This is a genomic window from Aeromonas sp. (genome assembly GCF_050252055.1).
GTDB lineage: Bacteria > Pseudomonadota > Gammaproteobacteria > Enterobacterales > Aeromonadaceae > Aeromonas > Aeromonas caviae.
This window is the reverse complement of sequence record NZ_JBFWLQ010000004.1, coordinates 223937-337063: the sequence shown is the minus strand read 5'-3', so window position 1 is coordinate 337063 and position 113127 is coordinate 223937. Positions and strand designations below refer to the sequence as shown.

Annotated in this window: 107 protein-coding genes, 8 tRNA genes and 1 riboswitch (2 of these 116 only partly in view); of the genes, 73 read left to right on the top strand and 42 right to left on the bottom strand. The window is 61.8% G+C overall.

Going from position 1 to position 113127, the window contains the following annotated elements; all coding sequences use genetic code 11:
* The 6 genes in view from flgH to AB7E19_RS09705 are tightly spaced (at most 19 nt apart) and all read left to right on the top strand, a layout consistent with a single transcriptional unit that may run on beyond the window.
* Positions 1 to 436, top strand: the 3' portion of a protein-coding gene (flgH, locus tag AB7E19_RS09730) for a flagellar basal body L-ring protein FlgH (RefSeq protein WP_041211814.1). It extends 236 nt beyond the left edge of the window; the window shows 436 of its 672 coding nt (coding positions 237–672); the start codon falls outside the window, past its left edge; its stop codon occupies positions 434 to 436.
* 8 nt (positions 437 to 444) lie between these two features.
* Positions 445 to 1551, top strand: a complete 1107-nt coding sequence (gene fgIL / locus AB7E19_RS09725; protein ID WP_041214014.1) for a lateral flagellar basal body P-ring FlgIL — start codon at positions 445 to 447, stop codon at positions 1549 to 1551.
* Between the two features lie 8 nt (positions 1552 to 1559).
* On the top strand, positions 1560 to 1958 hold the full coding sequence (locus tag AB7E19_RS09720) for a rod-binding protein (protein ID WP_041211812.1): 399 nt from the start codon (positions 1560 to 1562) through the stop codon (positions 1956 to 1958).
* A complete protein-coding gene (lfgK, locus tag AB7E19_RS09715; protein WP_041211811.1) occupies positions 1958 to 3277 on the top strand; it encodes a lateral flagellar hook-associated protein LfgK in 1320 nt (439 codons plus the stop codon). The genes AB7E19_RS09720 and lfgK overlap by 1 nt, the downstream gene beginning before the upstream one ends.
* Positions 3278 to 3287: 10 nt before the next feature.
* On the top strand, positions 3288 to 4187 hold the full coding sequence (gene lfgL, locus AB7E19_RS09710; RefSeq protein ID WP_322131484.1) for a lateral flagellar hook-associated protein LfgL: 900 nt from the start codon (positions 3288 to 3290) through the stop codon (positions 4185 to 4187).
* A 19-nt stretch (positions 4188 to 4206) separates the two neighbouring features.
* Positions 4207 to 5208 carry a hypothetical protein gene (locus tag AB7E19_RS09705; protein WP_042015081.1) on the top strand — a complete coding sequence of 334 codons (1002 nt, stop codon included), beginning with the start codon at positions 4207 to 4209 and terminating at the stop codon, positions 5206 to 5208.
* A gap of 60 nt (positions 5209 to 5268) precedes the next feature.
* Here AB7E19_RS09705 and fliB read toward each other — a convergent pair whose 3' ends face one another.
* Positions 5269 to 6432 carry a flagellin lysine-N-methylase gene (fliB, locus tag AB7E19_RS09700; protein WP_427935094.1) on the bottom strand — a complete coding sequence of 388 codons (1164 nt, stop codon included), beginning with the start codon at positions 6430 to 6432 and terminating at the stop codon, positions 5269 to 5271.
* Between the two features lie 210 nt (positions 6433 to 6642).
* Here fliB and lafA (AB7E19_RS09695) point away from each other — a divergent pair, with 210 nt between their 5' ends.
* The 11 genes from lafA (AB7E19_RS09695) to AB7E19_RS09645 all read left to right on the top strand — a co-directional run bounded on the left by lafA (AB7E19_RS09695) (position 6643) and on the right by AB7E19_RS09645 (position 15397).
* The gene (lafA, locus tag AB7E19_RS09695; RefSeq protein ID WP_045522180.1) at positions 6643 to 7509 is read left to right on the top strand and encodes a lateral flagellin LafA; all 867 of its coding nucleotides are present in this window, start codon (positions 6643 to 6645) and stop codon (positions 7507 to 7509) included.
* Positions 7510 to 7688: 179 nt separating this feature from the next.
* The gene (gene lafA, locus AB7E19_RS09690; RefSeq protein ID WP_201969881.1) at positions 7689 to 8555 is read left to right on the top strand and encodes a lateral flagellin LafA; all 867 of its coding nucleotides are present in this window, start codon (positions 7689 to 7691) and stop codon (positions 8553 to 8555) included.
* Between the two features lie 113 nt (positions 8556 to 8668).
* Positions 8669 to 9952, top strand: coding sequence for a lateral flagellar capping protein LafB (lafB, locus tag AB7E19_RS09685; protein WP_041211805.1), 1284 nt, complete (start codon positions 8669 to 8671; stop codon positions 9950 to 9952).
* A gap of 39 nt (positions 9953 to 9991) precedes the next feature.
* Positions 9992 to 10384 carry a lateral flagellar export chaperone LafC gene (lafC, locus tag AB7E19_RS09680; RefSeq protein WP_041211804.1) on the top strand — a complete coding sequence of 131 codons (393 nt, stop codon included), beginning with the start codon at positions 9992 to 9994 and terminating at the stop codon, positions 10382 to 10384.
* A gap of 120 nt (positions 10385 to 10504) precedes the next feature.
* A complete protein-coding gene (locus AB7E19_RS09675) occupies positions 10505 to 10843 on the top strand; it encodes a hypothetical protein (RefSeq protein ID WP_041214009.1) in 339 nt (112 codons plus the stop codon).
* An 11-nt stretch (positions 10844 to 10854) separates the two neighbouring features.
* Positions 10855 to 11883 (top strand): flagellar hook-length control protein FliK, encoded by a 1029-nt coding sequence (locus tag AB7E19_RS09670; RefSeq protein WP_427935090.1) that lies wholly within the window; start codon positions 10855 to 10857, stop codon positions 11881 to 11883.
* Positions 11884 to 11922: 39 nt separating this feature from the next.
* The gene (gene lafF, locus AB7E19_RS09665; RefSeq protein ID WP_041211801.1) at positions 11923 to 12381 is read left to right on the top strand and encodes a lateral flagellar basal body-associated protein LafF; all 459 of its coding nucleotides are present in this window, start codon (positions 11923 to 11925) and stop codon (positions 12379 to 12381) included.
* Positions 12382 to 12386: 5 nt separating this feature from the next.
* Positions 12387 to 13097 carry a lateral flagellar system RNA polymerase sigma factor LafS gene (gene lafS / locus AB7E19_RS09660; protein WP_139737869.1) on the top strand — a complete coding sequence of 237 codons (711 nt, stop codon included), beginning with the start codon at positions 12387 to 12389 and terminating at the stop codon, positions 13095 to 13097.
* Between the two features lie 50 nt (positions 13098 to 13147).
* Positions 13148 to 14005 carry a lateral flagellar motor stator protein LafT gene (lafT, locus tag AB7E19_RS09655; protein WP_041211799.1) on the top strand — a complete coding sequence of 286 codons (858 nt, stop codon included), beginning with the start codon at positions 13148 to 13150 and terminating at the stop codon, positions 14003 to 14005.
* A complete protein-coding gene (gene lafU / locus AB7E19_RS09650; RefSeq protein WP_322131584.1) occupies positions 14005 to 14952 on the top strand; it encodes a lateral flagellar motor protein LafU in 948 nt (315 codons plus the stop codon). The genes lafT and lafU overlap by 1 nt, the downstream gene beginning before the upstream one ends.
* Positions 14939 to 15397 carry a PilZ domain-containing protein gene (locus AB7E19_RS09645; protein WP_042015087.1) on the top strand — a complete coding sequence of 153 codons (459 nt, stop codon included), beginning with the start codon at positions 14939 to 14941 and terminating at the stop codon, positions 15395 to 15397. Before lafU ends, AB7E19_RS09645 begins: the two co-directional genes overlap by 14 nt.
* Here AB7E19_RS09645 and AB7E19_RS09640 read toward each other — a convergent pair.
* Complete coding sequence (locus AB7E19_RS09640) at positions 15333 to 16190, bottom strand: lytic transglycosylase domain-containing protein (protein ID WP_045522257.1); 858 nt, start codon at positions 16188 to 16190, stop codon at positions 15333 to 15335. The two genes, AB7E19_RS09645 and AB7E19_RS09640, sit on opposite strands and share 65 nt — an antisense overlap.
* 255 nt (positions 16191 to 16445) lie before the next feature.
* Between AB7E19_RS09640 and AB7E19_RS09635 the strand changes: the two genes are divergently transcribed.
* From AB7E19_RS09635 to mutT, 20 genes are all read left to right on the top strand, one after another.
* Positions 16446 to 16742: a hypothetical protein gene (locus tag AB7E19_RS09635; protein ID WP_041211797.1), complete on the top strand. Its 297-nt coding sequence runs from the start codon at positions 16446 to 16448 to the stop codon at positions 16740 to 16742.
* A gap of 238 nt (positions 16743 to 16980) precedes the next feature.
* Positions 16981 to 17439: a division/cell wall cluster transcriptional repressor MraZ gene (gene mraZ / locus AB7E19_RS09630; RefSeq protein ID WP_039040489.1), complete on the top strand. Its 459-nt coding sequence runs from the start codon at positions 16981 to 16983 to the stop codon at positions 17437 to 17439.
* The gene (rsmH, locus tag AB7E19_RS09625; RefSeq protein WP_042015088.1) at positions 17440 to 18378 is read left to right on the top strand and encodes a 16S rRNA (cytosine(1402)-N(4))-methyltransferase RsmH; all 939 of its coding nucleotides are present in this window, start codon (positions 17440 to 17442) and stop codon (positions 18376 to 18378) included.
* Positions 18379 to 18381: 3 nt separating this feature from the next.
* Positions 18382 to 18696 (top strand): cell division protein FtsL, encoded by a 315-nt coding sequence (gene ftsL, locus AB7E19_RS09620; protein ID WP_010675842.1) that lies wholly within the window; start codon positions 18382 to 18384, stop codon positions 18694 to 18696.
* Positions 18693 to 20459 carry a peptidoglycan glycosyltransferase FtsI gene (locus AB7E19_RS09615; protein WP_010675841.1) on the top strand — a complete coding sequence of 589 codons (1767 nt, stop codon included), beginning with the start codon at positions 18693 to 18695 and terminating at the stop codon, positions 20457 to 20459. The genes ftsL and AB7E19_RS09615 overlap by 4 nt, the downstream gene beginning before the upstream one ends.
* A 95-nt stretch (positions 20460 to 20554) precedes the next feature.
* On the top strand, positions 20555 to 22039 hold the full coding sequence (gene murE / locus AB7E19_RS09610) for a UDP-N-acetylmuramoyl-L-alanyl-D-glutamate--2,6-diaminopimelate ligase (RefSeq protein ID WP_319882480.1): 1485 nt from the start codon (positions 20555 to 20557) through the stop codon (positions 22037 to 22039).
* Positions 22036 to 23391, top strand: a complete 1356-nt coding sequence (gene murF / locus AB7E19_RS09605; protein WP_427935084.1) for a UDP-N-acetylmuramoyl-tripeptide--D-alanyl-D-alanine ligase — start codon at positions 22036 to 22038, stop codon at positions 23389 to 23391. Before murE ends, murF begins: the two co-directional genes overlap by 4 nt.
* A complete protein-coding gene (gene mraY / locus AB7E19_RS09600; RefSeq protein ID WP_010675838.1) occupies positions 23385 to 24467 on the top strand; it encodes a phospho-N-acetylmuramoyl-pentapeptide-transferase in 1083 nt (360 codons plus the stop codon). Before murF ends, mraY begins: the two co-directional genes overlap by 7 nt.
* Before the next feature lie 3 nt (positions 24468 to 24470).
* Positions 24471 to 25754, top strand: coding sequence for a UDP-N-acetylmuramoyl-L-alanine--D-glutamate ligase (gene murD / locus AB7E19_RS09595; protein WP_043154094.1), 1284 nt, complete (start codon positions 24471 to 24473; stop codon positions 25752 to 25754).
* Entirely contained in the window at positions 25751 to 26935 is a 1185-nt protein-coding gene (gene ftsW, locus AB7E19_RS09590) for a cell division protein FtsW (protein WP_043154095.1), read from the top strand. Before murD ends, ftsW begins: the two co-directional genes overlap by 4 nt.
* Positions 26932 to 27999, top strand: coding sequence for an undecaprenyldiphospho-muramoylpentapeptide beta-N-acetylglucosaminyltransferase (gene murG, locus AB7E19_RS09585; protein WP_010675835.1), 1068 nt, complete (start codon positions 26932 to 26934; stop codon positions 27997 to 27999). The genes ftsW and murG overlap by 4 nt, the downstream gene beginning before the upstream one ends.
* 110 nt (positions 28000 to 28109) lie before the next feature.
* The gene (murC, locus tag AB7E19_RS09580) at positions 28110 to 29564 is read left to right on the top strand and encodes a UDP-N-acetylmuramate--L-alanine ligase (protein ID WP_161646694.1); all 1455 of its coding nucleotides are present in this window, start codon (positions 28110 to 28112) and stop codon (positions 29562 to 29564) included.
* A 97-nt stretch (positions 29565 to 29661) separates the two neighbouring features.
* Complete coding sequence (locus AB7E19_RS09575; RefSeq protein WP_029314839.1) at positions 29662 to 30414, top strand: cell division protein FtsQ/DivIB; 753 nt, start codon at positions 29662 to 29664, stop codon at positions 30412 to 30414.
* Positions 30395 to 31654: a cell division protein FtsA gene (gene ftsA / locus AB7E19_RS09570; protein ID WP_010675832.1), complete on the top strand. Its 1260-nt coding sequence runs from the start codon at positions 30395 to 30397 to the stop codon at positions 31652 to 31654. Before AB7E19_RS09575 ends, ftsA begins: the two co-directional genes overlap by 20 nt.
* A 39-nt stretch (positions 31655 to 31693) precedes the next feature.
* Positions 31694 to 32845 (top strand): cell division protein FtsZ, encoded by a 1152-nt coding sequence (gene ftsZ, locus AB7E19_RS09565; RefSeq protein ID WP_005305686.1) that lies wholly within the window; start codon positions 31694 to 31696, stop codon positions 32843 to 32845.
* A 102-nt stretch (positions 32846 to 32947) separates the two neighbouring features.
* A complete protein-coding gene (gene lpxC / locus AB7E19_RS09560; protein WP_010675831.1) occupies positions 32948 to 33871 on the top strand; it encodes a UDP-3-O-acyl-N-acetylglucosamine deacetylase in 924 nt (307 codons plus the stop codon).
* A 140-nt stretch (positions 33872 to 34011) separates the two neighbouring features.
* Complete coding sequence (locus AB7E19_RS09555) at positions 34012 to 34917, top strand: M23 family metallopeptidase (RefSeq protein ID WP_039040495.1); 906 nt, start codon at positions 34012 to 34014, stop codon at positions 34915 to 34917.
* A 57-nt stretch (positions 34918 to 34974) separates the two neighbouring features.
* Positions 34975 to 37695: a preprotein translocase subunit SecA gene (secA, locus tag AB7E19_RS09550; protein WP_039040496.1), complete on the top strand. Its 2721-nt coding sequence runs from the start codon at positions 34975 to 34977 to the stop codon at positions 37693 to 37695.
* Between the two features lie 65 nt (positions 37696 to 37760).
* Entirely contained in the window at positions 37761 to 38945 is a 1185-nt protein-coding gene (locus tag AB7E19_RS09545) for a tetratricopeptide repeat protein (RefSeq protein ID WP_427935078.1), read from the top strand.
* A gap of 8 nt (positions 38946 to 38953) precedes the next feature.
* On the top strand, positions 38954 to 39358 hold the full coding sequence (gene mutT, locus AB7E19_RS09540; RefSeq protein ID WP_171864957.1) for an 8-oxo-dGTP diphosphatase MutT: 405 nt from the start codon (positions 38954 to 38956) through the stop codon (positions 39356 to 39358).
* A 55-nt stretch (positions 39359 to 39413) separates the two neighbouring features.
* On the opposite strand, the gene yacG is transcribed toward mutT, so the two are convergent.
* The 9 genes from yacG to AB7E19_RS09495 form a co-directional block, all read right to left on the bottom strand.
* A complete protein-coding gene (gene yacG / locus AB7E19_RS09535; RefSeq protein ID WP_039040499.1) occupies positions 39414 to 39608 on the bottom strand; it encodes a DNA gyrase inhibitor YacG in 195 nt (64 codons plus the stop codon).
* A 10-nt stretch (positions 39609 to 39618) separates the two neighbouring features.
* Positions 39619 to 40341 carry a cell division protein ZapD gene (gene zapD, locus AB7E19_RS09530; RefSeq protein WP_010675825.1) on the bottom strand — a complete coding sequence of 241 codons (723 nt, stop codon included), beginning with the start codon at positions 40339 to 40341 and terminating at the stop codon, positions 39619 to 39621.
* A gap of 37 nt (positions 40342 to 40378) precedes the next feature.
* Positions 40379 to 40993: a dephospho-CoA kinase gene (coaE, locus tag AB7E19_RS09525; protein ID WP_322131589.1), complete on the bottom strand. Its 615-nt coding sequence runs from the start codon at positions 40991 to 40993 to the stop codon at positions 40379 to 40381.
* 18 nt (positions 40994 to 41011) lie between these two features.
* On the bottom strand, positions 41012 to 41887 hold the full coding sequence (locus tag AB7E19_RS09520) for a prepilin peptidase (RefSeq protein ID WP_427935074.1): 876 nt from the start codon (positions 41885 to 41887) through the stop codon (positions 41012 to 41014).
* 77 nt (positions 41888 to 41964) lie between these two features.
* Positions 41965 to 43206 (bottom strand): type II secretion system F family protein, encoded by a 1242-nt coding sequence (locus AB7E19_RS09515; RefSeq protein ID WP_139737861.1) that lies wholly within the window; start codon positions 43204 to 43206, stop codon positions 41965 to 41967.
* Between the two features lie 127 nt (positions 43207 to 43333).
* Positions 43334 to 45040, bottom strand: coding sequence for a PilB family type IVa pilus assembly ATPase TapB (tapB, locus tag AB7E19_RS09510; RefSeq protein ID WP_041213997.1), 1707 nt, complete (start codon positions 45038 to 45040; stop codon positions 43334 to 43336).
* Positions 45041 to 45043: 3 nt separating this feature from the next.
* Entirely contained in the window at positions 45044 to 45478 is a 435-nt protein-coding gene (locus tag AB7E19_RS09505; protein ID WP_427935071.1) for a pilin, read from the bottom strand.
* Between the two features lie 310 nt (positions 45479 to 45788).
* Positions 45789 to 46652, bottom strand: coding sequence for a carboxylating nicotinate-nucleotide diphosphorylase (gene nadC / locus AB7E19_RS09500; RefSeq protein ID WP_041211785.1), 864 nt, complete (start codon positions 46650 to 46652; stop codon positions 45789 to 45791).
* 3 nt (positions 46653 to 46655) lie between these two features.
* Entirely contained in the window at positions 46656 to 47126 is a 471-nt protein-coding gene (locus tag AB7E19_RS09495; RefSeq protein ID WP_279987289.1) for a retropepsin-like aspartic protease family protein, read from the bottom strand.
* Positions 47127 to 47255: 129 nt separating this feature from the next.
* Here AB7E19_RS09495 and ampD point away from each other — a divergent pair, with 129 nt between their 5' ends.
* The 5 genes from ampD (at position 47256) to lpdA (ending at position 55205) form a co-directional block, all read left to right on the top strand.
* On the top strand, positions 47256 to 47828 hold the full coding sequence (gene ampD, locus AB7E19_RS09490) for a 1,6-anhydro-N-acetylmuramyl-L-alanine amidase AmpD (protein ID WP_427935069.1): 573 nt from the start codon (positions 47256 to 47258) through the stop codon (positions 47826 to 47828).
* A 276-nt stretch (positions 47829 to 48104) separates the two neighbouring features.
* Complete coding sequence (gene pdhR / locus AB7E19_RS09485; protein ID WP_010675815.1) at positions 48105 to 48869, top strand: pyruvate dehydrogenase complex transcriptional repressor PdhR; 765 nt, start codon at positions 48105 to 48107, stop codon at positions 48867 to 48869.
* A gap of 83 nt (positions 48870 to 48952) precedes the next feature.
* Entirely contained in the window at positions 48953 to 51613 is a 2661-nt protein-coding gene (gene aceE, locus AB7E19_RS09480) for a pyruvate dehydrogenase (acetyl-transferring), homodimeric type (protein WP_039040509.1), read from the top strand.
* Between the two features lie 120 nt (positions 51614 to 51733).
* Positions 51734 to 53629, top strand: coding sequence for a pyruvate dehydrogenase complex dihydrolipoyllysine-residue acetyltransferase (gene aceF / locus AB7E19_RS09475; protein WP_408810027.1), 1896 nt, complete (start codon positions 51734 to 51736; stop codon positions 53627 to 53629).
* A gap of 148 nt (positions 53630 to 53777) precedes the next feature.
* Positions 53778 to 55205 (top strand): dihydrolipoyl dehydrogenase, encoded by a 1428-nt coding sequence (gene lpdA, locus AB7E19_RS09470; protein ID WP_010675812.1) that lies wholly within the window; start codon positions 53778 to 53780, stop codon positions 55203 to 55205.
* 73 nt (positions 55206 to 55278) lie between these two features.
* Here lpdA and AB7E19_RS09465 read toward each other — a convergent pair whose 3' ends face one another.
* The 3 genes from AB7E19_RS09465 to AB7E19_RS09455 all read right to left on the bottom strand — a co-directional run bounded on the left by AB7E19_RS09465 (position 55279) and on the right by AB7E19_RS09455 (position 59271).
* Positions 55279 to 55461 (bottom strand): hypothetical protein, encoded by a 183-nt coding sequence (locus AB7E19_RS09465; RefSeq protein WP_017779057.1) that lies wholly within the window; start codon positions 55459 to 55461, stop codon positions 55279 to 55281.
* A gap of 130 nt (positions 55462 to 55591) precedes the next feature.
* Positions 55592 to 57238 carry a methyl-accepting chemotaxis protein gene (locus AB7E19_RS09460; RefSeq protein WP_322131591.1) on the bottom strand — a complete coding sequence of 549 codons (1647 nt, stop codon included), beginning with the start codon at positions 57236 to 57238 and terminating at the stop codon, positions 55592 to 55594.
* A 122-nt stretch (positions 57239 to 57360) separates the two neighbouring features.
* Positions 57361 to 59271: a methyl-accepting chemotaxis protein gene (locus tag AB7E19_RS09455; RefSeq protein ID WP_323939862.1), complete on the bottom strand. Its 1911-nt coding sequence runs from the start codon at positions 59269 to 59271 to the stop codon at positions 57361 to 57363.
* A 273-nt stretch (positions 59272 to 59544) separates the two neighbouring features.
* Between AB7E19_RS09455 and AB7E19_RS09450 the strand changes: the two genes are divergently transcribed.
* The 3 genes from AB7E19_RS09450 to AB7E19_RS09440 all read left to right on the top strand — a co-directional run bounded on the left by AB7E19_RS09450 (position 59545) and on the right by AB7E19_RS09440 (position 66478).
* Complete coding sequence (locus tag AB7E19_RS09450; protein WP_045522144.1) at positions 59545 to 61848, top strand: patatin-like phospholipase family protein; 2304 nt, start codon at positions 59545 to 59547, stop codon at positions 61846 to 61848.
* A gap of 229 nt (positions 61849 to 62077) precedes the next feature.
* The gene (gene acnB / locus AB7E19_RS09445; protein ID WP_119197031.1) at positions 62078 to 64675 is read left to right on the top strand and encodes a bifunctional aconitate hydratase 2/2-methylisocitrate dehydratase; all 2598 of its coding nucleotides are present in this window, start codon (positions 62078 to 62080) and stop codon (positions 64673 to 64675) included.
* Between the two features lie 231 nt (positions 64676 to 64906).
* Positions 64907 to 66478 (top strand): EAL domain-containing protein, encoded by a 1572-nt coding sequence (locus AB7E19_RS09440; RefSeq protein ID WP_041213989.1) that lies wholly within the window; start codon positions 64907 to 64909, stop codon positions 66476 to 66478.
* Here AB7E19_RS09440 and AB7E19_RS09435 read toward each other — a convergent pair.
* The gene (locus AB7E19_RS09435; protein ID WP_124243692.1) at positions 66475 to 67392 is read right to left on the bottom strand and encodes a LysR family transcriptional regulator; all 918 of its coding nucleotides are present in this window, start codon (positions 67390 to 67392) and stop codon (positions 66475 to 66477) included. The two genes, AB7E19_RS09440 and AB7E19_RS09435, sit on opposite strands and share 4 nt — an antisense overlap.
* A 76-nt stretch (positions 67393 to 67468) precedes the next feature.
* Between AB7E19_RS09435 and AB7E19_RS09430 the strand changes: the two genes are divergently transcribed.
* From AB7E19_RS09430 to mdtD, 4 genes are all read left to right on the top strand, one after another.
* On the top strand, positions 67469 to 68086 hold the full coding sequence (locus AB7E19_RS09430) for a LysE family transporter (protein ID WP_010675804.1): 618 nt from the start codon (positions 67469 to 67471) through the stop codon (positions 68084 to 68086).
* Positions 68087 to 68201: 115 nt separating this feature from the next.
* Positions 68202 to 69608, top strand: coding sequence for a D-arabinono-1,4-lactone oxidase (locus AB7E19_RS09425; RefSeq protein ID WP_427935062.1), 1407 nt, complete (start codon positions 68202 to 68204; stop codon positions 69606 to 69608).
* A gap of 71 nt (positions 69609 to 69679) precedes the next feature.
* Positions 69680 to 70807 carry a CobW family GTP-binding protein gene (locus AB7E19_RS09420; protein WP_167826512.1) on the top strand — a complete coding sequence of 376 codons (1128 nt, stop codon included), beginning with the start codon at positions 69680 to 69682 and terminating at the stop codon, positions 70805 to 70807.
* A 61-nt stretch (positions 70808 to 70868) separates the two neighbouring features.
* A complete protein-coding gene (mdtD, locus tag AB7E19_RS09415) occupies positions 70869 to 72257 on the top strand; it encodes a multidrug transporter subunit MdtD (protein ID WP_010675801.1) in 1389 nt (462 codons plus the stop codon).
* 9 nt (positions 72258 to 72266) lie between these two features.
* On the opposite strand, the gene AB7E19_RS09410 is transcribed toward mdtD, so the two are convergent.
* The 3 genes from AB7E19_RS09410 to folB all read right to left on the bottom strand — a co-directional run bounded on the left by AB7E19_RS09410 (position 72267) and on the right by folB (position 73747).
* Positions 72267 to 72749 (bottom strand): YbaK/EbsC family protein, encoded by a 483-nt coding sequence (locus tag AB7E19_RS09410; RefSeq protein WP_042864868.1) that lies wholly within the window; start codon positions 72747 to 72749, stop codon positions 72267 to 72269.
* A 117-nt stretch (positions 72750 to 72866) separates the two neighbouring features.
* Positions 72867 to 73376, bottom strand: coding sequence for a 2-amino-4-hydroxy-6-hydroxymethyldihydropteridine diphosphokinase (folK, locus tag AB7E19_RS09405; protein WP_103858835.1), 510 nt, complete (start codon positions 73374 to 73376; stop codon positions 72867 to 72869).
* On the bottom strand, positions 73376 to 73747 hold the full coding sequence (gene folB / locus AB7E19_RS09400; protein ID WP_010675798.1) for a dihydroneopterin aldolase: 372 nt from the start codon (positions 73745 to 73747) through the stop codon (positions 73376 to 73378). The genes folK and folB overlap by 1 nt, the downstream gene beginning before the upstream one ends.
* 171 nt (positions 73748 to 73918) lie before the next feature.
* Here folB and plsY point away from each other — a divergent pair, with 171 nt between their 5' ends.
* From plsY to AB7E19_RS09365, 7 genes are all read left to right on the top strand, one after another.
* Positions 73919 to 74581 (top strand): glycerol-3-phosphate 1-O-acyltransferase PlsY, encoded by a 663-nt coding sequence (plsY, locus tag AB7E19_RS09395; protein ID WP_053288103.1) that lies wholly within the window; start codon positions 73919 to 73921, stop codon positions 74579 to 74581.
* Positions 74582 to 74628: 47 nt separating this feature from the next.
* A tRNA-Phe gene (locus AB7E19_RS09390) sits at positions 74629 to 74704 on the top strand.
* Between the two features lie 52 nt (positions 74705 to 74756).
* Positions 74757 to 74832, top strand: a tRNA-Thr gene (locus AB7E19_RS09385).
* Between the two features lie 3 nt (positions 74833 to 74835).
* Positions 74836 to 74911: transfer RNA gene (locus AB7E19_RS09380), tRNA-Phe, on the top strand.
* Between the two features lie 8 nt (positions 74912 to 74919).
* Positions 74920 to 74995: transfer RNA gene (locus AB7E19_RS09375), tRNA-Asn, on the top strand.
* Positions 74996 to 75261: 266 nt separating this feature from the next.
* Positions 75262 to 76605: a potassium channel family protein gene (locus AB7E19_RS09370; protein WP_043152903.1), complete on the top strand. Its 1344-nt coding sequence runs from the start codon at positions 75262 to 75264 to the stop codon at positions 76603 to 76605.
* Positions 76606 to 76842: 237 nt separating this feature from the next.
* Entirely contained in the window at positions 76843 to 77442 is a 600-nt protein-coding gene (locus AB7E19_RS09365) for a Yip1 family protein (protein ID WP_029314835.1), read from the top strand.
* A 109-nt stretch (positions 77443 to 77551) separates the two neighbouring features.
* Here the strand turns inward: AB7E19_RS09365 and AB7E19_RS09360 are convergent, their stop codons facing one another.
* Complete coding sequence (locus AB7E19_RS09360; RefSeq protein WP_039039727.1) at positions 77552 to 77884, bottom strand: hypothetical protein; 333 nt, start codon at positions 77882 to 77884, stop codon at positions 77552 to 77554.
* Between the two features lie 384 nt (positions 77885 to 78268).
* Between AB7E19_RS09360 and AB7E19_RS09355 the strand changes: the two genes are divergently transcribed.
* Positions 78269 to 79762, top strand: coding sequence for a histidine-type phosphatase (locus tag AB7E19_RS09355; protein ID WP_322131152.1), 1494 nt, complete (start codon positions 78269 to 78271; stop codon positions 79760 to 79762).
* Between the two features lie 53 nt (positions 79763 to 79815).
* On the opposite strand, the gene AB7E19_RS09350 is transcribed toward AB7E19_RS09355, so the two are convergent.
* Positions 79816 to 80691 carry an EamA family transporter gene (locus tag AB7E19_RS09350; RefSeq protein ID WP_322131151.1) on the bottom strand — a complete coding sequence of 292 codons (876 nt, stop codon included), beginning with the start codon at positions 80689 to 80691 and terminating at the stop codon, positions 79816 to 79818.
* A 96-nt stretch (positions 80692 to 80787) separates the two neighbouring features.
* On the opposite strand from AB7E19_RS09350, the gene AB7E19_RS09345 reads away from it, so the two are divergent.
* Complete coding sequence (locus AB7E19_RS09345) at positions 80788 to 81246, top strand: Lrp/AsnC family transcriptional regulator (RefSeq protein WP_322131150.1); 459 nt, start codon at positions 80788 to 80790, stop codon at positions 81244 to 81246.
* A gap of 87 nt (positions 81247 to 81333) precedes the next feature.
* Here AB7E19_RS09345 and AB7E19_RS09340 read toward each other — a convergent pair whose 3' ends face one another.
* The 4 genes from AB7E19_RS09340 to treR form a co-directional block, all read right to left on the bottom strand.
* Positions 81334 to 81954, bottom strand: a complete 621-nt coding sequence (locus AB7E19_RS09340; RefSeq protein WP_048208535.1) for a sugar O-acetyltransferase — start codon at positions 81952 to 81954, stop codon at positions 81334 to 81336.
* On the bottom strand, positions 81954 to 83618 hold the full coding sequence (treC, locus tag AB7E19_RS09335; protein WP_322131149.1) for an alpha,alpha-phosphotrehalase: 1665 nt from the start codon (positions 83616 to 83618) through the stop codon (positions 81954 to 81956). Before treC ends, AB7E19_RS09340 begins: the two co-directional genes overlap by 1 nt.
* Before the next feature lie 88 nt (positions 83619 to 83706).
* Positions 83707 to 85137, bottom strand: coding sequence for a PTS trehalose transporter subunit IIBC (treB, locus tag AB7E19_RS09330; RefSeq protein ID WP_010675786.1), 1431 nt, complete (start codon positions 85135 to 85137; stop codon positions 83707 to 83709).
* 186 nt (positions 85138 to 85323) lie between these two features.
* Positions 85324 to 86271 (bottom strand): trehalose operon repressor TreR, encoded by a 948-nt coding sequence (treR, locus tag AB7E19_RS09325; protein WP_322131148.1) that lies wholly within the window; start codon positions 86269 to 86271, stop codon positions 85324 to 85326.
* 134 nt (positions 86272 to 86405) lie between these two features.
* On the opposite strand from treR, the gene AB7E19_RS09320 reads away from it, so the two are divergent.
* The 3 genes from AB7E19_RS09320 to ansB all read left to right on the top strand — a co-directional run bounded on the left by AB7E19_RS09320 (position 86406) and on the right by ansB (position 88850).
* Positions 86406 to 87356: an AEC family transporter gene (locus tag AB7E19_RS09320; protein ID WP_069651962.1), complete on the top strand. Its 951-nt coding sequence runs from the start codon at positions 86406 to 86408 to the stop codon at positions 87354 to 87356.
* Between the two features lie 111 nt (positions 87357 to 87467).
* Entirely contained in the window at positions 87468 to 87662 is a 195-nt protein-coding gene (locus tag AB7E19_RS09315; RefSeq protein ID WP_042864882.1) for a heavy-metal-associated domain-containing protein, read from the top strand.
* 129 nt (positions 87663 to 87791) lie between these two features.
* The gene (ansB, locus tag AB7E19_RS09310) at positions 87792 to 88850 is read left to right on the top strand and encodes an L-asparaginase 2 (RefSeq protein ID WP_010675782.1); all 1059 of its coding nucleotides are present in this window, start codon (positions 87792 to 87794) and stop codon (positions 88848 to 88850) included.
* Positions 88851 to 88944: 94 nt separating this feature from the next.
* Here ansB and AB7E19_RS09305 read toward each other — a convergent pair whose 3' ends face one another.
* The gene (locus AB7E19_RS09305) at positions 88945 to 89931 is read right to left on the bottom strand and encodes a sodium:calcium antiporter (protein WP_427935053.1); all 987 of its coding nucleotides are present in this window, start codon (positions 89929 to 89931) and stop codon (positions 88945 to 88947) included.
* An 88-nt stretch (positions 89932 to 90019) separates the two neighbouring features.
* A riboswitch (yybP-ykoY riboswitch) is annotated at positions 90020 to 90127 on the bottom strand.
* Positions 90128 to 90317: 190 nt separating this feature from the next.
* On the opposite strand from AB7E19_RS09305, the gene AB7E19_RS09300 reads away from it, so the two are divergent.
* Positions 90318 to 90905, top strand: a complete 588-nt coding sequence (locus AB7E19_RS09300) for a superinfection exclusion B family protein (protein WP_041213974.1) — start codon at positions 90318 to 90320, stop codon at positions 90903 to 90905.
* Between the two features lie 64 nt (positions 90906 to 90969).
* On the opposite strand, the gene AB7E19_RS09295 is transcribed toward AB7E19_RS09300, so the two are convergent.
* The 3 genes from AB7E19_RS09295 to AB7E19_RS09285 form a co-directional block, all read right to left on the bottom strand.
* Complete coding sequence (locus tag AB7E19_RS09295) at positions 90970 to 91428, bottom strand: methylglyoxal synthase (RefSeq protein WP_041211864.1); 459 nt, start codon at positions 91426 to 91428, stop codon at positions 90970 to 90972.
* A gap of 250 nt (positions 91429 to 91678) precedes the next feature.
* Positions 91679 to 92158 carry a bacterioferritin gene (bfr, locus tag AB7E19_RS09290; protein WP_010675778.1) on the bottom strand — a complete coding sequence of 160 codons (480 nt, stop codon included), beginning with the start codon at positions 92156 to 92158 and terminating at the stop codon, positions 91679 to 91681.
* A 131-nt stretch (positions 92159 to 92289) separates the two neighbouring features.
* Complete coding sequence (locus AB7E19_RS09285) at positions 92290 to 92496, bottom strand: bacterioferritin-associated ferredoxin (protein ID WP_010675777.1); 207 nt, start codon at positions 92494 to 92496, stop codon at positions 92290 to 92292.
* Positions 92497 to 92634: 138 nt separating this feature from the next.
* Here AB7E19_RS09285 and AB7E19_RS09280 point away from each other — a divergent pair, with 138 nt between their 5' ends.
* The 6 genes from AB7E19_RS09280 (at position 92635) to AB7E19_RS09255 (ending at position 99570) form a co-directional block, all read left to right on the top strand.
* Positions 92635 to 92949 (top strand): HlyU family transcriptional regulator, encoded by a 315-nt coding sequence (locus AB7E19_RS09280; protein WP_041211748.1) that lies wholly within the window; start codon positions 92635 to 92637, stop codon positions 92947 to 92949.
* Complete coding sequence (locus AB7E19_RS09275; RefSeq protein WP_322131145.1) at positions 92946 to 95018, top strand: tRNA(Met) cytidine acetyltransferase TmcA; 2073 nt, start codon at positions 92946 to 92948, stop codon at positions 95016 to 95018. The genes AB7E19_RS09280 and AB7E19_RS09275 overlap by 4 nt, the downstream gene beginning before the upstream one ends.
* A gap of 365 nt (positions 95019 to 95383) precedes the next feature.
* Entirely contained in the window at positions 95384 to 96514 is a 1131-nt protein-coding gene (gene coxB, locus AB7E19_RS09270; protein WP_427935048.1) for a cytochrome c oxidase subunit II, read from the top strand.
* Positions 96515 to 96523: 9 nt separating this feature from the next.
* On the top strand, positions 96524 to 98122 hold the full coding sequence (ctaD, locus tag AB7E19_RS09265; protein WP_069784288.1) for a cytochrome c oxidase subunit I: 1599 nt from the start codon (positions 96524 to 96526) through the stop codon (positions 98120 to 98122).
* A 9-nt stretch (positions 98123 to 98131) separates the two neighbouring features.
* A complete protein-coding gene (locus tag AB7E19_RS09260; protein WP_010675772.1) occupies positions 98132 to 98686 on the top strand; it encodes a cytochrome c oxidase assembly protein in 555 nt (184 codons plus the stop codon).
* Between the two features lie 2 nt (positions 98687 to 98688).
* Positions 98689 to 99570, top strand: coding sequence for a cytochrome c oxidase subunit 3 (locus AB7E19_RS09255; protein ID WP_042864889.1), 882 nt, complete (start codon positions 98689 to 98691; stop codon positions 99568 to 99570).
* A gap of 8 nt (positions 99571 to 99578) precedes the next feature.
* Here the strand turns inward: AB7E19_RS09255 and AB7E19_RS09250 are convergent, their stop codons facing one another.
* Positions 99579 to 99785: a DUF2909 family protein gene (locus AB7E19_RS09250; protein WP_039039709.1), complete on the bottom strand. Its 207-nt coding sequence runs from the start codon at positions 99783 to 99785 to the stop codon at positions 99579 to 99581.
* Between the two features lie 78 nt (positions 99786 to 99863).
* On the opposite strand from AB7E19_RS09250, the gene AB7E19_RS09245 reads away from it, so the two are divergent.
* The 4 genes from AB7E19_RS09245 to cyoE are packed head-to-tail and all read left to right on the top strand — an operon-like array spanning position 99864 to position 102980.
* Positions 99864 to 100529, top strand: a complete 666-nt coding sequence (locus AB7E19_RS09245; RefSeq protein ID WP_427935045.1) for an SURF1 family protein — start codon at positions 99864 to 99866, stop codon at positions 100527 to 100529.
* Positions 100526 to 101008, top strand: coding sequence for a hypothetical protein (locus AB7E19_RS09240; protein WP_427935043.1), 483 nt, complete (start codon positions 100526 to 100528; stop codon positions 101006 to 101008). Before AB7E19_RS09245 ends, AB7E19_RS09240 begins: the two co-directional genes overlap by 4 nt.
* 59 nt (positions 101009 to 101067) lie before the next feature.
* Positions 101068 to 102078, top strand: a complete 1011-nt coding sequence (locus AB7E19_RS09235) for a COX15/CtaA family protein (protein ID WP_427935041.1) — start codon at positions 101068 to 101070, stop codon at positions 102076 to 102078.
* Complete coding sequence (gene cyoE / locus AB7E19_RS09230) at positions 102075 to 102980, top strand: heme o synthase (protein ID WP_427935039.1); 906 nt, start codon at positions 102075 to 102077, stop codon at positions 102978 to 102980. The genes AB7E19_RS09235 and cyoE overlap by 4 nt, the downstream gene beginning before the upstream one ends.
* A gap of 126 nt (positions 102981 to 103106) precedes the next feature.
* Here the strand turns inward: cyoE and AB7E19_RS09225 are convergent, their stop codons facing one another.
* The 7 genes from AB7E19_RS09225 to nhaC all read right to left on the bottom strand — a co-directional run bounded on the left by AB7E19_RS09225 (position 103107) and on the right by nhaC (position 111214).
* Positions 103107 to 104537: a gamma-aminobutyraldehyde dehydrogenase gene (locus AB7E19_RS09225; protein WP_319860118.1), complete on the bottom strand. Its 1431-nt coding sequence runs from the start codon at positions 104535 to 104537 to the stop codon at positions 103107 to 103109.
* A gap of 29 nt (positions 104538 to 104566) precedes the next feature.
* Positions 104567 to 105382, bottom strand: coding sequence for an ABC transporter permease (locus AB7E19_RS09220; protein ID WP_019840685.1), 816 nt, complete (start codon positions 105380 to 105382; stop codon positions 104567 to 104569).
* Positions 105383 to 105389: 7 nt separating this feature from the next.
* Positions 105390 to 106358, bottom strand: a complete 969-nt coding sequence (locus AB7E19_RS09215; protein ID WP_427935037.1) for an ABC transporter permease — start codon at positions 106356 to 106358, stop codon at positions 105390 to 105392.
* Entirely contained in the window at positions 106355 to 107368 is a 1014-nt protein-coding gene (locus AB7E19_RS09210; protein ID WP_151027274.1) for an ABC transporter ATP-binding protein, read from the bottom strand. Before AB7E19_RS09210 ends, AB7E19_RS09215 begins: the two co-directional genes overlap by 4 nt.
* A gap of 65 nt (positions 107369 to 107433) precedes the next feature.
* Complete coding sequence (locus AB7E19_RS09205; RefSeq protein WP_427935034.1) at positions 107434 to 108579, bottom strand: ABC transporter substrate-binding protein; 1146 nt, start codon at positions 108577 to 108579, stop codon at positions 107434 to 107436.
* Positions 108580 to 108775: 196 nt separating this feature from the next.
* Positions 108776 to 109699: a LysR family transcriptional regulator gene (locus AB7E19_RS09200; protein ID WP_069651945.1), complete on the bottom strand. Its 924-nt coding sequence runs from the start codon at positions 109697 to 109699 to the stop codon at positions 108776 to 108778.
* 105 nt (positions 109700 to 109804) lie between these two features.
* Positions 109805 to 111214, bottom strand: a complete 1410-nt coding sequence (gene nhaC, locus AB7E19_RS09195; RefSeq protein ID WP_103243757.1) for a Na+/H+ antiporter NhaC — start codon at positions 111212 to 111214, stop codon at positions 109805 to 109807.
* A gap of 299 nt (positions 111215 to 111513) precedes the next feature.
* Between nhaC and AB7E19_RS09190 the strand changes: the two genes are divergently transcribed.
* Positions 111514 to 111723 carry a hypothetical protein gene (locus AB7E19_RS09190; RefSeq protein ID WP_427935032.1) on the top strand — a complete coding sequence of 70 codons (210 nt, stop codon included), beginning with the start codon at positions 111514 to 111516 and terminating at the stop codon, positions 111721 to 111723.
* On the opposite strand, the gene AB7E19_RS09185 is transcribed toward AB7E19_RS09190, so the two are convergent.
* The 6 genes from AB7E19_RS09185 to glgA form a co-directional block, all read right to left on the bottom strand.
* On the bottom strand, positions 111720 to 111992 hold the full coding sequence (locus AB7E19_RS09185; protein ID WP_029314828.1) for a late competence development ComFB family protein: 273 nt from the start codon (positions 111990 to 111992) through the stop codon (positions 111720 to 111722). The genes AB7E19_RS09190 and AB7E19_RS09185 overlap by 4 nt on opposite strands.
* Positions 111993 to 112093: 101 nt before the next feature.
* Positions 112094 to 112179 (bottom strand) — tRNA-Leu (locus tag AB7E19_RS09180).
* A gap of 71 nt (positions 112180 to 112250) precedes the next feature.
* Positions 112251 to 112336 (bottom strand) — tRNA-Leu (locus AB7E19_RS09175).
* A gap of 45 nt (positions 112337 to 112381) precedes the next feature.
* Positions 112382 to 112467, bottom strand: a tRNA-Leu gene (locus AB7E19_RS09170).
* A 55-nt stretch (positions 112468 to 112522) separates the two neighbouring features.
* Positions 112523 to 112608, bottom strand: a tRNA-Leu gene (locus AB7E19_RS09165).
* 116 nt (positions 112609 to 112724) lie between these two features.
* Positions 112725 to 113127 carry the final stretch of a glycogen synthase GlgA gene (glgA, locus tag AB7E19_RS09160; RefSeq protein WP_427935030.1) on the bottom strand. Its footprint extends 1058 nt past the window's final position, so only the last 403 of its 1461 coding nucleotides appear in the window; its start codon lies beyond the right edge, outside the window; its stop codon occupies positions 112725 to 112727.

Here is a 113127-nt window from a genome sequence, read left to right as displayed (position 1 = left end):
GCGCACCCAGTCCAGCAAGAAGGCCAACACCAGCATGAACAAGAACAGCAATCTGAGCGTGCCTGTGCCTTCCATCGGCGGTGTTTCCCGACCGGACTGGAGCGCCTCTATCAAGGCGGATCGCGACTTCGACGGCGGGGCGACCTCCAGCCAGCAGAATACCCTGGCGGGGGCCATCACGGTCACCGTGGCCGAAGTGATGCCCAACGGGGTGCTGGGGATCCGGGGGGAGAAGTGGATCCGCCTCAACCAGGGGGATGAGTACATCCGTCTGGGGGGCATGGTGCGGGTCGAGGACATCGACCAGAGCAACCGCATCTCGTCCCAGCGCATCGCCGATGCCCGCATCACCTATGCCGGTCGTGGCGCCCTGGCCGACAGCAACCAGATGGGCTGGCTGTCGCGCTTCTTCAGTTCCGCCTTCTCCCCCTTGTGAGGATTTCGATGAACAGATGGTATATCGCCCTGCTCTGCCTGGCGCTGTCGGGCGTGGCCGGCGCCGCTGCCCCCGCCAAACGGGCCCTGCTGGACATTGCCGACGTGCAGGGGATGAGAGCCAACCAGCTGGTGGGCTATGGCCTGGTGGTCGGCCTCTCCGGCACCGGGGATCGCAGCCAGGTCAAATTCACCGGCCAGTCCATGACCAACATGCTCAAGCAGTTCGGGGTACAACTGCCTGATGACATCGATCCCAAGCTCAAGAACGTGGCAGCCGTCTCCGTGCAGGCGACGCTGCCCGCCCTCGCTGGCAAGGGTCAGCAGATGGACGTGACCGTGACCTCCATCGGCGATGCCAAGAGCCTGAGAGGCGGCTCGCTGCTGCTCACTCCCCTGCGCGGCATCGACGGTGAAGTCTATGCGGTCGCCCAGGGCAACCTGGTGGTGGCCGGTGTCAAGGCGGAGGGGCAATCCGGCTCCTCCGTGACCATCAACGTGCCGACGGCCGGCATCATCCCGAACGGTGCCATCATCGAGCGGGAGGTGGCCAGCAACTTCTCGGACAAGCCGGAAGTGACGCTCAACCTGCACCAGCCCAACTTCAAGACGGCCCGCAACGTGGAGCGGGAGATCAACCGCCAGCTCGGCCCCGTGGCCAAGGCGGTCAGCGCCGGTCGCATCCAGATTGCGGCCCCCCGCGATGAGAGCCAGCGCATCTCCTTCATGGCCCTGTTGCAGGACATCCAGGTGGACATGGGCAAGGAGCGGCCACGAGTCGTCTTCAACAGCCGTACCGGCACCGTGGTCATGGGGCAGGGGGTCAAGGTGCACAAGGCAGCGGTCAGCCATGGCAGCCTGACGGTCACCATAGGTGAGAGCCAGACGGTGAGCCAGCCCAACGCCTTCTCCAACGGGCGGACCACCACGACGCCCAACTCCCAGATCCAGGTTGACCGGGAGCGCAACAACATGTTTGTCTGGCCAGATGGCACCTCCCTGGAGGTGATCGTCAAGGCGGTGAATTCCCTGGGGGCGACCCCGGATGATGTCATGGCCATCCTGCAAGCCCTCGACGAGGCGGGAGCCCTCGAAGGCGAGCTGGTGGTCATCTAAGGATCTCTATGACCAGAATTACCTCGGAGCCTGGTTTCTATCAGGATCTCAATGAACTGCAGCAGATAAAGAGCAACCCGGATCAGCGCGCGGCCCTGGAGGCGGCGGCCGGCCAGTTCGAGGTGAGCTTCCTGCAGACGGTGCTCAAGCACATGCGTTCGGCGTCCGACGCCATGCAGGATGAAGAGGACAGGCTTATCAAGGGGGAGTCCCTCTACCGCGACATGTACGACAGCCAGCTCGCGATGAGCCTGGTCAAGCGCGGCGGCATGGGGCTCAAGGAGCAGATGGTCAATCAACTGGCCCCCACATTAAAGAATGCCGAGCCGGTGGTCGCTTCAGACTCCCAGACCCTGGCTGCCTTCAGTCAGCCTCTGAATTCGGCAAAAATGAGGAAAGTTGACTGATGTCGCTGCTCAGTATCGGTTTTAGCGGACTCAATGCATCGCAGATCGCATTGAACATCTCTGCCCAGAATATCGCCAACGTCAATACCATCGGGTACAGCCGCCAGGAGGCCATGATGGGCAGCCTGTCGGGCTTTGGCCGGATGGACAACGGCATGGGGGTCGAGGTGACCGGGGTTCGCAGGATCACCGATGACTATCTGGTCTCCCAGCACTGGCGCAGCCGCTCCGCGACCGGCTCCTCCTATGCTTTTCACCAGTACATCAATACGACAGAGCAGTTGCTCGGCAGCGAGTCGATGAACATCACCAAGGGGCTGGACAGTTTCTTTGCGTCCCTGAGCGCCGCCCTCGACAGCCCGGAAACACCGGCGCAGCGCAGCCAGATCGTCAGCTCGGCCGGTGCCCTGGCCAACCGCTTCGGCCAGTTGAACGAGAGCCTGCTGACCCAGGAGAAGCAGATCGACGATCAGCTGGGCAGCACCATTACCCAGGTGAACAGCTATCTCAAGCAGGTGGCGGAGCTCAACACCCAGATCGGCGAGCAGGCTTCCAAGGGGGTCAACACCTCGGCGCTGGAAGACAGCCGCGAGCAGATAGTGCGCGAGCTGTCGACCTTCATGGAGGTGCGGGTCAACCGTCAGAGCGACGGCTCCTTCTCCCTGAGCCTGCCCCAGGGCCAGCCCCTGGTGCTGGCCGGCAGCAGCAGCACCCTCTCTCTGGCCGGTGACACCCTGAGCCTGAGCTTCGGGCCGCAATCCTTCGAGGTCCCCAGGCTTCAGGGCGGCACCCTGGCGGGCGTGCTGGAATATCGCACCACAGTGCTGCGCCCCCTGCGCGACGAGCTGAACCAGATCGCGAAGAAGCTGGCGGATGACTTCAACGCCAAGCAGGCGGGTGGCGTCGATCTGAACGGCGATCCCGGCAAACCCCTGTTCAGCTACGACCCCCTCAATCCCTCCGGCACCCTCAAGGTGGCCGACGGCTTTACCGGGGATCACCTCGCCTTCGCCAAGGCGGGGGGCGGCAACGGCGACAACCGCAACCTGCAGGAGCTGCTGACCATCAAGGATGATCAGTACGATGCCTACAGCGCCCTGCTTGGCAAGATGGCGGTGCAGAGCGGTCAGGCCAAGGCGACCATGGAGGCCGATGCCAACATGGAGAAACAGCTCGCCACCAAGCTCAGCAGCGTGAGCGGCGTCAACCTGGATGAGGAAGGGGTCAAGGTGATGGCCTACACCAAGGCGTATCAGGCCAATGCCAAGGTGATCAGCACGTCGGATCAACTCTTCAATTCCATTCTCAACATGTTCTGACGGAGTCCGCATGCGCATCAGCACCAACCAGATCCAGCTCAGCATGCTCGACAACCTGCAGCGGGGCTTTGGCGACTACGCCCGGCTGGATCGCCAGATCTCCTCCAACAAGCGGATCCTGCAGCCTTCGGACGATCCCGTGGGCAGCGTGCAACTGCTTGGTCTGAAGAAAGAGCAGGTGGCCATGGCCCAGTACCAGAAGAACATCGCCAATGCCAAGAGCCAGCTATCCCAGGGGGAGCTGCAGTTCGAGACCATGACCAACATGCTGAGCCGGTTGCGGGAGCTGACCCAGACGGCAGCCAACGGTTCCCTCTCCGAGGACGATCGCCGGGCGGTGTCCAGCGAGGCGGCCATCATCAAGGAGGGACTGCTGGATCTCGTCAATGCCCGCAACGAGAACGGTTCAAGCCTGTTCAGCGGCAGCCAGGTGGACAAGACCCCCATCGTCCAGGGTCCGGGTGGCGGCTATCTCTATCAGGGGGATGCTCTGGTGCGGGAGGTGGAGATTGCCCGGGGGGTGACGGTGTCCCTCAACCAGACCGCAGACAGCCTGTTCATCCAGAACGGGGATTTCTTCAAGCAGCTGGACGACATGGTGGCGGCCTTCGATGCCGGCGCACCGGATGCGGCGGATCAGGCCAGAGCCATGCTGGATCGCAGCAAGACCCTGCAGGATGACATCAGCCAGATGGTGAGCACCATAGGGGCACGCATCAATCTGCTGGATCAGGTGGACGAGGGTCATGCCGAGAAGAGCACCTATAGCAAGGAAGTGAGCAATCAGATAGAGTCCCTCGACTACGCGGGGGCCGTGACCCAGCAGGCGCATGTGCTGATGGCTCTGCAGGTGCAACAGCAGGCCTTCGCCAAGGTGAATGGCCTGAGCCTGTTCAACTACATGCCCTAAATCTGTCTAAGGAGCCAGGATGCAGATTCAACAAACCCGTCCGGGGAGCGTGGCCGAAACGCCGGCCCAACCCAGGTTGCAAGGTCGTTCGACTGCCCAGGCTACTTCTCCCCAGACTCCTCGCAATGAACGCCAGCCCAATGTCATCCGGCTCGATCGCTGGGCCCTGATCGGCACGGCGCAGCAGCGCATCGCCCATGCCCAGGGGGGCGAACAGGCCCTGAGCCAGGTGTGGGGCGAGCTGAAGCGCCTGGAGCAGCAGCTCGGCCAGCAGAAGGCGGCGAGCGGGGATCTGGTCTCCCGTCTCAAGGTACTGGAAGAGAAGCTGACCCAGCCGCAGGCGCCACTGACGAGCGAGCTCAGGCCACGCTTGCTGGCGTCGGCCACGGACAGCAGGGTGCACTACAGCGCGGAGCGGCTCGATCTGCTGAGCCCAAGGGCGAGTGCCGAGCGTCTCGTCTTCTCCTTCCCTCAGACCAGCAGCGCCGTCGAGGTGCTGCTGCCCGCCGATGCCAGTGAAGCGGAGGCGGCCGCCCGTCTGGATCGCGCGCTGCGCAAGGAGCATATCCAGGCGCGCCTGAACGAGCTGGGCAAGCTGGAGCTGAGCGTACCGGATCAGCACAGGCGCAAGCTGGATGAACCCGTGCTGCTGAGCGGCGAGGGCATCCGCATTCCCGCCGGCAACCCGGTACCCGTGCAGTTCAAGCCAAAGGCGGGGCAGTTGACCCAGCTCGGCGAGGGGCTCGACAAGGGGGAGATCAAACAGGAGCAGCAACGGCTGAAGCGACTGCTCGGGGAGATAGAGCAGTCGGTGCGCGAGCTCAAGCAGTTTCGCCAGCGGATGGTGAAGCAGCTCGATCGGGTGAAGTCACGCAGCCAGAACCTGCAGCAGGAGGAGCTGGTCCAGTTGCAGGGCAAGCTCAGCCTCCAGCTCAAGGAAGGGGGCTTCATGGGGACCATGTCCGGCCTGCTTGCCCAGGCTAACGTCTCGCGCCAGAACGTGGTGGCGCTGCTCACCTAGGGGGCCAGGTCCCGTTCACGACAGAAAACCGCCATGCAGCTCGCTGGCGGTTTTCTGTTTTCAGGGCTTGAGCAGGGCGTACAGGGAGATGTCCGACGCGAAGCCGGAGTCGTTGAGCCCCTGTTCTATGGTCTTGATAAAGCTCGCATTGTGCTGGCGTATGGTGTGGTAGCTGTAGAAGAGGTTGACCACGTCCTGCTCGTCCAGCTCCTTGTCCATGGCCAGCAGGCAGAGGTAGTTGCGCAACAGGAAGTAGTCGACCACCAGCAGTTGATAGGCCTGGCACTTGTCGCCCTGCTGCAGCGGGAAGTTGTGGTGATAGACGTAGTAGAGCAGGTAGTTGTCCAGGATCTGGGGATGGCTGGCCAGGAAGGGGGCGACCCTGTCGTGCCAGACCTGCTGCAGGCGTGCAAGCTTGTCCTCGTCGTAGGTTCCCTCCAGTACCCCGTTGATCTTGTCGAGGCAGACCTGCATGGTCTGCCGCCCCCGTCTCCCCTGGGAATAGGCCAGCAACTGGTGGGTCATGGTTCTGAGGCCCCACCACTGCAGTCTGGGCAGGGCGGGCAACTGCTCGAACATGGTGTTGAGCTCCCCGCGTTCGGCCAGTACCGCCACCTGATCGAGGAAGGCCTCGTGGGAGAGTTGCGCAGGATCCCGATGGATCAGCATGCCGACCAGCCATAGCCGAATCGCCACGGGGATATCCGTGGCGGCCAGCACGTGAATGCTCAGGCTGTGCAACGTCGCCATGGCGTTGGAGGGGGGCGGAGCGAAGGGCAGGGGCTGGGTGAGCTCGGTGACCTCGGTCTGCATCGCCAGGGGGTCAAGCAACAACTGGCGGCACACCTGGGGGCAGGAGAGCATCAGGGACCTCTTGAGCTGGTTGCCGATGCGGGTCTGGGCTCTGGGGTAGGTCTTGCAGGTGTGACTCAGGGCATCCTGACCCGCCTTGCTGTGGATCTGGCACAGGCGGTTTTCATCGAGGAAGGGGCAGGCGCCCTGTTCGTCGAGCTTTATCTCCCCCCAGCGCTCGTTGCTCTGCTTCACCTTGATGATGTGCAGCTTGCTCAGGGACTTGACCGTGGGGTCGGGGTGGCGTTCATAGCTGCGGAAGGTCTGCTTGTCGATGCTGATGGTCCAGCTGTGGCAGCAGTTGTCCTCGCAGCGATCGCCGATGCACTGGAAATGTTGAACGAAATGCGGTGTGTAGAGCGAAGCAGCCATGTCGCCATCCGGTAGTGAGAGAGGACGTTTTAAAAGCAATAAGCATGCCGGATGGGGGAGGCGGCGAGCACCCGGGATACCGGAATGCCCGGGAGGGGGCCAGAAGAAAAATATGCGGAGGGAAGATTACATTTCTGCGCGAAAGGGGTCGTCTCTATCTGATGTCAACCTAACGGGCTGCTGTGCAGCGTTTAACTCGAGGAATACATCATGGGCTTGTCCATCCATACCAACTTCGCCTCCCTGACCACCCAGAACCAGCTGAACAACACCAACAAGATGCTGGGCACCGCCATGCAGCGCCTGGGTACCGGTCTTCGCATCAACTCCGCCGCCGACGACGCGGCCGGTCTGCAGATGGCTACCCGCCTGCAAGCCCAGTCCAACGGCCAGAAGGTCGGTATGCGCAACGCCCAGGATGCCATCTCCATGATGCAGACCGCCGAAGGCGCCCTGGACGAGATGACCAACATCGTTCAGCGCATGAAGGATCTGGCTACCCAGGGTGCCAACGGCACTACCAGCACCGAAGACTACACCGCCCTGAACGCCGAGTTCGGCGAGCTGTCGAAAGAGCTGGCCAACATCACCGACAACACCACCTTCGGTGGCCAGTCCCTGCTGAAGAAAGCCGCTGGCAACTTCGAGAAGGGTGCGGTCAAGTTCCAGATCGGTGGCTCCGCCGCCGAGACCCTGAGCGTGGACATCTCCACCGACCTGAAGAAAGTGACCGGTTCCACCGCTGGCTCCGGCCTGGATGGTACCGCAGTCAAGGGTGGCGGTATCGGTGATCAGACCAAAGCCAATGCCGCCATCACCGAGATGGAAACCTTCCTGAAAGACATTGGCAGCGCCCGTTCCTCCTTCGGTGCCAACATCAACCGTCTGGAGCACACCGTCAACAACCTCTCCAACATGAAAGAGAACACCGACATGGCGAACGGTCGCATCATGGATGCCGACTTCGCTCAAGAGAGCACCAACATGACCAAGAACCAGATGCTGATGCAGGCTGGCATGTCCGTGCTGTCCAACTCCAACCAGATGACCGGCATGGTGACCTCCCTGCTGCGTTGATGTTGGTGGCACCCATCCCCCTGGTGGGTGCCTTTTTTCCGTTTCCCCTCCCAGCTCCTCCTGCGCCCTCTTTTTTCATCATATTTTTCACCCGCAGCTCAAGTCTTGCCTCGCACCTGTCGCTTCTCTCCTTCGTACGGTTATCCGCTGCGGTAGCAGCCTTCTTCGAGGAATAGATCATGGGTTTGTCCATTCATACCAACTTCGCTTCTCTGACCACTCAGAACCAGCTGAACAACACCAACAAGATGCTGGGCACCGCCATGCAGCGCCTGGGTACCGGTCTTCGCATCAACTCCGCCGCCGATGACGCCGCCGGTCTGCAGATGGCCACCCGTCTGCAAGCCCAGTCCAACGGCCAGAAGGTCGGCATGCGCAACGCCCAGGACGCCGTCTCCATGATGCAGACCGCCGAAGGTGCCATGGACGAGATGACCAACATCGTTCAGCGCATGAAAGACCTGGCCACCCAGGGCGCCAACGGCACCGCGAGCGCGGAAGACCGTCTGGCCATGGGCACCGAAATGAAGGAGCTGTCTGCCGAGCTGAAGAACATCAGCGACAACACCAAGTTTGGTGGTCAGGCTCTGATCAGCGATGCGGGCAAGTTCGGCGCTGCAGCAGTGACCTTCCAGATCGGTGGTTCCGCCGCCGAGAAGCTGGATGTGGATGCCAGCGGCAATGTTCAGGCCGTCAACGCAGCCATTGATACCGCGCAAACCGATTTTGCCACCGCCGATGTGGCGGCCACCGCCCTGGCCTCCACTGCCTTCAACGCGCAGATCACCAAGATGGAAGACGCCCTGGATGCCATCGGTACCGCCCGTTCCCAGTTCGGTGCCAACATCAACCGTCTGGAGCACACCGTCAATAACCTCTCCAACATGAAAGAGAACACCGACATGGCGAACGGCCGCATCATGGATGCCGACTTCGCCCAGGAGAGCACCAACATGACCAAGAACCAGATGCTGATGCAGGCTGGCATGTCCGTGCTGTCCAACTCCAACCAGATGACCGGCATGGTGACTTCCCTGCTGCGTTGATGGTTTGCCGGGCCGCCCCGAGAGGGGCGGCTCTTGTTTGACAACCGCTTGCCGGTTGGAAAGGGCCGAGCCGGTCTTTTCCAACGGGCATGCCACCGAATAAGGGGATAAAGATGCAAATAGATCCGGCCAGCACGGCGATGCAACTGGTTGCCGTCGAGCGCCAGAACATGGACAAGCTGCTGAAGAAGCAGCTGGACAGCGTCAAGGCGCAGCAGAGCGCCATCAGCAGCCTCACCACCAAGCTGTCGAGTTTCCAGACCCTGCTCAAGGATCTGAACAAGGCGAGCAGCCTGCAGGCTCAGAAGGCCACCTTGTCCCAGGAAGGACTCATGACGGTGACGAGCAACGGCAAGGCCAGCTCGGGTCAGTACAGCTTCTTTGTGGAGCAGCTTGCCCAGTCCCATCAGGTCGGCTTGCAGCTTGACAGTGACACGGCACCGCTGCCGGCAGACGGCGTCTTCTCCCTGACCGTCAAGGGCAAGACCTTGGACATCGACCTGGCCTCTCTCCCGGCTGGCGCCACCGTCAAGGATCTGGTCTCCCAGATCAACAATGCCAAGGACAACCCGGGTGTGAAGGCGACCCTGGTACGTACCGACGGCAAGGTCAGCATGGTACTGACCAGCAAGGAGAGCGGCGTGGAGAACGCCATCACCCTGGGGTACAGCGGGGATGGCGCCAATGCCCTCGGGGTGGCGATGGCCGGCAAGACGGACATCACCCAGGCGCAGGACGCCAAGCTGCGCATGGGGGGGGACAACCCTCTCACCATCACCTCTGCCAGCAACAAGATAGAGAACGTGGTGGATGGCCTGACGTTCCAGCTGACCAAGGCGCAAAAGGCGGATGATGCTCCGCTGCTGGTCACGGTGGATCAGGACAAGGAGGCGGTTACCGGCTCCCTCAAGAAGTTTGTCGACAGTTACAACGAATTGGTGGATGAGCTGGCCAAGATGACCTCCAGCGATCCCAAGGCGCCGGGAGCCCTCTCCTCCGACAGCGGGGTACGCAGCCTCAAGAGCGTGATTGCCCGCAGCGTGCGGGAGCTGCCCGATGATCTGACTCTGGGGAGCCTGGGGATCAAGACCGACAAGGCGGGCAAGCTCTCCTTCAACGAGACCGACTTCAACAAGGCGCTGGAGAAGGATCCCGAGCTGCTCGGCAAGGCACTCATGGGCGACGATGGTCTGCTCAAGCGGATGAGCAATGCCCTGGACCCCTATACCAAGCGGGACGGTGCACTAAAGGGACGCAAGACAGGTCTTGAAGCGAACGAGAAGCGGGTGAACGAGCGGATGGAGGCGCTGGATCGGCGCATGGATTCCGCGTATAAGCGCTACCTCAATCAGTTCACCACCATGAACCAGATGTTGCAGACCATGGGCGCCCTGTGAGACGGCTAGCCCGTAACACTTTGAATAAGCGAGTTTTTCATGTTTGAACCCCAAGAAGGCTATGACGCCTACCAGTTCGCCGCCACCCAGGCCAAGGCAGCGAGCGCCGATCCGCACCAGCTGGTGCTGATGTTGATGGATGGCCTGCTCGACGAAATAGCCAGGGCCGAGGGCCACATTCTGGCCAGGCAGTACGAGCGCAAGGGGCAGTCCATCAACAAGTGTCTGCAGATCCTGGGAGGGCTCGACAGTGCCCTCGACATGGACAAGGGCGGCGAGCTGGCCAGCAACCTGCACCGTTTGTACGACTACTGCGGCCAGCGGCTGTTCGAGATCAGTGTGGCCAACGATGTCGCGGGCTTTGCAGAGGTGCGTCGCATCCTGCTGGAGCTGAAAGAGGGTTGGGAAGCGATGGCCCGCCATCCCCGTTGATGCGGAAATCCACCTTCCTCATGGGGCAAAGGTCGGAACTAACGTATTGAAATATAATGTTTATATATTTGGCCTGCTCCTTGCTTGCCCGCAAGGTCGTCCTATTTTGAGGCCATCATCATGTCCATGACAGGAGCCGTGCCCCCCGGTGCGGAACGCGAGACACGTCAGCGCCAGCTTCTGGGGCTCGGGCGTCTTATCTTGCAGCAGGCCCGCGCCGGACAGTGGGATGCGGTGCGGCTGGCGGATCAGCGTCTGGCCCAGCTGGTGGCGCATCTGAACAGCCAGCCTGCATTGTGGCAATCCCTGATGCCGGCCCGGGATCAGGTGCGCCACTGGCATCGGGAAGCCTTCGCGCTCTGTGAGCAGGAAACGGCGCTGCGCAAGCAGGAGTGGGACAGCCTCTCCCGCAAGCGGGAAGGATTGCAGGCCTACGACGAGGCGCAGACATGGGCATGATCCCTCTCCCCGTGGCAGAGACACTGCCCGCTTCCCCATCCGGTGGTTTTACCCGCCTCTCCCGCCAGCCTGACGGGCAGGGGGAAGAGTACCAGCCTCTGGATCTTCCGCAGGAGGCGATGCTTCCTCCGTCCACCGCCCCTTCCGCCCCCGTCGACGAGACGGAGCAGGAGGAAAGCGTCGAAGTGGCTGCGGATGTCGCCGAGCAACTCGCCGCCTTCAACCAGATGCCACCACCTTTTGTCCGACAGGAGGAGGGACGCCTTCCTCCTGTCCGTTTGTCATCGAGTGCCGGCCTTGCCCCCGTCGGTGAGATGCAACCCGCCTCCTCGCCTGTGCTGCGCGCCCTCAGCGGGTTCGAGCGAATGGAAGGGGAGCGGATGCCGGTGCCGCCGGTTTCCGTTGGCAAGGAGAGCCTCCCTCAACCTGCTGGGGAGCTGGCCATGCGAATGCTCCAGCCCACTGCCCAGGGCGAGCTGCCTGCGACCCGGAGTGCGGCAGTGGTGGTGCCTCTTCCCGGGGAGCCCGCCCCGGAGCGGGAGGCCAGCGTCACCGAATTCAAGGCAATGGCGGGGTTGTCGCCCACGCTCTCTGCCGCCAGGCCTGCGGAATACCAGTGGGCGCCGGCGCGTCTTGCCGCAAGCGAGGCCCAGTGGGGCCAGCAACTGGTCGATGTGCTCAAAGACAGGGTCGAGCTGCAGGTGAACCATAGCATCAAGCAGGCCCATATTCGCCTCGACCCCCCAGAGCTGGGTCGCCTCGAACTGACCGTGAGGATGGAAGGGGATCGGCTCAACGTGCAGCTCAACGTGACCAACCCGGCGGTGCGTGAAGCCCTGATCCAGTCGATGGAGCGGCTTCGCATGAGTTTGGCTCCCCATCATGCTGGTGGTGTCGAGGTGAACGTGGGCCAGGGGGGAGAGCAGGAGCGGGGGGATCGCTGGCAGCAGGAGAAGATCCTGGCAGGTCGACGACAGTGGCAGGAAGAACAGGACGCATCGGGCAGTGCTGGCCAGGATTGGCTCAACACCCTGGTGTGACATTTCAAGATCTGGCAATAGCGAGAGTGATTTCAAATTATGCGGCGTGTCATGAAGTGGTTGATGGTGATAATGATGGCGCTGTGCCTGCTGGCGGCGCTGGCCTATGGCGCTTATCTCAAGCGGGATACGGTTGCCGTCTGGCTGGGCCTGGCAGAAGCCAAGCCCGAGCTGAGCAAGACGCCGCTGTTCAAACCGATGGAGCGTTTCGTCATCAGCCTGGAGGGAGACAGAGAGCCCCACTATCTGGTGCTGGAGCTGGCGCTGGTCACCCACAATCCCCAGCAGCTGGAGACGCTCAACGAGCTGACCCCCCTGATCCGCAATGCCATGGTGCAATATTTCAGCCATCGCTCCCATGAGGCGGTGAAGCAGGAATTGCAGAACATCTCGGCCCTGCAGACCTCTCTGCTCGGCAAACTGGTGGGAACCCTGGAGGGGTATGGCTACAAGCCCTATCTGGATGAAGTGCTGGTTACCAAGGTCCTGGTGCAGTAGCGAACATGATGGACGCTGGTTGGGATACTCCCTGCGAACTGACCGCCTCCGCTCCCCGCACCGGTGAGCAGGCGATCCTGAGCCGTTATCTGCCTCTGGTGAAGCGGGCAGCCACTCACCTGCGCAGTCAGGTGAGCGCCAGCTTCGATCAGGAGGACATGGAGCAGGTCGGCATGATGGGGCTGCTGGAGGCCTGGCGTCGCTATGGGGGTGAACCGGATGCCCAGTTCGAGAGCTATGCCTTCAAGCGGGTGCGGGGAGCCATGCTGGATGAGCTGCGGCGCCTCGACTGGCGCCCCCGTCAGCTGCGCCAGCAGGTGCACGGTCACAACCAGGTACAGCGGGAGCTGTTCAACCGTCTAGGGCGCAACCCGACCGAGCAGGAGCTGGCACAGGCGCTTTCCTGCACCGTCGAGGAGGTGCGCCAGCTCGCCTATGCGAGCCAGGCCGAGGCGTTGCAGAGTCTGGAGGAGTGGCTGGAGAACGGGGGCAGGGCGCCCGCATCCGAGTCTGACGATCAGGATCTGGCCATGACCCTTGGCAAGGTGCTCGGCACCCTGGACAAGCGTGAACAGCTGCTGCTTTCCCTCTATTACCAGCAGGAATTGAACATGAAGGAGATTGCACTGGTGCTCGGGTTGACCGAGTCGCGGGTGTGCCAGCTCCACAAGCAGTGCGTCCTTCAGCTCAAGCAGCGATTGGTCGACTCCATATAGTTATGCCTCTCCCCGCGGGGGGAGTCTTGTTGATTTCTGCGGGAGCATCCATGCAAAAACAGATTGGTCTTGGTGTCATTTTCGTGTGTGTGATCGGCGGCTTCATGATGGCCGGGGGGCGCCCCATCGCCCTGTGGCAGCCTGCCGAACTCATCATCATCATAGGGGCGGCGGTCGGCTCCATGTTCCTTGGCAATTCCAAGGAGGTGATGCATGAAATGTGGCGCCAGATGAAGCTTTGCTTCAAGTCCAACAAGGACGAGAAGGAGATCTATCGCGAACTGCTGACCCTGATGCACCAACTGCTGGAAGAGACCCGCAACAAGGGGATGAAGGCGCTGGACGAGCACGTGGAGAATCCGCAGCAGAGTTCCGTCTTCCTCATGTATCCCCAGGTATCGGAAGATCCGCAACTGCTGGGCTTCATCATCGACAACCTGCGTCTGCTGGGCATGGGCAAGATCACGCCCCATGAGCTCGACACCATACTGGAGCAGGAGATCATGGCCATCGAGGAGGACATGCTCAAGCCCGCCCACGCGCTGCACAAGACAGGGGAGGCCTGCCCCGGCTTCGGGATCCTGGCGGCGGTGATGGGGATCATCATCACCATGCAGCAGCTCGACGGCCCCCTCAGCAACATAGGCGTGCACGTGGCGGCCGCCCTGGTGGGCACCTTCATCGGCATCTTCCTCTGTTATTGCCTGCTGGAGCCCATCAGCAATGCCATGGAGGAGATGGTCAAGCGCCGCATCGGCATGCTGATGTGCATCAAGTCGATCCTGATCGCCCAGCTGCGGGGCAAGACGCCGCTGCTCTCCGTCGATTCCGGCCGCAAGATGCTGGAGCCTGACGTGAAACCCAGCTTCCTCGAACTGGAAGACTGGGTGACCAACAGGGCCATGTGATGCGCAACCACGAGCAGATCGTCATCAAGCGCCAGCAGCGGCGCAGCAGCGCTCCCAAGGGGGGCGGTGCATGGAAGGTGGCCTTCGCCGACTTCACCCTGGCCATGATGGCCTTCTTCATGGTGCTCTGGATCCTGGCCGTCTCCAGCCAGGAGGAGCGTGATGTGGTGGCCAGCCGTCTACGCGACTACAGCATCATGGACAGCGAGGCCAATCCCTTCGATATCCGCAACAGCCCCTATCCGGTGGATCTTGGCGGCAACCCCTCGGTACTGGAGGAGTTGAGTCCCCAGTTCGTGGAGGAGGGGCAGCGCATGCCCAGACACATGGAGCGGGATCGCAGCATCTTTACCGATGGCGCCAAAGGAGGCTATGAGAGCCTGCTGGTGGGCAAGATTGAGGGAGAGAAGCAGATGGCGCAGTTGGCCGGTTTCATCGGGTCCATGGCGGATCAGATGCAGGCCAGAAACAACCTGGAGCTGCAACTGGTGCCCCAGGGTCTGCGGATCCTGATCCGCGACGATGACGAGCGCGAGATGTACAGCCGTGGCAGCGCCCGCATCAGCCCCTATTTCCGCCATCTGCTGATGGCACTGGCTCCTGTCTTTCAGCGAGTGGAGAACCGGGTCATGATCTCGGGCCACACCGACAGCACCCCCTTTGCCGGTGACAACTACAGCAACTGGGAGCTCTCCTCCGATCGCGCCATGATGGCGAGGCGTGTCCTGCTTGCTGGCGGCATGCCCCCCGAGCGGGTGGGTCAGGTGGTCGCCATGTCGGATACCATGCTGGACAACACCGCCGATCCCAAAGGCAGCCAGAACCGCCGCATCGAGTTGCTGGTGATGACGACCCAGGCGGAAAAGAGCCTGGAGCAGCTGTTCAGTGCCCAAACCCAAGCCGCCACCCGGACAGCCAAGGATGCCGTTGCCCATGGAAACCCCTGACGCCGATCTGCCCCCCGTGACACCGTTCAAGGATCCCAGGCGCAAACTGCCGCGCTGGTATCTCCATGACGGGACCACGCCCCTGGAATCCCAGAGTTGCGGCATCGCGGCCCGGCTCATGGTCTCCGGCCTGCTGTTCGACAAGCGCATCGGACGGGCGGTCATCAAGGATATCGGACCGGGTGGGGTCGGTTTCCTCGCCCCCGCCCGTTTTACCTTGCCCGATAACGTCAGCCTGTCGTTGTCACCGCGGATCGTGCTGGCGTGTCATATCACCCATCGCAGGGCCATAGGCCAGTACCTCAGCTTCTACGGCGCGCGATGGGTCGATCCTGACTCGGTGGATCTCGCGCCTGTTCTGAGCCACTGGCGCCACTGTTTCATGGCGCCAGCAGAGGGCGAGCCTGCTCCAATCCCAGTGGATCCGGCAACCGCTCAAGAGTGAGGCCTCCCCGCCCCATGTCCAGTCCCCGTGCAGGCAGCAACAGCAGGGGATCGTGCAGGCTTTCCAGGGACACGGCCCGCACCAGCTGTGGGCGTGTCTCTTGATGGCGCGGGGCAGGAGGGGCCTTGCCTCCGCCATAAACGATGGGGCAGTCACTCACCTCCCGGGGATCGGGCAATCGCCAGGCGGGATTCCACCGGCTTGCCTCGTTCATGGCAACCCCCCGTTCCATGGCCCACTCCAGCAATGAGCAGCCCCCCGGCTGCCGCCATACCCGGATATTTTCTCCCGCCTGCCAGGGCGGCAGGACAAACCCGTGCTGCGCCGCTCTGTCCAGCAATTGGGAGAGCGCGAGGAAGCGCGCCACATAGAGGCGAGTTTCGGTAGGCAATTGCAACTCCCACACATTGCGTGTCCCGCCGTTGAGCACCGCCTTCAGTACTCTTCCCTCTCCCGCGTTGTAGGCCGCCAGTGCCAGCAACCAGTCCTGCCCGAAGAATTGATGCAGCCACCCGAGGTAGGAGAGCGCCGCCTCCGTCGCCAATGGCAGGGAATAGCGGCCATCGAAGCCGTTCGTCATGGGGACGGAGAAGCGGGCTGCGGTATCCGGCATCAACTGCCAGGGCCCGGCGGCGCCCGCCGAGGAGATCACGTCAAGCCGGTAGCTGCTCTCGATCAGGGGCAGCAGTGCCAGCATGGGTGGGAGTTTTCGCGTCTGAACCTGCTCCGTGACCCAGCGGATCATGGGCTGGGACTCGGCGAGCCTCGTTTGCAGGTGGCTGCGCTGGCGCAGCAGAAAGCGGGTCTGCTCGTTGACCAGTTCGGCACCCGGGCCGACAACGGGGGTAGGAAAACCCGCCTGCCAGTGATAATGATCATAGGAGTAACAAACGGCACTGCTCAGTAGCGAGAGCCCGGGGAGAAGGCGCAGGGATATTTTGGCAACAGCGGACAGAGCCTGGCGGGAAAATGATAAAAACACGATGTATCTCAACAGTTTTTGACAATATCTGTCGACTGTTCATGTGGTATCCAGGACGTGATAAGCATGATAACACGAGTAAAAAAGACCCCAAAGGCGGGCAGGGCGATTCAGAAATTTCTGCTTTATCTGATCCTCGTTAATTTTGGTTTGATGTGGCTCTATATCATGTATGCCGACGAGCTGACATTGGGCGCCAATCTACTGCTGACTTTTCTTCTCATCGTCTATAACCTGCTGCTCTGCCAGCTGGTGGTGCTGCGAGCCCGTCGGGTAGGGGATGGCTATATCATCTATCCCGTGGTGGGCGTCAGCATTATCCTGTGCGCCGTCGTGCTGTTCCGTTTCATCATTTCCCCGTGAAATCGATTAATTACGAGGCACACTTCGCCGGTATGATTTAATTCTCCCATGAATAACTTGTGGAAAATCAATTCATTTAATCGGTAGTCCCATCACGCTGCGTCAATATGTTCCCCATGCCCGAGATCCTTGCTTGAAAAGCCCCCTGCTCGTCCTTAAACTTCATGGTGGAGAAAAGTGGATCAAAGTGGTTTTATTGGGCATCTAGCCCCCATAACTCACCTTCGGGGACTGCAATTTGTTGCGTGGCGCTCACGCCATCAGCCTGGACAGCAAGGGGCGGTTGGCGATTCCGACCAAATTTCGTGATTGGCTGCGCGACGAATGCGACGGCCAGCTGGTCTGCACCATCGACATCGCCCATCCCTGTCTGCTGCTTTATCCCCTGAATGAATGGGAAGAGGTGGAGCGCAAGCTGAAGACCCTTTCCAGCACCAACCCGGCGGAACGCCGCCTGCAGCGTCTGCTGCTCGGCCACGCGGCCGAATGCGAACTGGATGGCAATGGCCGTCTGCTGCTCAGCCAGCCGCTGCGCAGCCATGCCGGGCTGGACAAGAAAGTCATGCTGGTGGGCCAGCTCAACAAATTCGAGCTGTGGGATGAAGCCCGCTGGCAACAACAGATCAACGACGACATCCTGGGCCTGCCCGAGGACGACTGGGCAAGTTCACCACGACTACAGGATTTTTCTTTATAAATGACCCAAGCCGCTGAACACATCACAGTGCTGTTGCACGAAGCCGTCGAAGGGCTGGCCATCAAGCCGGACGGTATCTACGTCGACGGTACCTTTGGCCGGGGTGGTCACTCTCGTCTCATTCTCCAGCATCTGGGCCCGAACGGCCGTCTGATCGCCATCGACCGGGATCCCCAGGCCATTGCCGAGGCGGCCAAGATCCAGGATCCCCGTTTCGAGATCGTGCACGGTCCCTTCTCCGGCATCACCCGTTATCTGACCGAGCGCGGCCTGCTGGGCAAGGTCGATGGCTTCCTGCTGGATCTCGGTGTCTCCTCCCCCCAGCTTGACGATGCCGAACGTGGCTTCAGCTTCATGAAGGACGGCCCGCTCGACATGAGGATGGATCCCACCTCCGGTCAGAGCGCCGCCGAGTGGCTGGCCCGTGCCGATGTGGACGACATCGCCTGGGTGCTGAAAACCTTCGGTGAGGAGCGCTTCGCCAAGAAGATTGCTCGCGCCATCGTACACGATCGGGTGACCGAGCCCTATGTGCGCACCCGCCAACTGGCGGAGATGATTGCCCGGGTCAACCCGAGCAAGGAGAAGGGCAAGCACGCGGCGACCCGCAGCTTCCAGGCCATCCGCATCTATATCAACAGCGAGCTGGACGAGATCGAAACCGCCCTCAACGGCGCGCTGGACGTGCTGGCTCCTCACGGCCGTCTCTCCGTCATCAGCTTCCACTCTCTGGAAGATCGGCTGGTGAAACATTTCATTCGCAAGCACGAGAAAGGTCCTGAAGTACCCCACGGCATCCCCCTGACTGAAGCCCAGCTTGCCGGTGGTCGCAAGCTGAAGTCGATCGGCAAGGCGCTCAAGCCTTCCGACCACGAGGTCAATGAAAACACCCGGTCCCGCAGTTCGGTGCTGCGGGTCGCAGAGCGTCTTGCGGAGTAAACGATGAGCGACGTGCGCGTTCACCTCGCCAGGGAGATCGTTGCGGATCTCTGGCGCCACAAGTTGCAGGTCCTGTTGACCGTCGCCGTGCTGGTCACCGCCTTTGCGGTGATCCTGGTGACCAACATGACCCGGGGTCTGACGGCCAAGCAGAACGATCTGATGGCGGAGGAGGACAGGCTCAACATCGAGTGGCGCCACCTCTTGCTGGAACAGGGCACACTGGCTGAGCACTCCCGGGTGGCGAGTCTGGCCATGGACAAGTTGCAGATGGCTCGCCCCCTGGTGACCACTGAAAAGGTAATTACACAACCATGACACGCAAGGCCGCCACCAAGGCTCCGGCAAAGGACAAAGCCAAGGCGAAAGCACCCTCACTCTACCCGTGGCGCTTTCGTACCCTGGTTTTCTTCATCGGCATCGCGTTTGCGGGGCTGATCCTGCGGCTGGCCTGGATCCAGGTGATCGATCCGGACAGACTGCGCCAGGAGGGGGACATGCGCTCCCTGCGCACCACCTCCACCCAGGCGGTGCGCGGCATGATCACGGACCGCAATGGCGAGCAGCTGGCGGTATCCGTACCGGTCGAAGCGGTCTGGGCCGATCCCAAGACGGTGCACGAGTCCGGTGCCATCCACAACGAGCGTGCCTGGCTGGCACTCTCCGCCGTGCTCAAGCTCGACATCAACACCCTCAAGCATCGCATCGCCAACCCGAGCAAGCGCTTCGTCTATCTGCAGCGGCAGGTGACGCCTGCGGTGGCCGAGTACATCAAGGGGTTGAAGCTGGGGGGCATCTATCTGCGCCCCGAGGCGCGCCGTTTCTACCCGACCGGCGAGATAAGCTCCCACCTGGTGGGGGTGACCAACATTGATGGCAGCGGCATCGAGGGGATTGAGCGCAGCTACAACGAGTGGCTGACCGCAACCCCTGGCGAGATGCGAGTGCGCAAGGACAGGCAGGGCCGCGTCATCGAGCGCCTGGGCCTGGTGAAAGAAGGCAAGCACGCCAACGATCTGCAACTGAGCATCGATCAGCGGGTGCAGGCGCTGGCCTATCGCGCCCTCAAACGGGCTACCGACGAGAACAAGGCCACCTCCGGCTCCATGGTGATGCTGGATGTGAAGACCGGCGAGGTGCTCGCCATGGTCAACACCCCCTCCTACAACCCGAACAACCGCGGCCAGTACCAGAGTTTCCGGGTGCGAAACCGGGTGGTGACCGATACCTATGAGCCGGGTTCCACGGTCAAGCCATTGATTTTGCTTAGTGCCTTGCAAGCCGGTGTCACCAGCTGGAAGGACTTCATCCCGGGCGGCCCCCTCTTCATCGGGGCCAAGCAGATCCGTGACGTGAGTATCCACAAGGCGACCAACCTGTACGACATCCTGCGCTACTCCTCCAACATCGGCATGTCGCGCATCGCGCTGCGGATGCCGGCCCAGGAGATGATCAATACCCTGAGCATGGTGGGATTCGGCATGGACACCGGCAGCGGCCTGATGGGGGAGAGCAGCGGCATGCTGCCCCAGCGTCGCCGCTGGTCCGACATCGAGCGAGCTACCCTGTCGTTTGGTTATGGTCTGCGAGTGACCCCGCTGCAGCTGGCCTCCGCCTACGCCACCCTGGCCAACAAGGGCAAGCGGGTACCGCTCTCCATCATCAAGGTGACCAAGCCGCCCAAGGGTGAGCAGGTCATCGATCACAACAACGCCGCTGCCATGTTGCAGGCGCTGGAGTACGTGGTCAGCAATGCCATTCCCAAGGCCCAGATCCCCGGTTATCGGGTCGGTGGCAAGAGTGGTACCGCCAAGGTGGCCGTGGCTGGGGGCTATGGCAAGGACTACATGGCCTGGTTTGCCGGTTTCGCGCCGGCCAGCAATCCCCGTTTCGTCATGGTGGTGGTGATCAACGAACCCAAGGGGGATGCCTACTACGGCGGTGCCGTGGCGACCCCGCCCTTTGCGGAGGCCATGGGAGGCGTGTTGCAGCTCTTCAACATCCGTCCCGATGCGATCCCGCCCGAGGTACCCGCCAAGCTTGCCCGCACGGAGGCCAACAATGGCGCACCGCGTACTTGACGGGCATCCGGTTTTTTCCATCGGCCCCGCTGCTGTCGGGGCGTTTTCCATGGCGTGTACGAGCGCCCGCATTCCCGCATTTTCGGAGGCTTCCCATGCCGCCCCGCACACTTGATCAACTGATGAGCCGCTTCGGCATCGATGCACCGGCGCTTTCCCTCACCGATCTCCAGCTCGACAGCCGGCGGGTCGGTCCCGGCTCGCTCTTCGTGGCGATTCGTGGCCATCAGGTGGATGGCAGGCGCTTCATCGAACAGGCGGTGGCTCAGGGAGCGACCGCCGTGCTGTTTGAGGAGGACGGAGAATTCGTCCCTCCGGCGACCCAGATCCCCTGCATCGGCATGAGGGATCTTCCCGCTCGTCTCTCCGAGCTGGCCGGTCATTTCTACGGTCACCCTGCGCAAAAGCTGCAACTGGTGGGCATCACGGGCACCAACGGCAAGAGCACCACGGCCCTGCTGGTGGCCAACTGGCGCACCCTGCTGGGGGGCAAGGCCGGGGTCATGGGCACCATAGGCAACGGTCTGTTTGGCGAGCTCATCGAAGCAGAGAACACCACGGGCAGCGCGGTCCAGGTGCAGGCCAATCTGGCCGCCTTGCAGCAGCAGGGGGCCGATCTGGTGGCGATGGAGGTCTCCAGCCACGGTCTGGTGCAGCATCGCGTGGCGGCCCTGCCGTTTGCCGCGGCAGTCTTCACCAACCTGAGCCGGGATCATCTGGACTATCACGGCACCATGGAGGCCTATGCCGCCGCCAAGGAGGAGCTGCTGAAGCTGGTGGATGAGCCTTGCGCCGTCATCAACGCCGATGACCATCTGGGACGGCAATGGCTGGCGACCTATCCCGGTGCAGTGGCCTTCGGGGTTCATGGTCCGATTGAAAACCATGCCGGACGACAACTGACGGCGCAGGATCCCCATTTCCACCAACAAGGTTTTGATACGCGCATTAACTCCAGCTGGGGGAATGGTGTATTATCCGCCCCCTTGCTCGGCCGCTTCAACGTCAGCAACGTGCTGGGCGCCATGGGTGCCATGCTGGTGCTCGGCTACGACTTCGATGACCTGCTGGCGACGGCCCCCAGACTGCAACCGGTGACCGGTCGCATGGAGTGCTTCGGCGGTGGCAATGCGCCGCTCGCCGTGGTCGATTACGCCCACACCCCGGATGCGCTGGAGAAGGCCTTGCAGGCCCTGCGGGTGCACTGTGAAGGGCGGCTCTGGTGCTTGGTGGGTTGTGGTGGCGACAGGGATCGCGGCAAGCGTCCCATGATGGCTGCCATGGCGGAGCAGCATGCGGACTGCGTGATCCTGACCGACGACAATCCCCGTACCGAGGAGCCGGCCCGGATCATGGCCGACATGGTGGCGGGTCTTCGCGATCCCGGCGCCGTGCAGATTGAGCACGACAGGACCAAGGCAATCCAGCTGGCACTGAGCCAAGCGAGCAAAGAGGACATCATCCTGGTGGCCGGCAAAGGCCACGAGGATTATCAGATCATTGGAACCGACAAGCGGCACTACAGCGATCGGGAAACCGTCGCAGCCGCCTTGCACACATTAATGGAGTCATTCAAATGATGACCCTCAAGCTTGCCGACCTGGCGCAGGTGCTCGATGCCCGTCTGATCGGGGGCGACCATGAGATCACGGCGGTCAGCACCGACACCCGTACCCTGGGCGCGGGGGCGCTGTTCGTAGCCCTGCGCGGCGAGCGTTTCGACGCCCACGATTTCTGCGACCAGGCGGTTGCCGCCGGCGCCAGTGCCCTGCTGGTAGAGCGCGAATTGCCGCTGGCCATTCCACAACTGGTGGTGGCCGACACCCTCAAGGGGCTTGGGCGTCTGGGCAGGCTGGTGCGCGAGCGCATCAATCCGAAAGTGCTCGCCATCACAGGCAGCTGTGGCAAAACCACGGTGAAGGAGATGGCGACGGCCATCCTGCGCTGTGAAGGGGAGGTGCTGGCCACCGCCGGCAACTTCAACAACGAGGTGGGGGTGCCGCTGACCCTGCTGCGCCTCGAGCCGCAACACCAGTTCGCGGTGATGGAGCTGGGAGCCAACCACCCGGGCGAGATCGCCTGGACCACGTCGCTCGCCAGACCCGACGCCGCCATCATCAACAACGTCGCTGCCGCGCACCTGGAAGGCTTTGGCTCCCTGGAAGGGGTGTTCCATGCCAAGAGCGAAATCTTCGAAGGGTTAGGCGAGGGCGGCACTGCCATCGTCAATGCCGACAACGAGTTCTGGCCGAAGTGGCGTGAAAAGGGCATCCAGTGCGCCTTCTCCCTCCAGGATCAGCGTCAGCCGTTCCACGCCCGCGACATCGTGCTCAACGAGCAGGGTTGTGCCGGGTTCGTGATGGTGACGCCCCAGGGAGAGCTGACCCTGACCCTGGCCATTCCGGGTCGCCACAACGTGGCCAACGCCCTGGCTGCTGCCGCCGGTACCCTGGCCCTGGGCGCATCGCTTGCGTCCGTCAAGGCGGGACTGGAGCAGATGGCGCCGGTCAAGGGCCGTTTCTGCGTGCAACGCTGGGGTGGCCTCACTCTGGTGGATGACACCTATAACGCCAGCGTGGAGTCCGTGCTGGCGGGTATCGATGCCCTGACCGCCATGAACGGCTACAAGGTGCTGGTATTCGGTGACATGAAAGAGTTGGGTGAGGAGTCCGCCGCGCAGCATGCCCGGGTCGGATACCACGCCCGTGAGCAGGGCCTCGATGCCGTGCTGACCGTAGGGGAACAGAGTCGCCACACCGCAGATGCCGCGGCTGGCCGACATTTCGATAACAAGGCGTCGTTGTTTGAAGTGCTTGCGCAAATGATAAAGACACATCAGGAAATTTCGATTCTGGTCAAGGGCGCCCGTGGCTCCCGCATGGAAGATATCGTCGAGATGGTCAAGGGCCATCAGGAGTCAGCCACATGCTAGTCTGGCTGGCGGAACTGCTCACCCCGCACTTCACCTTCTTCAACGTCTTCTCCTACCTGACGTTTCGCGCCATCCTGTCGATCATCACCGGTCTGGTGGTGGCGCTCTGGATGGGGCCGCGCCTCATCCGTCGCCTGCAGATCATGAAGTTCGGCCAGGTGATCCGCAACGACGGTCCCGAATCCCACCTCAGCAAGAAGGGCACCCCGACCATGGGCGGCCTGATGATCATTGCCGCCATCTTCACTTCTGTGCTGCTCTGGTGCCGCCTCGACAACCCCTATGTCTGGCTGGTGCTGTTCGTGCTGGGGGCCTATGGCGCCATCGGTTTTGCCGATGACTATCTCAAGGTGGTGCGCAAGAACACCGACGGCCTCATCGCCCGCTGGAAGTACTTCTGGCAGTCCGCGGTCGCGCTGGGTGTGGCGGTGTTCCTCTACGCCACGGCCACCCACGATGGTCAGACCCAGCTGGTGGTCCCCTTCCTCAAGGATGTGATGCCCCAGCTCGGCCTGATGTTCATCCTGCTGACCTACTTCGTCATCGTCGGTACCTCCAACGCGGTCAACCTGACCGATGGCCTGGATGGCCTCGCCATCATGCCCACCGTGATGGTGGCGGGGGGCTTCGCCCTGATCGCCTGGGCGACCGGCAACGTCAACTTCGCGAACTACCTGCACATTCCCTACGTGCCCTACACCTCCGAGCTGGTGATCGTCTGTACCGCCATCGTGGGCGCGGGCCTGGGTTTCCTCTGGTTCAATACCTACCCGGCCCAGGTCTTCATGGGGGACGTGGGTTCCCTGGCCCTGGGCGGCGCGCTCGGTACCATCGCCGTGCTGGTGCGCCAGGAGTTCCTGCTGGTAATCATGGGGGGCGTCTTCGTGATGGAGACCGTCTCGGTGATCCTGCAGGTCGGATCCTACAAACTGCGCGGCGTGCGGATCTTCCGCATGGCCCCCATCCATCACCACTATGAGAAGAAGGGCTGGCCGGAGCCGCGCGTCATCGTGCGTTTCTGGATCATCACCCTCATGCTGGTGCTGCTTGGCCTCGCCACCCTGAAGGTGAGGTAAGCCATGGTCATCATCATCGGACTCGGCAAAACCGGACTCTCCTGCGTCGATTACTTCCTCGACCGCGGCGTCACGCCGCTGGTGATGGACACCCGTGCCAATCCGCCGGGCAAGGACGAGCTTCCCCCCGAGGTGGAGCTCATCCACGGGTTGGACGCGGAGCGGCTCAAGCAGGCGCACATGATAGTGGCGAGCCCGGGCATCGCCCTGGCGACTCCGGAGTTGAAGGCCGCCGCCGAGTTCGGGGTGCGCATCGTCGGTGACATCGAACTGTTCGTGCGTGAAACCCAGACGCCCGTCATCGCCATCACCGGCTCCAACGGCAAGAGCACGGTCACCACCCTGGTGGGTGAGATGATCGCCGAGGCGGGACTCAAGGTCGGTGTGGGGGGCAATATCGGCACCCCGGCGCTGTCGCTCCTCAAGCAGCCCATGGATCTCTGCGTGCTGGAGCTCTCCAGCTTCCAGCTGGAGACCACCTACAGCCTGCGGGCCGCCGCCTCCGTGGTCTTGAACCTCAGTGAAGATCATATGGATCGCTATGCCGGCATGGCGGATTACCGCGCCGCCAAGATGGAGATCCATCAGCACTCCCAGCACATCCTGATCAATCGCGACGATCCCCAGACCCTGCCCGATGTGGGTCAGGTGTGGCAGAGTTTCGGCCTCGACTGCAACGGCTACGGTCGCTGCGAGCTGGAGGGCCGTCACTGGCTGACTTTGCACGGCGAGCCGTTGCTGGCGGTGGACGAGATGAAGATAGTGGGTGCCCACAACCAGGCCAATGCCCTGGCAGCCATGGCCCTGTGCGATGCGGTGGGCATTCCCCGCGAGGCACAACTTGCCGTGCTGCGCCGCTTTGAAGGGCTGCCTCACCGTGCCCGCTTCGTGCGGGAGGTAAATGGGGTGCGCTGGATCAACGATTCCAAGGCCACCAACGTGGGGGCGACCCTGGCCGCCGTGGCCGGGGTGCGTGAAGCGGTCAAAGGCCGCCTGCTGCTGCTGGCCGGTGGCCAGGGCAAGGGGCAGGACTTCGGCCCGGTGCAGGCGCTGCTCGGCAGCCAGATCGATCACATGTACTGCTTTGGTCAGGATGCCGAGGTGCTGCTGGCCCTGGGCGAACAGACCGAGCGGGTTGCCGATCTTGACGCTGCTGTCGCCAAGGCGGCGACCGATGCCAGGCCCGGTGACTGGGTGCTGCTGGCACCGGCCTGCGCGAGCCTGGACCAGTTCAAATCCTTTGAAGCGCGCGGCGATCGCTTCACCGAACTGGTGCTGGCACTATGAACGCCCTTCGCGCCGTCGCAGGATTCTTGCAGCGCTGGTTGCTACCGGCGCGCCCAGCCGGTCTCTACGATCGGCAGCTGGTGGTGCTGGCCCTCGCACTGATGGGCGTCGGGCTGGTAATAGTGGCGTCCGCTTCCATTCCTGAGGGGATCGCCATCAACAACGATCCCTTCATGTTCGTGAAGCGTCACGGCATGTTCCTGGTGATGGCGCTGGGTATCTCCTGGTTCGTGTTGCAGGTGCCCATGGCACGCTGGCAGCACTACAACGGCCCCATGTTGTTGCTGGCCATCGTGCTGCTGGTGATGGTGTTGCTGGTGGGCCGCAGCGTCAACGGTTCGGTACGCTGGCTGCCGCTGGGCCCCTTCAACCTGCAGCCGGCCGAGTTCGGCAAGCTGGCGCTGTTCGTCTATCTGGCGGGTTATCTGGTGCGCCGTCAAAGCGAGGTGCGTGAACGCTTCATCGGCTTCATGAAACCCATGGCGGTGCTGTTCGTGGTGGCCATCCTGCTGCTGGCCCAGCCGGATCTCGGGTCAGTGGTGGTGATGTTCGTCACCTCCCTCGGCATGCTGTTCCTGGCCGGTGCCCGGCTGGTGCAGTTCATCGGTCTCATCCTGGTGGGGGTGAGCGCCGTGGTGACCCTGATCATCGCGGAGCCCTACCGGATGCGGCGGGTGACCTCCTTCCTCGACCCCTGGGCCGATCCCTTTGGCAGCGGCTATCAGCTGACCCAGTCCCTGATGGCCTTTGGTCGGGGGAGCTGGTTTGGCGAGGGGCTCGGCAACTCCATCCAGAAGATGGAGTACCTGCCGGAGGCCCACACCGACTTCGTGTTCGCCATTCTGGGCGAAGAGCTGGGCTACGTGGGGGTGCTTGGCGCACTCTTCCTGATTTTTGCGCTGGCGGTGAAGGCGCTCAAGCTGGGTCACCAGGCGCTGGTGGCCGAGCGGCTCTATGAAGGTTATCTGGCCATCGGCATCGGCATCTGGTTCAGCTTCCAGACTTTCGTCAACGTCGGTGCCGCCAGCGGCATGATGCCTACCAAGGGGCTGACCCTGCCGCTGGTCAGTTATGGCGGCTCCAGTCTCATCATCATGATGGTGGCGGTGAGCATGTTGATTCGTATCGATTTCGAGTTGCGCCAGGCAAGTGCCCAGGCGCGCGTGCGGGAGGTTGCGTGAGCAAGACGTTACTGGTGATGGCGGGTGGTACCGGGGGCCATGTGTTCCCCGGCCTGGCCGTCGCCGATCGCCTCAAGGCCCAGGGCTGGACCATCCACTGGCTCGGCACTGCCGACCGGATGGAGGCGGAGCTGGTGCCTGCCCATGGTTATCCCATCTCCTTCATTGACATCCAGGGGGTGCGTGGCAACGGCATCAAGCGTCTGCTCGCGGCGCCCTACCGTGTCATCAAATCCGTGCTGCAGGCCCGCCAGGTGCTCAAGACCATCCAGCCCGATGTGGTGCTGGGCATGGGGGGCTTTGCCTCCGGCCCGGGTGGCGTGGCCGCCTGGCTGTCCGGCATTCCGCTGCTGCTGCACGAGCAGAATGCCGCCGCCGGCCTGACCAACAAGCTGCTGGCCCGTATCGCCAGGCGGGTACTGATGGCCTTCCCGGGTGCCTTCGCCCCCAATGCCCGTACCGCCGTGGTGGGTAACCCGGTGCGCCCCGAGGTGGTGGCGCTGCCGGATCCCCAGCTGCGCAGCAGCAGCGATCCTCTGCGCCTGCTTGTGGTCGGTGGCAGCCTGGGGGCCCGGGTCCTCAACGAGCAGGTGCCTCCTGCGGTTGCAGCTGCCGGTGTGCCCATCGAGGTGCGTCACCAGTGCGGCAAGGGCAACGGGGAGGCTGTGGCTGCCTCCTATGCCGGGCTGGGGGTCGAGGCCGAGGTGAGTGAATTTATCAAGGACATGGCGGATGCCTATGCCTGGGCCGACCTGGTGGTGTGCCGCGCCGGCGCATTGACCGTCTCCGAAGTGGCCGCTGCCGGTGTGGCCGCCATCTTCGTACCCCTGCCCCATGCGGTGGACGATCACCAGACCCGCAACGCCTTGACCCTGGTCGACGGCGGTGCGGCCGAGTTCCTGCCCCAGTCCGAGCTGACGCCGGCGGCGCTGGCGTCGCGTCTATCCTGGCTCGCAGGGCGCAGGGAAACCCTGTTGAACATGGCCCAGGCCGCGCGCCGGGTCGCCATCATCGATGCTGCCGAACGGGTTGCCGATGAGTGCAAACGGCTCGCCACCGGCTGAGCCAAACGAGATGGAAGGCCCAGATGTGCCGCCAAGGCCCCGCTTCTGTCTTCGAACTGATGAATGTCGCCGAATGAAAATGGCCTGTGGCCGCGAATTGAGAAAGAACTATGACCAAGGTTGAACTGGCAAAACTGCGTACCGTTATCCCCGAAATGCGCCGCGTGCGTCGCATCCACTTCATCGGCATCGGTGGCGCCGGTATGGGCGGTATTGCGGAAGTGCTTGCCAATGAAGGGTATCAGGTGACCGGCTCGGATCTGGCCCGCAACGGGGTGACCGAACGCCTGGCCTCTTTGGGCGCACACATCTTTGTCGGTCACAATGCCGAGCATGTGGACGGTGCCAGCGTGGTGGTGGTTTCCACCGCCATCAAGCAGGACAACCCCGAGCTGCTGGCTGCCCGCGAGCTGCGTATTCCCGTGGTGCGCCGCGCCGAAATGCTGGCTGAGCTGATGCGCTTCCGTCACGGCATCGCCATTGCCGGGACCCACGGCAAGACCACCACCACCAGTCTGGTGGCGAGCATCTATGCCGAGGCGGATCGCGACCCCACCTTCGTCATCGGCGGTCTGCTCAACAGCGCCGGCACCAATGCCCGCCTGGGCAGCAGCCGTTATCTGATTGCCGAGGCGGACGAGAGCGACGCCTCCTTCCTGCATCTGCAACCCATGGTCTCCATCGTGACCAATATCGAAGCGGATCACATGGACACCTATGGTGGCGATTTCTCCAGGTTGAAGGCCACCTTCATCGATTTCCTGCACAATCTGCCGTTCTACGGCCTGGCCGTGGTGTGCGTGGATGACCCCGTGATCCGCGGCATGCTGCCGGAGATCGCCCGTCCTACCCTCACCTACGGTCTGAGCGATGATGCCGATGTGCAGGTGCTGGACTTCGTGCAGACCAGCAATCGCAGCCGCTTCCGGGTGCGCCGTGCAGGGGCGGGTGAGCTGGAGGTGACCCTGAATCTGCCGGGCATCCACAACGCCCTCAACGCCGCCGCCGCCATCGCGGTGGCAACCGAAGACGGCATCGGCGACGAGGCGATCATCCAGGCACTTTCCAAGTTTGAAGGGGTGGGGCGCCGCTTCCAGCAATATGGCGAGTTTGAAACCGGCCGTGGCAAGGCCATGCTGGTGGATGATTACGGTCATCACCCGAGCGAAGTGAAGGTGACCATCAACGCCGCTCGCGCCGGCTGGCCCGAGAAGCGGCTGGTGATGGTGTTCCAGCCGCACCGCTACAGTCGGACCCGGGATCTCTACGAAGATTTCGCAGACGTGCTTTCCAAGGTGGACGTGCTGGTGATGCTGGAGGTCTATGCCGCCGGTGAGGAGCCCATTCCCGGTGCCGATGGCCGTGCCCTGTGCCGTTCCATCCGCTCCCGCGGCACCCTGGAGCCCATCTTTGTCGCAACGCCGGACGATGTGCCCGCGGTGCTGGCCGACCTGATTGGCGAGGGGGATCTGGTATTGACCCAGGGGGCGGGTAACGTCGGTGCGCTGGCCCGTCGTCTCGGCGAGATGAAATTGAGCGTGGATAGCATGAAATCCGGTGCCTGAGGGCCCAATGAGTATTTTGACCGCCAAGCCGAGGCCTATATAATGGCGAACCGGTCTGCAAGTGGCCGGCATGGCGCGTTTTACGGGGATCGATCGGGTGGAGGCAAGGGCACAAGGGCGCACCAAGGGGGGCTTCATCGCCGGGGTGGCATTTTTCATCCTGGTCATGTGGGGGCTCTACCAGACTGCGCTGGATGTTAAAGACTGGCTGACGGATGCCAGTCGGTTGCCCATGAGCGAGCTGTTGCTGCAGGGGCAACACGAATATTTGAAGGCCGATGAGTTGCGTGCTGCCGTGCTGGATGGTGCCGAACTTCGCAACTTCTTCGAGCTGGATGTGAACGAATTGCAGGCGCGTCTGAACGCTCTGCCCTGGGTGGCCCAGGTCTCGGTACGAAAGAAGTGGCCGAACAAGATCAAGGTCTATCTCACGGAACAGGATGTGGCGGCTCGCTGGAACGGTAACCGCTTCGTCAACACCAAGGGTGAGGTATTCAGTGCCCCGGACAGGGTGAAGAAGCCCCTGATGCAGTTGTCCGGGCCCGATGATCAGGCCGCCAAGGTGCTGGAAGCCAGCCATCAGTACGAAACGCTGCTGGCGGCCAAGGGATACAAGTTGCTGGGGGTGAATCTGACCCCCCGCCATGCCTGGGAACTGACCCTGGATGGCAACATTCAGCTGTTTGTGGGGCGCTCGGATATCGCGCTTCGTCTGCAGCGGTTTATCGATGCCTTTCCGGTCATCGAGCCCCGTGAGCGGGTTGCTTACGTGGATCTTCGATACGACACCGGGATGGCAGTTGGCTGGAAGAAAAGCGAAGAGAAAGTGAATGACCAACACCGCAGATAGAAATTTGATTGTCGGACTGGATATCGGCACGACCAAGGTGGCGGTACTGGTTGGCGAAGTATTGCCCGATGGCGAACTCAATGTCATCGGCATGGGCAGCCACGCTTCTCGCGGGATGGAGAAGGGCGGGGTCAATGACCTCGACTCCGTGGTCAAGTCCCTGCGCCGCGCGGTGGAAGAGGCCGAGATGATGGCAGACTGCCAGATCAGTTCCGTCTATCTGGGGCTGTCCGGCAAGCACATCGATTGCCGCAACGAGACCGGCATGGTGCCCATCTCCGACGAAGAGGTGACCCAGGAGGATGTGGACAACGTCATCCACACCGCCAAGTCGGTGCGGTTGTCTGACGAGCTCCGGGTGCTGCACGTGCTGCCCCAGGAGTTCGCCATCGACTATCAGGAAGGGATCAAGAACCCGGTCGGCCTCTCCGGCGTGCGGATGGCGGCCAAGGTGCACCTGATCACCTGCCACAACGACATGGCGCGCAACATCGAGAAGTGTGTAGAGAAGGTGGGTCTGCGGGTGGATCAGCTGATCTTCTCCGCCCTGGCCTCCAGCTACGCCGTGCTGACCGAAGACGAGAAGGAGCTGGGTGTCTGCGTGGTGGACATCGGTGGCGGCACCATGGACATGTCGCTCTTTACCGGCGGCGCCCTGCGTCACACCAAGGTGATTCCCTATGCCGGCAGTACGGTGACCAGCGACATCGCCTATGCCTTCGGCACGCCGCCGCTGGATGCGGAGGCGATCAAGGTGCGCTATGGCTGCGCCCTCGGCCGCCTGGTCAGCAAGGAAGACAATATCGAAGTGCCCAGTGTCGGCGGTCGCCCGGCGCGCAGCCTGCAACGGCAGACACTGGCGGAAGTGATTGAACCCCGTTACACCGAGTTGCTCTCCATGGTGAATGACGAGCTGGTGCGGGTGCAGAGCGAATTGAAGGCACAGGGGGTCAAGCATCAGCTGGCCGCCGGTGTGGTCTTGACCGGTGGCGCGGCCCAGATCGAAGGCATTGTGGAGTGCGCAGAGCAGATCTTCCAGAGCCAGGTCCGGGTAGGCGAGCCCATGAATATCCGGGGATTGAGTGACTACGTACAGGCACCGGTGTACTCGACTGCGGTCGGGTTGTTGCAGTACGGCCGCACCAACCAATCCACCGGCAGTAACAAGGAATATGCCGCCAAGGCAAGCGTAGGTGGGCTGGTCAAACGGGTCAGCAACTGGTTGCGTGGCGAGTTCTAAAGATTTTGCTGAGTCAGGCAAATAAAGCGGAGAGACAACATGTTTGAATTTATGGATAGCCACACTGACGAAGCCGTCATCAAGGTGATAGGTGTGGGTGGCGGCGGCGGCAACGCAGTCGAGCACATGGTTCGTCAAAACATCGAAGGTGTCGAGTTCATCACCGTGAACACCGACGCCCAGGCACTGCGCAACTCCAGTGCCAATACCACCTTGCAGATCGGCGGTGGCATCACCAAGGGGCTGGGTGCCGGGGCCAACCCGGAAGTGGGTCGTGACGCCGCCATGGAAGACAGGGAAGCGCTGCGCGAGCTGCTGACCGGTTCCGACATGGTGTTCATCGCTGCCGGCATGGGTGGTGGTACTGGTACAGGTGCTGCACCGATCGTGGCCGAAGTGGCCCGCGAGATGGGTATCCTGACCGTTGCCGTCGTGACCAAGCCGTTCTCCTTCGAAGGGAAGAAGCGGATGGGCTTCGCCGCTCACGGCATCGAAGAGCTCTCCAAGAACGTCGACTCCCTGATCACCATCCCCAACGACAAGTTGCTGAAGGTGCTGGGTCGCGGCATCTCCCTGCTGGACGCCTTCAAGGCGGCCAACGACGTGCTGCTGGGGGCAGTACAGGGAATCGCCGAGCTGATCACCCGCCCGGGCCTCATCAACGTCGACTTCGCGGACGTGCGTACCGTGATGCGCGAGATGGGTACCGCCATGATGGGTACCGGCTCCGCCTCCGGTGACGACCGTGCCGAAGAAGCGGCCGAGAAGGCCATCTCCAGCCCGCTGCTGGAAGACGTGGATCTGGCCGGTGCCCGTGGCATCCTGGTCAACATCACGGCCGGCATGGACATGACCATCGAAGAGTTCGAGACCGTGGGTAACGCGGTCAAGGCCTTCGCGTCCGAGAACGCCACCGTGGTGGTGGGTACCGTAATCGATCCGGAAATGCACGACGAACTGCGTGTTACCGTAGTAGCGACCGGTATCGGTGCCGAGCGCAAGCCCGACATCACCCTGGTCAAGAACAACATGGTTCAAGAGCGTCCGGCCCGTCAGCCCCTGATCAGCGAAGCCCTGCAGTCTCGCGTGATGGAAGAGGCCCCGGCCAAGGTGGTGAACGCCGAGCCGCAAGCTCGTCGCGAACCGGATTATCTCGATATTCCTGCGTTCCTGCGCAAGCAGGCAGACTAAGCCTCTGATGGCTCTGGTTTGTTTGTTGCTTAAGGATTGTGCTAAGATGGCCCGGCAACGACCATCTGGTCAGGAATTTGAGCTGTTAAAGCGGATACGCCCATGATTAGACAAAGAACCTTGAAAACGAGTGTCCAGGCCACCGGTGTGGGCCTGCATTCGGGCCGGAAAGTCACTATGACGTTCCGTCCGGCGCCTGTTAACACAGGGATCGTTTACTTGCGTACCGATCTGAATCCTGTGGTCGCGCTGCCAGCCAACGCCGATCAGGTGCGTGATACCGTGCTTTGTACCGCTCTGGTGAACGAAGCCGGTGTTCGCGTGTCGACCATCGAACACCTGTCTGCCGCTCTGGCCGGGATGGGCATCGACAACCTCTATGTCGAGGTTGATGCCCCCGAGATCCCGGTAATGGACGGCAGTGCGCATCCGTTCATCTATCTGCTGCAGGAAGTGGGTATTCGTGAACAGAACGCACCCAAGCAGTTCGTGCGGATCAAGCAGAGCATCCGGGTTGAAGACGGCGACAAGTGGGCGGAATTCCACCCCTACCGCAACGGCTTCAAGATGGATCTCGAGATCGATTTCCAGCATCCGGTGTTTGAAGGCCGCAACCAGCGTTGCGTGCTGGACTTCTCCGGCAGCTCCTTCGTGAAAGAGATCAGCCGTGCCCGTACCTTCGGCTTCATGCGTGACATCGAGTACCTGCGTTCCCAGAACCTGGCACTGGGCGGCAGCCTGGAAAACGCCGTGGTGCTGGATGACTACCGGGTGCTGAACGAAGATGGTCTGCGCTACGAAGACGAGTTCGTGAAGCACAAGATGCTGGATGCCATCGGCGATCTGTACATGTGCAATCGCAGTATCATCGGTGAATTCCGTGCCTACAAGACGGGCCATGCCCTGAACAACAAGCTGCTGCGTGCCCTGCTGGCCCAGCAGGAGGCCTGGGAACTGGTGACCTTCGAGGGTGAGGGCGACAAAGCGCCTATCGCTTACTACGACAACGGTCTGGTTCTGGCCTGATAGCTGTGCAACAGGACGTCGGTCATCTCTCCGCACCGACGTCCTGTCATTTGTTTATTCCATCCTTTAATACCGATTATCTCCCGGTTTTATTGCCCGTGAAGGCCCTTGGCCTCACCTGACCGAGAAGACAGATTTCTATGAGCATTACCCTGATCCTCCACGGTAAGCAGCGCCGCAGGTTGCACTTACCCAAACAACGTCTGGCCTGGGTCGGCGGTATTCTCTTCACTGTATTGGCCTTGGGGGGCGGCTGGCTCTGGCAGAGCTGGCAGCAGAAAATGGAGGCGCTGGAAGTGGCGCTGACCCTGGCGCAGCAGCAAAAATCCACGCAAGGGGCCGATGAAGCCCGCGAACAGCTTGCCATGCTGGCCGCCCAGGTGGGCACCATGCAGGGACAACTTGGTCGCCTCAACGCCCTCGGCGAGCGCCTGACCGAGAAGGCGGACCTCGATCCCGAGGAGTTCAACTTCAAGGAGCTGCCCCCGATGGGCGGCCCTTCCTACGATGCAGACCTGGAAGTCAGCCTGGGTGAACTGCAAGATTCCATGGAACACCTCAGCCGCCAGCTCAGCAGCCGCGAAGAACAGCTGTCGGTACTTGAATCCTTCATCATGAACCACCATATCACCGATGCGGGTTTCATCCCCGGCTCACCGGTCAAGCAGGAGCGTGTCTGGATCTCCTCCGGTTTCGGTGGGCGGGTCGATCCGTTCAACGGTCGCGCCAAGATGCACAAAGGGGTGGATTTCCGCGGCAGGCCCGGCACCCCCATCCTGGCGACAGGCAAGGGGATTGTCAGCTGGGCGGGGCGCCATCCGGAGTTTGGCAACATGGTGGAGATTGACCATGGCAATGGCCTGGTCACCCGCTATGCCCACAATTCCAAGTTACTGGTGGATGTGGGCACCCTGGTCGATGAGGGCCAGAAGATTGCCCTGATGGGGCGAACCGGTCGTGCAACCGGAGTTCATTTGCATTACGAAGTGTTGAAAGATGGTCGTCAGGTCAACCCCGCGCGCTTTCTGAATGCCAGACGGGGTTAGGTTTTTTCTTCAGGTTCCAGTGACGGAACGCTTATATAACCAAAACAGTTGGTACCCATGATTAGCACACTGCTCACCAAGATTATCGGCAGCCGGAACGACAGAACGCTCAAGGCTTTGCGCAAAATTGTAAAACAAATCAATGCGATGGAACCTCAGTTCGAGGCACTGTCCGATCAGGAACTGCAGGCGAAGACCGCCGAGTACCGTCAGCGTCTGGAGCAGGGCGAAACACTGGAGCAGTTGCTGCCGGAAGCGTTCGCCACCGTCCGTGAAGCCTCCCGCCGTGTGTTCGGCATGCGTCACTTCGACGTCCAGCTGATCGGCGGCATGGTGCTGAACTCCAACCGCATCGCCGAAATGAAGACTGGTGAAGGTAAAACCCTGACGGCCACGCTGCCAGCTTACCTGAACGCTCTGACCGGCCGCGGTGTGCACGTCGTGACGGTGAACGACTATCTGGCCAAGCGTGATGCGGAAGCCAATCGCCCGCTGTTCGCCTTCCTTGGCATGACGGTGGACTGCAACGTGCCCGGCATGGATGCGTCCCAGAAGCGCGATGCCTACGCTGCCGACATTACCTACGGTACCAACAACGAATTCGGTTTCGACTACCTGCGCGACAACATGGCATTCTCGCCGGAGCAGCGCGTACAGCGTCCGCTCAACTACGCGCTGGTGGATGAGGTGGACTCGGTGCTCATCGATGAAGCCCGCACTCCGCTCATCATCTCCGGTCCGGCGGAAGACAGTTCAGCCATGTACACCCAGATCAACAAGTTGATCCCCCTGCTGGTCAAGCAGGACAAGGAAGACTCCGAGGAGTACACCGGCGACGGCCACTACACGGTGGACGAGAAGAACCGCCAGGCGCTGCTGACCGAAAACGGCCAGATCTTCGTGGAAGAGCTGCTCAAGAAAGAGGGACTGCTGGCCGAGGATGACTCCCTGTTCTCCGCCACCAATATCAGCCTGCTGCATCACGTCAATGCCGGCCTGCGCGCGCATACCCTGTTCGAGCGCAACGTCGACTACATCGTCCAGAAGGACGAGATCGTCATCGTCGACGAGCACACCGGCCGCACCATGCCGGGTCGTCGCTGGTCAGACGGTCTGCACCAGGCGGTCGAGGCGAAGGAAGGGGTCAAGATCCAGAACGAGAACCAGACCCTGGCCTCCATCACCTTCCAGAACTACTTCCGTCTGTACGACAAGCTGGCGGGCATGACCGGTACTGCGGATACCGAAGCCTTTGAATTCCAGCAGATCTATGGCCTGGATACCGTGGTCATCCCGACCAACAAGCCGATGGTGCGCAAGGATATGGGCGATCTCGTCTACCTGACCGCCCAGGAGAAATACGCGGCCATCGTGCAGGACATCCGCGAGTGCGTGAAACGCGGCCAGCCCGTGCTGGTCGGTACCGTCTCCATCGAGAACTCCGAGCTGCTCTCCGGCATCCTGACCAAGGAAAATATCCCGCACAAGGTACTGAACGCCAAGTTCCATGCCATGGAAGCTGAGATCGTCGCCCAGGCCGGCCAGACCGGCGCCGTCACCATCGCCACCAACATGGCCGGTCGTGGTACCGACATCGTGCTGGGCGGCAACTGGCAGGCGGAGATCGCCCAGCTGGAAAACCCGTCAAGCGAGCAGATTGCCGAGCTGAAAGCGGCCTGGCAGGTGCGTCATGACGAAGTACTGGCGGCCGGTGGCCTGCACATCATTGGTACCGAGCGTCACGAATCCCGCCGTATCGACAACCAGCTGCGCGGCCGTTCCGGTCGTCAGGGTGATCCGGGTTCCTCCCGCTTCTACCTTTCCATGGAAGATACCCTGATGCGGATCTTCGCCTCCGACCGCGTGACCGGCATGATGAAGAAGCTGGGCATGGAAGAGGGCGAGGCCATCGAGCATCCCTGGGTGACCAAGGCCATCGAGAATGCCCAGCGCAAGGTGGAAGGTCGCAACTTCGACATCCGTAAAAACCTGCTCGAGTTCGACGACGTGGCCAACGATCAGCGCAAGGTGGTCTACGAGCAGCGCAACGAACTGCTGGACACCAACGACATCTCCGAGACTATTCACGTCATCCGTGACGACGTCTACGGCGCCATCATCGACGAGTACATCCCGCCCCAGTCCCTGGAAGAGATGTGGGACGTGCCGGGTCTGGAAGCGCGTCTGAAGTCCGATTTCGCTCTGGATCTGCCGCTGCAGCAGTGGCTGGCGGAAGACGACAAGCTGTATGAAGAGAAGCTGCGCGAACGTATCCTGGATGAAGCCACCAAGCTCTATGCCCACAAGGAAGAGCTGGTCGGCAAGGAGGTGCTGCGCAACTTCGAGAAGGCGGTGATGCTGCAAACGCTGGATGGTCTGTGGAAGGAGCACCTGGCGGCCATGGATCACCTGCGCCAGGGCATCCATCTGCGCGGCTACGCCCAGAAGAACCCCAAGCAGGAGTACAAGCGCGAATCCTTCGATCTGTTCACCCAGATGCTGGAGACCCTCAAGCGCGACGTGGTCAGCATCCTGAGCCGGGTACAGGTGCAGGAGCGGGATGTGGAGGCGATGGAAGAGCAGCAGCGCCAGCAGGCCGAAGCAGCTCCCCGTACCTACACCCATGCCACGGCCGAAAACCAGCTGGCTGACGAGGAAACAGGTGGGGCCGAGGGCCATACCACCTTCGTGCGCGACGAGCAGAAGATCGGGCGCAATGATCCCTGCCCCTGTGGTTCGGGTAAAAAATACAAGCACTGTCACGGTCAGCTGACCTGACACCCTGCCATGATGAATACACCGCCTCCGGGCGGTGTATTCATTTTCGGACCAAGGAGGGGACGATGAGCAGATTGCCGGCGGGATGGGATGGGGAGGCACATGGGCACTGGCTGCAGGAGAGACGCCAGGAGGCGATCCGTTGTGTGCTGAGCAGGCTGAACGCAGAGACGAACAAATCTGTTCCCCTGCAACTGCAGTTTGCCTATTACCTCTTTTTGTCCGGCGATCCCGCCTCGGCGGCCCAGGTGCTGACGCTGGCGTACCGGTCCGCACCCGATAACACTGAGGTGCTGCGCAATCTCTGTGTCTGCCTCTCGCGCTCCGATCAGCATGAGCGGGCCGTGACGCACCTGGTCGAACTGGTGCGGCGCGAGCCGGGTGATTATCTGGTCCATGACGGGCTTTGCACTTCCCTTGCCAAGCTAGGACGCCATGAAGAAGCGGCGAAAGCGGGAACCCGTGCCCTGACTCTCAAGGATGAGGCCGTCTCGCAGCCTGTCGCGGGGTGGGTACTGCCGGCAGAGGGGCCGGATGACTGGCTCGCGGAGCAGGGGGAGAAGCAGGCAGTCATCGCCTTCTCCTTGTGGGGAGCACAGCCCCGCTATTTACGGGGAGCGCTCGACAATGTGCTGGCCGCAGCCTACCTCTATCCGGGCTGGCGGGTGCGCTTCTATGTGGATGGCAGTGTCCCCCAGGGGCTTCTGGCCTGCCTGCAGGAACATGGCGCCGAGATAAAGGTGCAGCCCGATAGTCAATCCCAGCGTCAGCGCCTCTGCTGGCGCTTCCAGGTCGCCAATGATCCCGGAGTGGGGCGCTTTCTTGTGCGCGATGCGGACTCCGTGCTGAATCTGCGGGAGCGGCTGGCGGTCGATGACTGGCTTGCATCGGGGCGCTGGTTCCATATCATGCGTGACTGGTGGAGCCACACCGATCTGGTGCTGGCCGGCATGTGGGGCGGTGTGGCCGGTGTGCTGCCTCCCCTTGCGCCGCTGATGGCGAGCTATCAGCCCAGTACCATGGAAACACCGAACATCGACCAGTGGTTCTTGCGAGACTGTTTATGGCGCTATCTGCGCCAGAGCGCGCGGGTACACGATCGTTGTTTCACTCCGCCCGGTGCTGTGCCCTGGCCGCAGGTTGCGCCGCCGGGCAATGAGCATGTCGGGCAGGATCTCTTCAGGGCCCGGGGGGATCAGCAGGCCATTCGGCTTGCCCCCTGGATCGCCCGTTTGCCGTGTTTATGCTGAGGACAATGATGGAACAGAAGAAACGGATCTGGGTGGCGGTGGGCGTCATCGAGAACGAACGGGGCGATATCTTCATCGCCAAACGCTCAGCCGATCGCCATCAGGGGGATCGCTGGGAGTTTCCCGGTGGCAAGGTGGAGTCGGGGGAGGATCTGCTCACCGCGCTGGACAGGGAATTGTGGGAAGAGATCGGGATCCGGGTGCAGGATTGTGCCCCCTTCATGGAGCTGCACCACGACTACCCCGACAAGCAGGTCTTGCTGGATATCTGGAAGGTGACCCGCTTCCACGGCGAGCCCTTTGGCAAGGAGGGGCAGGAGTGCCGCTGGGTGCCACTGGCCTCGCTGCACGAATACCGCTTCCCGGATGCCAACGGCCCCATCGTCGCGCGGTTGCAGGCCTCGCTTGCCTGAAAGGATCGATACCAACGAAAAAGGGCCTGAGGGCCCTTTTGTGATCGTGAAGTGTTCATTGCCAGGGATCGCCCTGTTCCGGGTCGGGCAGCAGATCCGGGTTGATCTCGCCCGGGATGCGCTTCTGTTCATCCGCCCACTCGCCGAGGTCGATCAGCTGGCAGCGCTTGCTGCAGAAGGGGCGAAACGGGCTCTGCGGACCCCATTCGATCTCGCTCTGACAGGTCGGACACTTTACCTTGGTCACCATGGGGCGCTCCTCAACAACAGGCGAGCTGGAAGGAGACGTCGCCTATCTGCTGCTCCGTCGTCGGCAGGAAGCGCAGGGCGAAGCGGTTCTTGTGGCCGCTCAGGGTCGGATAGCAGGGCTGGGTGCCCGCCAGACGGATGCGGATCAGTTCAGCCCCTTCGGCAGTATCCTGGAAGAAGCCGTTGGTGGCCACCTGGTCGCTGAAGTTGCCCGACTCGCGCCACAGGCGCAGCAACAGGGAGATGGCGTTCATCAGCAGGGTGATGTCACTCAGCCATTGCTGCATCTGCTGGTGGCGGGTGACGGCCGGGGTCGCCAGCCAGTGGTGCAGTTGCGGCACATCGAAGGCGCACAGACCACCCGGAATGGAGAAGCGCTGACGAATGGAGCCGAGCAGGCGATCCTCTTTCAGACGGGCGCCGGGGCGCGGGGAGTTCAGCAGGTTGCGGGAGAGCTGGGTACTCTCCTGCTGCATCCGCTGGATCTGCTCGAGATCGACGTCAGGCAGACTGGCCCAGTGGCTCAGGCGTTGGCCGAGGCGCTCCAGATCCTTGATGAGATCGGCACGCAGGTCACCACGCTCCAGCAACTCCTGCAAATCGAACAACCCCTTGAAGAAGGCGATATGTGCCCAGGACTGGTCACTCTCCAGATTGTCGCGGATCTGGGAAAACAGGGACTCCAGACGAAGATAGGTCCGGCTTTTTTCATTGAGGGGAAAATCGTAAATCATGCCTAATCCTGGCCAGCCATAAACCGGCCTAGTGTACTCACAGTTGGTGGGCTTGTTGAGAGGCAAATGCCAGATATGTCTGGTGCAGGGCGAAAATTCGCTGTCCGATGGTCTCACTCGTACCACTCTGGTTGTCCAGGACGTCGTCGGCCATCGCCAGGCGCTCGCTGCGGCTCGCCTGGGACGCCAGTATCGCCTGGGCCTGTTCCCGACTGACGCCATCGCGGTGGCAGGTACGCTCGATTTGCGTCGCTTCGTCCACATCGATCACCAGTACCCTATCGGCGAGGGAAGTGAGCCTGTTTTCCACCAGCAAGGGGACGACCAGCAGGCAGTAGGGGGAGCGGGTTGCCGCACACTGGCGCAGCATCTCGCTGCGGATGAGGGGATGGAGCAGGGCATTGAGCCACTCCTTGGCCTGCGAGTCGGTGAAGATCCGCTCTCGCAGCCGGCGGCGATCGAGCTGGCCATCGGGGGCAACGACATCCGGGCCAAAATGGGCGGAGATGGCAGCCAGAGCAGGGGTGCCGGGCTCCACCACCTCACGGGCGATGATGTCCGCATCCACCACCTCGATACCCAGCTCGGCAAAGCGGTTGGCAACCGTGGTCTTGCCGCTGCCGATTCCCCCAGTGATTGCGACTACATACATGGGTCAGAGATCCTTTTGCTAGAGCACGACATCAAGATACCAGCGGGTGATGCTATCGCCCCACAGCAGCGTTATCCAGCCCGCGATGGCGAGATAAGGGCCAAAGGGAATGGGTTTGCCCTGGTGGTGGTTGCGCAGCAGGATGAGACCGATGCCGATGATGGCGCCCGCCAGCGAGGAGAGCAGCAGCACGATGGGCAAGGCTTGCCAGCCGAGCCAGGCGCCCAGTGCCGCCAGCAGTTTGAAGTCGCCATAGCCCATCCCTTCCTTGCCGGTCAGCAGCTTGAAGGCCCAGTAGAGGCTCCAGAGCACCAGATAGCCCGCCATGGCGCCGACCACCCCATCGGCCAGGGGCACGAAACCGCCCGCCAGATTGAACAGCAGGCCACCCCAGAGCAGGGGCAGGGTGAGCTGATCCGGCAAGAGCATCTTGTCCAGGTCGATGAAGGTCAGTGCGACCAATGTCCAGGTGAGCAACAAAGCGGCAAGGGTGCCCCAGCCGGGGGCAAGCGCGGCTGCTACCGAGACCGACAGCAGGGCGGTGAGCAGCTCGACCAGGGGATAGCGAGCCGAAATGGGGGCGTGGCAGTTGCGGCAGCGCCCCCTGAGCCATAGCCAGCTCAGCAGGGGAATGTTCTCCAGCGCCCCTATGGGGTGGTCGCAGTGGGGGCAGCGGGAGCGAGGTACCATGAGGTTGTATCGTCCGGTTGCAGGAGGAGTCTCTTCACCGTCACCGAAATAGTCGCTGTATTCGGCATGCCAGGCCCGCTCCATCATGATGGGCAGGCGATGGATCACCACGTTCAGGAAGCTGCCCACTATCAGGGAGAAAAGGAAAATCAAGGAGAGATAGAGCCAGGGCAAGCCCTGGGCCAGTTCGATCAAAGGCACCATAGATCAATCGCTTGTGTCGGGAACGGGGATGACAGATGGCCGGGGGAAATGCACCGCCCGGCCCTCTGTCGAGGGGGTCAGTGTATCACAGAGCCCAGCTTGAAAATGGGGAGGTACATGGCTACTACCATGCCGCCGACCAGCACCCCGAGCACCACCATGATGATGGGTTCGAGCAGGCTGGTGAGGCCGTCGACCATGTCGTCCACCTCCTGTTCGAAAATGGCGGCGACCTTGGAGAGCATGTCGTCGATGGCGCCGGATTCCTCACCGATCATCACCATCTGGGTCACCATGTCGGGGAAAAGATCCACGGTGCGCATGGCGACGTTGATCTGCATGCCGGCCACCACCTCGTTGCGAATGGCCATGGTCGCAGTGCGATAGACATAGTTGCCCGATGCTCCGGCCGCCGAGACCAGGGCATCCACCAGTGGGATACCGGCGGAGAAGGTGGTGGAGAGGGTGCGTGCAAAACGGGCCATGGCCGCCTTGTGCAGTATGTTGCCCACCACGGGAATGGTGAGGATGAACTTGTCCGTGTTGTCCCTGACCTTCTGGGATTTTCGCCAGGCCCGCAAATAGAGGAAGACGGCGAGAGCAGCGCCGCCAAAGATGGCGTACCACCACTCCTGCATAAAGCGGGAGATGGTGATGACGAACCGGGTGAAGGCGGGCAGCTCGGCACCGAAGCTCTTGAAGATATCCTCGAACTGGGGAATGACGAAGAGCAGCAGGATGGAGGTGACGACGATGGCTACCAGAATGACCATGGACGGATAGAACATGGCCTTCTTGATCTTGGATTTGAGGGCTTCGTTCTTCTCGCGGTAGATGGCGATACGGTCGTAGATGGTCTCCAGTGCACCGGATTGCTCCCCGGCCTCGACCAGGTCGCAATAGAGGTCGTCGAAGTGGCGGGGATGGCGGCGCAACGCCTCCGAGAGCGGGGTGCCTGTTTCCACATCGGCGGCGATCTGGCCGATGAGCTCGCGCACAGCCGCTTTCTCGTGGCCACGAGCGATGATCTGAAGACTCTGCACCAGAGGCACGCCGGCGGAGAGCATGGTAGTGATCTGGCGGGAGATGACGGCGATGTCCATCGGCTTGATCTTGGCGCCGCCCTTGGAGAAGAGCCCCTGGCTCTGCTTGCTGACCCTGGTGACGTTGACGCCCTGCTTGCGCAGCTCGGCCTTGACGGTGGTGATGCTGTCGGCTTGCAGCTCGCCGGAGACCTTCTGTCCCTTGCGGTTGACGCCGTGCCAGCGGTAGGAGAAGACTTTTTTCGGTGCGTTGCGTTTTTGAGCTAATGTGGCCATCACTGCATCCTGCAATTGGGCGACGGTGGCCGGATGCTGCTGCCTGTCCGGCTCATCTTGGCTTGAAGAAGGTCATCGGGGTGATTACAGCGGCTTCACCCGGCGAGATGACTCGGGCACTGTGAACTCAGTTGGTGGTGATCCTGTTGATTTCGGCCAGGCTGGTGACGCCAAGACGCGCTTTCTCGAGGCCGGATGTACGCAGGGTGCGCATCCCTTCTTTTTGGGCTATCGCGGCAATCTGCAGCGAGTTGGCTCCCTGCATGATGAGTTTGGCGATGTTGTCGGACATCAGCATGATCTCATAGATGCCGACCCGGCCTCTGTAGCCTCCCGAGCACTCCTTGCATCCCACGGGCTTGAACAGCCGCAACCCGGCGGCCAGTTGCTGCTGGGTGAAGCCCAGCTCCAGCAACTCGGCTTCCGGCACCACTTCCGGCGCCTTGCAGTGATCGCAGAGTTTGCGGGCAAGGCGCTGGGCCATGATGAGGGTGACCGAAGAGGCGATGTTGAAGGCTGGCACCCCCATGTTCATCATCCGGGTGAGCGTTTCTGCCGCCGAGTTGGTGTGCAGGGTGGAGAGCACCAGGTGACCGGTCTGGGCGGCCTTGATAGCAATCTCGGCGGTTTCCAAATCCCGTATCTCCCCCACCATGACGATGTCGGGATCCTGGCGCAGGAAGGAGCGCAGGGCGCTGGCGAAGGTGAGCCCCGCCTTGGGATTGATCTGCACCTGGTTGACGCCGGGCAGGTTTATCTCGACCGGATCTTCGGCGGTGGAGATATTGACCTCGCTGGTGTTGAGGATGTTGAGGCCGGTATAGAGTGAGACCGTCTTGCCTGACCCCGTCGGGCCGGTCACCAGGATCATGCCCTGAGGTTTGGAGAGGGCGTGCAGGTATTGCGTCTTCTGCCGGTCGTCAAAGCCGAGTTGATCGATATTGAGCCGGGCGGCCGAGGAGTCCAGCAACCGGATCACGATCTTTTCGCCCCACATGGTGGGCAGGGTGTTGACCCGCATGTCCATGGATCTGTTGCGTGAGATCTTGAGCTTGATCCGGCCATCCTGGGGCAGGCGCCGTTCGGCAATGTCGAGCCGCGCCATCACCTTGAGGCGAGCCGCGAAGCGGTTGGCCAGGTTGACCGGCGGCGTGGCGACTTCGTGCAGTATGCCGTCTACCCGAAAGCGGATTCGGTACTTGGTCTCGTAGGGTTCGAAATGCAGGTCGGAGGCCCCGCGCTTGATGGCATCCATCATGATCTTGTGGATGTATTTGACGATGGGGGCGTCATCGTCCGCGGTGTTGACGCTCTCGTCGAGGCGGGAACTCTCGTCGGAGACCTCGAGTTCGGAGATCTCGGCCTCGTCGATATGATCCATGCCCAGGGTATCCTGCTCGCTCTCCATCAGCTTGCCGATGGCGGCGGTCAGCTTGCTCTCTTCGACCAGCAGGGCTTCCGTGTGCAGGCCGAAGCTGAAGCCAAAATCCTCCAGAGCCGACACATTGGTCGGATCGGACATGGCGATATAGAGAGTATGCCCCTGGGTGTAGATGGGCAGGACATGGTGCTTTTCAATCAGCTTTTGATTGAGGTATTTCTGCGGGATCTCGGCGAGATCAAAGGCCGCCAGATCCAGCAGAGGTACCCCATATTCCAGCTCGCAGAAATCGGCGAGGGCTTTGCTGTCGAGGATGTCGTTTTCAATCAGGAAGGTGACAAAGGGCTTGCGCTGCGCCTTGGCCTGGCTCAGATAGCGCTGTGAGTCCGGCTCACTGAGGAGGGAAGAAGCGGCCAGGCTGGTGGCCAGGCCGCTATTGAGGCTAGAGGTCATGCGTTAGCATTTGCCGTCGGTGACGCAAGAGCCAGAAATGGTCCACAAAACTTGCCGTCCGGCTTGGACTGCTCCAGAAGTGACAAGTTCATAAGTGGAGCCATCCAAGGCTGCGGCGGCAGTACCTGTAACAGTGATAACTCCGGCATCATTAGTCACTGCAGCGCTGGCAAAATTCTGTGTGACAGCACTAGCGCCCGAGAGGGCATTCTGACCTGCAGTTGCACAACTGTTACCGAGGGCAGCAGATGTGCCAGCCCACCCTTGAACGCAGACTTCTACGGCGGTTTTGGCCGGACCTACAGCGGCAATCACCTCAGAGAATTTGGCGCGTTTGGTATAACTCTGATACGCCGGCAAGGCGATGGCGGCGAGGATGGCGACGATCGCAACGACGATCATCAATTCGATTAGCGTAAACCCTGACTGTCTTTTCATGTGAAATATCCTTTTTTCCATGTTTCCTGATAAGCACCGGTGGAATGCTATCCACGCTGGTATCTTATCCGAGCGCTTCGGGTTGGCAACAGAGGCGGAGACCTTGTTAGCCACTTTTATGTCATTTAGTGAAATGTTTAGAAAAATCAATGATTAAATGGCTTCCATTGGCACTTATCATGAGGCGGGAGGGCCCATCTTCACACTCCTTATGTCGTGGGATCCTGCATAAAGAAAAGGCGCCGATGGCGCCTTTTGCAAGTTTCGAGCCCTGTAATATTTTTGGGCACGAGCAACGGATGGGGCTTGCTCAAGCCTCGACAAAGCGCATGGAGAGATCCAGTGCCCGCACATGCTTGGTCAGCGCTCCCACCGAGATGAAGTCGATCCCGGTCGCGGCGTATCCGGCAAGGGTATCGAGGGTGACGTTGCCGGAGACTTCCAGCTTGGCTCTGCCCTGATTGAGGCGAACAGCGTCCTGCATCATGGGGATGTCGAAGTTGTCCAGCATCACGATGTCGGCCCGTGCGGCCAGGGCCTGCTCCAGCTCGGCCAGGGATTCGACCTCGACTTCCACCGGTTTGTCCGGATTGAGACGGCGCGCTTCGCTGATTGCTTCCGCGATGCCACCGCAGGCGAGAATGTGGTTCTCCTTGATGAGGTAGGCATCAAACAGACCGATGCGGTGGTTTTTGCCGCCGCCGCAGGTGACCGCATACTTCTGGGCGCTGCGCAGGCCGGGCAGGGTCTTGCGGGTATCGAGCAGGCGGCAGTCAGTGCCTTCCAGCTCGGCCACATAACGGGCGGTCAGGGTGGCGACCCCGGAAAGGGTCTGCACGAAGTTCAGCGCATTGCGCTCGCCGGTCAGCAGCACGCGGGCGGGGCCATGGAGGCGGAACAGCTCCTGATTGGGGGCAAGGCGTTCACCATCTTGCACTTTCCACTCGACCTTCACTTCGCCACCGAGCTGGGCAAACACCTCGTCGACCCAGGGCTGGCCGCAGAAGACGCCCGCCTCGCGGGTGATGACTCGCGCGGTCGAGATGCGATCGGCCGGGATCAGCTGGGCCGTGATGTCGGCGCTGGCATCCGGTTGATCCAGCGCGGTGAGGGCATCGCCCAAGTCTTCGAGAAGTGCGGCGCGCACGGCGCGGCGGATGTCCTGTTGTAACATGCCTTATTCCTGCAAGGGTCTGAGAAGCAATTGCCTGTCTTTCTGGCGCAATTCCAGCCTGCCCAGGGCATTCATGCCCACCAGGATCTCCTCCCCGTCGGCAGCCGGATTGATAAAGACGGACAAATCGTACAGGGTCAGCGGACCCATCGCCAGACTTTCGATCCGGCCGGTTTCGACCTGGATCTCTCCGGCTGCCGTGTTGACACGGCTGCGGCCCGTGGCGACGAGGCCGAGCCGGGCGGCCACCTGGCTCGGTATGGTCACCCGGGTTGCTCCTGTGTCCAGCAGCAGTTGCACCGGCTGGTCGTTGATGGCACCCTCCAGACGATAATGGCCGCTGGCATCGGCCCTGAGCAGCAGATCGCCGCTGGTGGTCACCGACGGTTGTTCACGACCATGAAAGTAGAGGGTCAGCAGACCCAGCAGCGAGAGCCAGGCGAGCAGCCAGAGACGGCGTGCCATCGGGTGCATAGTGTGTCCCATATCGCGCGAGTGAATGGCTCAGCCTAACATAGCGTTATCCATGAATTCAGAGACTTGTTCCCAGTTTTCCCATCCCGCCAGAGGCACATCGCTTCCATTTTGTGAGTCGAGCAGACGATGACACAACCCACAACCCTGTTTTCCATCGATCGTGAAGGATGGTGCGATCAGGCCCGCAAGGTGCTTTCCCCCCATCACAATGAGAGGCTCAGCCCGGAGGATGTCTCCTTGCTGGTGATACACGGCATCAGCCTGCCCCCCGGGCAGTTTGGTGGCCCCTTTATCGACGATCTGTTTCTGGGGCGGCTCGATCCCGGTGCTCACCCCTATTTCGCCGGTATTCATCAACTGAGGGTCTCGGCCCACTGCCTGATCCGCCGCAATGGGGAACTGGTACAGTACGTGCCTTTTGGCGCCAGGGCATGGCATGCGGGAGTCTCGAGCTGGGAGGGGAGGGAGGCGTGCAACGATTTTTCCATCGGGATCGAACTGGAAGGGACCGACGAGCTTCCCTACAGCGACAAGCAATACGAGGTGCTGTCGGACCTCAGCCGGGCGATTGTTCACCGTTATCCCGCCATCACGGCGGACCGTATTGTCGGCCACTGCGACATCGCGCCGGGCCGCAAGACGGATCCGGGTGACAGTTTCGAATGGCCTCGCTATCGGGAAAAGCTTCACTTTGAGTGAAAAATCTAAAATTTATTTTGTGTTTTTAGAATCAATGGCTTGCCTTGTCTGGCAAGCCATTTTTCATGCTGTTGAATAAATGTTATCGGTGAGCAAGCTCACAAATATTGGTCAGACCATTTTCTATGAGCTATATCATGATTCCGCGTTTTTACCCCCAAAGTGGCAACAGAGCTTCTTGATTCAGATCATCTTTTGGGTGGACTTTTTTCAAGCCCTCTGCTAATTTTCGCCCCAACCATAAAATTGGTAATACCAATTTAACAAAGTAGCCTCATGCCCTATATCAAGATAACTCAGCCCAAGCTGGCCGACGCCATTGTCGCCGAGCTGGAAAGCATGATTCTGGAAGGCAGCCTGCAGCCGGGCCAGAAGTTGCCGCCCGAGCGGGAACTCGCCATCCAGTTTCAGGTGTCGCGCCCTTCCTTGCGCGAAGCCATCCAGCGCCTGGAAGCGAGAGGACTCTTGTATCGTCGTCAGGGCGGTGGCACTTACGTACAAAATGCCCTGAGCAAGGGGATCGCCGACCCCCTGTTCGAACTGCTCAGCACTCACCCGGAAGCCCAGTACGACCTGCTGGAGTTTCGTCACGCGCTGGAAGGCATCTGTGCCTACTATGCTGCGCTGCGGGGCACCGAGGCTGATTTCGAACGGATTCGCCTGGCGCAAGCCGCCATCGAAGAAGCCGGTCAGCAAGGCTCGCTGGTGGTCGAATCGGCCGCCGTGACCCAGTTCTATCTGGCCGTGGCCGAGGCCTCCCACAACGTGGTGCTGCTGCACCTGTTGCGGGCCATGGGCCCCATGCTCGAGCAGAACATTTTACGCAATAACGAAATTTTGAATCGCCGTCCGGGAGTGGTCGCCAAGATCCGTCGCCATCGTGCGAGCCTGATCGAGGCTATCCTGTCGGGGGCTCCGGAGCGGGCCAGGGCTGCTTGTCATGAGCACCTGGCCTTTATCGAGGACACCTTGTTGGATATGCAGAGGGAAGACAGCCGGATCCAGCGATCCATGCGTCGGATCCGTCAGCAGGAAAACTAATCCCACAAGGCTTTCTTAATTGTCGAATGCTTGCGCCCTTCGCCGTGCAATGCCGTGCAATCACAACAACATAGGAACCAGCCATGTCTGATATCCTGAAGAACGATGTGGACCCGATAGAAACGCTGGAGTGGCTTGCCTCTCTGGAATCCCTGCTGCGTGAAGAGGGTCCGCAACGCGCTCAGTTCATCCTTGAACAGTTGGCCGAGAAAGCCCGCGCAAGCGGTGTGGACGTGGCTGCCAAGGCAAACCGCGACTACATCAACACCATCCCGTCCAGCGACGAGCCGGCTTACCCGGGCGACCTGGAAATGGAACGCCGCATTCGCGCCATCATCCGCTGGAACGCCATGATGATCGTGCTGCGCGCCTCCAAGAAAGACCTGGACCTGGGTGGTCACATGTCTTCCTTCGCTTCTTCCGCGACCATCTACGAAGTCTGCTACAACCACTTCTTCCGTGCCCGCAACGAGAAGGACGGTGGCGATCTGGTCTACTTCCAGGGTCACATCTCCCCGGGCATCTACGCCCGTGCATTCGCCGAAGGTCGCCTGACCGAAGAGCAGCTGGACAACTTCCGTCAGGAAGTGGATGGCAAGGGTATCCCTTCCTACCCGCACCCGAAACTGATGCCGGAATTCTGGCAGTTCCCGACCGTTTCCATGGGTCTGGGCCCCATCGCCGCCATCTATCAGGCGCGTTTCCTGAAGTACCTGACCGACCGTGGCATCAAGGATTGCTCCGAGCAGACCGTTTACGCCTTCCTGGGTGACGGCGAGATGGACGAGCCGGAAGCCAAGGGTGCCCTGACTGTTGCCGTGCGTGAAAAGCTCGACAACCTGGTGTTCGTGGTCAACTGCAACCTGCAGCGTCTGGATGGTCCGGTTGTCGGCAACGGCAAGGTCATCAACGAGCTGGAAGGTCTGTTCGCCGGCGCTGGCTGGGACGTGACCAAGGTCATCTGGGGTCGCAAGTGGGATGAGCTGCTGAAGAAAGACACTTCCGGCAAGCTGATCCAGCTGATGAACGAGACCGTGGACGGTGACTACCAGACCATGAAGTCCCGTGACGGTGCCTACGTGCGCGAGCACTTCTTCAACCGTTACCCGGAAACCGCCGCGCTGGTCAAAGACATGACCGACGAGGAGATCTTCGCCCTGAACCGCGGTGGTCACGACCCCCGCAAACTGTTCGCCGCCTTCTCCAAAGCAGCACAGACCAAGGGCAAGCCGACCGTGATCCTGGCCAAGACCATCAAGGGCTATGGCATGGGCGAAGCGGCCGAAGGCAAGAACATCGCTCACCAGGTCAAGAAGATGGATCTGGGCTCCGTGCGTCACCTGCGCGATCGTTTCAACCTGCCGGTCACCGACGAGCAGCTGGAAAACCTGCCGTACCTGAAGATCGAAGAGGGTACCGAAGAGCACAAGTACCTGCACGCCCGCCGTGCCGCACTGAAGGGCTATGTACCGACCCGTCTGCGCGAGAGCACCACCAAGCTGGAAATCCCGGCGCTGGATGCCTTCGGTCCGCTGCTGGGTGAACAGGCGCGCGAAATCTCCACCACCATGGCGTTCGTGCGTTCCCTGAACGTGATGCTGAAAGACAAGTCCATCGGCAAGCGCATCGTCCCGATCCTGGCTGACGAAGCCCGTACCTTCGGTATGGAAGGCCTGTTCCGCCAGATCGGTATCTACAGCCCGCACGGTCAGCAGTACACCCCGCAAGACCGCGACATCGTCTCCTACTACAAGGAAGACAAGCAGGGTCAGGTTCTGCAAGACGGTATCAACGAGCTGGGCGCCATGTCCTCCTGGCTGGCTGCTGCCACCTCTTACAGCACCAACGACTGCCCGATGATCCCGTTCTACATCTACTACTCCATGTTCGGCTTCCAGCGGATCGGCGACATGGCGTGGGCAGCCGGTGACCAGCAAGCCCGTGGCTTCCTGCTGGGCGCGACCTCCGGTCGTACCACTCTTAACGGAGAGGGCTTGCAGCACGAAGATGGTCACAGCCACATCCTGGCCAACACCATCCCGAACTGCATCTCCTACGACCCGTCCTACGCCTATGAAGTGGCGGTGATCGTACAGGACGGCCTGCGCCGCATGTACGGTGAGAACCCGGAAAACGTGTTCTACTACATCACTACCCTGAACGAGAACTATGCCATGCCGGCCATGCCGGAAGGCGCCGAGGAAGGCATCCGCAAGGGTATCTACAAGCTGGAAACCGTGGCCGGCACCAAGGCCAAGGTACAGCTGCTGGGTTGTGGTTCCATCCTGGGTCACGTGCGCACTGCCGCCCAGATCCTGGCCAGCGAGTACGGCGTGGGTTCCGACGTGTTCAGCGTCACCTCCTTCAACGAACTGGCTCGTGACGGTCAGGACGCGGATCGCTGGAACATGCTGCACCCGACCGCCGAAGCGCGTGTGCCCTACATCGCTCAGGTACTGGGTTCCGAAGCCACCATCGCTGCGACCGACTACATGAAGTCCTTCGCCGATCAGGTGCGTGCCTTCGTTCCGACCGAGAACTACCGTGTACTGGGTACCGACGGTTACGGCCGCTCCGACAGCCGTGCCAACCTGCGTCGTCACTTCGAAGTGAACGAGTTCTACGTAGTGGTTGCTGCCCTGACCGAACTGGCCAAGCGCGGCGAGGTAGACAAGCAGGTTGTGGCCGAAGCCATCGCCAAGTACGGCATCGATGCCGACAAGGTCAACCCGCTGTACGCGTAAGAGGATTGAGTGTCGCGCCGGGTATCCGGTGCGACCTTGCCTGGGTTTAAACGGATAACGCGGGATGCGCGTGGTGATGCTCAGGCTGCCACGCGGATGCACGCAAGAGGATAAAGCGCAATGTCCAAACAGATTATGGTGCCGGATATCGGTGCCGATGAAGTTGAAGTCACCGAGATCATGGTGGCCGTGGGTGACAAGGTCGAACTGGACCAGTCCCTGATCGCCGTGGAAGGTGACAAGGCCTCCATGGAAGTCCCGGCCCCCGCCGCCGGTATCGTCAAAGAGATCCTGATCAAGGTGGGCGACAAGGTTGCCACCGGTTCCCAGATCATGGTCTTCGAAGCCGAGGGTGCTGCCGCACCGGCTCCGGTCCAGGCTGCTGCCCCGGTTGCTGCCGCGCCGGCCGCCGCTCCTGCTGCTGCCGCTCGCCAGGACGTCAACGTGCCGGACATCGGTGGGGACGAAGTCGAAGTGACCGAGATCATGGTTGCCGTGGGCGACATGGTTGAAGCCGACCAGTCCATCATCGCTGTGGAAGGTGACAAGGCCTCCATGGAAGTGCCTGCACCGTTCGCCGGTCGCGTGGTCGAGATCAAGGTTGCCGTCGGCGCCAAGGTTTCTACCGGCTCCCTGGTGATGGTCTTCGAAGTGGCGGGCGCTGCCCCGGCCGCTGTTGCCGCGCCGGCTCCTGCTGCTGCCCCCGTGGCTGCCGCTGCTCCGGTTGCCGCCGGTGCCAAGGACGTCAACGTGCCGGACATCGGCGGTGACGAAGTGGAAGTGACCGAAATCATGGTCGCCGTGGGTGACAAGGTTGAAGCCGACCAGTCCCTGATCACCGTGGAAGGCGACAAGGCCTCCATGGAAGTGCCTGCGCCGTTCGCCGGTGTGGTCAAGGAGATCAAGGTGAAGGCGGGTGACAAGGTCTCCACCGGTTCCCTGATCATGGTATTCGAAGTGGCGGGTGCCGCTCCGGCTGCCGTGGCTGCTCCGGCTCCTGCCGCAGCACCTGTTGCTGCCGCTCCGGCTGCCGCCGCTCCTGCGCCGGTTGCCCAGGCTGCTGCCGCCTCCGATTTCGTCGCCAACGACGCATACGTCCACGCCTCCCCGGCTGTACGCCGTCTGGCGCGCGAGTTCGGTGTCAACCTGGCCAAGGTGAAAGCCTCCGGTCGCAAGGGTCGCATCGTCAAAGAAGACGTGCAGGCTTACGTGAAGGATGCGGTCAAGCGCGCCGAGTCCGCTCCGGCTGCCGGCACCGGCACTGGCAACGGCATGAGCGTCGTGGCCTGGCCGAAGGTTGATTTCAGCAAGTTCGGCCCTGTCGAAGAGCTGGAACTGACCCGTATCCAGAAGATCTCCGGTCCTGCCCTGCACCGCAACTGGGCCATGATCCCCCACGTCACCCAGTTCGACGAAGCCGATACCACGGATCTGGAAGCATTCCGCAAAGAGCAGAACATCCTGGCCGAGAAGCAGAAGCTGGACGTGAAGATCACCCCGCTGGTGTTCATCCTGAAGGCGGCCGCCAAGGCCCTGGAAGCCCATCCGCGCTTCTGCAGCGCCCTGTCCGAAGACGGCAGCAAGCTGATCATGAAGAAGTACATCCACATCGGTGTGGCGGTGGATACCCCCAACGGTCTGGTGGTTCCGGTGGTTCGCGACGTCAACAAGAAGGGCATCCACGAGCTGTCCCGCGATCTGGCCGAGATCTCCAAGAAGGCCCGTGCCGGCAAGCTGACCGCTGCCGACATGCAGGGCGGTTGCTTCACCATCTCCAGCCTGGGTGGCATCGGCGGTACCAGCTTTACCCCGATCGTCAACGCGCCGGAAGTGGCCATCCTGGGCGTCTCCAAGTCCGAGATGAAGCCGAAGTGGAACGGTAAAGAGTTCGTGCCGCGCCTGATGCTGCCGCTGGCTCTGAGCTACGACCACCGCGTCATCGATGGCGCCGACGGTGCCCGCTTCATCACCACCCTGAGTGGTGTGTTGTCCGACATTCGTCGACTGGTCCTGTAAGTGAGAGGGCGGGCCCAGAGCCCGCCCTTTTTGCTTCTCATTTCGTTAACAGGATTGTAAACTTGCCCCGTTTTTTTCACGGCTGCAGCGGCCTTGTTTGGCATAAGACTGTGCTGTCCGGGGATATAAGAACGACAAAGAGGTCATGATGAGTAAAGAAATCAAAACCCAGGTCGTAGTACTGGGTGCTGGCCCTGCCGGTTATTCCGCTGCCTTCCGTGCGGCTGACTTGGGTCTGGATACCATTATCGTCGAGCGTTACTCCACCCTGGGTGGCGTCTGCCTGAACGTGGGTTGCATCCCGTCCAAGGCACTGCTGCACGTCGCCAAAGTCATTGAAGAAGCCAAGGCGCTGGCCGAGCACGGCATCGTCTTCGGTGCCCCGCAGACCGACATCGACAAGGTGCGTCTGTGGAAAGAGAAGGTCATCAACCAGCTGACCGGCGGTCTGGCTGGCATGGCCAAGATGCGTAAAGTCCAGGTTGTTAACGGTTTCGGCAAGTTCACCGGCCCGAACACCCTGGAAGTGGAAGGTGCCGACGGCAAGACCACCGTCACTTTCGACAACGCCATCATCGCCGCCGGTTCCCGTCCGGTGAAGCTGCCGTTCATCCCCCATGACGACCCCCGCGTATGGGACTCTACCGATGCGCTGGAGCTGACGACCGTTCCTGGCAAGCTGCTGGTCATCGGTGGCGGCATCATCGGTCTGGAGATGGGTACCGTGTACTCCTCCCTGGGTTCCGAGATCGACGTGGTGGAATTTGCCGACCAGCTGGTACCGGCTGCCGACAAAGACATCGTCAAGATCTACACCAAGCGCGTTGCCAAGAAATTCAACATCATGCTGGAGACCAAGGTCACCGCCGTTGAAGCCCGTGAAGACGGCCTGTACGTCTCCTACGAAGGCAAGCACGCCCCGGCCGAGCCGGTTCGCTACGACAACGTGCTGGTTGCCGTAGGCCGTGTGCCGAACGGCAAGATGCTGGATGCCGAGAAGGCCGGTGTTGCCGTCAACGAGCGCGGTTTCATCGAAGTCGACAAGCAATTGCGTACCAACGTGGCCCACATCCACGCCATCGGCGACATCGTCGGTCAGCCCATGCTGGCCCACAAGGGTGTACACGAAGGCCACGTGGCGGCCGAAGTCATCGCCGGCAAGAAGCACTACTTCGACCCGAAAGTGATTCCGTCCATCGCCTATACCGAGCCTGAGATGGCCTGGGTGGGTCTGACCGAGAAGGAAGCCAAGCAACAGGGTCTGAACTTCGAAGTCGCCACCTTCCCGTGGGCTGCTTCCGGTCGCGCCATCGCGTCCGACTGCTCCGACGGCATGACCAAGCTGATCTTCGACAAGGAGAGCGGCCGCGTCATCGGTGGTGCCATCGTGGGTACCAACGGCGGTGAACTGCTGGGTGAAATCGGTCTGGCCATCGAGATGGGTGCCGACGCCGAAGACATCGCGCTGACCATCCATGCTCACCCGACTCTGCACGAGTCCGTGGGTCTGGCTGCCGAAGTGTTCGAAGGCTCCATCACCGACCTGCCGAACGCCAAGGCCAAGAAGAAAAAATAATCTTCTGCCCGTTTCATAAGAAAAGCCGCTCCATGGAGCGGCTTTTTGTTGTCTGTCTTTCGGCACCCAGCGGTCAGCAGCGCCCCTTCTTGGCCTGTCCCGGTGGGCAGAAGGTACCGTAGCCTCCGCGATCCCCATCACTGACCCGGATCCGGGTATCGTCCACGCTCACATCGGCCCCGTGCACCCGCACGGGCCCGCTGCTGCAGGCACTGAGCAGCCCCCCCAGCACTATCATCACGACCAGCTTGCCCATCATACCTCCTCTCGTTTTCCTGATTATGAGGCATGTGGCAGGGCGGTGGGAGACGGTGTATCCCCCGTGCGTCACGGCTTGCCGTGGTCATGAAGAAGGGCGCCGAAGCGCCCTGGTGCGGGTCAGGAGCTCAGAGGCGGAAGTTGCCGACCAGCTTGTCGAGCTCGCCGGAGAGGTGCTGCAGGTTGCGGCTCGACTCGGTCAGGTGATGGGCGATGTCGGCGGTCTCCATGGTGAGCTGGTTGATGTCCTCCACGTTGCGGTTGAGTTCGCCCACCACGCTCGACTGCTCTTCGGTGGCGGTGGCGACCTGAATGTTCATGTCGCTGATCTGGGTGATGTGCCCGGTGATCTGGTCGAGGGCGCCGTTGGCCTCGTCGGCCTGGGTCACCACCCGCAGGCTCTGGTTGCGCCCCTGGGCCATGGCGCTGACGGCGCGGGCGCTCTGCTCCTGGAGGCTGTTGATCATGCTCTGGATCTCGGCGGTGGAGGCGGCGGAACGGCTGGCGAGGTTGCGCACCTCGTCGGCTACCACGGCGAAGCCACGGCCCTGCTCGCCGGCGCGGGCGGCCTCGATGGCGGCGTTGAGGGCCAGCAGGTTGGTCTGCTCCGAGATGCTGCGGATGGTGTCGAGGATGCTGCCGATGGAGTCGGTCTGGCTCGCCAGGGACTCGATGACCCCGGCGACCTGTTCGATTTCACCGGAGAGGCCGACGATGCCGTGACGGGCCTGGGCGACGACCTGGGCCCCCGCATCGGCCTGCTCGTTGGCCTGCTTGGCGACGTCGGCGGCGAGAGACGCATTCCCTGCGATCTCGGTGACGGTGGCCCCCATCTCGTGGATGGCGGTGGCGACCTGGACGGTGCGATCCCGCTGGGCGGTGCAGTTGTGCTGGGTGAGTTGGGCCTTGGCGGCCACCTCGCTGGCGGTGGCGGCTACCTGGCGCGAGTTGCTCGCCACCTGCACGATGGCCCCGTGGATCCGGGTCACGAACTGGTTGAAGCTGTGGGCAATCTCGGCCAGCTCGTCCTTGCCGGTGAGACTGGCGCGGCTGTCGAGGGCGAGGTGGCGGGCCACCTCGCCAATATGGGATTGCAGGAAGGAGACCCGGCGGCGCAGCCCGATGAGGATGAGGGTCGAGACGAGCAGCGAGATGGCGATGGCGATGACGATGATGGCGATCATCTGGGCACGACCGCTGTCATAGCTGTTTTCGCTCAGGTCGTTGCGATGCTGGGCCTGACCTATCAACCCGTCGAGCAGCTCATTGGCGCCCTTGCGCATGACCCCGTAGCTCTGGCTGTAGCGATCCCGGTAGATGGCGCGTGCCTCGTCCATCTTGTTGTCAGAGAGCGCCTGCAACATGGGGGTCAGCTCCTCCCGCTCCACCCGGGTGAATTGATCGAGCAGGGTCTGGGCCCTGGCCCGGGCGTCGGGATCGACCTGGGCCTTGACGGCCTGCTCCATGGCCTGGCGCATCTCGGGAATGTCTTCCTCGCGGGTCTCCTTGACCCGGGTCAGCACCCCCTTTTCGTCGCGCAGGGAGGTGTCCTGCAGCAGCATCATGTCGATGCCGACGCGCATGCGCGGGATGCGGGAGGCCACTTCCGCCATGGCCCGCATGGGGGTGGCGGTATTCTGGAACAGCTCTTCGGCCTGCTGCCTGATGTTGTCCATGCTGCGCAGACTGGCGGCGCCAACCAGCAGCAGGGCGAGACAGGGCACGGTGACGGCCAGGATCAGTTGGGTTTTGATGGTGAGGTTGCCTGCCAGCATGTTGACTCCTTGGTGTGTTGCTGTGTCGCTACTGTAGCGGCTTGTCATGACGGTTCGCCGTCATGGGGGTCGGTATTCCCTGTCGACCCGGTGAAAAAAGGGCGCCGCAGCGCCCTTTCATCTTATAACCGGAAGTTGCCGACCAGCTTGTCGAGCTCGCCGGAGAGCTGTTGCAGGCTGCGGCTGGACTCGGTCAACTGGTGGGCGATATCGGCGGTCTCCATGGTGAGCTGGTTGATGTCCTCCACGTTGCGGTTGATCTCCCCGACCACGCTGGACTGCTCTTCGGTGGCGGTGGCGACCTGGATGTTCATGTCGCTGATCTGGGTGATGTGCCCGGTGATCTGGTCGAGGGCGCCGTTGGCCTCGTCGGCCTGGGTCACCACCCGCAGGCTCTGGTTGCGCCCCTGGGCCATGGCGCTGACGGCGCGGGCGCTCTGCTCCTGGAGGCTGTTGATCATGCCCTGGATCTCGGCGGTGGAGGCGGCGGAGCGGCTGGCGAGGTTGCGCACCTCGTCGGCCACCACGGCGAAGCCACGGCCCTGCTCGCCAGCGCGGGCAGCCTCGATGGCGGCGTTGAGGGCCAGCAGGTTGGTCTGCTCCGAGATGCTGCGGATAGTGTCGAGGATGCTGCCGATGGAGTCGGTCTGGCTCGCCAGGGACTCGATGACCCCGGCGACCTGTTCGATTTCACCGGAGAGGCCGACGATGCCGTGACGGGCCTGGGCGACCACCTGGGCCCCCGCATCGGCCTGCTCGTTGGCCTGCTTGGCAACGTCGGCTGCCAGGGATGCATTGCCGGCGATCTCGCTGACGGTGGCTCCCATCTCGTGGATGGCGGTAGCGACCTGGACGGTGCGATCCCGCTGGGCGGTGCAGTTGTGCTGGGTGAGCTGGGCCTTGGCGGCCACCTCGTTGGCGGTGGCGGCGAGCTGGCGGGAGTTGCTCGCCACCTGTTCGATGGAGCCGTGGATCTTGGCGACAAAGTTGTTGAAGCCGGTCGCCACCTGGGCCAGTTCGTCACGGCCATCGACCTTGAGGCGATGGGTGAGGTCGCCATCACCGCTGCCGAGTTCGCGGAACAGGCGGGCCAGTTCGTTGAGGGGGCGGCTCACGGAGCCCGCCAGGAGAACGCCGAGCAGCCCCATGCCGACGGCGATGGCCAGGCTGACCAGCACCATGTGCAGGCGCGCTCTGTCCAGTTCGGCATAAATCTCGGCCTCCGGCACCTGGGCCACCAGATACCAGTCGAGCAGGGGGATGTAGCTGCTGGCCAGGATCACGGGCTGGCCGTCGACCTCGGCACGGGTGGCTGCAAAGGGCTGCTTGTTGAGCAGGTTGGTGCTGCTGCCGCTGGCCAGCTGGGTCAGGTTGTCCCGATCGATGCGGGCGGCGTCGGGGTGCAGCTTCACCTTGCCGCTGCCGTCTGTCATGAAGACGAAGCCGCTGTCGCCGATACGGAAGTTGGCGAGCATGCTGACCATGCTGTCGAGGGATTTGGCGAGGCCGGCGAGGCCGCGTCCGTCGAGTTGCTGGAAGTTGACGAACAGTTTCACCTCGCCGTTGCTCTCCCGAAAGATGCTGAGCATCAGATCCTGGCGGCTCTTGGTGTAGTCATAGAACCAGTTGTCCTGATCGTGGTTCAGGATGCGCAGAAAACCGTCCTGGTTGTAGTAGGCGGCACTCTGACGATCGGCGAAGGAGGCGGTTACCAGACCATACTGGCTCGTCATGTCCTTGAGCTGGTTGATGAGGATGGACTCCTGCTCCTTGGGCATGCCGCGCTCGACCCAGTCCAGCACGAAGCGGTCGTTGGCAAGCTGTCTGGCGGCATTGGCGACCGAGGTGAGATCCTTTTCGATCTCCTTGCCGATGCGCTGGGTCAGGTTGGGCAGCTCCTGCTCGAACATGCGGTCCTCGATCAGCTGCTGGGCAGAACGCTGGCTGAAATAGCCCACCAGCAGGCAGGAGAGGGCCACGGCGAGGATGACGGTGGCCAGAATTTTCTGTTTCAGTGTCAGGCTTGCGAACATAAGGGTGACTCGGAAGTGTGAACCAGGGTTGAACTCATAATAGCGGCTGATTTGGCGCGCTCTTGAGGCGGCGGGGGCCTTTATTGTCGATTAACGTTTGCGCTCACACCCGGATTGGGCTGGATTGGCGCCCGATTTTGCCTAGACATCGTCGCAAGCGGGGCGACCCCTCGCCAGCACCCCGGCTTGCGGTTAAAGTGCTTGCACTTATAGTAGGCTGCACCTGACTGGCGGCCTGCCCGCTCGACTCGCACCGGATTTATGGACTCTCATATGCGCATCTTTCATCGGGGATGGACCCACCTGCTCGTGCTCCTGCTGGCGACCCTGCCGTTCATGGCGGCGGCCGGAGCCAATGATCCCGCGCCTTCGGCCAGAAACTCGGGGGCAACCAAGATGGAGCGTCCGAGGATCGCCCTGGTACTGAGCGGCGGCGGTGCCAAGGGGTCGGCCCATATCGGGGTGCTCAAGGTGCTGGAGGCAAAGCACATCCCGGTGGACATCATCGTCGGGACCAGCATGGGCTCCTATGTGGCGGGCATGTATGCCATGGGGCTTAGCGCCGAGGAGGTGGAGCGCACGACGCTGGCCATCGACTGGAACAAGGGCTATCAGGACAAGGTGGGACGCGACGAGCTCTCCCTGCGCAAGAAGCAGCAGACCGAGAAATACCAGCTGCGCACCGACATCGGGGTCAACGGTGACCAGACCCAGTTGCCGGACGGTTTCTTCCAGGGACAGTCCATGGCCAGCCTGCTGCGCCACGCCACCTCCAACCTGCCGGCGCAAAAGAGCTTCGACAACCTGCCTATCCCCTATCGCGCGGTGGCGACCGACATGGAGACGGTGACCCCCTTCGTGCTGGATCACGGCAGCCTCGCCAAGGCGATGCAGGCCTCCATGTCCATTCCCGGTGCCCTCAAGCCGGTGGACTGGGACGGCCGCATCCTGGCCGATGGTGGCACGGTCAACAACATGCCGGTGGACGTGGCCAAGGCCATGGGGGCCGACGTGGTGATCGCGGTGGACATCAGCGCCAAGCTGCGTACCCGGGAGTCCCTCAAGTCGGGATTGGCCATGATCGATCAGCTCACCACCTACATGACCCAGGTGGGGACCGAAAAGCAGAAGGCGCTGCTCGGCCCCAGGGACATCCTGCTGACCCCCGAGTTCGGCAACATGGGGATCGCCGACTTCGCCCTGATGCCGGAGGGGATCAAGATCGGGGAGGCGGTCGCCAACAGTGCAGCGGCCCGGCTCGATGCGCTCTCTCTCTCGCCCGCCGCCTACGCCGACTATCGCAACGGCAAGCTGAGCCGGCGCGCCGAGCGCAGCGGCCAGCCCGCCTACTACATCGACAAGGTGGAGATCATCAACAAGTCGCGCCTCTCCGACGACACGGTGCGGGCCATGCTGAACGTGCGTCCGGACAAGGTGCAGACCTACGAGAGCCTGGAGGCGGGGATCCGTCGCCTCTACGCCCTGGAGTCGTTCGATCGGATCACCTACGAGGTGGAGGAGCGGGACGGGGAGAACGTGCTGGTGGTGGACGCCAGCGAGAAGAACTGGGGGCCGGGTTATCTTAACTTCCAGCTCGGTTTCTCCGATGACTTCGAGAGCAGCTCCAACTACAACGTCGGCATGTCCTACACCCTGACCAACGTGAACGACTGGGGAGGCGAGTGGCTGACCGAGGCGTCCCTCGGGACCGCCAAGCACCTCAAGACCGACTTCTACACCCCGCTGGAGCCCTCCCAGACCTACTTCGGCGAGACGAGCCTGGCCTACGACAAGACCCAGCGACGCGTCTTCTTCCCGGAAGAGAGCAGGTCCTCGTCCGGGGTCAGCTATCTGGACTCCGAGTACAGCTTCACCAGCGTGGATCTCGCCGTCGGCTGGAATCGCCAGCCCTGGAGCCGCTTCTCCCTTGGGCTGGAGGGCAAGATCGGCAGCGTGGAGATCCAGAACCTCACCAACGCGGATGCCGATGCCTCCGCCTGGGGACCCTACATCCGCTTCGAGCACGACACCCTCGACAGCCGCTACTTCCCCTATCAGGGGGTCTACTGGGACATCAAGGGGGGCTACTCCTACGTCGATCTCGACCCCGCGGACGCGCCCTCCGAGCAGGCCGAGGGGGTGAATTACCGGCTGGTGATGATCAAGCCCTGGTCCTGGGACAGGCACAGCCTCAACCTGATGCTGGAAGGGGGCGGCTCAAGCTCCCAGGAGACGGTACCACTGTTCGTGCAGGATCTGGGCGGGCTGTTCCGCATGTCCGGCTTCCAGCATTACCAGTTGAGCGGTCGCTACAGCCTGTTCGGCGGATTGCGCTACATCTACCGGGTGGCGGACAACGACTTCGGTGCCTTCAAGGCGCCCCTGTTCCTCGGGGGCTCCCTCGAGCAAGGGGGGGTCTGGGACAAGGGAGAGGACATCAGCATCGAATCCTCCTATACCTCGGGTTCCCTCTATATGGGGGTGGAGAGTTTCCTCGGTCCCATCTTCCTCGGCTATGGCGTGGCGGAGGGGGGACACGACATGTTCTATCTGCAATTGGGCACTACGTTCCAATAAGGGCAAAATGCTGCCTTTTTGTTAACTCACCTTGGGTGGGCGGCTTGTCACTCTAAAAAAACCTAATGGGTTTATATGGTTATGCTGGTTTGATGAATAACTGCACAGGGTTTGGATTTTAATTAGTCGTTAAAACTTATATAGTGGGGGGCACCCTACGGGTGTCCCGCAAGGACGATCGCCGCGAGCTTGGGCGAACCCCAAAAAAAAGACCAAAGAGGAATTAGTCGTGCTTGAAACATACCGTAAACACGTCGCAGAACGTGCCGCCGAAGGCGTGGTTGCCAAACCTCTGGACGCAGAGCAGGTCGCCGCCCTGGTTGAGCTGATCAAGAATCCGCCCGCCGGCGAACAGGACTTTCTGAAAGAACTGTTGTCCTCCCGCATTCCCCCGGGTGTTGATGAAGCGGCCTATGTGAAAGCCGGCTTCCTGACCGCCGTCGCCAAGGGCGAGGCCCATTCCCCCATCCTGACTGCCGCCGAAGCCGTCGAGCTGCTCGGTACCATGCAGGGTGGTTACAACATTCAGCCGCTGATCGACCTGCTGGACGATGCGACCCTGGCTCCTCTTGCCGCCAAGGGCCTCTCCCACACCCTGCTGATGTTCGACTCCTTCCACGACGTGGAAGAGAAGGCCAAGGCGGGCAATGCCCACGCCAAGCAGGTGCTGCAATCCTGGGCCGACGCCGAGTGGTTCCTGAACCGCCCGGCCCTGGCCGAGAAGATCACCGTCACCGTGTTCAAGGTGACCGGCGAAACCAACACAGATGATCTGTCGCCGGCGCCGGACGCCTGGTCCCGCCCGGACATTCCGCTGCACGCCCTGGCGATGCTGAAGAACGCCCGTCCCGGCATCACCCCGGACAAGGATGGCGTCATCGGCCCCATCAAGACCATTGATTCCCTGAAAGAGCAGGGCTTCCCGCTGGCTTACGTGGGTGACGTGGTCGGTACCGGCTCTTCCCGTAAATCCGCCACCAACTCCGTGCTCTGGTTCATGGGCGACGACATTCCGTTCGTGCCGAACAAGCGTGCCGGCGGCGTCTGCCTCGGTGGCAAGATTGCCCCCATCTTCTTCAACACCATGGAAGATGCCGGCGCCCTGCCCATCGAAGTGGACGTCTCCAAGCTGGAAATGGGCGATGTCATCGACATCTTCCCCTATGAGGGCAAGATCACCCGCCACGGCACCGACGAGGTGCTGGCCCGGTTCGAACTGAAGACCGAGGTGCTGATCGATGAAGTGCGCGCCGGTGGCCGCATTCCGCTGATCATCGGCCGCGGCCTGACCGACAAGGCCCGCGAAGCGCTGGGTCTGCCGTTCTCCACCGTGTTCCGTCGTCCGCAGCCTGTTGCCGACACCGGCAAGGGCTTCACCCTGGCTCAGAAGATGGTGGGCAAGGCATGTGGCGTGGAGGGCATCCGCCCGGGCACCTACTGCGAACCCAAGATGACCACGGTCGGCTCTCAGGACACCACGGGCCCCATGACCCGCGACGAGCTGAAAGACCTGGCCTGCCTCGGTTTCTCCGCCGATCTGACCATGCAGTCCTTCTGCCACACCGCGGCCTATCCCAAGCCCATCGACGTACAGACCCACCACACTCTGCCGGACTTCATCATGAACCGCGGCGGTGTGAGCTTGCGTCCGGGTGACGGCGTCATCCACTCCTGGCTGAACCGCATGCTGCTGCCGGATACCGTGGGTACCGGTGGTGACTCCCACACCCGTTTCCCCATCGGTATCTCCTTCCCGGCGGGCTCCGGTCTGGTGGCCTTCGCTGCCGCCACCGGCGTGATGCCGCTGGACATGCCGGAATCCGTGCTGGTGCGCTTCAAGGGCGAGCTGCAGCCGGGCATCACCCTGCGTGACCTGGTCCATGCCATCCCCTACGCCGCCATCCAGAAAGGGCTGCTGACCGTCGAGAAAGCGGGCAAGAAGAACATCTTCTCCGGCCGTATCCTCGAGATCGAAGGTCTGCCAACCCTGAAGGTGGAGCAGGCATTCGAGCTGGCGGACGCCAGCGCCGAGCGCTCTGCCGCTGGTTGCACCATCAAGCTGGATAAAGAGCCGATCATCGAGTATCTGAAGTCCAACATCGTGATGCTGAAGTGGATGCTCTCCGAAGGCTACGGCGACGTGCGCACCATCACCCGCCGCATCAAGGGGATGGAAGAGTGGCTGGCCAACCCGGTACTGATGGAAGCGGACAAGGATGCCGAGTACGCCGAAATCATCGAGATCGATCTGGCCACCATCAAGGAGCCGATCCTGTGTGCGCCGAACGATCCGGACGACGCCCGTCTGCTGAGCGACGTGGCGGGTGACAAGATTGACGAGGTGTTCATCGGTTCCTGCATGACCAACATCGGCCACTTCCGCGCCGCTGGCAAACTGCTCGAGAAGTATCAGGGCGAGTTGCCGACCCGCATGTGGATCGCCCCCCCCACCAAGATGGACAAGGATCAGCTGACCGAAGAGGGCTACTACGGCATCTTTGGTCGGGTCGGTGCTCGCATCGAAATACCCGGCTGTTCCCTCTGTATGGGCAACCAGGCGCGGGTAGCGGAAGGGGCCTCCGTGGTCTCCACCTCCACCCGCAACTTCCCGAACCGTCTGGGCAAGGGTGCCAACGTCTATCTGGCTTCTGCGGAGCTGGCCGCGGTTGCCGCCATCATCGGCAAGATCCCGACCGTGGAAGAGTATCTGCAGTACGCCAAGACCCTGGACGCCACTGCGGCCGACACCTACCGCTACCTCAACTTCAACGAGATCGCCTCCTACACCAAGAAGGCCGATGCGGTGATCCTGCAGCAAGCGGTCTGAGACTCGCCGGTCTGACCACTGAAAATAACAATGCCGCGTCTCGACGCGGCATTTTCCATTTCAGGGGGCTGCGCGATAATGACCCGCCATGCCCAGCAACGGCGTCGTCGATTTGCCTGGTACGCGCGTTGCGCTTTCGTTGTCTGGCCATGATGGCCCCACCGTTTCCTGGTGGGCATTTTTATACCGCGGTACCTGCGAAGCGGGCCCGCGCATTGCGGCGTGGTTGCTATGTTTCTGTTCCGGATTGATCTGGCCCGTATGAAGTGGCGCCTTGGTTGTGCCCTGCTGGTGTTGGCCCTGCCCCTGGTGGTGGGAGGGTGGATGGTGCATGACAGCTACGAGCAGGAGCTGAAAAACGATGCCAGTGCGTCAGCCAGCAAGGCCAGAACCTTGCTGGAGCGCATGCTGGATCAGGCCGAGCGGGCCAACCTCGAGGTATTGCCGCTGGCCGGTCGACCTTGCAGCGACAACCTGTTGCTGCTGCGCAAGCGGGTGGCGCTGGAGCCGTTCCTGCGCTCCATCAATCTGGTGCGACAGGGGATCATCAACTGCACCTCGCTGTTCGGGCCAGCCAGGGAAGTGGATGACGGCTCCCGCTACACGGATCGCAAGTTGCTGCTGATGAGCGGTAACCTGGTGCGCAAGAATCACCCCTTGCTGGTGGTACGTCAGGAGCGGGGGCGTGATGCGGCACTGAGCGCCATTGACAGCAGCCAGCTCAGTTTCATGCTCACCCTGAGCAGCGATCCCAGCGAGCTGTTCTTGCAGGTGGGGTCCGCCTGGCTCGATGAGTCCGGCCACTTCCAAAGCGATCCGCCGAAACTGCACAGCAAGTTTGCTCTGATACTCGCCTCCCAGCGTTACCCCTTCACCATCCACGCCGGTTATGCCATGCCGATCTACTGGCGTGCCCTGTGGGAGGCTCGCCATCTGCAACTGATCTGGCTGGGAGCCAGTTCGCTGGTGCTCTCACTGCTGGTGTGGTGGCTGCTTGGGCGGCCGGGGGCCCTGACGGACGAGCTGAGACGCGGGCTGCGAGCCAGGGAATTTGTCCCCTATCTGCAACCGCTGATCGCCAGCAAGGGCGGCAAGATGGTGGGAGCCGAGGTACTGATGCGCTGGCAACATGCCACCGAGGGGCTGATCCGCCCCGATCTCTTCATCCCCCAGGCGGAAGAGTCTGGCCTGATCGTGCCCATGACGGTCAACCTGATGAAGACGGTGGCCAAGACACTCCACCCGGTACAGGAGCAGTTGCCCGAGGCATTTCACATCAGCTTCAACATCAGTGCCATCCACTGCCGGGACCTCTCCCTGGTGGCGGAGTGCCGCGACTTCCTCGGCCACTTCGTGCCGGGACGGGTGGTGCTGGTGCTGGAGCTCACGGAGCGGGAGCTGCTGGTGACCAGCCCGCAGACCCTCTCCCTGTTTCGCCAGCTCGACGAGATGGGGGTGCAGCTCGCCATCGATGACTTTGGCACCGGCCACTCCAGCCTCATCTATCTGCAGCAATTCCACGTGGACTATCTCAAGATCGACCGCTCCTTCATCGGCCGTATCGGGACGGAGTCCCTCTCCGAGCACATCGTGGACAACGTCATCGACCTTGGGGGACGGCTGGGTTTGTCCCTGGTGGCCGAAGGGGTGGAGACGGAGCAGCAGGCCGCCTATCTGAGAGGCAAGGGGGTCCAGTATCTGCAGGGATACCTGTTTGCCCGCCCCATGCCGATACGCCAGTTCTGCCGGGAGCTGACGGCGGGAGAGATACAGGTCGCCGCCGGGCGCACCGCCCAGGGCTAGGCCGCGCCCACCAGGCTGTGCAGCCAGTTCACCAGGATGTCGTGGGGGCTGCCGGGTTCGGGAGGGGCGGGGGCGAGCAGGTGATAGCCGGTGCCGTCGGGGACGAAGCCGAGCGGTGCCACCAGCAGACCGGCCTCGATATCGTCGCACACCTGGCGGTAGGGGCCGATGGCGACTCCCAGCCCGGCGACTGCCGCCTGCAGGCTGAAATAGAAGTGCTCGAAGGTCTGACCCGGTACCTCCTCGTCGGCGGACATGCCTGCGTGCTGCTGCCACTCCAACCAGGCGCCCGGACGGGTCTTGGTGTGCAGACGGGGGGCCGTTGGCCTGAGGGCCTGCACATCCCCCCTGGGTTCAAAAAAGTGCGCCACCTTGCCCGGCGGGCAGACAGGGCCGGTCCGCTCCTCGAACAGCAACTGGCTGTAGAGCTCGGCAGGCCAGTGAAAGTCGTTGCGCCGGATGGCGAGATCGATGCCGCTGCCAAAGCTGAGGGCGCCGCCGCCCGCCATCAGGTGTACGTCCAGCTCCGGGTGCAGGGCCTGGAAGGCGGGCCAGCGCGGGATCAGCCAGCGCATCAGGAGGGTGGGTTCGCAGGAGAGCACCAGTGATTGGGGGCGGCTCTGCTGGCGCAGGGCCTGCGCCGTCTGGCGGATGCTGCCCAGCCCCTCTCTGACCGCCTGATAGAACCGTTCACCCGCGTTGGTCAGAAAGACCCGGCGCTGGCGCCGCTCGAACAGCATGACCCCCAGATCCTCCTCGAGCAGTCGTACCGCCCGGCTGATGGCGCCATGGGTGAGATGCAGTTCATCGGCGGCGCGGCCGAAATGCTCGGTGCGGGCAGCCACCTCGAAACAGCGCAGGGCGGTAAGGGAGGGAAGCGAGAGGGCTTTTTGTGAGTTTTTTTCACCATTCATGTCAGAAATCATCGTTCGTTATTGGTGTTATTGGCAAATAAAATAGCCGATATCCTCTCTAATCAGGACTCTTTTCATGACCGAACTGTTAGCCGTTGTCGCCATTACCCTCTTTGCCGTCATCAGCCCCGGGCCCGACTTTGCCATGGTGTCGCGTAACAGCCTGCTGCTCTCGCGCCGCACCGGCGTGCTGACGGCGATCGGCATCGCGGCCGGGGTCTGCGTGCACGTGGCCTACACCCTGCTGGGGGTGGGCCTGCTGATCCAGCAATCCCTCTGGCTGTTCAACCTCATCAAGCTGGCAGGGGCCGCCTATCTCATCTTCCTCGGCATCAAGATGCTGCGGGCCAAACCGGCTGCCGATGAAGAGAGCATCTGTCAGCCTGCCCTCTCCAGTCTGGGTGCGCTGCGCACCGGATTTCTGACCAATGTGCTCAATCCCAAGACCACCATCTTCATCGTCAGCCTCTTCATGCAGGTGGTGCAGCCGCAGACGCCGCTGGCGGTCCAGATCGGCTATGGCGCCTTCATCGCGCTGGCGCACGCCCTCTGGTTTGGTGCGGTGGCGCTCTTCTTCTCCACCCCTGCGGTGCGGGACCGACTGCTGGCGGTACGCCACTGGATCGATAGGGTGTTCGGGGGGCTGCTGGTGGGATTCGGCATGTTGCTGGCATTGACCCAGCAGACGCGCTGAGGCGGGGAGGGGCGCTCCCCCTATCCACCCCCGACTGTAGGGTCTTGTTTTTCATGCCTTGGCAGCCACTTTTCGGTAGAATTGGCGCTCATTTTGAAGTCAGATGAGGCGCGGTATGACGGTCAGGTTCCAGGCATTTCACAGCATCAAGGCGATTGGCAATCGGGAGGTGCTGTTCAACTGGTCCAGAACCAACCCCCTCGGCGCCCTTGATCAGGTGTGGCGCCCGACGACCCGTGACGAGCTGCAGCAATTGCTGCGGGAATACCCCGAGCGCAAGCTGCGGCTCATCGGCTCCGGCCTCTCTTTCGAACCCATCCACAGCGTCTACGCGGAAGGCAGCCAGGCGCTGCTGGTGGACCTGCACCACCTGCGCGGCCAGCTGGACAAGAGTGTCGATACCGTCACCTACCAGGCGGGGACGCCGCTTGATACCGTCTATGCCGACCTCATCGCCATGGATCGCATGCTGCCGGCATCCCCCGGCGTCATCGGCATCCAGACCCTGGGCGGTGCGCTCAGCACCGGCACCCATGGGCAGGGATTGCACCAGTCCGCCCTGTGCGATGCGGTGGCTGCCCTGACCGTGATGCTGGCGAGCGGCGACATCATCCGTGTGGATCGCACCGATCCGCGCTTCGGCGCCTTCGTGATGGGCATGGGGATGCTCGGCATCCTGCTGGATGTGACCCTCAACACTGTGCCCAACCGCATCATGCGCTGCACCAAGTTCACCACCGACTACCCCTTCCTGCTGGAACACAACGAGCGCCTCAACCGGGAGCACGCCTTCGTGAAGAGCTGGTGGTTCGCCTGGACCGGCGAGAGCCACATCTGGTTGGTGGATCCCGCCTCCGATGACGAGGTGGCCCGATACCGGGCCGGGGGCAGCGAGCCGCTGGTGCTGGAGGGAGACATGGACGAGCGCATGAACCTGGCGCTCAATGCCACCATAGACGCGACCCTGCAGAAGATGGCCAGAGACACCAAGGACGAGGCCAGGGCAGGCGAGCACTTCGAGACGGTACGCCGCTTCAAGGACGCCTCGGATGTGGTGGGCAACGTCTACCAGATCCTCTGCAAGGGGATCCCTGCTCCCCAGATCAACTGCGAGGTGGCCGTGCCCCTCGATCGCATGGGGGAGGCCCTTGAAATCCTGCAGGCATGGCAGGAGGCGAACCCCGGCGTGCTGCACTACCCCTTCATCCTGCGCTGCACCGGTCCCTCCGTGGCCTGGCTCAGTGCCGCCCATGACAAGTCGGTGTGCTGGATAGGTTTTCTGGTCTATCTGGCGGCGGACGGGACCTTTGTCGGGGGCTCCATGGAGCAGATGCGCGAGTTGCAGCAACTGCTGGTGCCCCTCGGCGGCATTCCCCATTTCGGCAAGCACCTGGCGATGGACCTCTACGACTTCCCTGCCTTGTTGCCGCGCTGGCACGACTTCCTGGCCCTGAAGCGGGAGCTTGACCCCCATGGCCGTTTCGAAAACCGCTGGCTTGGCGACCTGTTCGCCAACCGGTAAGGATCTGACATGACCGATATGCAAGACACTCGCTTACTCATCCTCCTGCCGATCAGAGGGGGGGCATCCCTATGACAGACATGCAAGACACCCGCATCCCCGTGACCCTGCTGACCGGTTTTCTCGGCAGCGGCAAGACCACCTTGCTCAACCACTGGGTCAAGCAGCCCGAGCTCGGGGAGTGCGCCGTGCTCATCAACGAGTTCGGCTCCGTGGGGCTGGATCACCATCTGGTACAGCAGGTGGACGAGCAGGTGGTGCTGCTCGATTCCGGCTGCATCTGCTGCTCGGTGCAGGGCTCCCTGGTGGAGGCGCTGCAGGGGCTCTTCATGAAAGCCATCCAGCGGAAAATCAAGCCCTTCAAACGGCTGATTATCGAGACCACGGGTCTGGCCGATCCGGCCCCCGTGCTGTTCACGTTGAGGGAAGAGGGCTTTATCGCCCAGCGCTACCGCTTCGATGGCACCGTCACCGTAGTGGATGCCGGCCATATCGAGCAGCAGCTGGCCGCTCAATATGAGGCGGTCAAACAGGTGGCGCTGGCGGATCTGCTGGTGGTGAGCAAGGGGGACCTGGTGGACGAAGAGACCCTTGCTCGGGTGGAAGCCCAATTGGCGGCCCTCAATCCGGCAGCCCCCATCCAGCGGGTCAGCAATGGGGTGCTCTCGCCCGCGGTGCTGGAGAAGCTCGGCGCCTACAACGAGGCGGCGGGGCGCGACGTGCGCCAGTTGCTGGCCTGGCTGCGTACCGAATCCCCGAAACAGGGGCTGGCTTCGCCCATGCAGCCGAAGATGACGCCGTTTGCCGCCAAGGTGGGGACGGTCGCGCCCACCCGCTTCGAGCACGGCAATATCGAAAGTTTCTCCCTGCGCATCGGCGAGCCGCTCAAGCCCTCCCGCCTGCTGGCCGCCATCGATGCGGTGCAGGCGCAATACGGCGATGCCCTGCTGCGTCTCAAGGGGATATTGCAACTGGAAGGGGAGAGCCAGCCCGTGGTGATCCACGGGGTGCACGGCCAGCTCTATCCGTTGCAGGCGCTGGGGGAGTGGCCCGAAGGCAAGGCCCAGTCCCGGCTGGTGTTCATCGTGAAGAGCCAGGACAGGGTAGGCATAGAGCAGTTGTTCCTCTCGACCCTCAAGGCCCCCGAACCCAGCCTGGAAGAGCACCTCAAGGCCATGCTCGGCCAGCCGGATGCCTGATATGCTGATATGACCCGCGCTCGTGCGGGTCTTTTCTTATGTGATGAGGAGAGACAGAACCATGCCTGACAGCTCCCCGATGGTGACGCCCGCCCAGCGCAAATGGCTGCCCTGGCTGACGGCGGTCGGTTTTTTCATGCAGACCCTGGATGGCACCATCCTCAACACTGCCCTGCCCAGCATGGCCGAGGCCCTGGGCGAGAGTCCGCTGCAGATGCAGTCCGTCATCATCGCCTACATGCTGACGGTGGCCCTGCTCATTCCTGCCTCCGGCTGGCTGGCGGACAGATTCGGCACCCGCCGGGTCTATCTGGTCGCCATCCTGCTGTTTACCCTGGGTTCCCTGGCCTGTGCCATCGCCAACACCCTGCCCATGCTGGTGATCGCCCGGGTGTTGCAAGGGGTCGGGGGGGCCTTGCTGATGCCCATCGGGCGTCTGGCGGTGCTGCGGGTCTACAGCAAACATGAGCTGCTGAGGGTGATGTCGTTCGTCACCATCCCCGGTCTGCTCGGCCCCCTCATCGGCCCGGCCCTGGGGGGCTGGCTGGTGGAGGTGGCGAGCTGGCACTGGGTCTTCCTCATCAACCTGCCGGTGGGCCTGCTCGGCTTCGTGGCGAGCTGGCACTTCATGCCCGACCTTCGCCAGCACACCGCCAGGTTTGACTGGCAGGGGTTTGTGCTGTTCAGTGTCGGCATGGTGCTGGTATCCGTCGGTCTGCAAGGCCTGGGGGAGCACAGCATCTCAACCGGCTGGGCCCTGTTTGCGGTATTGTTCGGTCTGGCCGCCATGGCGAGCTACTGGCTCTATGCCGCCACGGCGGAGCAGCCCCTGTTCAGTCTGGCGCTGTTCAAGACGTCCACCTTCGCTATCGGTATCTGGGGCAATCTGTTTGCCCGCCTCGGCAGCGGCGCCATGCCGTTTCTCACCCCGCTCTTCCTGCAACTGGGGCTCGGCTTCTCCCCGAGCAAGGCGGGGATGACCATGATCCCCACGGTGATCGGCGCCATGCTGACCAAGACGCTGGTGAACAAGCTCATTCCGCGCATCGGTTATCGCCGCATCCTGATCGGCAACACCCTGGCGCTCGGGGCCATGATCGCGAGCTTCTATTTCATCGACAACCAGGTGCCCCACGGCGTACTGCTGGTGTGGCTGGCGGTCTTTGGCGCCATCAACTCCCTGCAATTTTCCGCCATGAACACCCTGACCCTGCAGGATCTCAGCAGCGAGCACGCCAGCAGCGGCAACGGTCTGCTGTCGGTGGTGATGCAGCTCTCCATGAGCCTGGGGGTGGCCATCGCCGCCAGCCTGCTGGGACTCTTCTCCATCGGCCAGCCCGAGGAGAGTGGCCGCTGGCTGGAGGGGTTCCACCTCACCTATCTGTGCATCGGCCTGATGTCCATGCTGGCGGCGCTGATCTTCGCCCAGCTGGCGCGGGAAAAGCGCTGAGTCCCAGGCTCAGGGGGCGGGCAGGTAGCTCACGTCGCAGGGTAATCGGGCCAGCAGTCCGGCCAGGTGGGTGGTCTCCAGCAGGAAAGTCTGCTCGGGGTGGCCCGGCGTCCAGGTAAAGGCATGGTGATTCATGAGCACGGGATCCACCAGCAGGGGGATGTCGGCGCGTGGCAGGAAGGGGCAGACGGCTCCCGGCAGGCAGCCAATCTCGGTCTGCATCTCGTCAGCGGTGCAGATGGAGGGTTTGGCACCGAGCGCCGCCTTGACCGCCTTGCTGTCGAGCCGGCCGTCCCTGTGGGTCAGCAGCAGGGCGAAGCGACCATCCTTGAATTTGAGGAAAAGGGTCTTGCTGAACTCGGCCTGCCAGCCGAGGCGAGCCTTGACCCGCTCGTCGGTGGCGTAATCGAGGATGGGTTCGTGCTCGAAGCGCTGGTGGGGCAGGTCGGTGAGCAACTGACGGTTGAAGTCGTGAATGGCATCGAGTGGCATGGGGTTCTCCTGTGATGGCGGTCATCCTGCCACTTGCACCGGCGCAGGCCCAATCACCGTTTCTTATCCATCATCAGCGGAGTCATCAACAAGGGCACCCGAGGGTGCCCTTGTTGTTCAGTGATGCTGCAATTCGCCCGCTTTCCAGTGGAAGGGAATGGGGTCAAGGCGCTGGGAGGCTTTGTCGTAACCTGCCCACAGCTCACCGATGGTGCGGCCATCGATGGGGTGGCGGAATGTGGGAGCCAGCTCCGCCAGCGGCCAGAGCACGAAGGCGTTGGTGAGGATCTCGCCGCGCGGCAGCACCAGCGGCGTCTCGCAGACCAGCTCGCCGTAGAGCAGCAGATCGAGATCCAGGGTGCGGGGGGCGAACTTCTTGGCATCCGGCTCGCGGCCGTGAGCGAACTCCATGGCGCGCAGCCGCTGGCACAGGGTCGCCAGGGGCAGCTCGGTATCGGCACCCACCACCAGGTTGTAGAAGGGGCGGCCGTTGAAGCCCACTGCCTCGCTCTCGAATACCCGGGAGACCTGCAACTCGCCGAATTCGGCGTGCAGGGCATCGAGGCCGGCGCGGATATGGCGTTCCCGAGCGATGTTGGATCCCAGACTGATATAGATGCGGGTCATCAGTTGGCGCTCGCAGCCGGCGTGCGATGGCGCAGGATCTCGACCCCGACGCCTGCCGCATTGGGCACGGCACCCGGTTTGGTCAGGGTCACCTTGACCCACTGTACCCGCTCGTCTTCCAGCACCAGAGCGGCGACCTGCTCGGCCATGGTCTCGACCAGCTCCACTATCTTGCCCTGGGCGTGATCACAGATCTTGCGAGAGAGGGTGGCGTAATCCAGCGCCAGATTGATATCGTCGGTTGCGGCGGCTGGGCGATTGTCAAACCCCATCTCGAGGTCGAAACAGAGCTTCTGGCGAATGCCCTTCTCCCACTCATATACCCCTATGGTGGTCAAAACCTCGAGTCCGCGAATAAACACCTTGTCCATGACAGTACTTCTTCTTTACTCTTGATGGGCTGTGAAAACAGCGCAGGGATGCAGGCCCGGCAAGCAGATTGCCGCTGGCGGCCGGTTTGGGCGACACGCTTTCGGGCAAGCCCGGGCCTGGGAATGTGGCCCGCATCATACCCCATTCATATCGTGGTAAAAACGACCAAGATGACGGCCCTGACGATTTTGATGATTATTCTGGCCTATCTGGGCGGCTCGCTGTCCAGTGCCGTGCTGGTTTCCCGCATCACGGGTCTGCCGGATCCCCGTGACCATGGTTCCCACAACCCGGGGGCGACCAATGTGTTGCGCCTCGGCGGCCGGATGGCGGCGCTGATCGTACTGCTTCTCGACGTGCTCAAGGGGATGGCCCCCGTCTACCTCGCCTGGTATCTGCAGATCAAGCCCGTCTACCTCGGCTTTATCGGGGTGGCCGCCTGTCTGGGCCACATGTACCCCCTCTTCTTCCACTTCCGTGGCGGCAAGGGCGTCGCCACCGCCCTCGGTACCATGCTGCCCATCGGCTTTGCCATGGGCGGCGCCGTCATCACCACCTGGCTGCTGGTGCTGCTGGTGAGCGGCTATTCGTCACTGGCGTCCATCGTGACCGTGTTGCTGACCCCGCTCTTTACCTATCTGCTCAAACCGGAATACACGTTGCCGGTCTCTCTGCTCTCCTGTCTCATCCTGATCCGTCATCACGAGAACATTACCCGCCTGCTCAAGGGGGAGGAGTCCCGCCTCTGGGGGCGCCGGGGAGCGGTCCCGCCAACAGAAGTGATGAAAATGGATGATGCTGCGCAAAAAAGAGACGAACGAGACGAAAAGTGAAATTTCCCGTTGACCACCTGCCCTAAAATCCGTTTAATAGCGCCCACGCCCAGATAGCTCAGTCGGTAGAGCAGGGGATTGAAAATCCCCGTGTCGGCGGTTCGATTCCGTCTCTGGGCACCATATTTTGGTGCCATGAAATAAAAACGTGTTCATGCACAATGGTTTGAAGTGTGCCGGCTTAGCTCAGTAGGTAGAGCAACTGACTTGTAATCAGTAGGTCACCAGTTCGATTCCGGTAGCCGGCACCATTTGCCCAGATAGCTCAGTCGGTAGAGCAGGGGATTGAAAATCCCCGTGTCGGCGGTTCGATTCCGTCTCTGGGCACCACGAATAATTCCTCCTTAGCTCAGTCGGTAGAGCGACGGACTGTTAATCCGCAGGTCGCTGGTTCGAGCCCAGCAGGAGGAGCCAATTCAAAAGCCCAGCAGCAATGCTGGGCTTTTTCTTTTCCCGTTTTTCCATGTCCCGCTTCCCGCTGTTCGAAAAGCGTCCTGTCCGGTGACAAAGCTGTCGCAGCGCTCCTCTTGAATCTTTCCTCCCAGTGACTTGGCCCGTCTGCCGAGTATGATGGCGTGGTGAGTCCCTATGCTGCGCCCGCCGGATCACCCTGTCGTGATCGACGCCTGCCGTCACCCCGGCCCGGCAAAACGGGATCGGTTTCTTGAGTGAGGTCATGCATGAATGCAACAGAGCTTTGGCAGCTTTCCCCCGAGCAATTCAACGAGTGGCGGCGTGAGAACGATTATCCCCGTATCTGGGCGCTGCTGGTGGCGTCGCTGCCCCATTTCGACGACTGGATGGCGGAGCAGAAGATAGAAAAAAGCGTGATCTTCCAGATCGGCATCGCCCGCTTCATCAGCTCCCGCTGCGTGCTGAGCCTTTGTGTCTACATGAGCGACGACAAGGTCCGCCTGTATGAGAGCGCCTCGAGTGCACTGGAATCCCTGCGCAAGAGCGGCCTCATCCGCTCGGAGACCCGTTTCGAGCCTTACAGCATGTGGCTGGCGGGAAAACATGGCAATGACGAGGTGAAACGGGTGCAAAGCCTGCTTTCGGTCTCGGAGAACAACAAGGGGGAGGCCCAGGTGCTGGGCAAGCATCGTCTGCTCAACATCGGCGGTGTTACCCTCAAAAGCCCCATCATCTCCGGCCGGTTGCTCGATTTTACCTGTCTCGACGAGCTCTCTCTCGATGGGGCCGTCAACAACTCCAAGGTTTATCTGTGGCACTGCTCGGCCAAGGGGGTCAGGGTCAATGGCGGGGTGATCGGGCTCGATCTGTTCGACTCCCTGCTGTGGGACCACAGGGCCTGGGCCAAAAAGCGGGAGCTGGCGCTGGAGGACGGGGTCTTTCAGGACTTCACCATAGAGTGCGAGGAGATCCGCTTCCACTCCTCCCGGGCGGTGCTGAAAAACTTCAGCGTCAGCGCCAAGAACTTCGATGCCACCATGGAGCACACCAACCTGGACAAGGTGGAGGTGGTCTACAACGACAATGGGCGGATCGACCACAACGAGGCGAGCAAACTCTATCGCAATGCCAAGCGTCTCTTCTCCAGCGTGGGTGACACCGTCGACGCCGGCGAGTGCTACTACAAGGAGAAGCTGCACGAGATGAAGTCCCTGGCGAGCCCGCGGGAGCTGTTCCGGGAGCGCTGGTTGCGCAGCGGTCCGATGACGAAGTGCTGGCTCTCCCTGTTGTGCTATCTCAAGTGCGCGGGCAAGTTCATCAGCTTCATCACCTGGGGGTTTGGGGAGCGTCCCATCAGAAGCCTGCTGATGTCGATGGGGGTGATCCTGCTGGCGACCCTGACCTATTTCCTGGCACCGGAGTCTGCAACCCACGGTCATCTGGGGCGCTCCCTCTATTTCAGCATCGTCACCTTCGTGACCCTGGGTTATGGGGACATCTCCCAGACCTCCTCGCCGCTGCAACTGCTGTCGGCCATCGAAGCCTTCTGCGGCATGTTCCTGACAGGTCTCTTCCTCGCGGGTTTTGCCTCGAAAACCAAGCAGTATTGACGGGAGCGCCGGCGGCGGGTGCCATCAGTGCCCGCTTCCGGTGCCCTCCTGCTGTCTTCCCATCCCTCCCGGCTGTCCCGGCGACCTTGCTTGACGCAGCGGCGGTGGAGCGACTTTATTTAAAGTCATCGCATGCCATGGCAAGCGATGGCGCCACCAGCGCCCGGACATGACGCAATCAGAGGAGAAAGCCCGGTATCGATCCGCCAACCACCGATGTAGAGAAGGAATAACGCTATGATATTGAATCACTTATGGGGATTGTATGCCCATCCCCACACCGAATGGCATACCATAGACGAGCGGCACGACAGCTTCAGAAACAGTCTGACCCACATCCTGCTCGTGGCCCTTATCCCTCCCATCTGCGCCTACTATTCCGCCGTTCACATCGGCTGGAGCATCGGGGTCGGCGATCCCATCACCCTGACCGCCAACAGCGCATTCAAGCTGTCGGTCGCCATGTACGTGACCCTTATCATCGGCGTGCTGGCACTCTCCTATCTGGTGCACTGGATGGGGCATACCTTCGGCTCGGATCCCAGCTACACGACCTCGCTGGAGCTGGCGGCCTACACCTCCACGCCACTCTTCATGGTGGGCTTCTCCGCTTTCTTCCCGCATCTCTGGTTCGTGATGCTCATCGGTTTGGTCGGGCTGACCTATTCCGTCTACCTGCTCTATATCGGCGTGCCCATCCTGATGCACATCACCAAGGAGCAGGGATTCATCTACGCCAGCTCAGTGGTGACGGTCGGCCTGGTGTTGCTGGTCTGCGTGCTGGCTGCCACGGCCATCCTGTGGGGATCCGGCTTCGGTCCCGTCTTCACCCAGTAGCCGTGCGTGCCGACGGCAACGACGACAAGGGCGCCTTGATGGCGCCCTTGTCGTTGATCTCTCGCCTGGTCGGCGTGTCTAGACCAGGGAGGGACGTCGTCTGCGTTGATCAGCGGGGATTGCCGCTGCCGATGCCGAACGGGATGCGGTAATCGCTGCTCTGATCGCCGAGGCTGACGGTCAGGTTGCCCTGGGCGCGGCTCGGGATCTGTACCTGTTGGGTACCCATCAGGTTGGCGTGGACGGAGGCTACCAGATCACCGGATTCATCGCGCACCTCCAGCATGGGGTTGGCCTTGCCGGCCATGGCGGCGCTGGCATGCCAGTTCACGAACAGCACACCCGGGGTGGCGTTGAAGTCGGCGGGGACGGAAGCCTGGGCAACACCGGCACTCATCAGGCCTGCAACGGCCAGCATCTTGATCACGTTTTTCATGTTCATTCACTCTCTTGGTTTTTATGTCATTGGCAAGGCCTGACAGGCCTGCATCAATGCATCCTTGCAAGAGGTCATTCAAATGGTGTGTTGTTTTGTCACGGAGGTTTGTCGCCCATATGTATGGGGGACTGCCATGAACGACCAGTTGTTTTGCGGCTTGGCGCTCCTGCCTAAGCGATGCATGAATATTAAGCGCCTCACCCGGTCATTGTTAGCGAGATAAACTGGCCTACACGTTCAAAAAATATGAATGATGTTTTGTGGGGGGGGACATAGACGGGTTGGAGGGGAGTCACCCTTCCGGAGAGAGGTGCATGTCCCAGACCTGACACCGGATTGTCACATCCGGTGCGTACTGTGCGGTTTCATTTTAAAACTGCTTCAAGGATGGCTATGTTTCGCGTCTCTTCCCTTGCCGCCTGCGTGGCGGCCACCCTGCTGAGCGGCTGCAATTCGGGCAACGACTCCTCCTCGCCTGCCGTCGGCGACTATCAATACAGCACCAAGGCGGTCTATGCCGCCCGTCAGGCAATGAATAGCTATGAGGTTGCCCCTGAAGGCTTTAGTCCCGTCTTCACCGAACTGGTGGCACGCCATGGCTCCCGCTCGCTGTCCAGCCCCAAATATGATGTGCTGACCAAGCTGGTGTGGGAGGATGCCGCGAGGCAGGGGGCCTTGACCGAGCTGGGCCAACGGCTCGGCGCCAAGGTGGACGCCGTCACGGCCGCCAACCAGACCCTCGGCTATGGCCTGCTGAGTGCGCTCGGCAAGGAGGAGCACGCCAACCTGGCGACCCGGCTCGCCGAACGGCTGCCCACCCTGCTGGCCACTGAATCGACTCCCCTCTGCCTAAAGGTCGAGACATCGGGCAAGGATCGCGCCAACGAAAGCGCCTACTTCTTCATGCAGAGCCTGGCCAAACGGGTCTCTCTGGTGACCGACAGCCCCGACTGTTACGTAAGCCAGGAGAACCCTTCCGAGATCGACAAGGGGCTGCGCAACAAGTTCGAGCTCTACTTCCACAAGACCGAGCCGCAGGGGGAGTACACCCGGTATCTGCCCACCTTCCAGGCCTATCAGGCCTTTGTCGGGGACGAAGACAACGGGGTGGCTCCCGCTCCCGAGCTGACCGAGGCCCTCGATGCGCTCAAGGCCCTGCCCAGGACCCGGGTGATGGCCCGCGAGATGCTCGAGCGTCTCTACAGCAAGGCCTTCGTCGACGAGCTGGCCGCCGGGGTGGATTACGTGGCGGTGAATCCGGAAGACGGCGGCAAGACCCATGTGCGCGACGAGGTGGACGCCGCCCTCATGCTCTACAACCTCTTCATCATCGGCCCGGGGATGATCCGGGAGGCGCAGGCACAAGGCGGGTCCTGGGATCTCGAGCAGTTCATCACGCCAGAGGAGTCTGCCTGGTTCTCCTACCTTTCCGATGCCGAGGACTTCTACGAGAAGGGGCCGAGTCTTGCCAGCCAGAGCGCCACCTACGCCGTGGCCCAGCCCCTGCTTGACGGCCTCTTCAACGAGGTACAGACCCAGGTGGTGGAAGAGGCGGGCGAGCATGTCGCCAAGCTGCGCTTCGCCCATGCGGAGACCCTGATCCCGCTGGCGGCCCTGATGAAGCTGGAAGGGAGCCGCCAGAGCGCCCAGCCCGGCATGCTGATGAGCCAGGAAAACAACGAATGGCGTGGCGGCTGGGTCTCTCCCTATGCGGCCAACATCCAGTGGGATGTCTACCGCAACGAGGCCGGCCGGGTGCTGGTGAAGATGCTTTACAACGAGAAGGAGCTCGCCTTCAAGGCAGGTTGCGCCCCCATTGCTGTGGGCAGCTTCTTCTATGACTTCGGCGAGCTCAAACGCTGTTACGACTACTCGTCCTGACGCGCTCGTACCATCCCCGGGGCCGGTCATCGCCGGCCCCGATTTTTTTTGGTTCAGGCGGAGCCGGCTTGTCGACGACCCGTCTGCCAGGTGGTGCCCATGGAGGCGGCGATGATGGCGGCTATCCCGAGCCATTGGGACGGGGGCAATTGTTCGCCCAGCCATACCAGTCCCATCAAGGCTCCCATGGCCGGTTCACCGCTGGTGAGAATGCCGTAGCTCTTGAGGGGAAGGCGGCGCAGGGCAAACATCTCGAGAGAGTAGGGGATGGCGCTCGAGAGCAGCCCCACCCCGATGATGGTGAGGATCACGGGGACGGTGAATGACGCCTCGATCGCACCCTCAAGCCCGAAGGGCAATACCAGCAGGGTGCCCACCCACATGCCCAGCGCCGGAGCCTGTGCGCCCAGCAAGGCTCCTGCCCGCTTTCCGGTGAGCATATAGAGTCCCCAGAAGAGGCCAGCCCCGAGAGCCAGTGTGGCACCCAGGGGATCGATGGCCTGCTGTGTTGCCCGCAGGGGCAAGAGCAGCAGCAGCCCGGCGATGGCCAGTATCAGCCAGATGAAGTCTGCCCGGTGGCGTGAGGAGAGCAGGGCCACCGTCAGGGGGCCGATGAACTCGATGGCCAGGGCAACGCCGAGGGGAATGCGTGCGATGGCGAGATAGAAGAGCAGGTTCATGGCCCCAAGCGACAGGCCGTAGGGGATGGCGCCCAGCAGGGTGCGTCGGTCGAGGGGGGCACGCCAGATGCGAAACACCAGGGAGAGAAGGAGGGCGGCGCACCCCAGCCGGAACAGGGTCGTGCCTGCGGCTCCGAGCAGGGGAAACAGGGATTTGGCCAGGGAGGCGCCGAGGGTGATCGACAACATGGCGAGCAGGACGGCCAGAAGAGAGGAGAGGGCATTGGGATTGGGTTGCATGGTGTTCATACCGGGCAGGACGATGGGCAGTAAAATATATCTGGAGACTTGGGTAAAACCGGTCTAATACTGGCCTTGTGCGATAATTTTTATCTAATGAACCCCATGACCGACAAATTTGATCTGCTCATCCTCGCCGAGCTGCAACAGGATGCCCGTCTGCCCACGCCGGAGCTGGCCCACAGGGTCGGTCTTTCCGCCCCAGCTTGCTACCGCCGCGTCCGCGCCTTGCGGGAGTCCGGTCTCATCGAGCGGGAAGTGGCGCTGGTGGCATCGTCCACCATGGGCTGGCCCATCACCATGCTGGTGCTGGTGACCCTGGAGCGGGATCATGGCCGCATCGTCGATGAGATGATCGCCAGCCTGCAGCGGGAACCCGAGGTGATGGATCTCTGGTATGTGACGGGGGAGCAGGACTTCGTGCTGCAAGTAGCCGCCAGGGACATGCAAAGTTACGAGCAGTTCACCCGTCGGGTGCTCCATGCCAGGGATCAGGTACGCAGTTTCAAGACTCTGGTGGTCATGGGACAGCACAAGCGTTGCGGCGCCTTGCTGCCCGGGTAAAGAGGGGGTTGCGCCGAAGCCTTGCCGGCATTGCGGGAGCGCCGTCAGGGAAACGAACAGGGGCAGGTACGGCCTGCCCCTTCTGTGTCAGCCAGGTTCTCCGGGCGCCAGCTCCTCTGCCGTCATGGGGCGCAAGACCCGGCAGGGATTGCCGACCGCCACCACGCCTGCCGGAATGTCTTTGGTGACAACGGACCCCGCCCCGATGACGCTGTTGTCCCCTATGGTGACGCCCGGGCAGATGACGACGCTGCCCCCAATCCAGACGTTGTTGCCGATACGCACCGGCTTGCCGAACTCCACCCCCTTGATGCGCGGCGCTACCGCCACCGGGTGGGTAGCGGTGTAGATCTGCACTCCGGGGGCCAGCAGCACGTTGTCGCCTATGTGTACCTCGCACACATCCAGGATGGTGCAGTTGAAATTGGCGTAGAAATTCTCGCCGACAAAGATGTTGGCGCCATAGTCGCAGAAGAAGGGGGGCGTGATGAAACAGCGTTCTGCGCGGCCACCCAGCAGGCGGGTGAGGCGCTCATCCCAGCCAGGGGCATCGGTTCGCTCCCGGTTCAGTTCTCCCAGCAGGGCGCGGCACTGCTCCCGCGCAGCCCGCAGTTCGGGGTCCCCTGCATCATAGGGCGCTCCCGCCACCATCTTCTGCCACTCGGGGCCACGCACGGCGGGCCGCTGCACTGTTGTTGCGTCAGTCATCATTGCTCCATCAGCCAGATCAGGGATTCGTAAGGGCGCAGCTTGCAGGATTGCGGGCGGGCCGGGCTATCCGGGTAGTTGCCAAGCAGCAGTCGCCCCTCCCCGCTTTGCAGCTCGGCAGGCAGGGCAAACTCCACCGGCTCGCCGTAGAAGTTGCTCACCACCAGCAGGGTCTGACCGTGGGCGCGGCGGGCATAGGCCCAGATCTGCGGGTGCCCGGTCAGCAGCTCCTGATAATCCCCCTGAGTGAAGATGGGGTGCGCCTTGCGAAGGGCGATGAGATCCCGATAGTGCCAGAACACCGAGTGCTGGTCGGCGAGCGCCGCCTCGGCGTTGATCTCGGGGTAGTTGGCGGCTGGCTTGAGCCAGGGCGTCCCGCTGGTGAAACCGGCGTTGGGGGCGGCACTCCACTGCATCGGGGTGCGCGAGTTGTCCCGGGACTTGGCGCCGAGAATGGCGAGGATCTCGGCCTCGCTCATCCCTTCCGCCTGCTTGATGGCGAAGATGTTGCGGCTCTCCACATCCTGATAGTCGTCGATGTGCTGATAGCCGGGGTTGGTCATGCCGATCTCCTCCCCCTGATAGATGTAGGGGGTGCCTTGCAGGCCGTGCAGCGTGCTGGCCAGCATCTTGGCGGCGACCACCCTATGCTCGTCCTCATCGCCGAAACGGGAGACGATGCGCGGCTGATCGTGGTTGCACCAGAAGAGCGCCGACCACCCCTTGCCATGCATACCGCTCTGCCAGTGGTTGAAGATGCGCTTGAGTTCGAGGAAATCGAACGGGGCCTTGGTCCACTTGTCGCCGCCCGGGTAATCCACCTTGAGGTGATGGAAGTTGAACACCATGGAGAGCTCGGAACCATCCAGCGCGCCATAGCGCTGGCAGTGTTCCAGGCTGGTGGAAGACATCTCGCCCACCGTCATGGCCCCCACGGGGGCGAAGACGTCGCGGCTCACATCCTGCAAAAATTCGTGGATGCGCGGCCCGTCGGTGTAGAAGCGGCGGCCATCCCCCACCTCGTCGTCAGGGAATGCCTGATCCTTGGAGATGAGGTTGATGACGTCGAGGCGGAAACCGTCGACCCCTTTCTTCGCCCAGAAATGGATGATCTTCTTCACCTCGGCGCGCACGGCCGGGTTCTCCCAGTTGAGATCCGCCTGCTCGCGGGCAAAGAGGTGCAGGTAGTACTGGCCGGTGGCCGGGTCCAGCTCCCAGGCGCTGCCGCCAAACTTGGATTGCCAGTTGTTGGGCACGCCGCCGTCCACCGGATCTTTCCAGATGTAATAGTCGCGATAGGGGCTGTTCTTGTCTCCCAGCGCCGACTTGAACCAGGCGTGCTCGGTGGAGGTGTGATTCACCACTATGTCCATCACGATGCGGATGCCGCGCGCATGGGCGGCGCCCAGCAGGGCCTCGAAGTCGGTCATGGTGCCGTAGGCGGGATCTATGTTGAGGTAATCGGCGATGTCGTAGCCGTTGTCCACCTGGGGGGAGACGTAGACCGGGGTCAGCCAGAGGGCATCGACCCCCAGCGTCTTGAGGTAGTCGAGGCGGGCCATGATCCCCTTGAGATCACCGGTGCCACGGGCGCCGGAATCCTGAAAGCTTTTGGGGTAGATCTGGTAAATCACGGCGCTTTGCCACCAGGGTGTCTGTGTCATGGTTGGTTCGCTCATTGGTTGAAACCGGATTAGTTGGAACAGGGCAACGATAAAAGGCGGAGCCAGGGCTCCGCCGAGGTTGTGTGGATCAGGCCGTGGCCAGATCCAGCTTGCCGGCAGCCTGCTGGCGCTTGTAGACCAGCAGCGTCAGCAGGGCGGGGACCACGATGGCCACCAGCATGGCGATGGCGTAGATGCCCCAGTATTGCGGCTGGATGGAGAGGATGCCCGGCAGGCCGCCCACCCCGATGCCGTTGGCCATCACCCCGGCGAAGCCGCAGATGAGAGCCGCACAGCTTGAGCCCACCATGGCGCACAGCATGGGGAACTTGTACTTGAGGTTGATGCCGTACATGGCCGGCTCGGTCACCCCGAGATAGGCGGAGATGGCGGCTGGGACCGAGATCTCCCGCTCGTTCTCCTTGCGGCTGATCAGGATGATGCCGACGACCGCAGACGCCTGGGCGATGTTGGAGAGGGCGATCAGCGGCCAGATGGGGGTGCCGCCCATGCTCTGCATCAGTTGCAGGTCCACCGCGTTGGTGGTGTGGTGGATGCCGGTGATGACCAGGGGCGCATAGAGGAAGCCGAACAGGGCGGCGCCGATGGGGGCAAACGAACCCGTCATGGCCGCCTTGGCGGCAAAGCCGACGCCGTCACCAATCCAGCGGCCGAACGGACCGATCAGGGCGTGTGCCACGATCACCGCCAGCAGCAGGGAGATGAAGGGCACAATCACCAGGTAGAGATAGGCCGGGATGATGCGCTTGAGGCTGGTTTCCACCCAGGCGAGGAAGACACCCGCCAGCAGGGCCGGAATGACCTGGGCCTGATACCCCACCTTCTGGATGACGAAGAGGCCGAAGTCCCACACTTCCGGGGTCTGCTGGCCGATGCCATAGGCGTTCATCAGTTGCGGCGACACCAGTGTGACACCCAGCACGATGCCGAGGATCTCGGAGCCGCCCATCTTCTTCACCGCAGACCAGCAGACACCCACCGGCAGGAAGTGGAAGATGGCTTCACCCAGCAGCCAGAGGAAGGCGTGCACCTGGGCCCAGAACTGGCTGATCTCGGTGAGGGTGTGGGTGCCGTCGTCGAACATCTTGATATCGCCGATGACGTTGCGAAAGCCCAGGATCAGACCACCGGTGATGATGGCGGGCAGCAGGGGGACGAAGATCTCCGCCAGGTGGGAGATGCCGCGCTCCAACGGGTTCATGTTGTGGCGGGCGGCCTGTTTGGCGGCCTCCTTGCTGCCACCGCTCACGCCGATCTCCTGGGTGAGCGCCTTGTACCACTGATCCACCTCGTTGCCGATCACCACCTGGAACTGGCCGCCCTGGGTGAAGCTTCCCTTCACCGAAGGGATGGTCTCGATGGCCTTGGGATCGGCCTTGGCCGGATCGGCCAGCACGAACCTGAGCCGGGTCAGGCAGTGGCTGACAGTGGTGATGTTCTCTTTGCCGCCGATCCGCTCGATCAGCTGCGCCAGATGCTGTGTGTTGACTTTTGACATGAGCCTTCCCTCTGTGACTCCATGAATAATGGTCGTGTCTTTACCGGCTGGCCAAGGACCGCCCGTTTATTGGTATCGTTCCCAATCAGCATGAAGCCAGTGGCTGGCATCGGCAATGGGAACGTTCCCAATTCGTGGCGCTGGTCACAAAAAGCGCAAAACGCCGGGAATGGAGGAAAAGATAGACTACAGGGGCTGACAGGGGGCGATGGTAGCTTTGGGGGGCTGCCCCTCTTCAATCTGATCGAGCAGCTGTCTGGCGGCCAGTATACCGGCATCCTTGTAGCCGAAATCCAGGCTGAGGGTGTTGGCAAAGAGGAAAGTCAGCATGGGATTGCTGCCAAGGCCGCTCACCAGGATGTCGGTGCGACCCTGCTCCTGCAGGTATTTGGCGGCGCCGATGGCCAGGGTGTCGCTGGCACAGACCATGGCCTGGGTGGTGGGGGTGAGCAGCTCGGCCGCGAGCCGATAGCCGCTTTGCAGACCGAGATCCCCGAGGGCGCTGCGGGGCGTGCGCCCCTGTTCCCGACAGTAGTCGAGGTAAGCCTGATGCCGACGCAGCCCCGTGGTGAGATCGCTGCGTTCCACCCCGAGATAGGCGACCTCGGTTAGGCCACGCTCCCCGAGGTGGGCGAGCACGGCGCGCACCGCCCCGTCATCGTCGAAGCAGACCGACGAGAAGCCGGGGCGCTCGCGGGCCATCAGCACCAGTTTCTCCCTGAGCGGCGCCATGGCGGCATAGTCCAGATCGTTGAAGGCAAACAGGATGATGCCGTCCACCCCGCGCCGCTCCAGCACCGCCAGGTGCTCGCTCACCTTGGTGGGGGAGAACTTGCTCTCCATCAGCACGGCGTCGTAGCCACGCTGGTAGAGGGTCTCCAGCATGCCGCGCACCGCCTGGTTCTCGGAGCTGGAGTCGAGGCGCGACACCACGATGCCGACCACCTGCTGGCTCTGGCTGCGCATGGCCCGCGCCGATTTGCTCGGCACGAAACCGTGCTGGGCGATCACCGATTCGACCCTGGCCCTGGTCTGGGCATTGACCTTGGGATCCTGATTGAGCACCCGGGAGACGGTCGACTTGCCGACCCCGCTGAGGCGAGCGATATCGAGGATGGTCAGTTTCTTTTCCATGGGGGATCCGTGACAGGGGAGGGCGACAACCGGGATGCAGACATTGTTGTGATTAACTCCTGTGAATACAAGCCCATGGCGTTAGAATGCCCTTTCCCAGGCGACTTTCTTCGCCGCTGCACAGGACGCGCATCATGGATCTGTTGGCAAGTCTGCACTTCTCTCTCTCCATCACGGGCCCCATCTGTCTGGTGCTGGTACTCGGCATCTGGCTCAAGCGGCTGGGTCTCTTGCCCGACAGCTTCGTCGAGTCCGCCTCCCGTCTGGTGTTCCAGGTCACCCTGCCAGCGCTCTTGTTTCTCAGCATGGTGCGCACCGATTTTTCCACCATGCCGAGCCCCTGGCTCATCCTCTACGGCCTGCTCGGCACCCTCGCCGGTTTCCTGGTGCTGGAGGTGCTGGCGGCCCGCTTCATCAGCGAGCAGAAATTGCGGGGCATCTTCGTGCAGGGCAGCTTTCGCGGCAACATGGGGATCATGGGGCTGGCCTATGTGCAAAACGCCTACGGCCCGGAGGGGATAGGGGCCGCCGCCCTGCTGGTGGGCTCCATCACTGTGCTCTACAACGTGCTCGCGGTGATCACCCTGACCCGCAGCCTGGGGGGCGGAAAGGGGCTCGCCCCCATACTCAAGGGGATCGTCAAAAACCCCCTCATCATCGCCATTCTGGCGGCCCTGCCCTTCGGTCTGCTCGGCATCGAACTGCCCCAGCTGGTCATCACCACGGGCAACTATTTCGCCAACATGACCCTGCCGCTGGCCCTGCTGTGCACCGGCGCCAGCCTCAACCTCAAGGCCCTGCGCGGCGGCGCCATGCTGACCGGCTGGGCCACGGTCAACCGGTTGTGCTGCATCCCCGTGCTGCTGGTGCTGGGGGCCTGGGCGCTCGGCTTCAGCCCGCAGGCCCTCGGCATCCTGTTTCTCATCAGCTCAACCCCCACCGCCGCCGCCAGCTATGTGATGACCCGCGCCATGGGCGGTGACAGTGCCCTCGCGGCCAACATCATCGCCACCACCACCCTGGGCTCGCTCGTCACCACCAGCCTGGGGGCCGCCCTGATGAACTACCTGGGACTGATGGGGTGATGGGGCGCCGCCATGATGCACGACCCGGGGTTGACGGGATCGGCATTCACCCTTGACCTTGCCGGAGGCGGCAGCTTTAGGCTGATGTCACATCGACAGAGGAGAGAGCCCATGACCATCGAACTCACCGTTACCGGCATGTCCTGCGGCGGTTGCGCTGCCAGCCTGCAAAAGGCCCTGCTGGCCCAGCCGTCAGTTCGCACCGCCACGGTCGACTTTGCCAGCCGCCAGGCCGTCATCGAGAGCGAGCTGAGCAAAGCCGAGTTGATCGCTCTGATCGAGGCGAGAGGCTTTCAGGTAGAGTGAATTATCACTTAATTGGTATAAATCAGACTAATATTCTGTTTACTTCTTTTTATTGGTGAGAATGATCACTTAAATCCCGTTTAAAAAGAATAAAAATGCTGCAATTCCCTCATCCAAAAGGATTGCAGCATGACCCTTCCCATTCGCAAGACCCTGATCGCCGCCGTACTCGGCCTGACCCTCTCCCCCATGGCCATGGCGCTGCCCAGCGTGCACATTCTGGCCACCGGCGGCACCATCGCCGGGGCGGGCCAGTCTGCCACACAGTCCAACTACGAGGCCGGCAAGGTGGCCATCGAGACGCTGATCGCCGCCGTGCCCGAGATGAAAAACGTGGCCGACGTGCAGGGTGAGCAGGTGGTCAAGATCGGCTCCCAGGACATGAACGACGAGGTGTGGCTCACGCTCGCCAAGCGCGTCAACGCGCTGCTGGCCAGGGATGACGTGGACGGCATCGTCATCACCCATGGCACCGACACCATGGAGGAGACCGCCTACTTCCTCAATCTGACCGTCAAGAGCGACAAGCCGGTGGTGCTGGTGGGCGCCATGCGCCCCTCCACCGCCATGAGCGCCGACGGCCCCATGAACCTCTACAACGCCGTGGTGACTGCCTCCGACCCCGCCTCAAAGGGACGTGGCGTCATGGTGGCGATGAACGACACCGTGCTGGATGCCCGCGACGTCACCAAGACCAACACCACAGGAGTGCAGACCTTCGCCTCCCCCAACTTCGGCCCGCTCGGCTACATCCACAACGGCAAGATCGACTACCAGCGCAGCCCGGCCCGTCTGCATACCAGCAAGACCCCGTTCGACGTGAGCAAGCTCGACAAGCTGCCCCAGGTCGGCATCGTCTACAGCTACGCCAACGCCTCGGACCTGCCGGCCAAGGCCCTGGTGGATGCCAAGTTTGACGGCATCGTCAGCGCCGGGGTGGGCAACGGCAACCTCTACCACACCCTGTTCGACACCCTGGCCAAGGCGAGCAAGGACGGCATTCGCGTGGTGCGTTCCGCCCGCGTGCCGACCGGCTCTACCACCCTGGATGCGGAGATCGACGACGCCAAGTACGGCTTCGTCGCCGCCGAGACCCTCAACCCGCAGAAAGCGCGGGTGCTGCTGATGCTCGCCCTGACCCAGAGCAAGGATCCGGCCCAGATCCAGCGCTGGTTCCAGCAGTTCTAAGACCTCGGCTCGGTCTGATTGACACTACCCCGTGAGATGAAGGGCAGGATGGGATCCTGCCCTTTCTTGTTGCGCCAGAGGCAGAGGCCGGCCCTCAGCTCATCATCAGCCAGCCGCAGAAACCCAGGTAAACCAGTCCCACCAGGGCGAGCCTGCCCGCCGTCATCCGCTCCCGACTGAACCCCCACCACAGCAGCGTGACCGCCAGCAGCGTCACCAGCGAGGAGGCCATCATGGTGCTGTCCAGCAGCCAGGGGGTGAACAGCAGGCAGAACGCCTTGGGAATGGTGCCCTGGATCATCATGGCGCCGGAGATATTGGCCAGCGCCAGCCGGTGTTTGCCCTGCCGCACCCAGATGAGCACGTTCATCAGCTCGGGCATTTCGGTGGCCACCGGGCTCAGCAGCAGGGCCGCCAGCACCGGAGAGAGACCGAACAGCTCGCCCATGTTCTCCAGCTGGTGAACGAACAGCTGGGCCGCCAGCGCCACCACACCGAGCGCCACCAGGGTTTGCAGCAGCACCTTGCCGAGCGCCGGGATCCTGGCGTGCGGATCCAGCATGAGGGGGGAGGGCAATTCCGCATCGTGGCTGTCGGTCTGTTGCAGCTCACGTCGCACATAGAGGAGGTACATCAACACGAACAGGGGGGCCAGCCAGGTTTTACCGGTGAAGGCCACCATGCCAAACAGCACGGCCAACAGGAAGATGCCGGCAAACCAGGCCTGATCGCGGCCTATCTCCCGCTGCACCTCGCCATTGATGGCTCTGTGCTCCCGGCTCATGCACAGCAGCAGGGTCACGCCGACGGCAGCATAGCCTATGGTAGCCAGCACCAGCGGGCCGCCGAGGGCCGCACCTATGCCTATCTGCTGCTGGGCGGGGGCATCCCCCATCAGCAGCGCGGTCAGGGTGACGATGCATTCGGGCAGGGCCGTGCCGAGGGCAGCCAGCAGAGAACCGGTGGCGCTTTGGGACAGTTTGAAATGATGGCCGGTCCATTCGATGCCGTTGACGAAGTATTCGCAGGCCAGATATATGGTGACGGCAGAGATCAGAAATAACAGCAGGGTGATCAGCATGATGAGTAACCGCCAGGCGAGCAGAACAACCGATGGACCCGATACGGCTCGCCCGGCTGGCGTGCATATCGAGGCCAAAGGTCTTGCAGGACGATAGGTGCTATCGCCGCCCATGCCATGGATCTGTGGATCCAAGAGTGTTGACATGGGCCCTGCCCGGATTTCGGGCGGGTTGCTACTCCCCAGTGACAGTGCGGGCTTTTTACCAAGTGGCTCGGTGAGGCGCAAGGCCAACAGGGGATGATCCGCGCGACAAGTTGTAAAAGGATGTGACAACCCCTCGATTCTCCCGTCCGGGATCCTGATCTTTTTACGGGGATCCTTGTGCTGGCACAGCGATTGCTACGAGTTGGCTACTGTCCACATTGACTTGGGAAGGGTGAACGATGAAACGGTGGATCCAACATTTTTACCAGCTTAATCGCCTCAACTGGCTGATGGTCTGGCTGCTGCTTTGCTGCAGCATCATCCTGCTGTTTCCGGCCGGATTGATGAAAGGCGCCGTGAGCCAGTGGGCCACGGCTCATGCGGCCTGGCTTGGGGTCGGCATGTTGATCGCCATCTCCTATTTCTGCAGTCAGGGCTTCCTGATCGCCTGGGAGTGGGCCTGTGACGAGTGGCAGTCCCGCCGCCAGCAGGATCAACTGGCCCAGATGATTGGCTTCCTCGACTTCAACGAGAAGGCGGTGCTGCGGGAGTTCGTACTGCAACGGAAAAGCGTCATAAACCTGCCGATCACCGAACCCGCCGTCAAAAACCTGATGGATGCCGGCGTGCTCACCTACGCCTACGGCAAGCCGGCGCGAGAGAAGGAAGACGAGAACCAGATCCGCGCCCTGATGATCGCCCTGCCGGCGCGCCCTCTGCTGACCTACAAGGTTCTGGGACTGTCGCGGGGCAAGATGAGCGACGAGCAGGTGGAGCAGATCATGAATGCCAGGCCAAAATTCGCGCAGAAAAGCCTCCAGCGCTGACCTTCTCCCCCCATGAAAGAAAAGAGCCGGACATCTGTTCCGGCTCTTTGCTGTCTGGCGTTGCTTATTCGGTTCTGGCCTTGAGGTAGCCGGCGTAGTCGGGCACCTGGACGCTGAATGCCTGCTGCATGTGCGGGCTGTCCATGATGAAGTCCGCCGTCGCCTCGTTGGTGGCGACCGGGATGTTCCAGACGGCCGCGAGGCGCAGCAGGGCCTTGACGTCAGGATCGTGGGCGGCGGGATTGAGGGGATCCCAGAAGAAGATCATCACGTCTATCTTCCCTTCGGCGATGAGGGCGCCGAGCTGCTGATCCCCTCCCATGGGGCCGGAGAAGAGGCAGGTAATGGGCAGCTGCGCCTTCTTGCCGAGCAGGGTGCCCGTGGTGCCGGTCGCATAGAGATGGTGGAGCTTGAGCTCCTCCTTGCGGCGCAGCACCCAGTTCAGCAGAGGGGCTTTCATGTTGTCGTGAGCCACCAGGGCAACCCGTTTGTGGGGCGCCATCTCGCGTGCAATCAGTTCCATGGAGGTCATCCGTAGCAAAATGATGGGAATGGGGTCGTATCCTAATCGAAAGCGGCGCCTGCCGCTGCCCCATGCATCGTAACTGTGATCCCGGAGGCGGTTCAATCCGGCGCCTGCCATCCTGACAGCCTCTGGCCTGCCTTGTCAGCAACCAGGTTGGCTACCGTATCGTTGGGCAAGATCTCTGCCGCTGGTGCCATGAAAAAACCCGCCTGGGCGGGTTGGGATTGTCTCTTGATGTCATCGCGATTCAGGATGACTCGGCATGGAGCTGGGATTGCTGGTAGTTTTCCAGACCGATACGGGCGATGAGATCGAGTTGGGTTTCCAGCCAGTCCACATGCTCCTCTTCATCTTCCAGGATCTCCTGGAACAGGTCGCGGCTGACGTAGTCCTGCACAGACTCGGCATAGGTGATGGCGACTTTCAGGTCGGGGATGGCGTCCATCTCCAGAGACAAGTCACAGCGCAGCATCTCTTCCACCGTCTCACCGATGCGCAGCTTGCCCAGATCCTGCAAGTTGGGCAGCCCTTCCAGAAACAGCACCCGCTTGACCAGCTCGTCGGCATGTTTCATCTCATCGATGGATTCGTGATACTCCTTGTGCCCCAGCCCCTTGAGGCCCCAGTCATCATAGATGCGGGCATGCAGGAAGTATTGGTTGATGGCAACCAGCTCATTGGCCAGCACCTTGTTGAGGTGGGCAATGATTTTGGGATCTCCTTTCATCGACATTACTCCTCGTTTTCGAGCCTAGGCAACGATCACTAGAGCTTAGCCCAGAAACATGACCATAACGTGATGGGGAAAGTCGTCCTCTGGAGGGCAGAAGGAGAGATGAAGATGAGAAGTCGGCGGTTTTACGCCACTTCGTAATAGAGCGGTGCCTGTTCTGACTCCATCTTGTCGATTTCGGTAGCGATGATCTCCATCGCCATGCGCACACATTTACCACATTGGGCACCGACTTCCAGCGACTGTTTCAACTGTCGAAACTCAGTCTTGCCTGCCTGTACCGCCTTGCGGATCTGGTTATCTGTGATGCCGCGGCACAAACACACGTACATAATCTGGACCTCATGCTGGAATGAGATGAAATCTAAATGAGAATGGTTCGTAGTGCAAAGAACGAATGGTAATAAGATCCCGTGCTTGCCAGTGATTCCACCCTTGGGGAGAATGCCTTTATCAGAGAGGATGCGAACATGTTCAAAAAACTATTCAATGCCCTGTTCAAGGGAGAGATCGCCCAGAGCCCCGAGGTTGAGCCCATCGAATACATGGGCTATCTCATCTATCCCGAGCCCATGGCGGAAGGGGGGCAATACAGGCTGGCAGGTCGCATCACCAGGGAGATAGACGGGCAATTACAGACCCATCGCTTCATCCGCTCCGATCTCTTTGCCAACCCGGCGGATGCCGAGCGCTTCATGGTGCAAAAGGCCCATACCTTCATCGACCAGATGGGGGAGCGCATGTTTGAACCCCGCGTGAAGCCAGACGCCAGCCCAGCTCCATGATGTCAGCCGAGCTGCTCGCCTTGCGCCACGCTATCGCTCATGCCGGCGAGCGGCGTCTGATCTGGCTGGAAGGGGAGGAGGGTGACTGCATCGTTCGTGCCGAATCCTTGCTGTGGGGGGCGGTGTTCTGGCTGGGGCAGGGTCCTGAGCGTCATGCTCCGCAGCCTGCCGCCAAGGCGCTTCAACGGCTCGGTCAGGAGTGCGACACCCTGGTATTCAATGCCTTCAGCGGTTTTCACCCCGATGCATTCGGTGCCTTGGCGGGGACATTGAGGGCTGGGGGGCTCTTGCTTCTGCTGACCCCGCCGCGGGAGGTATGGCCGACCTACCCAGACCCTGATCGTCAGAGGCTGGTCGCCCAGCCAGAGGAGGCCGATCGTGCCGGGCAGGGTTTCATCTCCCGTCTGGTACGGTTGCTGGCAGAAGATCCGGCGCGAGATCTGACGCCTGCCTCTTGTGATATTACCTGGCAGCCTCTCGACGGGGACCGGCCGCTAAGCGCGGATCAGGCCCGTGCGCTGCCCGCCATCCACAACGTGTTGCACGGCCATCGCCGACGCCCCCTGGTGCTGAGCGCCGATCGCGGTCGTGGCAAGAGCGCCGTGCTGGGGCTGGCGAGCGCCGATTTGCTGAGTCGGGATCCGGCCTTGACGATAGCGGTGACTGCCCCTTCCCACGCTACAGTGGCGACACTTTTTGCCCATGCAGAGCGCGCGCTGGCAGAGATGCCTGAGCGGCTGGCCGGTCTGAGCTATGTGTCCCCTGATCGGGTGGCTCAAGGAGACGTGCTGGCGGATCTGTTGCTGGTGGATGAGGCCGCAGCCATCCCGACCCCACTGCTGGAGGCCATGCTGGCCCGTCACAGTCGCATTGTCTTCGCTACAACGGAGCATGGCTATGAGGGGACGGGGCGTGGCTTTCATCTGCGCTTCAAGAGGGTACTCGATGAGCAAACCCCGGATTGGCAGGAGCTGCGCCTGGTGGAGCCCATTCGCTGGAGCCTGAGCGATCCGCTGGAGCCTCTGATCTTCCGGCTCCTTGGTCTGAATGCCGACATATCGGCACCTCATCCCCCGACATCACCGACCTGGCGCCTGGTCGGACAAGATGAGCTGGCCCGTGATGACGCGCTGCTCAATCGGGTGTTCGGCCTGCTCGTGCTGGCTCACTACCAGACCAGCCCCAGTGATCTGCGGTATTTGCTGGAGGGGCCGGATCTCGACATTCATCTGATGGAGCAGGGACAGGAGTTGCTCGGGGTGGCGCTGGTCGCGCGGGAGGGCAATATACCCCCTGATCTGGCGCATGCGATCTGGGCCGGACGAAGGCGCCCTCGTGGACATCTGCTGCCCCAGTCGCTGCTGGCCCACGCCGGTTTCGTGACGGCGGGGGAGCGCTCTTATGCCAGGGTGATGCGCATCGCCATCCATCCTGCCCTTCATCGTCTCGGGCTGGGGTCCCGGTTGCTGGACAAGCTGGTATCACATTATCAGGCATTAGGGGTCGATTATCTGGGATCTGCCTTCTCCGCCAGTCCAGATCTGCTGCCATTCTGGCTCAAGGCGGGATTGAAGGTGCTGCGTCTTGGTCTGCAGCGCGATGCGGCCAGCGGCAGTCATGCAGCTTTGCTGCTGATGCCGTTGCAATCGGAATATCACGCCGAGCTGGCGCAATGGCGACAGCGTTTCATGAGCCAGTTGCCGGCCCTGCTGGCGGGTGAACTCAAGAGGCTGGATACCGAACTGGTCTGGCTATCCCTCAGAGGCGGACCTGTCACTCATGTGCCGGATCTGGATGAATTCGAGCATCGGGAACTCGATTGCTTTGCCCACCATCACAAGCCATTCGAGTTGTGCCAGGCGACACTGCAACGCTGGCTGCTTCGGCAAGTGATGATGCTGGATGCGTTGAGTCAGGATGAACGACGGTTGCTGATCGCCACCATCTGGCAATATGTGCCCTGGTCAGAGCTGGCTGCCCGACAGGGTGTCGCGGGCAAACCCGCCCTGATAAAAGCATTGCGCTCCCTGCTGGCCAGACTGCTGGCTCAGCAAGCCCCAGCGGGCTGACCCCGCCTCTGGCACGGCAGAAAACCACGGAGCCCGGGAGGAACCAATGGACCCTCCGGGTTCTGCACATCGATTCGACCCACCATGGCTGAAGCTCTCTCCGTTCAAGACGTGGCCACCCCGGGACCCGTTTCTCCCTCTTCCCTGCTCGCGTTTTGCCCATTGCCACTGCTCTGATGAGCCTGGTCAGGCTGTCTGCATTTTGGTTTTTTCTGAATATGGACTAATACTTGAATGTGAAATGAATTTTAATAAATGCATTATTTTCAGATGGTTAGTGTTGAGTTCATTGAACGCAGGCCATCTTCTCCAACGTGCACAGGGAGTGCAATGTGAGAAACGATGCAGCTCAGGCAGGTGCCGGAATGATGATGTGGTTCATCAGCAGCAGTGCCTTTGCCAATGAGATCCGGTTCAACATGACGCGCGGGGCGACCGCCATCAGCCAGCAGGTCTATGACCTGCACATGACGATTTTCTATATCTGTTGCGTCATCGGTCTGCTCGTCTTCGGCATCATGTTCTGGTCCATCGTGCACCATCGAAAATCGCGCGGTGCCAAAGCCGCCCAGTTTCACGAAAGCACCCGCATCGAGTTGCTGTGGACGGCCATCCCCGTGTTGATACTGATCGCGATGGCGGCACCGGCAACCTCGACCCTGTTGAAGATGGAGGATACCTCCAAGGCCGATCTCACCGTCCTCGTCACGGGCTCGCAATGGAAATGGCATTACAAATACCTAGAGTATCCAGTGGCGTTTTATTCCCTGCTGGCGACCAGCAAACAGCAGATCTCCGGTGATTCCCCCAAGGGCGGCAATTATCTGCTGGAGGTGGATAACCCTCTGGTATTGCCGGTCGGCAAGAAGATCCGTTTCCTGATGACCTCGGACGATGTCATTCACTCCTGGTGGGTTCCCGCCTTCGCCGTGAAAAAAGACGCCAATCCTGGCTACATCAACGAGTCCTGGACCCGGATCGACAAGCCGGGCACCTATCGTGGGCAGTGCGCCGAGCTGTGCGGAAAGGATCACGGTTTCATGCCTGTGGTTGTGGTGGCCAAATCCGCAGAGGAGTTCGAGAAGTGGATTGCCAGAAAGGGAGACGAGCAGGCAACTGCCAAGGCACAGCAACAGGCGCAGGCAGCGGAGACCATGACGTTGCCACAAGCCATGGCACAGGGGGAGAAAGTCTATCTGGGGCACTGCGCTGCCTGTCATCAGCCCGCGGGTACCGGATTGCCCGGCATCTTCCCGGCGCTCAATGGCAGCAAGGTGACCACACAGGCGGAACATCGGGCCCAGCATCTGGACATCGTCCTGCATGGCAAGAGCGGCACGGCGATGCAGCCTTTTGGCAAACAGTTGACGGCGCAGGAACTGGCCGCCGTCATCACCTATGAACGCAATGCCTGGGATAACAAGACCGGCGACCTTGTGCAGCCAGCCGAGGTGCAGTCCCTTCTCAACCCGGCCAATCCGGACAAGGACAAGTGAGGCGTCGGCATGAGTGATGGAATCACGGATACCCCGCACAGCGAACATGTCCACCAGCCAGCGGCCGGTCTGAGGCGCTGGCTCTACACCACCAATCACAAGGACATCGGTACCCTGTATCTGTGCTTTGCTCTCACCATGTTCTTTACCGGTGGCGCCATGGCCATGGTGATCCGGGCAGAACTGTTCCAGCCCGGACTGCAACTGGTGGAACCCCTGTTTTTCAACCAGATGACCACGGTACACGGCCTTATCATGGTCTTTGGTGCCGTCATGCCCGCCTTCACCGGCCTCGCCAACTGGCTGATCCCCATCATGATTGGGGCTCCTGACATGGCGCTGCCCCGCATGAACAACTGGAGCTTCTGGATCCTGCCGTTTGCTTTCCTCATCCTCCTGTCGAGCCTGTTTATGGAGGGAGGCGGCCCCAGTTCTGGCTGGACCTTCTATGCCCCCCTGTCCACCCAGTACAGCGGCAACAGCACGGCCCTGTTCGTCTTTGCCATTCACATCATGGGGATCTCCTCCATCATGGGGGCCATCAACGTCATCGTGACCATCTTCAACCTGCGGGCGCCGGGCATGGGCTGGATGCAGATGCCGCTGTTTGTCTGGACCTGGCTCATCACGGCGTTTCTGCTCATCGCTGTCATGCCGGTGCTGGCGGCTGCGGTGACCATGGTGCTGACGGACAAGTATTTCGGGACCAGTTTCTTCGATGCGGCCGGTGGGGGGGATCCTGTCTTGTTTCAGCACATTTTCTGGTTCTTCGGGCACCCGGAAGTCTACATCATGATATTGCCGGCTTTCGGCATCGTCTCCAGCATCATTCCGACCTTCTCCCGCAAGAAGCTGTTCGGTTATCGCTCCATGGTCTATGCCACCAGCAGCATCGCCTTGCTCTCCTTCATGGTCTGGGCTCACCACATGTTCACCACCGGATTGCCCGTGGTGGCGGAGCTGTTCTTCATGTACACCACCATGTTGATCGCGGTGCCGACAGGGGTAAAGGTATTCAACTGGCTTGCTACCATGTGGCGTGGTTCTCTGACATTCGAGACCCCCATGCTGTTTGCCATCGCCTTCATCACCCTGTTCACCATTGGCGGTTTCTCCGGGCTGATGCTGGCCATGACGCCAGCTGATTTTCAGTATCACGACACCTATTTCGTAGTGGCCCATTTCCACTATGTGCTGGTGACCGGTGCCGTCTTCTCGATCCTGGCTGCGGCCTACTACTGGTTGCCGAAATGGACGGGGCACATGTATGACGAGCGGCTCGGCCAATGGCACTTCTGGTGTTCGCTCGTCTCGGTCAATGTGCTGTTTTTCCCCATGCATTTTGTCGGGCTGGCGGGCATGCCTCGCCGCATTCCCGATTACGCCCTGCAATTTGCCGACTTCAACATGCTGATCAGCCTGGGGGGCTTTGCCTTCGGCCTGTCCCAGCTGCTGTTTGTCTGGGGTGTGATCAAATGCATCAGAGGCGGAGCCAAGGCGAGCGATCGGGTATGGGAGGGGGCCGAGGGGCTGGAATGGACGCTCTCTTCTCCCCCTCCCTATCACAGTTTCCAGACTCCACCGGATATCCGGTCGGAAGAGCGTTAGGGAGGTCATATGACCAAGGTCAGTCATGCCCCCTTGCTCAGAAAACTGGCTCTGGTCGTGCTCGTCATGTTTGGTTTTGCCTTTGCGCTGGTGCCGCTTTATGACGTCTTCTGCCGGATCACCGGCCTCAATGGCAAGACGTCTGATCAAGCGGCCAGTACGGAGCGGGCGGTGATCGACAGCAAGCGGAGCATCCAGATCGAGTTTCTTGCTCATGCGGATACCCGGATGCCGTGGGAGTTCAGTGGTGAAACGGCTCGGCTGTCGGTGCGGCCGGGGGAGGTGAAAATGGTCAACTTTCGGGTCTTCAATCCCACGGAGCGGGCCATGGTGGGTCAGGCGGTCCCGTCGGTCTCTCCCGGTCCCGCCGCAGCCTATCTGAAGAAAGTGGAGTGTTTCTGCTTCAATCGCCAGGAGCTGAGGGCAGGGCAGAGCAAGCTGATGCCGCTCAAGTTCTATATCGATCCGGCACTACCGGACAGCATCAATACCATCACGCTCTCCTACTCGCTCTATGACATCACGGAGTCCGTACCTGCACCGGCACTCGCACAGAGGAAATGACCATGGCCAAGGTGAACCAGACCTATTATGTCCCGGACCAGAGTCGCTGGCCCATCATTGGTGCCATTGCACTGTTTTTCCTGGCGTTGGGGGCGGGACATCTGGTCAATGAAGTGGCGAGTGGGCAGACCGGTTTCGGCCGGTATCTGATGATGGCCGGTGTCGCCCTGCTGGCATTCATGTTGTTTGGCTGGTTCCGTCACATCATCCGGGAGTCCATGACCGGGCTCTACAGCGCCCAGATGGACAGATCCTTCAGGCAGGGCATGGTCTGGTTCATCTTCTCCGAAGTGATGTTCTTTCTGGCTTTTTTCGGAGTGCTGTTCTATGCCCGCCAGCTTGCGGTGCCCTGGCTGGATGGTGCGGGCCACAGGGTGATGACGGGCCAGCTGCTGTGGCCGGATTTCACCGCTCACTGGCCCCTGCTCAAGACGCCCGGCGGGGCCACGACCCAGGCCATGCCTTGGCAGGGGATCCCCCTCATCAATACCTTGATCCTGCTTGGCTCCTCCGTGACCCTGCTGTTTGCACACATGAGTCTGGAAAACGGCAGACGCATGCGGCTCAAGGGGATGTTGCTGGCAACCGTGGTGCTCGGGCTGACATTCCTGTGGTTTCAAGGCTATGAGTATCTGCATGCCTATCGGGATCTCGGACTGCGGCTGGATTCCGGCATCTATGGCAATACCTTCTTCATTCTGACCGGGTTCCATGGACTGCACGTGCTGCTGGGCACCCTTTTCCTGACCATCATCTGGCTGCGCATCATGCTGAGGGATCATTTCACCCCACAGCGTCATTTCGCTTTCCAAGCTGCGGCCTGGTACTGGCACTTCGTCGATGTGGTCTGGCTCTGTCTGTTCGTCTTTGTCTACCTGCTTTGATGCCGTGCTCAGTAGGGGCGCGGGTTGGGTTCCAGCCAGCCCATCGCGAGAGAGAGCAGCAGTATGATGACCACCAGCAGGGAGAAGAAGACGCGCCGGCCCAGAGGTACCGACATCTTTTGCGTATTGCCTGCACTGAGCATCAGCCAGAGGGCGTGAAACAGCTGGCCGATGATGAGCAGCAGCATGAGTACCAGAACGACCTTGATCAACATCTTGGGATCCTCCTCGATATGCGCGATTCGGCTGCACGAGACAAGCGACGACCATGGCATCACAGACGCTGGTTCGTCTTGTTGTTCACTCTGGTGGTGACGGCCGGTTTGTGCAAGCTGGCGTTCTGGCAGTGGCAGCGCGGAATGGAAAAAACGGCCTGGCTGGCGCAGATGGCAAAGATGCAGCAGGCCGGGCCAAGGACATTGGCCCAGATCGACTGGCAACACCCGGAGTCACTGGATGGCCAGCCTCTGCAAGGGAAAGCCGAGTGGGTCAGCCCTTATGTCTGGTTGCTGGACAACCAGATCGTCAACGGGGAGGTTGGCTATGACGTGCTCATCCCGGTACGCGCAGAGGGGGGATCCTCACTGTTGCTGGTCAACCTGGGATGGGTGCCCGCACCATCCGACAGGTCGCAATTGCCCAATCCCGCCATCCCCGCCGCAATGACCCTTGAAGGTGTGCTGCGCATCGCTCCCGGCGGCTTCCTGCTGGGACAGAACATAGAACCAGGCCCCTACCCGAACCGGCTGCAATCCATCAGGGTCGAGATCCTGCGACAGGCAATCGGAGCCCCGCTTGCAGACGCCGTGTTGTATCAAAGACGAACCCCATTCCTCTATCACTACCAGCACAATGTCATGCCTCCTGAAAAACACCGGGCCTATGCGGTGCAATGGCTCGGCTTGGCGCTGGTGGTTCTGTCAGGGGGGGTCATGCTGACAAGGAGGTGCTCCCCATGAGCGGATGGCAACGCTGGAGGGTGCCAGCGCTCTTTGCTGCGGTGATCCTGCTGCCTGTGGTGCTGGCGGCTCTGACTCTTCACCAGGGCTGGTATGAACCCGGCACGCGCAGCAAGGGGCACTGGCTGCACCAGGAGATCTACCTGTTGCAACCGCTTCCTGCCCATCAGCACCAATGGCGACTGGTCTATCTGGTGGTCCCTCGCTGCGAGGGGCAATGCCGGCAGGTCCCTGTGCTGATGGCGCGCATCCAGGCTGCACTTGGCCGCAACCTGGACAAGCTGGAGCTGGTCCAGTTGACGCCACCTCACGAGGCAAACAGTGAAATGAGGGAGGGGGATATACTGCTGGTGGACGCCCGCGGGCTGGCCATCTTGCGTTACGAGGTACCCGGCAGCACGACGACCTGGCCGTTGCTTGGCAAGGCGGTACTGTCGGATCTGCAGCAACTGCTCAAGTATCAGCGTGGGGTGCAGTGACGATGCAGCCGGCATGGAACTCGCATCTTCTGGCTACTGCACGGTCAGCGAGGCGGCATATGAAGATGCACAAGAGGCTGGCATCCGTGGCCATTGCGCTGGCAGTTCTTGTCATCGCGCTCGGTGCTTATACCCGGTTGACGGATGCCGGGCTGGCATGCCCCGATTGGCCAGGTTGCTATGGTTCCCTTGCCATTCCCCGCGCCGAGCATGCGGAACTGGCGGCACAACGTTATCCGGCTAGCCCGCTTGTTCCTCACAAGGCGCGCAGCGAGATGGTGCATCGCTACTGCGCCGGGGGGCTGGGAGGCGTGATTGTGCTCCTGTCCGGCTTGGGCTGGTGTACAGGCGGCCGACTGCGTCACCTCTCGCTCATCTTGCTGGTGCTGGTTGCAGGTCAGGCGGCGCTGGGTATGTGGACGGTGACCCTGGCCCTGCATCCCCTGGTGGTGACCACTCATCTGCTGGGCGGCTTCGCCATCCTGACCTTGCTTTGGCTCTATCGGGCCGAATTGGCAGGTTTCCCTGTATCCCCGCCCGTACACCAGGGGGTGTCCTGGCTTGGCAGCATGGCCTGTGGCGTGCTGCTGCTGCAGATCGCGCTGGGGGGCTGGACATCGGCGAACTATGCGGCCATGGCGTGTGTGGAGTTTCCCTTGTGCCAGGGCAACTGGCAGGCAGAGCTGAATTGGGCGCAAGCCTTTCATCTCCCTATGGGGCACGCCAGCTATGAGTTCGGCGTGCTGGGCAAGGAGGCGCGCCAGACCATTCACATCGCCCATCGCCTGGGAGCACTGACCACGGCCTTGCTGGTGGGGGCTTTCGCCCTCGCGCTGCTCTGCCAGCGGACGCCCCTGAGAGGGTTTGGCTGGTTGTTGCTGGGTCTGCTGACCGTGCAGATTGCCTTGGGATTGGCGAACGTCCATCTGGCCCTGCCGCTGGCCAACGCCCTTGCACACAATCTGGTGGCCGCCCACCTGCTGGCCTGTTGTGTGCTGGCGCGCGGGAGCCTCTCTTTGCCTCATCACAACCCCTTGCCATCCCCTGGGATGGTCAGGAGCCGGACATGAATGGGAGAGGGCGGGCACAGCGCTTTGCCCTCCGCCGGGTGCGCGATTATTGTCAGTTGACCAAACCAAAGGTGGTTGCCCTGCTGCTCCTGACCGCCTGGGTGGGCATGCTGCTGGCCGAGCCGACACGCGCCTCTCTGGACGAGATGATACTGGGCCTGGCGGGGATTGGACTGCTCGCTGCCGGGGCGGCGGCCATGAACCATTCTCTGGATTGCGGCATCGATGCCCGGATGCGCAGAACGCGCTGGCGCCCGGTCGCCACGGGACGGATCACGCCGGGGCAGGCGATGAGTTTCGCGATCTGTCTGGCACTGTCGGGGTTTGTTCTGCTCCATTGGGGCGTGAATCCCCTGACTGCCTGGCTGACTTTGGCCAGCCTGTTCGGCTATGCGGTCGTCTATACCCTGCTGCTGAAGCGGGCCACGCCGCAGAATATCGTCATCGGCGGATTGGCGGGAGCCATGCCACCGCTCTTGGGCTGGACCAGCATCACGGGGCAGCTCTCGGCCGAGCCCTGGCTGCTGGTGATGATCATCTTTACCTGGACGCCGCCCCATTTCTGGTCCCTGGCCATCCACCGGCGCGATGACTATGCCGGTGCCGACATTCCCATGCTGCCCGTCACCCACGGCACCGATTTCACCAAGACAGCCATCCTGCTCTATCTGCTGATCCTGACGCTCGTCTGTCTGCTGCCCTATCTGATTGGTATGTCAGGGCTTGTCTACCTGGTCGGCAGCCTGGGGTTGAACCTCGGATTCTGCTGGCATGGCTGGCTGTTGAAGTATGGGGATCGGCCCGGCCAGGCGATGCGCACCTTCCGTTTCTCCATCTATCACCTGATGCTGCTGTTTGGTCTGCTTATTTTGGATCACCACTGGCTGTGGCGGTTGTCATGACGTTGATGCTGGTCGAGGTCGGGTGAATGGTGACGCTGCGTCGGTGCACAGCAGGGATGCACAGACCTGATGCAAAACAAGATGGCCCCTTGGGGCCATCTTGTTTTCAGGGGGACGGAGTGGAGCCTAGAGCTTGACCATGATATGGCGCGGCACCGTGTAGTCCTCCAGCGCATAGAGGGAGAGATCCTTGCCGTAGCCTGACATCTTCATGCCGCCGTGGGGCATCTCGGAGGTGAGCATGAAGTGGGTGTTGATCCAGGTGCAGCCGTACTGCAGGTGGCTGGCCACCTTGCTGGCAAGGCTCAGATCCTTGGTCCAGACCGAGCTGGCGAGGCCGTAGTCCGAGTCGTTGGCCCACTGCACCACCTGCTCGGCGTCGCCAAAGCGGGTCACCGACACCACCGGGCCAAATACCTCCCGGCGCACAATTTCATCCTCCTGACGGGCATGGGCGATCAGGGTCGGTTCGAAGAAGAAGCCGTTGCCGGGGCGGATCTTGCCTCCCGCCGTCACCTCCACGTGACCGCTGCTCTGGGCCCGCTCCACGAAGCTGGCCACCCGGTTGCGCTGCCGGTCCGAGATGAGCGGCCCCATCTCCACCCCCTCCTCGCGCGGACCGCCCACCTTGATGGAGGCAACCGCCTCGGTCATGGCGGCGACGAACTTGTCGTAGATCTTGCCCTGGGCATAGATGCGGCAAGCGGCTGTGCAATCCTGGCCGGCGTTGTAGAAGCCGAAGGTGCGAATGCCGGCCACCACGGCCTCCAAGTCTGCATCGTCAAAGATGATGACCGGCGCTTTGCCGCCAAGCTCCAGATGGGTGCGCTTCATGGTGCGGGCGGCGCTCTGCAGGATCTTCTGGCCAGTGGCGATGTCACCGGTGAGGGACACCATGCGCACCAGCGGGTGCTCCACCAGCGGCGCCCCCACGCTCTCGCCCCGGCCGCAGACGATGTTGATGACGCCGCGGGGGAACAGCTCGCTGGCGAGCTCCGCCAGGCGCAGGGCGGTGAGCGGGGTCTGCTCGGAGGGCTTGAGCACCACCGTATTGCCGGCGGCGAGCACCGGGGCCATCTTCCAAGCCGCCATCATCAGCGGATAGTTCCAGGGGGCGATACTGCCCACCACACCGATGGGGTCGCGGCGGATCATGCTGGTGTGCCCCTCGATGTACTCCCCCGCCAGCGGCCCCTGCAGGCAGCGGGCGGCGCCGGCGAAGAAACGGAAGCAGTCCACCACCGCGGGCAGCTCGTCATTGAGCACCGCCAGATAGGGTTTGCCGCAGTTGAGGGATTCGAGGGCCGCAAACTCCTCGGCGTGGCGCTCGATGGCATCGGCCAGGCGCAGCAGCAGGGTACTGCGGCTCGCCGGGGTGGTGCGGCTCCACTGGGCGAAGGCGCGCTGGGCGCCGTTCACCGCCCGGTTCACCTGCTCGAACGAGGCTTCTGGCACGGAGGCTATGAGCTCCCCGGTGGCCGGGTTGAGGATGGGCTCGGCCTGGCCGTCACCGGTGACGAACTGACCGTCGATCAAAAGTTGGGTAGAGAGTTTCATGGTTGCATCCTTGCGCACGCGTTGAGTCGTTATTTGCCACTGCCGGCAACGTCTTGGCCGTCGCGGGTGAGGTAGTAGGCAAGCAGAATGGGAATGGTGGTGAAGGCCACTATGATGAGCGCCACCACGTTGGTGACCGGCCTGTCCCGTGGCCGGATCAGCTCCTGATACATCCAGATCGGCAGCGTGGTCTGCTGGCCAGCGGTGAAGGTGGTGACGATCACCTCGTCAAAGCTGAGCGCGAACGCCAGCATGCCCCCCGCCAGCAGGGCGGTGGCGAGGTTGGGCAGGATCACGTAGCGCAGGGTCTGGAAGCCGTCGGCCCCGAGATCCATGGACGCCTCGATGAGGCTCTGGTTGGTGCGGCGAAAGCGCGCCAGGGCATTGTTGTAGACCACCACCACGCAGAAGGTGGCGTGACCGATGACGATGGTCCAGAAGCTGAAAGGGATCTCCATCACCCCGTAGGCGGAGCGCAGCGCGATGCCGGTGACGATGCCGGGCAGGGCGATGGGCAGCACCAGCAACAGCGATACCACCTCCTGGCCGAAGAAGCGGCTGCGGGCGATGGCCCCCGCCGCCAGGGTGCCGAGCACCATGGCGGCCAGCGTCGCCAGTCCCGCTACCTCCAGCGACAGCTGGATGGCGCGCCACACGTCGGGGCGGTTGAGGGTCACCTCGAACCACTTGAGGGTGAGGCCGGGGGGCGGGAACTGGTAGCTCTTGCTCTCGCTGGTGAAGGCGTAGAGGAAGATGAACAGGATCGGAAAGTGCAGGAACAGGAGACCGCCGATGGCCGCGTACTTGAGCAGGCCGGAGGGTTGGCTGCCGTGGTCCCGTTTCATGGAGGTATTAGAGCGCATCGAAAGCCCCCAGACGTTTCGCGATGGTCAGGTAGATGGCGATGATGAGGATCGGCACCAGCGAGAAGGCGGCGGCGAAGGGCAGGTTGCCCGCCGTGCCCTGCTGCATGTAGACCACCTGACCTATGTACATGGTGGAGTTGCCTATGATGCCGGGGATGATGTAGTCCCCCAGCGTCAGGGAGAAGGTGAAGATGGAGCCCGCCACCACGCCGGGCAGGGCCAGCGGCAGGATCAGGGTGCGAAAGGTCTGGGCCGGGGTGGCGCCGAGATCGCCGCTCGCCTCCAGCAAGGAGCGCGGGATCCGCTCCACCGCCGCCTGGATGGGCAGGATCATGAAAGGCAGCCAGACGTAGACGAACACGATGAATGTGCCGATGCGCGAGAACGAGAGCGACGGCCCCCCTATCACCGGCAGCGAGAGGATGGCGTCCAGCAGCCAGTCCAGTCCCAGAGTATCTGCCAGCCAGCTGATGACCCCCTCCTTGGCCAGGATCAGCTTCCAGGCGTAGACCCGTACCAGATAGCTGGACCAGAGCGGCAGCATGATGCCGACGTAGAATAGGGCTCGGGTCTTGCCGCTGGTGTAGCGCGCCATGTAGTAGGCTATCGGAAAGCCGAGCAGGGCGCAGGCCAGGGTCACCAGCAGCGACATGCCGACGGTGCGCAGGATCACGTCCAGGTTCTCAGCCCGCAGCAGGGCGACGAAGTTCTGCAGCCCCAGGTCGTGGCGGATCTGGCCGCTGAACTCGTCCAGTCCGAAGAAGGCGTTGGAGAGCAGCATCAGCAGGGAGCCGACATAGATGATGCCAAGCCAGAGCAGGGGGGGCCCCAGCAGGATGGCCAGCAACAGACCCGGCCGCCCGTAGAGCAGGGTGGAGAGGCGCCGCAGCGGCCGATAGGAGAGGGGGGCAGTGGGTTGGCTCATGGCAAGGCTCACACTGTGGGGGGCGCTCATGGTTGAGCTCCCAGAGGGGCGGTGTGCAGGCGATGGATCGCCTGCTCCGGCCAGCTGAGGCTGACCCGGGCGCCACGGGGCAGACGGGCCTGGCCCTCGTTGGGGTGGTTGACGATAAGCTCGAGCTGCTCGCCAAGATCGACCCGGTAGCGCACGAAGGGGCCGAGGTACTCCACTTCGCGCACCTCCCCTGACCAGCCCGGTGTGCCGGCCTCGGCGAGCCGGATCCGCTCCGGGCGTACCATCATCTGGCGCTCATCGCCGCACAGACGGCGGGCCTGCTCCCCCTCGAACAGGTTGACTGTGCCGACGAAGCGGGCGACAAAGGGGGTGGCGGGGGCGTCGTAGATGGTATCCGGCGCGGCAATCTGCTCGATCTTGCCCTGATTGAAGATGCAGATGCGGTCGCTCATGGAGAGCGCCTCCTGCTGATCGTGGGTGACGAAGATGAAGGTGATGCCGAGCTGGCGCTGCAAGGCTTTCAGTTCGAGCTGCATTTGCTCGCGCAGCTTGAGGTCGAGCGCCCCGAGCGGTTCGTCCAGCAGCAGGATGCGCGGCTGGTTGATCAGCGCCCGGGCGATGGCGATGCGCTGGCGCTGGCCGCCGGAGAGCTGGCCCGGCTTGCGGTTGCCGACGCCGGGCAGGCGCACCAGTTCCAGCATCTCGTCCACCTTGCGATAACGCTCCGCCTTGGCGACGCCCTTGAGCATCAGGCCGTAGCCGATGTTGTCGCGCACATCCATGTTGGGAAACAGGGCGTAGTCCTGAAACACGGTATTGAGGTTGCGATCGTAGGGGGGCACGGTGGAGCAAGGCTCGCCGAACAGTCGGATCTCCCCCTCGCTCGGGTATTCGAAGCCCGCGATCATCCGCAGGCAGGTAGTCTTGCCGGAACCGCTCGGCCCCAGCAGGGTGAAAAACTCGCCGGCCGGGATCTGGAAGGAGATGTCGTCGACCGCCTTCACCTCGCCATAGTGGCGGCTGACCCGGTCAAATTGTACGGCATTCATGGGACGTCCTTGTCTGTGTGGGAAGCGGGCCGGACTCCTGTCCGGCCCCATCTGGTTATCCGGTCTTAGCGGCCACCCAGGATGGCGATATAGTCCGAAACCCAGCGATAGTAGGGCACGCAGGTTCCCTGGCTCTTGCACTGGGAGACAGGAGTACGCCAGAAGTGAACCCGATCGAAGTTGTCGATGCCGTTGGTCTTGCACCCCTCTTTCCCGAGCAGGGCATTGCCTTCGCAGGCGGCCGGTACCACGGGCACGGAGCCGAACCAGGAGGCGAGATCCCCCTGCAGCTTGTTGTTGAGGGAGTGCTCCAGCCACTGATAGGCACAGGTGAGGTTCTTCGCCTCGCTGTGCACCATGCTGGTATCGGCCCAGCCGGTGACGCCCTCCTTGGGCACCGTCGTGGCGATGGGCTGCTTGTCGGCGATCAGGGTATTGGCCTGGAACGGCCAGGAGCCGGAGGCCACCACCCCCTCGTTCTTGAAGTCGTCGATCTGGACGAAGGCATCGTGCCAGTAGCGTCCCACCAGCTTGCGCTGCTGGCGCAGGAGGTCGAGGGCGGCCTTGTACTGATCCTCGTTCAGCTCGTAGGGATCCTTGATGCCGAGCGCCGGCTGGTGGCTCATCAGATAGAGGGCGGCATCGGCGATGTGGATGGGGCCGTCGAACGCCTGCACCCGCCCCTTGTTGGACTTGCCGTCCGGCAGGGTCTGCTCCTCGAACACCACGTTCCAGGAGTCGGGCGCCTTGGGAAACACCTTGGTGTTGTACATCAAGATGTTGCCGCCCCACTGGTAGGGCACGCCATAGTGCTTGCCGTCTACCGTGTGCCAGGGGGCATTCTGCAGGCGGGGGTCTATCTTGCTGTAGCTCGGGATGAGCGCCAGGTTGAGCACCTGCACCTTGCCGCCGGCGATGAGGCGCAGGCTGGCGTCGCCGGAGGCGGTCACCAGGTCGAAGCCCCCCTCGTTCATCAGCGCCACCATCTCGTCCGAGGTGGCGGCCGTCTTGACGTTGACCTTGCAGCCGGTCTCTTTCTCGAAGCCGGTGACCCAGTCGTAGTTCTTGTCGGTCTCGCCGCGCTCCACATAGCCGGCCCAGGCCACGATGTTGAGCTGGCCTTCACCCTTGCCGAGGGTGGTGGGGGCTGCCTGGGCCTGGCCTGCCAGCAGCGCCGGGATCAGGGCCTGGGTCAGAGGGGTCAATTTCATCTTGCTCTCCTTGCATGATTGGCAACCGTGGCGGCGCCACAGTAGGCATTAACATCCTGTTAACCAGCCATGAGCGTAGGAGAAGCCGGGAGCAATGAGAATTTCAATTTTTAACGGCTTTGGTATCTGTAAAATCGATATCGAGTGCAGATGAATCTGATTTTTTTGCCGGAGTCACGGCTGTTCAGGCTCAGTCCTAGCGGGGGAGGTGCTGGCGGGCCCGTAGCCGGCTCTGGTCTCTGGCGATGTCGATGAACTCGCGTGCGGCCCAGTCAAGGCGCGAGCCGCGCCGCCACACCAGACCGATGTCGATGGCGGGGATGGGCTCCTTGATGGCGCGGGCCTCGACCCGCTCCTGCTCCAGGGACCAGGGGCGGTAGGCAAAGTCCGGCAGCAGGGCGAGCCCGAGCTGGCTCGCCACCAGGCTGCGCACCGCTTCCACCGAGGCGGTACGCAGCACGATGCGCGGCGCGATACCGTAGCGGCGCAGGCCACCGCCGATGATCTGGTCCAGCTGGTCGGCGGTCAGCGAGATCATGGGCTCCTCGCCGAGCGCCTTGAGGGAGAGGGTCGACTCGGCGCAGAGGGGGTGGTTGGCGGCGAGCCAGACCCGCAGCGGCGAGCGGGTCAGCAGCTCGGTATCGAACGCCTCCTGGCGGATGGTGCGGTTGGTCATCAGGATCCCCACGTCCACCTCGCCGTTGACGATCTGGTGCTCGAGGTAGGGCTGCTCATCCTCTTTCACCTCGATCTGTACCGCCGGGAAGGCGCGGCGAAAACGGCCGAGAGCCTCCGACAGATAGTAGCCTGCCACTAGCGTGGTTACGCCTATGGTAAGCCGCCCCTGATCCTGCTGGGCCACCGCCTTGAGGGACTGGCCGGCTTCGGTCATGGCGCTTAGGATGCGACGGGCGTGCAGCAGAAACTGGTGACCTTGGGTGGTGAGGCTGACGCCGCGCGGGTTGCGCTCGAACAGGGCGGCGCCGAGCTCGGTCTCCAGCTCGCGGATGGCGCTGGTGACCGCCGACTGGGAGATGTGCAGCTCGGCGGCTGCCCGGCTCACCGAGAAGCTGTCGGCCACCGCCACGAAATAGCGGATCTGGCGAAAGGTGAAGTTCATCTGGGCGTCCTGCCACGTGCGATCAAGGTGAGTGCCAGCTTAACCTCGAATCGCACCCAGACAAAAGGCGCCGTGATGGCGCCTTTGTCGTTGTTTTTACGGAAATTAGCGGGTTGTCACCGCCTCTGTGACCGGTACACGGTTCACTCCCTTGCCCAGATAGGCGAGGGTGATGGTCACTATGATGCAGGTGAAGCTGAGCCACATGTAGGGCAGGTAGTCGAGGGTCGCCACCCCCAGTACCCCGGCCATGAAGATGCCGTTGTCGCTCCAGGGCACCATGCCGCAGGTGAGGGTGCCGCCAAACTCGGCGTTGCGGGAGAGGTTCTTGCGCGCAAGCCCCAGTCTGTCGTAGTTCTTGGCCATGATCTTGGGGGTCAGGATCAGGGACACATACATGGCCGAACCGAACACGTTGGCCAGGAAGGCGGTGCCTATGGTGTGGCTGGTCAGGCTGCCGGCGCTGTTGATGCGCTTCTCGAAGGCACTGGCGATGACGGAGAGGATGCCGACCTTCTCCAGCAGACCGCCGAAGCCCAAGCCGAAGATGATGACGGCCACGGAACCCAGCATGGACTCCATGCCGCCACGGCCCAGGATGTTGTCGATGAAATCGACGCCTGAGGTGATGGCAAACGGGCTGTAGGCGGAGTGCATTGCCTTCACCGGATCCATGTCCTGGAAGACGATGGCCCAGACAAGACCCAGCAAGGCGCCGAAGCTGATCACCGGGAAGGCGGGCTTGCGGTTGGCCAACAGGCCCAGCACCAGCACCACGGGCACTATGGCCATGGGGGTGATGTTGAACTGCTTGTCGAGGGCGTCCATCACCAGATTGACCTGCTCCAGGCTGACGTTGCCGGAATACTGCATGCCGACCACGGTGAACAGGGCGGCGGTGATGACGTAGGAGAACAGGCTGATGGGCAGCATCCCCTTGATGTGTTCCATCACGTCGACGTTGGACATGGTCGAGGCCAGCACCACGGAGTCGGAGAGCGGGGAGAGCTTGTCACCGAAGTAGACGCCGGAGAGCACGGCACCGGCTACCAGCGGCGCGGGTACCCCCAGGCTGTGGCCTATACCCATCATGGCGATGCCGGCGGTGGCCGCCGAGCCCCAGGAGGTGCCGGTGGCCAGCGAGGTGAGAGAGCAGATGATCAGGGTCGCCAGCAGGAAGATGGAGGGGTGTATCACCTTGAGGCCGAAGTAGATGATGCTGGGGACTATGCCGCCGGCAATCCAGGTGCCCACCAGGGCACCGACGGAGATCAGTATCAGGATGGCCCCCATCCCCTTGGCGACGCCGTCGACTGCCGCCTGCTCCAGGGATTTGTAATCGTGGCCGAGCTTGATGCCGAGTCCCATGATGACGAACCAGGCGATGAACAGTGCCAGCTGGATTGGCAGATCCAGCACGCTGGTGAAGGAGAAGGCCAGGGCCAGGAAAATGGCCAGGCAGGCAAATACTTGCGACATGCCCGGCAATCGGATGTGGTGTTGTTGGTTTTGCATAGACGCTCCCTAAACTCTTGCTCGCCAAGGTCAGCCCCTCTCGTCCTGCGGATGCGTCGATCCCGAGAGGCTTACCAAAAGAGGGCGCAATCTACCATAAAGCAGAGGTGTAAAATCCCTGCTCATTCGGCAAAACAGCTTTAAAATTTTAAAATCCCACAAAATAGTTGATCTAATCGGCATTTTTCACTGTTCAATCGACACCGTTTGATAGCCGGAGATCCATAGGCAAGTTCGATTGCAGATGGCAACACCAAAGATGATAATAGTTATCATTAATGTTTTTCGGACCAATGCCAATGAACTGGATAGTACGCGCTCTGATCTTGGCCGCCCTTCTGGCGGTGCTGGTCTGGGGTCAGGAGAAGGAATACGGGTTCTGGAGCCTGGGGTTCTTGCTGGCTGCCTGGGTCATGCTGGAACCCAGGCTGAGACCGGTGTTGATCCTGCTGCCGGTTGCGGGAATGACAGGGGTCGTCACTCTGCTCTGGCAGCAGGGCTGGCATTAAGCCTGGCGAGTGGGGACGGCCTGGATCTTGTCGTAGGCCTGGCGCAGGGAGGCGATGACCTTCTTCTCCATCTCGCTGCGTTCGGCGTCTGTCGTGAAGTAGATCATGTCGACATCGTGGCGGATATAGTGGGAAGGAAGCTGGTTGAGTGTCAGGCAGCAGAGGTCTGCCAGCTGATAGGGGGTCAATGTTCGAGCCAACCCCTGCTTTTCTATCTCCTTGAGCACCAGATGCTCATAGAAGTTGTGAATATCGGTATCCAGGATCATGGGAAAACCCCCGTGGTGGCGTAGCATCTTCAACAGCATAGCCATGGGGAATGAAAACACAAAAGGCCCGTTACTCTCGTAACGGGCCTTTGCAGAATGAATGGTGCGAAGAGAGGGACTCGAACCCTCACATCCGTGGGACACTAACACCTGAAGCTAGCGCGTCTACCAATTCCGCCACCTTCGCACACTGATTTTCTCCAGCTGGTTTTTAAATGCGGTTGGAGCGCATTTTCTGTGTTTTACATGCCAGAAGCATGGTGCGAAGAGAGGGACTCGAACCCTCACACCCGGGGGGCACTAACACCTGAAGCTAGCGCGTCTACCAATTCCGCCACCTTCGCACATCGGGTTATCAGTCTGGATTTACATGCTGTCTGACAAAAGCATGGTGCGAAGAGAGGGACTCGAACCCTCACACCCGGGGGGCACTAACACCTGAAGCTAGCGCGTCTACCAATTCCGCCACCTTCGCACATCGGGTTATCAGTCTGAATTTACATGCCGTCTGATAAGAGCATGTTGCAGTATGGTGCGAAGAGAGGGACTCGAACCCTCACATCCGTGGGACACTAACACCTGAAGCTAGCGCGTCTACCAATTCCGCCACCTTCGCATCACTGCGGTGGGGGATTCTATAGAGTTTTGGGGGGGCGTCAACAGCCAAAGGGGACTTTTTTCGCTGTTGACGGATAAAGGCGTGCCAAGGGCACAAAACTTCAGCAATCGGCGTCAGACGGTGGCCAGCGCATCCTGATACATCTGTTCGTACAGGATGACGGAGTCTGCCCAGTCGAAGCGGGTGTTCATGGCGTGGTGCTGCACACGGGCAAAACGTGCCGGCTCCTGCAGATAATGGAGCAGGCTGCGGCGCATGGCATCGAGCAAGGTGCTGGCAGTGGGATCGTTGAAGCAGAAACCGGTCGCGTGCGCCGGGTCGGCATCCCAGTCCACGACGGTATCTTTCAATCCGCCGACGGCCCTCACCAGGGGCAGGGTGCCATAGGCCAGACTGTACATCTGGTTGAGCCCGCATGGCTCGAACAGAGAAGGCATCAGGAAGAAGTCGGCGCCGGCCTCCACCAGGTGGGCCAGACGGTCGTCATAGGCATTGATGAAGGCAAACTTGTCGGGA

Coding starts and splice junctions, on each gene's coding strand:
- AB7E19_RS09555 (WP_039040495.1), top strand. CDS start 34,012: ATGAGCATTACCCTGATCCTCCACGGTAAGCAGCGCCGCAGGTTGCAC.
- AB7E19_RS09190 (WP_427935032.1), top strand. CDS start 111,514: ATGAACTGGATAGTACGCGCTCTGATCTTGGCCGCCCTTCTGGCGGTG.
- treC (WP_322131149.1), bottom strand. CDS start 83,618: ATGACACAGACACCCTGGTGGCAAAGCGCCGTGATTTACCAGATCTAC.
- lfgK (WP_041211811.1), top strand. CDS start 1,958: ATGTCGCTGCTCAGTATCGGTTTTAGCGGACTCAATGCATCGCAGATC.
- AB7E19_RS09435 (WP_124243692.1), bottom strand. CDS start 67,392: ATGAATGGTGAAAAAAACTCACAAAAAGCCCTCTCGCTTCCCTCCCTT.
- ftsZ (WP_005305686.1), top strand. CDS start 31,694: ATGTTTGAATTTATGGATAGCCACACTGACGAAGCCGTCATCAAGGTG.
- plsY (WP_053288103.1), top strand. CDS start 73,919: ATGACGGCCCTGACGATTTTGATGATTATTCTGGCCTATCTGGGCGGC.
- lafB (WP_041211805.1), top strand. CDS start 8,669: ATGCAAATAGATCCGGCCAGCACGGCGATGCAACTGGTTGCCGTCGAG.
- AB7E19_RS09370 (WP_043152903.1), top strand. CDS start 75,262: ATGAATGCAACAGAGCTTTGGCAGCTTTCCCCCGAGCAATTCAACGAG.
- lfgL (WP_322131484.1), top strand. CDS start 3,288: ATGCGCATCAGCACCAACCAGATCCAGCTCAGCATGCTCGACAACCTG.
- murD (WP_043154094.1), top strand. CDS start 24,471: ATGGTCATCATCATCGGACTCGGCAAAACCGGACTCTCCTGCGTCGAT.
- AB7E19_RS09615 (WP_010675841.1), top strand. CDS start 18,693: ATGACACGCAAGGCCGCCACCAAGGCTCCGGCAAAGGACAAAGCCAAG.
- mraY (WP_010675838.1), top strand. CDS start 23,385: ATGCTAGTCTGGCTGGCGGAACTGCTCACCCCGCACTTCACCTTCTTC.
- AB7E19_RS09345 (WP_322131150.1), top strand. CDS start 80,788: ATGACCGACAAATTTGATCTGCTCATCCTCGCCGAGCTGCAACAGGAT.
- lpdA (WP_010675812.1), top strand. CDS start 53,778: ATGAGTAAAGAAATCAAAACCCAGGTCGTAGTACTGGGTGCTGGCCCT.
- treB (WP_010675786.1), bottom strand. CDS start 85,137: ATGTCAAAAGTCAACACACAGCATCTGGCGCAGCTGATCGAGCGGATC.
- AB7E19_RS09320 (WP_069651962.1), top strand. CDS start 86,406: ATGGATCTGTTGGCAAGTCTGCACTTCTCTCTCTCCATCACGGGCCCC.
- AB7E19_RS09235 (WP_427935041.1), top strand. CDS start 101,068: ATGAAGATGCACAAGAGGCTGGCATCCGTGGCCATTGCGCTGGCAGTT.
- AB7E19_RS09635 (WP_041211797.1), top strand. CDS start 16,446: ATGATAACACGAGTAAAAAAGACCCCAAAGGCGGGCAGGGCGATTCAG.
- secA (WP_039040496.1), top strand. CDS start 34,975: ATGATTAGCACACTGCTCACCAAGATTATCGGCAGCCGGAACGACAGA.
- aceE (WP_039040509.1), top strand. CDS start 48,953: ATGTCTGATATCCTGAAGAACGATGTGGACCCGATAGAAACGCTGGAG.
- AB7E19_RS09220 (WP_019840685.1), bottom strand. CDS start 105,382: ATGAAACGGGACCACGGCAGCCAACCCTCCGGCCTGCTCAAGTACGCG.
- ftsW (WP_043154095.1), top strand. CDS start 25,751: ATGAACGCCCTTCGCGCCGTCGCAGGATTCTTGCAGCGCTGGTTGCTA.
- coaE (WP_322131589.1), bottom strand. CDS start 40,993: ATGTATGTAGTCGCAATCACTGGGGGAATCGGCAGCGGCAAGACCACG.
- AB7E19_RS09340 (WP_048208535.1), bottom strand. CDS start 81,954: ATGACTGACGCAACAACAGTGCAGCGGCCCGCCGTGCGTGGCCCCGAG.
- aceF (WP_408810027.1), top strand. CDS start 51,734: ATGTCCAAACAGATTATGGTGCCGGATATCGGTGCCGATGAAGTTGAA.
- AB7E19_RS09240 (WP_427935043.1), top strand. CDS start 100,526: ATGAGCGGATGGCAACGCTGGAGGGTGCCAGCGCTCTTTGCTGCGGTG.
- fliB (WP_427935094.1), bottom strand. CDS start 6,432: ATGGCTGCTTCGCTCTACACACCGCATTTCGTTCAACATTTCCAGTGC.
- lafA (WP_201969881.1), top strand. CDS start 7,689: ATGGGTTTGTCCATTCATACCAACTTCGCTTCTCTGACCACTCAGAAC.
- lafS (WP_139737869.1), top strand. CDS start 12,387: ATGATGGACGCTGGTTGGGATACTCCCTGCGAACTGACCGCCTCCGCT.
- AB7E19_RS09720 (WP_041211812.1), top strand. CDS start 1,560: ATGACCAGAATTACCTCGGAGCCTGGTTTCTATCAGGATCTCAATGAA.
- nhaC (WP_103243757.1), bottom strand. CDS start 111,214: ATGCAAAACCAACAACACCACATCCGATTGCCGGGCATGTCGCAAGTA.
- murE (WP_319882480.1), top strand. CDS start 20,555: ATGCCGCCCCGCACACTTGATCAACTGATGAGCCGCTTCGGCATCGAT.
- AB7E19_RS09315 (WP_042864882.1), top strand. CDS start 87,468: ATGACCATCGAACTCACCGTTACCGGCATGTCCTGCGGCGGTTGCGCT.
- AB7E19_RS09520 (WP_427935074.1), bottom strand. CDS start 41,887: ATGGTGCCTTTGATCGAACTGGCCCAGGGCTTGCCCTGGCTCTATCTC.
- AB7E19_RS09260 (WP_010675772.1), top strand. CDS start 98,132: ATGACCAAGGTCAGTCATGCCCCCTTGCTCAGAAAACTGGCTCTGGTC.
- yacG (WP_039040499.1), bottom strand. CDS start 39,608: ATGGTGACCAAGGTAAAGTGTCCGACCTGTCAGAGCGAGATCGAATGG.
- AB7E19_RS09465 (WP_017779057.1), bottom strand. CDS start 55,461: ATGGGCAAGCTGGTCGTGATGATAGTGCTGGGGGGGCTGCTCAGTGCC.
- bfr (WP_010675778.1), bottom strand. CDS start 92,158: ATGAAAGGAGATCCCAAAATCATTGCCCACCTCAACAAGGTGCTGGCC.
- ftsA (WP_010675832.1), top strand. CDS start 30,395: ATGACCAACACCGCAGATAGAAATTTGATTGTCGGACTGGATATCGGC.
- treR (WP_322131148.1), bottom strand. CDS start 86,271: ATGGAAAAGAAACTGACCATCCTCGATATCGCTCGCCTCAGCGGGGTC.
- murF (WP_427935084.1), top strand. CDS start 22,036: ATGATGACCCTCAAGCTTGCCGACCTGGCGCAGGTGCTCGATGCCCGT.
- AB7E19_RS09420 (WP_167826512.1), top strand. CDS start 69,680: ATGACAGACATGCAAGACACCCGCATCCCCGTGACCCTGCTGACCGGT.
- AB7E19_RS09355 (WP_322131152.1), top strand. CDS start 78,269: ATGGCTATGTTTCGCGTCTCTTCCCTTGCCGCCTGCGTGGCGGCCACC.
- AB7E19_RS09300 (WP_041213974.1), top strand. CDS start 90,318: ATGAAACGGTGGATCCAACATTTTTACCAGCTTAATCGCCTCAACTGG.
- ansB (WP_010675782.1), top strand. CDS start 87,792: ATGACCCTTCCCATTCGCAAGACCCTGATCGCCGCCGTACTCGGCCTG.
- lafT (WP_041211799.1), top strand. CDS start 13,148: ATGCAAAAACAGATTGGTCTTGGTGTCATTTTCGTGTGTGTGATCGGC.
- ctaD (WP_069784288.1), top strand. CDS start 96,524: ATGAGTGATGGAATCACGGATACCCCGCACAGCGAACATGTCCACCAG.
- AB7E19_RS09430 (WP_010675804.1), top strand. CDS start 67,469: ATGACCGAACTGTTAGCCGTTGTCGCCATTACCCTCTTTGCCGTCATC.
- AB7E19_RS09250 (WP_039039709.1), bottom strand. CDS start 99,785: ATGTTGATCAAGGTCGTTCTGGTACTCATGCTGCTGCTCATCATCGGC.
- fgIL (WP_041214014.1), top strand. CDS start 445: ATGAACAGATGGTATATCGCCCTGCTCTGCCTGGCGCTGTCGGGCGTG.
- AB7E19_RS09455 (WP_323939862.1), bottom strand. CDS start 59,271: ATGTTCGCAAGCCTGACACTGAAACAGAAAATTCTGGCCACCGTCATC.
- AB7E19_RS09365 (WP_029314835.1), top strand. CDS start 76,843: ATGATATTGAATCACTTATGGGGATTGTATGCCCATCCCCACACCGAA.
- AB7E19_RS09360 (WP_039039727.1), bottom strand. CDS start 77,884: ATGAACATGAAAAACGTGATCAAGATGCTGGCCGTTGCAGGCCTGATG.
- AB7E19_RS09450 (WP_045522144.1), top strand. CDS start 59,545: ATGCGCATCTTTCATCGGGGATGGACCCACCTGCTCGTGCTCCTGCTG.
- AB7E19_RS09200 (WP_069651945.1), bottom strand. CDS start 109,699: ATGAACTTCACCTTTCGCCAGATCCGCTATTTCGTGGCGGTGGCCGAC.
- AB7E19_RS09255 (WP_042864889.1), top strand. CDS start 98,689: ATGGCCAAGGTGAACCAGACCTATTATGTCCCGGACCAGAGTCGCTGG.
- AB7E19_RS09675 (WP_041214009.1), top strand. CDS start 10,505: ATGTCCATGACAGGAGCCGTGCCCCCCGGTGCGGAACGCGAGACACGT.
- AB7E19_RS09350 (WP_322131151.1), bottom strand. CDS start 80,691: ATGAACACCATGCAACCCAATCCCAATGCCCTCTCCTCTCTTCTGGCC.
- lafU (WP_322131584.1), top strand. CDS start 14,005: ATGCGCAACCACGAGCAGATCGTCATCAAGCGCCAGCAGCGGCGCAGC.
- AB7E19_RS09440 (WP_041213989.1), top strand. CDS start 64,907: ATGTTTCTGTTCCGGATTGATCTGGCCCGTATGAAGTGGCGCCTTGGT.
- AB7E19_RS09545 (WP_427935078.1), top strand. CDS start 37,761: ATGAGCAGATTGCCGGCGGGATGGGATGGGGAGGCACATGGGCACTGG.
- AB7E19_RS09215 (WP_427935037.1), bottom strand. CDS start 106,358: ATGAGCGCCCCCCACAGTGTGAGCCTTGCCATGAGCCAACCCACTGCC.
- rsmH (WP_042015088.1), top strand. CDS start 17,440: ATGACCCAAGCCGCTGAACACATCACAGTGCTGTTGCACGAAGCCGTC.
- AB7E19_RS09495 (WP_279987289.1), bottom strand. CDS start 47,126: ATGCACCCGATGGCACGCCGTCTCTGGCTGCTCGCCTGGCTCTCGCTG.
- AB7E19_RS09225 (WP_319860118.1), bottom strand. CDS start 104,537: ATGAAACTCTCTACCCAACTTTTGATCGACGGTCAGTTCGTCACCGGT.
- coxB (WP_427935048.1), top strand. CDS start 95,384: ATGATGATGTGGTTCATCAGCAGCAGTGCCTTTGCCAATGAGATCCGG.
- pdhR (WP_010675815.1), top strand. CDS start 48,105: ATGCCCTATATCAAGATAACTCAGCCCAAGCTGGCCGACGCCATTGTC.
- AB7E19_RS09410 (WP_042864868.1), bottom strand. CDS start 72,749: ATGCCACTCGATGCCATTCACGACTTCAACCGTCAGTTGCTCACCGAC.
- tapB (WP_041213997.1), bottom strand. CDS start 45,040: ATGACCTCTAGCCTCAATAGCGGCCTGGCCACCAGCCTGGCCGCTTCT.
- mdtD (WP_010675801.1), top strand. CDS start 70,869: ATGCCTGACAGCTCCCCGATGGTGACGCCCGCCCAGCGCAAATGGCTG.
- folB (WP_010675798.1), bottom strand. CDS start 73,747: ATGGACAAGGTGTTTATTCGCGGACTCGAGGTTTTGACCACCATAGGG.
- AB7E19_RS09515 (WP_139737861.1), bottom strand. CDS start 43,206: ATGGCCACATTAGCTCAAAAACGCAACGCACCGAAAAAAGTCTTCTCC.
- AB7E19_RS09185 (WP_029314828.1), bottom strand. CDS start 111,992: ATGATCCTGGATACCGATATTCACAACTTCTATGAGCATCTGGTGCTC.
- zapD (WP_010675825.1), bottom strand. CDS start 40,341: ATGATTTACGATTTTCCCCTCAATGAAAAAAGCCGGACCTATCTTCGT.
- AB7E19_RS09705 (WP_042015081.1), top strand. CDS start 4,207: ATGCAGATTCAACAAACCCGTCCGGGGAGCGTGGCCGAAACGCCGGCC.
- cyoE (WP_427935039.1), top strand. CDS start 102,075: ATGAATGGGAGAGGGCGGGCACAGCGCTTTGCCCTCCGCCGGGTGCGC.
- AB7E19_RS09295 (WP_041211864.1), bottom strand. CDS start 91,428: ATGGAACTGATTGCACGCGAGATGGCGCCCCACAAACGGGTTGCCCTG.
- AB7E19_RS09505 (WP_427935071.1), bottom strand. CDS start 45,478: ATGAAAAGACAGTCAGGGTTTACGCTAATCGAATTGATGATCGTCGTT.
- lafA (WP_045522180.1), top strand. CDS start 6,643: ATGGGCTTGTCCATCCATACCAACTTCGCCTCCCTGACCACCCAGAAC.
- AB7E19_RS09275 (WP_322131145.1), top strand. CDS start 92,946: ATGATGTCAGCCGAGCTGCTCGCCTTGCGCCACGCTATCGCTCATGCC.
- AB7E19_RS09280 (WP_041211748.1), top strand. CDS start 92,635: ATGTTCAAAAAACTATTCAATGCCCTGTTCAAGGGAGAGATCGCCCAG.
- murC (WP_161646694.1), top strand. CDS start 28,110: ATGACCAAGGTTGAACTGGCAAAACTGCGTACCGTTATCCCCGAAATG.
- AB7E19_RS09425 (WP_427935062.1), top strand. CDS start 68,202: ATGACGGTCAGGTTCCAGGCATTTCACAGCATCAAGGCGATTGGCAAT.
- AB7E19_RS09645 (WP_042015087.1), top strand. CDS start 14,939: ATGGAAACCCCTGACGCCGATCTGCCCCCCGTGACACCGTTCAAGGAT.
- AB7E19_RS09205 (WP_427935034.1), bottom strand. CDS start 108,579: ATGAAATTGACCCCTCTGACCCAGGCCCTGATCCCGGCGCTGCTGGCA.
- ftsL (WP_010675842.1), top strand. CDS start 18,382: ATGAGCGACGTGCGCGTTCACCTCGCCAGGGAGATCGTTGCGGATCTC.
- lafF (WP_041211801.1), top strand. CDS start 11,923: ATGCGGCGTGTCATGAAGTGGTTGATGGTGATAATGATGGCGCTGTGC.
- ampD (WP_427935069.1), top strand. CDS start 47,256: ATGACACAACCCACAACCCTGTTTTCCATCGATCGTGAAGGATGGTGC.
- lpxC (WP_010675831.1), top strand. CDS start 32,948: ATGATTAGACAAAGAACCTTGAAAACGAGTGTCCAGGCCACCGGTGTG.
- mutT (WP_171864957.1), top strand. CDS start 38,954: ATGGAACAGAAGAAACGGATCTGGGTGGCGGTGGGCGTCATCGAGAAC.
- AB7E19_RS09460 (WP_322131591.1), bottom strand. CDS start 57,238: ATGCTGGCAGGCAACCTCACCATCAAAACCCAACTGATCCTGGCCGTC.
- lafC (WP_041211804.1), top strand. CDS start 9,992: ATGTTTGAACCCCAAGAAGGCTATGACGCCTACCAGTTCGCCGCCACC.
- AB7E19_RS09210 (WP_151027274.1), bottom strand. CDS start 107,368: ATGAATGCCGTACAATTTGACCGGGTCAGCCGCCACTATGGCGAGGTG.
- nadC (WP_041211785.1), bottom strand. CDS start 46,652: ATGTTACAACAGGACATCCGCCGCGCCGTGCGCGCCGCACTTCTCGAA.
- AB7E19_RS09305 (WP_427935053.1), bottom strand. CDS start 89,931: ATGCTGATCACCCTGCTGTTATTTCTGATCTCTGCCGTCACCATATAT.
- folK (WP_103858835.1), bottom strand. CDS start 73,376: ATGACCCGCATCTATATCAGTCTGGGATCCAACATCGCTCGGGAACGC.
- AB7E19_RS09285 (WP_010675777.1), bottom strand. CDS start 92,496: ATGTACGTGTGTTTGTGCCGCGGCATCACAGATAACCAGATCCGCAAG.